The sequence below is a fragment of the uncultured Phascolarctobacterium sp. genome (assembly GCF_934190775.1).
In the GTDB taxonomy this organism is placed as follows: domain Bacteria; phylum Bacillota; class Negativicutes; order Acidaminococcales; family Acidaminococcaceae; genus Phascolarctobacterium_A.
In genome coordinates, this window is record NZ_CAKPTG010000007.1 from 1 (window position 1) to 112,527 (window position 112,527).

102 protein-coding genes and 3 tRNA genes are annotated in these 112,527 nt (G+C 47.9%); 21 read left to right on the top strand and 84 right to left on the bottom strand.

Going from position 1 to position 112,527, the window contains the following annotated elements:
* From Q0G26_RS05190 to Q0G26_RS05205, 4 genes are all read right to left on the bottom strand, one after another.
* The coding region (locus Q0G26_RS05190) for a hypothetical protein (RefSeq protein ID WP_293829045.1) at nt 1-466 on the bottom strand (466 nt) is incomplete at its 3' end.
* Nucleotides 467-909: 443 nt separating this feature from the next.
* The gene (locus tag Q0G26_RS05195; RefSeq protein ID WP_293829046.1) at nt 910-2,328 is read right to left on the bottom strand and encodes a hypothetical protein; all 1,419 of its coding nucleotides are present in this window, start codon (nt 2,326-2,328) and stop codon (nt 910-912) included.
* 53 nt (nt 2,329-2,381) lie between these two features.
* Nucleotides 2,382-3,014 carry a zinc-ribbon domain-containing protein gene (locus Q0G26_RS05200; protein WP_021720659.1) on the bottom strand — a complete coding sequence of 211 codons (633 nt, stop codon included), beginning with the start codon at nt 3,012-3,014 and terminating at the stop codon, nt 2,382-2,384.
* Between the two features lie 41 nt (nt 3,015-3,055).
* Entirely contained in the window at nt 3,056-3,274 is a 219-nt protein-coding gene (locus Q0G26_RS05205) for a helix-turn-helix transcriptional regulator (protein ID WP_277258900.1), read from the bottom strand.
* Nucleotides 3,275-3,545: 271 nt separating this feature from the next.
* Here Q0G26_RS05205 and Q0G26_RS05210 point away from each other — a divergent pair, with 271 nt between their 5' ends.
* Nucleotides 3,546-4,712, top strand: coding sequence for a hypothetical protein (locus Q0G26_RS05210; protein WP_293829047.1), 1,167 nt, complete (start codon nt 3,546-3,548; stop codon nt 4,710-4,712).
* Nucleotides 4,713-4,955: 243 nt separating this feature from the next.
* On the opposite strand, the gene Q0G26_RS05215 is transcribed toward Q0G26_RS05210, so the two are convergent.
* From Q0G26_RS05215 to Q0G26_RS05400, 38 genes are all read right to left on the bottom strand, one after another.
* Nucleotides 4,956-6,188, bottom strand: coding sequence for an AAA family ATPase (locus Q0G26_RS05215; protein ID WP_293829048.1), 1,233 nt, complete (start codon nt 6,186-6,188; stop codon nt 4,956-4,958).
* A 169-nt stretch (nt 6,189-6,357) separates the two neighbouring features.
* Nucleotides 6,358-6,449, bottom strand: a tRNA-Ser gene (locus Q0G26_RS05220).
* A 66-nt stretch (nt 6,450-6,515) separates the two neighbouring features.
* Nucleotides 6,516-6,605, bottom strand: a tRNA-Ser gene (locus Q0G26_RS05225).
* 69 nt (nt 6,606-6,674) lie between these two features.
* Entirely contained in the window at nt 6,675-7,307 is a 633-nt protein-coding gene (locus tag Q0G26_RS05230) for a cyclodeaminase/cyclohydrolase family protein (protein WP_293829049.1), read from the bottom strand.
* Nucleotides 7,307-7,717 carry a pre-16S rRNA-processing nuclease YqgF gene (locus Q0G26_RS05235; RefSeq protein WP_293829050.1) on the bottom strand — a complete coding sequence of 137 codons (411 nt, stop codon included), beginning with the start codon at nt 7,715-7,717 and terminating at the stop codon, nt 7,307-7,309. Before Q0G26_RS05235 ends, Q0G26_RS05230 begins: the two co-directional genes overlap by 1 nt.
* Nucleotides 7,710-8,867 carry a DUF3084 domain-containing protein gene (locus Q0G26_RS05240; protein WP_293829051.1) on the bottom strand — a complete coding sequence of 386 codons (1,158 nt, stop codon included), beginning with the start codon at nt 8,865-8,867 and terminating at the stop codon, nt 7,710-7,712. Before Q0G26_RS05240 ends, Q0G26_RS05235 begins: the two co-directional genes overlap by 8 nt.
* Nucleotides 8,868-8,901: 34 nt before the next feature.
* Nucleotides 8,902-9,993 carry an LptF/LptG family permease gene (locus Q0G26_RS05245; RefSeq protein ID WP_293829052.1) on the bottom strand — a complete coding sequence of 364 codons (1,092 nt, stop codon included), beginning with the start codon at nt 9,991-9,993 and terminating at the stop codon, nt 8,902-8,904.
* Between the two features lie 14 nt (nt 9,994-10,007).
* A complete protein-coding gene (lptB, locus tag Q0G26_RS05250; RefSeq protein WP_021720668.1) occupies nt 10,008-10,727 on the bottom strand; it encodes an LPS export ABC transporter ATP-binding protein in 720 nt (239 codons plus the stop codon).
* Between the two features lie 18 nt (nt 10,728-10,745).
* Complete coding sequence (locus tag Q0G26_RS05255) at nt 10,746-11,516, bottom strand: LptA/OstA family protein (protein WP_293829053.1); 771 nt, start codon at nt 11,514-11,516, stop codon at nt 10,746-10,748.
* Between the two features lies 1 nt (nt 11,517).
* Nucleotides 11,518-12,072 carry an LPS export ABC transporter periplasmic protein LptC gene (gene lptC / locus Q0G26_RS05260; RefSeq protein WP_293829054.1) on the bottom strand — a complete coding sequence of 185 codons (555 nt, stop codon included), beginning with the start codon at nt 12,070-12,072 and terminating at the stop codon, nt 11,518-11,520.
* Nucleotides 12,062-12,964: a lysophospholipid acyltransferase family protein gene (locus Q0G26_RS05265; RefSeq protein WP_293829055.1), complete on the bottom strand. Its 903-nt coding sequence runs from the start codon at nt 12,962-12,964 to the stop codon at nt 12,062-12,064. Before Q0G26_RS05265 ends, lptC begins: the two co-directional genes overlap by 11 nt.
* Nucleotides 12,964-13,509 carry an HAD-IIIA family hydrolase gene (locus Q0G26_RS05270; RefSeq protein ID WP_366517742.1) on the bottom strand — a complete coding sequence of 182 codons (546 nt, stop codon included), beginning with the start codon at nt 13,507-13,509 and terminating at the stop codon, nt 12,964-12,966. Before Q0G26_RS05270 ends, Q0G26_RS05265 begins: the two co-directional genes overlap by 1 nt.
* Nucleotides 13,510-13,643: 134 nt before the next feature.
* Nucleotides 13,644-14,618 (bottom strand): KpsF/GutQ family sugar-phosphate isomerase, encoded by a 975-nt coding sequence (locus Q0G26_RS05275; protein ID WP_293829057.1) that lies wholly within the window; start codon nt 14,616-14,618, stop codon nt 13,644-13,646.
* A 15-nt stretch (nt 14,619-14,633) separates the two neighbouring features.
* Nucleotides 14,634-15,452 carry a 3-deoxy-8-phosphooctulonate synthase gene (kdsA, locus tag Q0G26_RS05280; protein WP_293829058.1) on the bottom strand — a complete coding sequence of 273 codons (819 nt, stop codon included), beginning with the start codon at nt 15,450-15,452 and terminating at the stop codon, nt 14,634-14,636.
* Between the two features lie 14 nt (nt 15,453-15,466).
* On the bottom strand, nt 15,467-16,201 hold the full coding sequence (gene kdsB, locus Q0G26_RS05285; protein WP_293829059.1) for a 3-deoxy-manno-octulosonate cytidylyltransferase: 735 nt from the start codon (nt 16,199-16,201) through the stop codon (nt 15,467-15,469).
* Nucleotides 16,198-18,729 carry a tetraacyldisaccharide 4'-kinase gene (lpxK, locus tag Q0G26_RS05290; RefSeq protein ID WP_293829060.1) on the bottom strand — a complete coding sequence of 844 codons (2,532 nt, stop codon included), beginning with the start codon at nt 18,727-18,729 and terminating at the stop codon, nt 16,198-16,200. The genes kdsB and lpxK overlap by 4 nt, the downstream gene beginning before the upstream one ends.
* A gap of 19 nt (nt 18,730-18,748) precedes the next feature.
* The gene (msbA, locus tag Q0G26_RS05295; protein WP_293829061.1) at nt 18,749-20,482 is read right to left on the bottom strand and encodes a lipid A export permease/ATP-binding protein MsbA; all 1,734 of its coding nucleotides are present in this window, start codon (nt 20,480-20,482) and stop codon (nt 18,749-18,751) included.
* Nucleotides 20,479-21,615, bottom strand: coding sequence for a lipid-A-disaccharide synthase (lpxB, locus tag Q0G26_RS05300; protein WP_293829062.1), 1,137 nt, complete (start codon nt 21,613-21,615; stop codon nt 20,479-20,481). The genes msbA and lpxB overlap by 4 nt, the downstream gene beginning before the upstream one ends.
* Nucleotides 21,616-21,719: 104 nt before the next feature.
* Nucleotides 21,720-22,526, bottom strand: a complete 807-nt coding sequence (gene lpxI, locus Q0G26_RS05305) for a UDP-2,3-diacylglucosamine diphosphatase LpxI (RefSeq protein WP_366517743.1) — start codon at nt 22,524-22,526, stop codon at nt 21,720-21,722.
* A gap of 4 nt (nt 22,527-22,530) precedes the next feature.
* Complete coding sequence (lpxA, locus tag Q0G26_RS05310) at nt 22,531-23,337, bottom strand: acyl-ACP--UDP-N-acetylglucosamine O-acyltransferase (protein ID WP_021720679.1); 807 nt, start codon at nt 23,335-23,337, stop codon at nt 22,531-22,533.
* A gap of 176 nt (nt 23,338-23,513) precedes the next feature.
* Nucleotides 23,514-23,960, bottom strand: a complete 447-nt coding sequence (gene fabZ, locus Q0G26_RS05315; RefSeq protein ID WP_021720680.1) for a 3-hydroxyacyl-ACP dehydratase FabZ — start codon at nt 23,958-23,960, stop codon at nt 23,514-23,516.
* 3 nt (nt 23,961-23,963) lie between these two features.
* Nucleotides 23,964-24,812, bottom strand: coding sequence for a UDP-3-O-acyl-N-acetylglucosamine deacetylase (gene lpxC / locus Q0G26_RS05320; RefSeq protein WP_293829063.1), 849 nt, complete (start codon nt 24,810-24,812; stop codon nt 23,964-23,966).
* A gap of 21 nt (nt 24,813-24,833) precedes the next feature.
* Nucleotides 24,834-25,724: a lysophospholipid acyltransferase family protein gene (locus Q0G26_RS05325; protein ID WP_293829064.1), complete on the bottom strand. Its 891-nt coding sequence runs from the start codon at nt 25,722-25,724 to the stop codon at nt 24,834-24,836.
* 15 nt (nt 25,725-25,739) lie between these two features.
* Nucleotides 25,740-26,762: a UDP-3-O-(3-hydroxymyristoyl)glucosamine N-acyltransferase gene (lpxD, locus tag Q0G26_RS05330; RefSeq protein ID WP_293829065.1), complete on the bottom strand. Its 1,023-nt coding sequence runs from the start codon at nt 26,760-26,762 to the stop codon at nt 25,740-25,742.
* Between the two features lie 69 nt (nt 26,763-26,831).
* On the bottom strand, nt 26,832-27,239 hold the full coding sequence (locus Q0G26_RS05335) for an OmpH family outer membrane protein (protein ID WP_293829066.1): 408 nt from the start codon (nt 27,237-27,239) through the stop codon (nt 26,832-26,834).
* A gap of 54 nt (nt 27,240-27,293) precedes the next feature.
* Entirely contained in the window at nt 27,294-28,214 is a 921-nt protein-coding gene (locus tag Q0G26_RS05340) for a hypothetical protein (protein WP_293829067.1), read from the bottom strand.
* A 105-nt stretch (nt 28,215-28,319) separates the two neighbouring features.
* Nucleotides 28,320-28,805, bottom strand: a complete 486-nt coding sequence (locus Q0G26_RS05345; protein ID WP_021720686.1) for an OmpH family outer membrane protein — start codon at nt 28,803-28,805, stop codon at nt 28,320-28,322.
* A 150-nt stretch (nt 28,806-28,955) separates the two neighbouring features.
* Nucleotides 28,956-30,227, bottom strand: a complete 1,272-nt coding sequence (locus tag Q0G26_RS05350; protein WP_293829068.1) for a hypothetical protein — start codon at nt 30,225-30,227, stop codon at nt 28,956-28,958.
* Between the two features lie 22 nt (nt 30,228-30,249).
* Nucleotides 30,250-32,127 (bottom strand): BamA/TamA family outer membrane protein, encoded by a 1,878-nt coding sequence (locus Q0G26_RS05355; RefSeq protein ID WP_293829069.1) that lies wholly within the window; start codon nt 32,125-32,127, stop codon nt 30,250-30,252.
* A gap of 20 nt (nt 32,128-32,147) precedes the next feature.
* The gene (locus Q0G26_RS05360) at nt 32,148-32,636 is read right to left on the bottom strand and encodes a hypothetical protein (RefSeq protein WP_293829070.1); all 489 of its coding nucleotides are present in this window, start codon (nt 32,634-32,636) and stop codon (nt 32,148-32,150) included.
* A gap of 157 nt (nt 32,637-32,793) precedes the next feature.
* On the bottom strand, nt 32,794-33,429 hold the full coding sequence (locus Q0G26_RS05365) for a sigma-70 family RNA polymerase sigma factor (RefSeq protein WP_293829071.1): 636 nt from the start codon (nt 33,427-33,429) through the stop codon (nt 32,794-32,796).
* A 40-nt stretch (nt 33,430-33,469) separates the two neighbouring features.
* Nucleotides 33,470-37,759, bottom strand: coding sequence for a translocation/assembly module TamB domain-containing protein (locus Q0G26_RS05370; RefSeq protein WP_293829072.1), 4,290 nt, complete (start codon nt 37,757-37,759; stop codon nt 33,470-33,472).
* 226 nt (nt 37,760-37,985) lie between these two features.
* Nucleotides 37,986-39,410: a TolC family protein gene (locus Q0G26_RS05375; RefSeq protein ID WP_293829073.1), complete on the bottom strand. Its 1,425-nt coding sequence runs from the start codon at nt 39,408-39,410 to the stop codon at nt 37,986-37,988.
* A gap of 84 nt (nt 39,411-39,494) precedes the next feature.
* Nucleotides 39,495-40,763 carry an MlaD family protein gene (locus tag Q0G26_RS05380; protein WP_293829074.1) on the bottom strand — a complete coding sequence of 423 codons (1,269 nt, stop codon included), beginning with the start codon at nt 40,761-40,763 and terminating at the stop codon, nt 39,495-39,497.
* Nucleotides 40,750-41,505 carry an ABC transporter ATP-binding protein gene (locus Q0G26_RS05385; RefSeq protein ID WP_366517744.1) on the bottom strand — a complete coding sequence of 252 codons (756 nt, stop codon included), beginning with the start codon at nt 41,503-41,505 and terminating at the stop codon, nt 40,750-40,752. Before Q0G26_RS05385 ends, Q0G26_RS05380 begins: the two co-directional genes overlap by 14 nt.
* 27 nt (nt 41,506-41,532) lie before the next feature.
* Nucleotides 41,533-42,303: an ABC transporter permease gene (locus Q0G26_RS05390; RefSeq protein ID WP_293829076.1), complete on the bottom strand. Its 771-nt coding sequence runs from the start codon at nt 42,301-42,303 to the stop codon at nt 41,533-41,535.
* 125 nt (nt 42,304-42,428) lie between these two features.
* Nucleotides 42,429-44,093 (bottom strand): SpoIVB peptidase S55 domain-containing protein, encoded by a 1,665-nt coding sequence (locus Q0G26_RS05395; protein WP_293829077.1) that lies wholly within the window; start codon nt 44,091-44,093, stop codon nt 42,429-42,431.
* 102 nt (nt 44,094-44,195) lie between these two features.
* On the bottom strand, nt 44,196-44,498 hold the full coding sequence (locus Q0G26_RS05400) for a hypothetical protein (protein WP_293829078.1): 303 nt from the start codon (nt 44,496-44,498) through the stop codon (nt 44,196-44,198).
* Between the two features lie 268 nt (nt 44,499-44,766).
* Here Q0G26_RS05400 and Q0G26_RS05405 point away from each other — a divergent pair, with 268 nt between their 5' ends.
* Together Q0G26_RS05405 and Q0G26_RS05410 are read left to right on the top strand one after the other, a co-directional pair.
* Nucleotides 44,767-45,561, top strand: coding sequence for an SH3 domain-containing protein (locus Q0G26_RS05405; RefSeq protein WP_293829079.1), 795 nt, complete (start codon nt 44,767-44,769; stop codon nt 45,559-45,561).
* A 23-nt stretch (nt 45,562-45,584) separates the two neighbouring features.
* On the top strand, nt 45,585-46,178 hold the full coding sequence (locus tag Q0G26_RS05410; protein ID WP_293829080.1) for a L,D-transpeptidase: 594 nt from the start codon (nt 45,585-45,587) through the stop codon (nt 46,176-46,178).
* Between the two features lie 84 nt (nt 46,179-46,262).
* Here Q0G26_RS05410 and Q0G26_RS05415 read toward each other — a convergent pair whose 3' ends face one another.
* The 4 genes from Q0G26_RS05415 to Q0G26_RS05430 all read right to left on the bottom strand — a co-directional run bounded on the left by Q0G26_RS05415 (nt 46,263) and on the right by Q0G26_RS05430 (nt 50,630).
* Nucleotides 46,263-47,657 carry a phosphodiester glycosidase family protein gene (locus tag Q0G26_RS05415; RefSeq protein WP_293829081.1) on the bottom strand — a complete coding sequence of 465 codons (1,395 nt, stop codon included), beginning with the start codon at nt 47,655-47,657 and terminating at the stop codon, nt 46,263-46,265.
* Nucleotides 47,658-47,980: 323 nt separating this feature from the next.
* Nucleotides 47,981-49,006 (bottom strand): rod shape-determining protein MreB, encoded by a 1,026-nt coding sequence (gene mreB / locus Q0G26_RS05420; protein ID WP_293829082.1) that lies wholly within the window; start codon nt 49,004-49,006, stop codon nt 47,981-47,983.
* 13 nt (nt 49,007-49,019) lie between these two features.
* On the bottom strand, nt 49,020-50,285 hold the full coding sequence (gene murA / locus Q0G26_RS05425) for a UDP-N-acetylglucosamine 1-carboxyvinyltransferase (protein ID WP_293829083.1): 1,266 nt from the start codon (nt 50,283-50,285) through the stop codon (nt 49,020-49,022).
* Nucleotides 50,286-50,444: 159 nt separating this feature from the next.
* Nucleotides 50,445-50,630: a hypothetical protein gene (locus tag Q0G26_RS05430; RefSeq protein ID WP_293829084.1), complete on the bottom strand. Its 186-nt coding sequence runs from the start codon at nt 50,628-50,630 to the stop codon at nt 50,445-50,447.
* A 313-nt stretch (nt 50,631-50,943) separates the two neighbouring features.
* Between Q0G26_RS05430 and Q0G26_RS05435 the strand changes: the two genes are divergently transcribed.
* Nucleotides 50,944-52,260 (top strand): ATP-binding protein, encoded by a 1,317-nt coding sequence (locus Q0G26_RS05435; RefSeq protein WP_293829085.1) that lies wholly within the window; start codon nt 50,944-50,946, stop codon nt 52,258-52,260.
* A 93-nt stretch (nt 52,261-52,353) separates the two neighbouring features.
* On the opposite strand, the gene Q0G26_RS05440 is transcribed toward Q0G26_RS05435, so the two are convergent.
* The 3 genes from Q0G26_RS05440 to Q0G26_RS05450 all read right to left on the bottom strand — a co-directional run bounded on the left by Q0G26_RS05440 (nt 52,354) and on the right by Q0G26_RS05450 (nt 55,310).
* A complete protein-coding gene (locus tag Q0G26_RS05440) occupies nt 52,354-53,043 on the bottom strand; it encodes a hypothetical protein (protein WP_293829086.1) in 690 nt (229 codons plus the stop codon).
* Complete coding sequence (locus Q0G26_RS05445) at nt 53,040-54,446, bottom strand: aminopeptidase (RefSeq protein ID WP_293829087.1); 1,407 nt, start codon at nt 54,444-54,446, stop codon at nt 53,040-53,042. Before Q0G26_RS05445 ends, Q0G26_RS05440 begins: the two co-directional genes overlap by 4 nt.
* A 159-nt stretch (nt 54,447-54,605) precedes the next feature.
* The gene (locus tag Q0G26_RS05450) at nt 54,606-55,310 is read right to left on the bottom strand and encodes a helix-turn-helix domain-containing protein (protein WP_293829088.1); all 705 of its coding nucleotides are present in this window, start codon (nt 55,308-55,310) and stop codon (nt 54,606-54,608) included.
* A 190-nt stretch (nt 55,311-55,500) separates the two neighbouring features.
* Here Q0G26_RS05450 and Q0G26_RS05455 point away from each other — a divergent pair, with 190 nt between their 5' ends.
* Complete coding sequence (locus Q0G26_RS05455) at nt 55,501-56,547, top strand: AAA family ATPase (RefSeq protein ID WP_293829089.1); 1,047 nt, start codon at nt 55,501-55,503, stop codon at nt 56,545-56,547.
* Between the two features lie 153 nt (nt 56,548-56,700).
* On the opposite strand, the gene atpC is transcribed toward Q0G26_RS05455, so the two are convergent.
* The 12 genes from atpC to Q0G26_RS05515 all read right to left on the bottom strand — a co-directional run bounded on the left by atpC (nt 56,701) and on the right by Q0G26_RS05515 (nt 67,177).
* Entirely contained in the window at nt 56,701-57,111 is a 411-nt protein-coding gene (gene atpC, locus Q0G26_RS05460; protein ID WP_021719231.1) for an ATP synthase F1 subunit epsilon, read from the bottom strand.
* Between the two features lie 3 nt (nt 57,112-57,114).
* Nucleotides 57,115-58,527 carry a F0F1 ATP synthase subunit beta gene (atpD, locus tag Q0G26_RS05465; protein ID WP_021719232.1) on the bottom strand — a complete coding sequence of 471 codons (1,413 nt, stop codon included), beginning with the start codon at nt 58,525-58,527 and terminating at the stop codon, nt 57,115-57,117.
* Nucleotides 58,528-58,555: 28 nt separating this feature from the next.
* Entirely contained in the window at nt 58,556-59,440 is an 885-nt protein-coding gene (gene atpG, locus Q0G26_RS05470) for an ATP synthase F1 subunit gamma (RefSeq protein WP_293693946.1), read from the bottom strand.
* 7 nt (nt 59,441-59,447) lie between these two features.
* Nucleotides 59,448-61,271 (bottom strand): F0F1 ATP synthase subunit alpha, encoded by a 1,824-nt coding sequence (gene atpA / locus Q0G26_RS05475; RefSeq protein ID WP_293390598.1) that lies wholly within the window; start codon nt 61,269-61,271, stop codon nt 59,448-59,450.
* Between the two features lie 90 nt (nt 61,272-61,361).
* Nucleotides 61,362-61,841 carry a F0F1 ATP synthase subunit B gene (gene atpF, locus Q0G26_RS05480; protein ID WP_021719235.1) on the bottom strand — a complete coding sequence of 160 codons (480 nt, stop codon included), beginning with the start codon at nt 61,839-61,841 and terminating at the stop codon, nt 61,362-61,364.
* Nucleotides 61,842-61,881: 40 nt separating this feature from the next.
* The gene (atpE, locus tag Q0G26_RS05485) at nt 61,882-62,145 is read right to left on the bottom strand and encodes a F0F1 ATP synthase subunit C (protein ID WP_363186368.1); all 264 of its coding nucleotides are present in this window, start codon (nt 62,143-62,145) and stop codon (nt 61,882-61,884) included.
* A gap of 42 nt (nt 62,146-62,187) precedes the next feature.
* Complete coding sequence (gene atpB, locus Q0G26_RS05490; protein WP_021719237.1) at nt 62,188-62,904, bottom strand: F0F1 ATP synthase subunit A; 717 nt, start codon at nt 62,902-62,904, stop codon at nt 62,188-62,190.
* Between the two features lie 18 nt (nt 62,905-62,922).
* Complete coding sequence (locus Q0G26_RS05495; RefSeq protein ID WP_293829090.1) at nt 62,923-63,330, bottom strand: hypothetical protein; 408 nt, start codon at nt 63,328-63,330, stop codon at nt 62,923-62,925.
* Nucleotides 63,320-63,586, bottom strand: a complete 267-nt coding sequence (locus Q0G26_RS05500; RefSeq protein ID WP_210685052.1) for a hypothetical protein — start codon at nt 63,584-63,586, stop codon at nt 63,320-63,322. Before Q0G26_RS05500 ends, Q0G26_RS05495 begins: the two co-directional genes overlap by 11 nt.
* A gap of 76 nt (nt 63,587-63,662) precedes the next feature.
* The gene (wecB, locus tag Q0G26_RS05505) at nt 63,663-64,823 is read right to left on the bottom strand and encodes a UDP-N-acetylglucosamine 2-epimerase (non-hydrolyzing) (protein WP_337397191.1); all 1,161 of its coding nucleotides are present in this window, start codon (nt 64,821-64,823) and stop codon (nt 63,663-63,665) included.
* Nucleotides 64,824-64,838: 15 nt separating this feature from the next.
* Nucleotides 64,839-65,858 carry an MraY family glycosyltransferase gene (locus Q0G26_RS05510; RefSeq protein ID WP_293829091.1) on the bottom strand — a complete coding sequence of 340 codons (1,020 nt, stop codon included), beginning with the start codon at nt 65,856-65,858 and terminating at the stop codon, nt 64,839-64,841.
* Nucleotides 65,859-66,280: 422 nt separating this feature from the next.
* Nucleotides 66,281-67,177: a YitT family protein gene (locus tag Q0G26_RS05515; protein WP_293829092.1), complete on the bottom strand. Its 897-nt coding sequence runs from the start codon at nt 67,175-67,177 to the stop codon at nt 66,281-66,283.
* 190 nt (nt 67,178-67,367) lie between these two features.
* Between Q0G26_RS05515 and ispE the strand changes: the two genes are divergently transcribed.
* From ispE to pth, 8 genes are all read left to right on the top strand, one after another.
* A complete protein-coding gene (gene ispE / locus Q0G26_RS05520; RefSeq protein ID WP_293829093.1) occupies nt 67,368-68,228 on the top strand; it encodes a 4-(cytidine 5'-diphospho)-2-C-methyl-D-erythritol kinase in 861 nt (286 codons plus the stop codon).
* Nucleotides 68,229-68,230: 2 nt separating this feature from the next.
* Nucleotides 68,231-68,923: a GntR family transcriptional regulator gene (locus tag Q0G26_RS05525; protein ID WP_009144941.1), complete on the top strand. Its 693-nt coding sequence runs from the start codon at nt 68,231-68,233 to the stop codon at nt 68,921-68,923.
* Nucleotides 68,924-68,925: 2 nt separating this feature from the next.
* A complete protein-coding gene (locus Q0G26_RS05530) occupies nt 68,926-69,720 on the top strand; it encodes an NTP transferase domain-containing protein (RefSeq protein ID WP_293829094.1) in 795 nt (264 codons plus the stop codon).
* The gene (gene purR, locus Q0G26_RS05535; RefSeq protein ID WP_293829095.1) at nt 69,698-70,507 is read left to right on the top strand and encodes a pur operon repressor; all 810 of its coding nucleotides are present in this window, start codon (nt 69,698-69,700) and stop codon (nt 70,505-70,507) included. Before Q0G26_RS05530 ends, purR begins: the two co-directional genes overlap by 23 nt.
* Nucleotides 70,508-70,654: 147 nt before the next feature.
* Nucleotides 70,655-72,031 carry a bifunctional UDP-N-acetylglucosamine diphosphorylase/glucosamine-1-phosphate N-acetyltransferase GlmU gene (gene glmU / locus Q0G26_RS05540; RefSeq protein ID WP_293829096.1) on the top strand — a complete coding sequence of 459 codons (1,377 nt, stop codon included), beginning with the start codon at nt 70,655-70,657 and terminating at the stop codon, nt 72,029-72,031.
* Nucleotides 72,032-72,158: 127 nt separating this feature from the next.
* The gene (locus Q0G26_RS05545) at nt 72,159-73,118 is read left to right on the top strand and encodes a ribose-phosphate pyrophosphokinase (protein WP_293829097.1); all 960 of its coding nucleotides are present in this window, start codon (nt 72,159-72,161) and stop codon (nt 73,116-73,118) included.
* A gap of 87 nt (nt 73,119-73,205) precedes the next feature.
* Nucleotides 73,206-73,997: a polysaccharide deacetylase family protein gene (locus tag Q0G26_RS05550; protein ID WP_293829098.1), complete on the top strand. Its 792-nt coding sequence runs from the start codon at nt 73,206-73,208 to the stop codon at nt 73,995-73,997.
* Nucleotides 73,998-74,011: 14 nt separating this feature from the next.
* A complete protein-coding gene (gene pth, locus Q0G26_RS05555; protein WP_293829099.1) occupies nt 74,012-74,608 on the top strand; it encodes an aminoacyl-tRNA hydrolase in 597 nt (198 codons plus the stop codon).
* A gap of 77 nt (nt 74,609-74,685) precedes the next feature.
* On the opposite strand, the gene Q0G26_RS05560 is transcribed toward pth, so the two are convergent.
* From Q0G26_RS05560 to ftsH, 8 genes are all read right to left on the bottom strand, one after another.
* Nucleotides 74,686-75,582 (bottom strand): hypothetical protein, encoded by an 897-nt coding sequence (locus Q0G26_RS05560; RefSeq protein ID WP_293829100.1) that lies wholly within the window; start codon nt 75,580-75,582, stop codon nt 74,686-74,688.
* Nucleotides 75,575-76,024, bottom strand: a complete 450-nt coding sequence (locus Q0G26_RS05565) for a hypothetical protein (RefSeq protein WP_293829101.1) — start codon at nt 76,022-76,024, stop codon at nt 75,575-75,577. Before Q0G26_RS05565 ends, Q0G26_RS05560 begins: the two co-directional genes overlap by 8 nt.
* Nucleotides 75,981-76,352, bottom strand: a complete 372-nt coding sequence (locus Q0G26_RS05570) for a hypothetical protein (protein WP_293829102.1) — start codon at nt 76,350-76,352, stop codon at nt 75,981-75,983. The genes Q0G26_RS05565 and Q0G26_RS05570 overlap by 44 nt, the downstream gene beginning before the upstream one ends.
* On the bottom strand, nt 76,342-76,803 hold the full coding sequence (locus Q0G26_RS05575) for a hypothetical protein (RefSeq protein ID WP_293829103.1): 462 nt from the start codon (nt 76,801-76,803) through the stop codon (nt 76,342-76,344). Before Q0G26_RS05575 ends, Q0G26_RS05570 begins: the two co-directional genes overlap by 11 nt.
* Nucleotides 76,793-77,179 carry a type II secretion system protein gene (locus Q0G26_RS05580; protein ID WP_293829104.1) on the bottom strand — a complete coding sequence of 129 codons (387 nt, stop codon included), beginning with the start codon at nt 77,177-77,179 and terminating at the stop codon, nt 76,793-76,795. Before Q0G26_RS05580 ends, Q0G26_RS05575 begins: the two co-directional genes overlap by 11 nt.
* A 17-nt stretch (nt 77,180-77,196) precedes the next feature.
* Nucleotides 77,197-78,237, bottom strand: a complete 1,041-nt coding sequence (locus Q0G26_RS05585) for a type II secretion system F family protein (RefSeq protein ID WP_293829105.1) — start codon at nt 78,235-78,237, stop codon at nt 77,197-77,199.
* Between the two features lie 204 nt (nt 78,238-78,441).
* Complete coding sequence (locus Q0G26_RS05590; protein WP_293829106.1) at nt 78,442-79,629, bottom strand: MFS transporter; 1,188 nt, start codon at nt 79,627-79,629, stop codon at nt 78,442-78,444.
* A 551-nt stretch (nt 79,630-80,180) separates the two neighbouring features.
* Complete coding sequence (gene ftsH / locus Q0G26_RS05595; RefSeq protein WP_366517745.1) at nt 80,181-82,031, bottom strand: ATP-dependent zinc metalloprotease FtsH; 1,851 nt, start codon at nt 82,029-82,031, stop codon at nt 80,181-80,183.
* Nucleotides 82,032-82,237: 206 nt separating this feature from the next.
* On the opposite strand from ftsH, the gene Q0G26_RS05600 reads away from it, so the two are divergent.
* The 3 genes from Q0G26_RS05600 to Q0G26_RS05610 all read left to right on the top strand — a co-directional run bounded on the left by Q0G26_RS05600 (nt 82,238) and on the right by Q0G26_RS05610 (nt 88,825).
* Nucleotides 82,238-83,557 (top strand): RNA-binding domain-containing protein, encoded by a 1,320-nt coding sequence (locus tag Q0G26_RS05600; RefSeq protein WP_293829108.1) that lies wholly within the window; start codon nt 82,238-82,240, stop codon nt 83,555-83,557.
* A gap of 124 nt (nt 83,558-83,681) precedes the next feature.
* A complete protein-coding gene (pyc, locus tag Q0G26_RS05605; RefSeq protein ID WP_293829109.1) occupies nt 83,682-87,122 on the top strand; it encodes a pyruvate carboxylase in 3,441 nt (1,146 codons plus the stop codon).
* Nucleotides 87,123-87,295: 173 nt separating this feature from the next.
* A complete protein-coding gene (locus tag Q0G26_RS05610) occupies nt 87,296-88,825 on the top strand; it encodes a hypothetical protein (RefSeq protein WP_293829110.1) in 1,530 nt (509 codons plus the stop codon).
* A gap of 135 nt (nt 88,826-88,960) precedes the next feature.
* On the opposite strand, the gene galE is transcribed toward Q0G26_RS05610, so the two are convergent.
* The 5 genes from galE to Q0G26_RS05635 form a co-directional block, all read right to left on the bottom strand.
* Nucleotides 88,961-89,950 carry a UDP-glucose 4-epimerase GalE gene (gene galE, locus Q0G26_RS05615; protein ID WP_009144922.1) on the bottom strand — a complete coding sequence of 330 codons (990 nt, stop codon included), beginning with the start codon at nt 89,948-89,950 and terminating at the stop codon, nt 88,961-88,963.
* Between the two features lie 3 nt (nt 89,951-89,953).
* Nucleotides 89,954-90,835 (bottom strand): UTP--glucose-1-phosphate uridylyltransferase GalU, encoded by an 882-nt coding sequence (gene galU / locus Q0G26_RS05620; protein ID WP_293829111.1) that lies wholly within the window; start codon nt 90,833-90,835, stop codon nt 89,954-89,956.
* 93 nt (nt 90,836-90,928) lie between these two features.
* Nucleotides 90,929-92,299 (bottom strand): phosphomannomutase, encoded by a 1,371-nt coding sequence (locus Q0G26_RS05625; protein WP_293829112.1) that lies wholly within the window; start codon nt 92,297-92,299, stop codon nt 90,929-90,931.
* A 117-nt stretch (nt 92,300-92,416) separates the two neighbouring features.
* Nucleotides 92,417-93,196, bottom strand: a complete 780-nt coding sequence (locus Q0G26_RS05630; protein ID WP_293829113.1) for a retron system putative HNH endonuclease — start codon at nt 93,194-93,196, stop codon at nt 92,417-92,419.
* Complete coding sequence (locus Q0G26_RS05635; protein WP_293829114.1) at nt 93,193-94,509, bottom strand: AAA family ATPase; 1,317 nt, start codon at nt 94,507-94,509, stop codon at nt 93,193-93,195. Before Q0G26_RS05635 ends, Q0G26_RS05630 begins: the two co-directional genes overlap by 4 nt.
* Nucleotides 94,510-94,683: 174 nt before the next feature.
* Here Q0G26_RS05635 and Q0G26_RS05640 point away from each other — a divergent pair, with 174 nt between their 5' ends.
* The 5 genes from Q0G26_RS05640 (at nt 94,684) to Q0G26_RS05660 (ending at nt 101,542) form a co-directional block, all read left to right on the top strand.
* Nucleotides 94,684-95,895: a DUF401 family protein gene (locus Q0G26_RS05640; protein WP_293829115.1), complete on the top strand. Its 1,212-nt coding sequence runs from the start codon at nt 94,684-94,686 to the stop codon at nt 95,893-95,895.
* A gap of 157 nt (nt 95,896-96,052) precedes the next feature.
* The gene (locus Q0G26_RS05645; RefSeq protein WP_293692466.1) at nt 96,053-97,510 is read left to right on the top strand and encodes a sodium/proline symporter; all 1,458 of its coding nucleotides are present in this window, start codon (nt 96,053-96,055) and stop codon (nt 97,508-97,510) included.
* Between the two features lie 170 nt (nt 97,511-97,680).
* Nucleotides 97,681-99,171, top strand: coding sequence for a DASS family sodium-coupled anion symporter (locus tag Q0G26_RS05650; protein WP_293829116.1), 1,491 nt, complete (start codon nt 97,681-97,683; stop codon nt 99,169-99,171).
* Nucleotides 99,172-99,350: 179 nt separating this feature from the next.
* Entirely contained in the window at nt 99,351-99,944 is a 594-nt protein-coding gene (locus Q0G26_RS05655; protein ID WP_293829117.1) for a hypothetical protein, read from the top strand.
* 212 nt (nt 99,945-100,156) lie between these two features.
* Nucleotides 100,157-101,542, top strand: a complete 1,386-nt coding sequence (locus Q0G26_RS05660) for an ATP-binding protein (RefSeq protein WP_293829118.1) — start codon at nt 100,157-100,159, stop codon at nt 101,540-101,542.
* A gap of 94 nt (nt 101,543-101,636) precedes the next feature.
* On the opposite strand, the gene aguB is transcribed toward Q0G26_RS05660, so the two are convergent.
* From aguB to Q0G26_RS05710, 10 genes are all read right to left on the bottom strand, one after another.
* Complete coding sequence (gene aguB / locus Q0G26_RS05665) at nt 101,637-102,515, bottom strand: N-carbamoylputrescine amidase (RefSeq protein ID WP_293389777.1); 879 nt, start codon at nt 102,513-102,515, stop codon at nt 101,637-101,639.
* Nucleotides 102,512-103,642 (bottom strand): agmatine deiminase, encoded by a 1,131-nt coding sequence (gene aguA / locus Q0G26_RS05670; RefSeq protein WP_366517746.1) that lies wholly within the window; start codon nt 103,640-103,642, stop codon nt 102,512-102,514. The genes aguB and aguA overlap by 4 nt, the downstream gene beginning before the upstream one ends.
* Nucleotides 103,642-104,880, bottom strand: a complete 1,239-nt coding sequence (nspC, locus tag Q0G26_RS05675) for a carboxynorspermidine decarboxylase (protein ID WP_293829120.1) — start codon at nt 104,878-104,880, stop codon at nt 103,642-103,644. Before nspC ends, aguA begins: the two co-directional genes overlap by 1 nt.
* A 1-nt stretch (nt 104,881) precedes the next feature.
* Nucleotides 104,882-106,141, bottom strand: coding sequence for a saccharopine dehydrogenase family protein (locus Q0G26_RS05680; RefSeq protein WP_293829121.1), 1,260 nt, complete (start codon nt 106,139-106,141; stop codon nt 104,882-104,884).
* 35 nt (nt 106,142-106,176) lie between these two features.
* Entirely contained in the window at nt 106,177-107,031 is an 855-nt protein-coding gene (speE, locus tag Q0G26_RS05685) for a polyamine aminopropyltransferase (protein ID WP_293829122.1), read from the bottom strand.
* A gap of 13 nt (nt 107,032-107,044) precedes the next feature.
* Entirely contained in the window at nt 107,045-108,493 is a 1,449-nt protein-coding gene (locus Q0G26_RS05690) for an aminotransferase class V-fold PLP-dependent enzyme (protein ID WP_293829123.1), read from the bottom strand.
* 123 nt (nt 108,494-108,616) lie between these two features.
* The gene (ilvB, locus tag Q0G26_RS05695) at nt 108,617-110,278 is read right to left on the bottom strand and encodes a biosynthetic-type acetolactate synthase large subunit (protein WP_293829124.1); all 1,662 of its coding nucleotides are present in this window, start codon (nt 110,276-110,278) and stop codon (nt 108,617-108,619) included.
* Nucleotides 110,279-110,307: 29 nt separating this feature from the next.
* Complete coding sequence (gene ilvN / locus Q0G26_RS05700; RefSeq protein ID WP_009144905.1) at nt 110,308-110,847, bottom strand: acetolactate synthase small subunit; 540 nt, start codon at nt 110,845-110,847, stop codon at nt 110,308-110,310.
* A 420-nt stretch (nt 110,848-111,267) separates the two neighbouring features.
* Nucleotides 111,268-112,116, bottom strand: coding sequence for an NERD domain-containing protein (locus Q0G26_RS05705; protein WP_293829125.1), 849 nt, complete (start codon nt 112,114-112,116; stop codon nt 111,268-111,270).
* A 183-nt stretch (nt 112,117-112,299) separates the two neighbouring features.
* Nucleotides 112,300-112,384 (bottom strand) — tRNA-Leu (locus tag Q0G26_RS05710).
* Nucleotides 112,385-112,527 lie beyond the last annotated feature (143 nt).

A 112,527-nucleotide genomic window follows, 5' to 3' on the forward strand; every position in this document is an offset into this window, starting at 1 on the left:
GCCAAAGCTCATAACAAGTTGGTACTCTAAATCCATCCATACCGAATGAATAACCACTAATTATATTATCAACCTCATTTGAATAATAATCGTCTCCATTTTCATCTTGATAATTAAACGTATTTAAATTAGCCCAAATCAAGCCTGTATTTCTATCAAAAAGAATTTTAGGTTTGTTTTTTATAAAATACCATCTTTGATTCTTGATGGCCTCAAGAATTTTTTCTACACCCGTCCCTCCTAATTCCATTATCCCTGCATTTATAGCTGCCAATTTTCCATCTATTACTGCCAATTTTGCAGCGATTTCCTGTCTTTGCGCTGAGTACTGTGCTTGCTCCAAATTTAATTCCTGTACTCTCTTGGCATTATTCTCATTTTCTATACCTTCACAAGCTGCTTCAATTTCACGAATCTTTTTTAACAAGCCATCTCTTTGCGTTGTTAATGATGCTAAATTACTCATAAAATTTTCCCTCCTGATTTTTTACTAAACTCTTTTACAAAATACATATTTTGCGCCATTTTTATCAAGTTAAATCAAAAAAAGCCAACCGTTAATATGTGTCTTCTCAAAAAGCCTGCGCCTCGCAGGTACATTCTTCAGCAAAACTCATAGCCAACGATTGACTTTTACATAAACCTTCCAACTCACGGAAACCAGCCCCTTAATTTCAATTTAGCTGCCTAAGGCGAACTTTGCTGACTAAAAAACAGCTTTGGTAAACTTGGAGATTCGCAATCTTTAATATCTTATTCTGATATGATTAGCGCCACCTTTTGGCAACTGAGGTAAATTCCTACTACTTAATTATAGCATATTATCAATATAATAAAAACGAGAAATGCCGCACAAAGCATCTAAATAAATTTTTAGCAGGACTGCAAAACGCAGCCCTGCCTGTTACCTTATAACTGTAAATAATCAATCAATACTAAACCGGCGTTATACCCGGCCAGCGAAGCAGTTGTCCTATCCATAGGATGCCACGAACCATCATCAGCCTGATATTGAACAACATAGCCTTTACCAGTAAGCAGACCTACAATACATTGCTTTCGACTTGTCTGTCCAGTGCTGCTTGTTAGAATCATGTCATATTCCACAATCGTTTGACCATTATTGCGCGACAAAATTTTTGCACTGCGACAATCAACATAACGATGTGCTCCTTGTCGTGAGAATACTTCCGGTATATATTTATCGCCATTCAAAAACGCTTGCGGATGAAATAAATTATAACGCGGTCCACTGCTATTCACATTGCTATTTGCATTGCTATTTGCATTGCTATTGCTGTATGTAGTTGCTTTACTATTGTTCTCTTCCTGCTGCATATTTAAAATGCCTTCCACATTATATTTATAGGCACCTGTATTGACGAGCAGCTTGCCTTTACCATTATCTAATTCCAACTGAGTCCAGTGTAAATTAAAGTCCTTGTATTTACTCTCTAAGAAATATTGGCACTCTACTGTCAAAACTTGCTTAGAATTCAATTTGAAGCCTTTTAAATCATTACGATCGCCAAAAGTAATAACATTAAATTTTTTAGGCGTTAGCAAGTCATTGCCAATTCTCAGGTTAACAGCAAGCTTATCAAGGTCTATTGTTTCATTTTTGCTCATATTAGTAAAAGCTATCGTTACACTATAAACCCAATCATCAAGCTTGCGTCGTTCAAGCACGGCAAAGCCTAGCTTGGTATCGCCAATTTGTTGAACTCGATAAGAAGCGTCACTGCAATCTAAATAAGCGGCTCCCTTATGAAATTCACCATCATTAGCCATGCCATACCAGTTTAAATCGTGCTGCAAAACAGCATTTTGGAATTCTACCTTTTCAAAGGCTTCCATTTCCATTAGTCCACTATTGTCAGAATATTTTTCCATATTAGAGCAAACTCTCTTAAGGTAAACATTATAAGCTTGCAGATAATCCTTCACGCTTTTGGCGTAATTAGCTATTTGGTAGCGTTTGACGGCTTTCTCCCCATCTTTTTTAGAAGGAGCATTATCCTTGCTTTCCATCATTTTCTTGCTGAAATCCCTAAAGCTCTCATTGGCCTTCGCTTCATCATATTTTTCATCACTCAGCTTGGCGATATTCTTTTCATTTTCTTCAATTAAACTCTTAATCTGCTTGAGCATTTTTTGTTTATCAATATTGCGATTTTCCAGCATGGCCTGAGCCTGCTCTGTTTCCATCTCAGCAACCTTCGTACTGTTGTTAAGATACATGGAATGTATTTTTTGCTCTTCTGACTTACCACAACCAGTAAGCACCACTGTTAAGATAAGCATTGCATAAAAAAACAGCTTTTTCACACTATGACCTCCCTATATAACTTTTCCAGTTAAATGTTTTATAAAATTGAGTACTATTGCAAAGGATCTGCTCCGTAGCGATTATCACCTACCGTACCAGGCGCAAACAATAAATACAACTCAAAAAAGCCATTGAGCAGTGGCACAAAGGTTAATAATACTAATAAGCCATCTTTGTCCAAATCGTGCAAGCGACGAACCGATATAGCACTATTTATCCAAACCAAAAGAGTAAAAGCTATTAAGCCTATGAAACAAGCCAGATAATCAATTGCTTCCATATAGTAATCATCTACAAACTCGTCGATGATGCAGGCGATAATAAAAAACACCAAACAACTACTCATGCTCTTGAGAAAATAATCCAATCTATTGATGCGTCCCTCGAAACTCAAAAACTGCTCTTTAAAAATCTCTTTATTCAAAGCAGGTTTACGTTCGGGATTATTCCCAAAAAGTCTGCTGAAGATTTCTTTAAAATCCTTGGGATTATCATTGCTATGAGCTTTTCCCAGCTGAAAACCACATTTTGTGCAAAATTTGACACCAATAGGATAAGTTGTACCGCACTTAGGGCAAATTACATTTGTCGGCTCAATCTTCGGTAACTGATCTGTCCCGCATACCGGACAAAACCTTCCCTGGTCGTCAATTTCGGCTCCACACTTAATACAATACTTTGACATAATATCTGCCTCCCTCTAATATTTTTTATTGCCGCTGCTTCTTACTTTCTCTCCTGCAGAAGCCGCACAGGGTCAACCCCCAAGGCCTGCGCCAGCAAAAATATAGACTCCATATTAAACGGTCCCTTACCGCATTCTATATCCGAGACGCGCGCCCTTGACATTTGGGCTTTCTCCGCCAGCTCGCTCTGCGTCATACTCAATGCTCTGCGATAATACATAATATTCAATCCAATAGTTTTATATTTTTCTTCAAACAAAAAGCATCACTTCTTATCTCTTCCCTTCTATTATGCACTAAAAAGATGGCTCTTGCGGTGCTTTAGATTTTATATATATGGAATATATTTGACATAAAATCCGCAAGCTTACTTGACCACCGCCTGCATTTAGTATAAGATGAAGCTAGAAACAATAATACCATGATAAAATTTCTTTTTTGTGATATTATAATGACGAAAAAGCAGATGCCGACAAAACATCAGCATCTGCTAGCAAAGTAAGCTTTTATATTTTTGCGAGGTGATATCCATGACGACTATGCAGCGCGCCTTTCCAGCGCCAGTGATTCCCCAATTCTTCACTAATAATGTCTGCGGCAATTATCAGATTCGCCGCTTTTTTAACGGTCAAGACGACTTTATCTGCACCCAAGGTCCCTTTCATACGCAAACCATCGCTTCACAAAGCGATAAAGACGTATCAGCCCCTTCCCTGGCCATTGCCTTCGCCAATATTGACGAAAACGATAAAACGCAGGTGCTTGCCTTCTGCAATGCCTATGGCCTGCCCTATTCTTCGCAGCGCTGCCTTGAGAAACGTGCACACCTTGATGACGAAAATCATTCTGTGCTCGTCAACGATTTCAGCTTTATCGACACTACCCTTTTTATGGGAGATATCCTTGTAGAAAAAGACTACGCTGCCAATGATGCCGAGGTTACCTTGAATTACACACTGTTCGAGGTAGACGAAATGGACATTATGAGCCTGCGTCTTTTTGCCCGCTGCGTCAAAATCGTCCGCAGCCTGCTTATTGTCCAAAGCTATCTCTTCCGGCACGAAGGGACGCAGGCAGGCGTTATCTATGCGCTTGCCTACCTGCTGCATTACAGCGCGCGTGGCATTCACTACCTGCTGCCGCGCATCGAAGCACCTACTCTCAGGACCGCAGAATACTTTGCTACACACAAGCGCATTTCGCACACGCAGCTGCTCAAGAATATCCGTAAAACAGATGCTGACTACGCCTGCCAGCTGCAAGACTTTCTCGCAATTGTAGACAAGCATATGCTGCACACGCTTGATGATTATGACAAGGACCTGCTGACGAAGAAAAAGCTTACTGCTATAATTCTCGCTGAAGATGTTCCAGGCATAAGCCTTGACCACGCTTTTGCCAGACGCGTCCTGCTCGACATCATCAACGATAATATCTATACCGCCAGACCGCAAATGGACCTGGCGCAAGAAAAATTTACCAGCGTTTGGCAATGCAGCTATCTTATGCAGGCAATTTATCTTGATTTATATCAGCTGCTGCTCAATCCGGGCGAATACCATCGCTGCGCCAATCCAGAATGCAGCAATTATTTTCTCATCAGTGGTAAGCGGGCGGACAAACGCTACTGCTGCAATCGCTGTGCTTCCAAAATGGGCAAGCAAGGCAAAACATACAGACCTCATAAGGAAAAATAAGCAACAAATTCAAGACACAAAAAAGCTCTCGGATTTCTCCGAGAGCTGATTGCCATAGTGGCGGAGTGGGTTGGTGTGGCAAAACCTGTGTGGAGTAAACCACTGTAACATTTCGCTATCCAATAACCACTTGATGAAATTCTTGTTGTATCTTGATTGAATTTCTATTTTCTATCAAGCCTAGAAACCCCATAACCAAGCGCTTTTTCACGAATTCTTGATGAAACCTTGTTGGAATTCAACTTATTTCTTGTTGGATTTTTTCCCCTTTCCAACAAGAATCCAATTCGAAACTTGCTGATTTGGAGAGTCTTTTATAATCTGACCTTTTAACGAAGCAGCTAAATTTTTCTTTAAGCGCAGATAAGCTTCATAGGCAGGAGTTGTGCCCTCAAGGAAGCCGCTCTGATAAGCATCACTTTTCTTTATATCATTGCGCTTTAAAATATAGCTTAGATTTTCAGCAGTAATACCATTACGGTTCCTTACAATATAAATAGCATCATTTCTATCATATTCGTCAAGCAATTCCGGATAGTGGGTCGTAAAAATCAGCGTACTGCCATTTTTATTCAGACTGCTATCCATGAAAAAGCGTATCAGTGTGACAACAATTTCTTTGTTAAAATGATTTTCAAGCTCATCAACCAAAATATAGCCACCTGATGCCAAGACCTCTTTGACTATAGAAAAAGTAATAATGCCTTTTATAGTACCAGAAGACAGATACTGTTCAAGCTCTACCGCATTATTTAAAATAATCTCTTCCTCATCCTTAAATTTCAAATGAATAGATGCCTTGTCTTCCACTTTTTCAAAGTATAATTTTTCGATTGTAGGATCAAGGAAAGCAATAACTTCTAACGGAATATCCTCAGTAAAAGGAAGAATATCAATATTGGTGTATGAAAGCAGGCTAAATACATCTATCTTATCATTTGCTTTCTTGTTATGAGCTATGATAAAGCTTACATCATCAGGCAGATAAGCCTCTTCTGTATTTCTTACTGCTATTGGACTAATAGCAGTAAAATCAGTAAGGTATTTTTTAGATTTAACGCTGCTAATAGGCTTTTCCCAGAGCTTTTCTTCAATTATAGAATATACATATCTCCCAGCTTTGGCTTTTTTAGAGGTAATTACAGTTTTCAAGCAGTAAACATTATTTTTTTTATCTAAAAAGCAGATTTTGAACGTTGCTCTCTCACAAGCTCCAAGAATATTCCTTGACTCTACGTGGTTGATAGGTTCATTACGCAAAATATTTAAAGCTAAATTAATTACCTTCAATACAGAAGTTTTGCCAGAAGCATTAATACCAATAAACGCACAAGCTGTATGCAGATAATAATTAGGCTCTATCTTATAGAGTTTTTCTTTATCATCTTCACCAACTCGTTGCTGAGTATAAAATAAAAGATCTAACTCCTGTTTAAATAAAGGCAAACCATTTACAGTTATCCGCAGTATTTTCATTGTATCATCTCCAACTAAAAACGGTTTTTGCGTTTTTATTTTCTACCGATTTTATTATATAACGTCTTTTTGGAAATTATCAACGGATTTTGCGTTTTTATTTTCTACTATCTCTTGTTCTGGCAAACAAAAAAGCTCTCGGATTTCTCCGAGAGCCGATTGCCATAGTTGGCGGAGTGGGTGGGATTCGAACCCACGCACGGGGTAAACCGTCTAACGATTTAGCAAACCGTCCTCTTCAGCCAGCTTGAGTACCACTCCATTAGACTACTTGTTTATTATAACAGATTCTTATCTAAATTGCAAGACCCTATTATAATTTTTTAATGGCGGAAAGGGTGGGATTCGAACCCACGGAAGGCTTGCACCTTCGCTAGTTTTCAAGACTAGAGCCTTCAACCACTCGGCCACCTTTCCATCAGAATTTTATTATACTTTAAAAACACGCTTACGTCAAGTACTTCTACCGCACCAAGCAATAAAGCCTTATTGCAACGCTTTATCCGTTACTGCAAGCAAGCTGTTTTCCAGCACTTCAGCATCTGCCAGTAGCTGCTGAAGCTCTGCTGCAACCTGTGCATTCCAAGCCTCGTCCTTAGTAAGTCCCAGGTTAATGCGTACGTTGTACTCCGCACAGCGTAATGCAGTACGTGCCAGCAGGCCACTGCAGGCACCGTCAGTAATCACGCCGGGGTTTCCTGCCACTACCAGCTTATCTGCCAGCTGCAGGACAGCAAAGGAGCTGCGGGCAATGTTCAGCGGCACAGTCGCTGCCTGCTTCGCAGCAGCGCGGATAGCCGCTGTACGTGCTGCCTTTTCTTCATCAGTAGCCTTGGGCAGCTTATAGCAGCTCATAAAGCTGTTGAAAACAGCTGCATCCTCATCTACCAGCTCCAACAGGCGCACACGCTCTGCCTCTGCCTGCTGCAGCAGCTCTTTAACCTCCGGCTCGCGGTCAGCGAACTTTTCCTTGCCAATCGTCAGATTGGCAACCATGGAAGCAAGTGCCGCCGCCAAGGCGCCGGCCATAGCAGCGCCGCCGCCACCGCCAGGGGCGGGCGCAGCGCTTGCAAGCTCAGTTAAAAATTCGTTACAGCTTAAATCGCCAAGCTTATTCATTAATCAATTTCCTCGTTTTTCTTTAACCATCTGCGTACCTGTACAACAGCAGCATATGCATCAAGCGGTTCCGGCGGCACCAAAAGGCCTAACGGCACCAGCCTGCGCCAGCCCTTCGGAGGGTTCTCCTGCCAATACAGGCTACGGGCTTCCTCCGTACTGTACGCTTCACCGACAAGCTCCGGCACCAGATTCGGATAAAGCTCGCGCAAAACTGCACCTATCGCCTTATTATTGGTACCGTTGCCCATGATAATTCCCTGCAGCTGAGTTGAACCGACAAACTGTCGCAGCTCTGCAGCCAGCTTATCCGTCATAGCAATATGCAAAGCCAGAATTTTGCCATCAGCGGCAACTAATGCCAAGCCTGTTTTGCTGCGCCCCGGATCTACGCCAAGATAACTACTCATTGATTGGGACCACCTCCAGCCTTACCCTTACAGGTCCGGCTGTCGTAATGTCGCCTTTAGCATAAGCACGCAGAATAAAGCTTCCTCTGGTACGACGCATCGAATTTGCTGCTTCAATCATTGTAGCTGCATCCATACTGCCAACCTTACCCGTCATCGGGTCAGGCAGCACACCGGCCTTTACTGCATTATGGTTAATCTGCGTCAGGAATTCCATAAGCACGCTTTCATAGCTCGGGCCGTTAGTCCCCAGATTATACTGCTCGCTGAAAATCAAGGTACCGTCAGGATAAATAAACTGATTATCTACCATTTCGATATCGCAGACCGCCAGCTCGCCAACTATAATATTAGCAACAGTGCGGATACGGAAAAGCATATTGCCCTTGCTTTTATCCAGTTTTGCTACAGCATTATCAACAACATTTTTACCAATCCAGATAGCCTGCAGGGGCTTTTGTTCATCGTGGATTACACCAAGGCGCTGCAGTGCCGCTTCATTGGCATTTTGCAGCAGCCAGTTCATCTGAATCATGTTTTCCTCATGCTTCAGACCACCGCGCATGATACCGGCAAAGACAACCTCACCGGCACGGTAATACACCTGACCTTCACGCATATTGATGATACCCTTACGCAAAGCCTCCGTGGTTTTTTCCAGCTCGCCAATTTCATTTGTCAGCTGCAGCTTAGATTGGGTAAGAGAATTTACCTCGCTCTGTGCCTGGCTGTACATATCATTAACCTGAGCCAGCTTAATTTCCATTGCATCATTTTCAGCAGTTGCTTCTTTGATTTTAGCATCAAGCTCACTGATTTTTTTATTCTGCTCGTCAACCTTGCCTTTGGCCTGCTCAAGTGCAGCATTCGTATCTGCCTTTTCTTTGTTTAAAAGCAGCAGCTCCTGCTGAATTTTTTCCATGCCGAACAAAGCTGTGCGTGCACTCTGTGATGCTATGGCCATAACACTGATAGTCAGAACAGCAATAATAGTACCGCCGAGTACCGTAAGTAATATGGACGTATGCTTTGGACGCAAGCCAAATACCGACATTCTTTTTTTGCCTATTTTACTGCCCATTTTATCGGCAAGATAGGCAATCAGGCCACCTACAATGGCCATAATGATAATTAATCTTATACCTACCAAGTACTCACCTCCATGACTAACTCACCTAAATTATTCAGGCATTTTTCTTTTTCATCAGATAAATACCAGCGCCTAAGCAAAGAATGTTAGGCAGCATGCAGGCCAACAACGGCGGCATTGCACCACCCTTACCTAAACCGGTAGTGAAGGTCATTATTGCGTAATAAATAAATATTACGATGATACTGATGCCCAGACCGATAGAAGAGCTGGTACGCTGCTTTTGAGTACCCAGGCAGGCACCAATCATAGCAAAGAAGAAGCTTGCCAGCGGAATATTGATTCTCATAAAGATTTCGCACCATTGACGTGCTGCTGATGTATGCTGCTCTTCCAGCATACTGATGTATTCGCGTAATTCGCGGATAGTCATTTCCTCAGGTTCTTTTTGCTCCCAGGAAATCTGCTTGGGCGAGAAGTTCAAGGGAATAATCTGTTCTTTGAATTTGGCACTGCTTTGTACGCCATCCTTGTCATCCAGCGCAAAAACGTTGCCATCTACAATACGCCAGCTGCCGTTTTCCCAGTAGCCTTCCTTAGCAGTCTGAATGCGGGAAATCTTGCCCTTATTGAACTCTTCAATAGTGATATCGGTCATCTTGCCAAGCTTTTCATCAAATCTGTTAGCATAGGTTACACGCTGGGTATCACCGCTGATAGTTTTGATAATAATATGGTCCTGTGTTGTCGGACGCGTATTGTGGCGTATTTCCTCGTTAAGAATCCGTGACGCCGTCGCCTTCGACGTAGGCACTACCTTTTCTGCCCAAATTACAGAGAACATGCTGACAAAAAAGCCTACTACCAACACCGGTGCAATAATACGGTAATAGCTGATACCGCCGGCCTTCATCGCCGTAATCTCACTGGAGCCGGAAAGCTTACCAAAGGCCATCAGCGCCGCCAACAGCATGGACATCGGGAAGGTGTAGTTGATAACCTCCGGCAGATTATACATAAATAAACGTGCTACAGTCTCGAGCGGAGCACCATATTTAGTCATGTATTGGGTAATTTTAAACAGCATTGTGCTGGCAATAAAAATACTGGAGAAAGCAGCAATGCCGAAAACGAAGGGGTATAAAAGCTCCTTCAGTACATAACGGTCTAATAATCGTAAGCGCACTTTTCTTCCTCCTGTTACATGCTAAAGTTATCGCCAAGATAATATTTACGTGCAACGGGATCATTAGCGATTGTTTCGCTGTCACCGTGCAGTAAAATATGACCTTCAGCCAAAATATAGGCCTTATCAACAATGCTCAATGTTTCACGAACGTTATGGTCCGTAATCAGCACGCCGATGCCGCGCTGCGCCAGATGCGCAATCATGCCCTGGATATCTGCCACAGCAATAGGGTCGATACCGGCAAAGGGTTCGTCCAGCAGAATGAAGGCCGGGTCGGTAGCCAACGCACGGGCAATTTCTACGCGGCGGCGTTCACCGCCGGAAAGCGCCTTGCCCTCGCTCTTGCGTACATGGTTCAGACGGAACTCATCAAGCAGAGCGTTCATTTTAGCTTCTCGCTCAGACGCATTCAGGTCAGTTGTTTCCAGAATCGCCATGATGTTATCTTCTACCGTCATTTTGCTGAAAATAGAAGCCTCCTGCGGCAGATAACCGATACCTGCACGCGCTCTTTGATACATAGGCATTGCGGAAATATCCTTGCCGTCGAGCATCACGGTACCTGCATCAGGCTTTTCAATACCGACAATCATATAGAAGGTTGTCGTCTTGCCGGCACCGTTAGGTCCCAAAAGTCCTACAACACTTCCCTGCTCTACACTGATGCTTACTCCGTCAACAACGTGACGGGTATTATAAATTTTTACCAGATTATCTGTTGTTATAACCAAAACTTTGCCCTCCGCTTCCTAGGCTAAAGCTTTATCATCTGCGCCCTGTTTTTCCTTGCCAGGCAGCGCAGGCTGTTTTTCAGGAATATAGATAATATCTACATTACCGTCAGCAATGGCCACGTTGGTGTTGGTCAGTCGCAGCTTGTCACCGGCAACGCTGTTGCCGTTCTGGGTTGCTTTGGCATTGCCGATAAGCTCTACGTAACCGCTGTTATCAGTTTTGTAGACTGCACTGTCAGCAGAAGCTGTCAGGCTGCGTGCATCACTGCGGATATCAACACCGCCATAAGCATTGGCAACTCCCTGTGCCATATTGTAATCAATTCTTGCCGCATTCAGCACGCTGCCGTCGCTGTCAGTAAGACGCGCCCAGCCGCCGATAGTTTCGGCAAATTCGCGCGCCTTGTAGTAATCAACTCTGTCAGAGCTCAGGCTTTTGCCTGCTTTGGTAATCATAGCGCCGCCTACAGCCGACAGGTCATTTTCATTGTGCACGATAAACTCATTGCACACAATATGTGCGTCGTCGCGGTCAGCAATAACGTTGCCGGTAAGCACACCGCTCTTGGTTTTACTGTTGAACTTAGCATAATCAGCAGTAGCCCTGCCGCCATCCTGCATCAGCACAACATTGCCTTTTGCTACGGCTTCACCGCTGCCAAGATCATATTCCAGCTCATCAGCCTTAACGCTGAAGTTTCCCGGAGCAGCAAAAGCAGTTGCTGTTATGCCTGTAGCCAGCATAGCTGCCGCCAGTGTCAGCAGTAATCTATTTTTATTAGCCATCTTATTCGCCGCCTTTCTCAACTTTAGCATTGCCCTTAAGCTTAATATGCTTAAAAGCACTGGTAGTTTCTGCACTATCCGCAGTTGCGGTATAGTCATCCTTATGCATTTTAAAATTACCTGTAGCTGTAATCAGCTCTTTGTCCTGATTCCAGGTAATTTTATCAGCATAAAGCTCACCGCCAGTATTCAATATAGCCTTAATATTGCCTTCCAGGGAAAAATCATTGCTCTTCATGCCGGCGCTGCCTTTATCTGCCGAAATATCGAGGAAGCTGCCGTCTGCACGGTAAATTTTGCCCTTAATGCCCTTCAGGTAGGCTGTATTTTTAGCCTTATCATTAACGACCTCTTCTACCGTAAACACCCACAGCTTTTTGCCGTCCTTCTCCCTTTGCAGCACACTGTTTTTCAAGGAAGCATTAATCTGCGCTGTAACGCCGTCGCCAGGCTTTATAGACACAGGCTTGTCGCCGCCCAGCAGCAGCCAGGCAATAACAGCACCGGCAACTACAAGTCCTGCCAGTACTGACAGAATAACTTTCTTATCTTTCATCTGCCTGCTTTTCCTCCTCCGGTGGGGTATAAGGTGTATTCCAGCGATGCTGGAACCATAACCAGTTATCAGGATATTCCTTGATTATTTTTTCAACTTCCTGAGTCATCTTCAGGGTAACATTATAATCATCCAGCTTTTGGTCGCCGGTGAATTCATAATGTATCGGGTCACGCACAATTGCCTTATGACCATAGCCGTCAGGCTTACGAACTATGAAAATCGGGATAATGGGTGCTTTGAACTTGCGGGAAAAATACGCCGGACCGTTAGGTGTAGATGCCATCTTACCCAGGAAGGGAACGAAAATGCCATCATAACCGCCATCCTGGTCAGCTATCAGTCCTAGCATGCGTCCTTTTTTCATAGCTCGCGCACAGCCAAGGATTTCGCTTGTGCCGCGCGAAAAGATTTCCTGACCAACGCCCTTGCGCAGCTCATTCATAAAATCGCTGTAAACACGGTTAGGCTGCGGTTTTTCTACCGCGCTCAGCGGGAAGCCGTTCAGCGCCAGTGCAGCGCCCAGCCATTCCCAGTTGTCCATATGGCAGGCCAGCATAACAACGCCATGCTTCTCCTTGAGCGCATCCCACAGAACCTCCGGACGGTCAAAGGTTACCAGACCGCGGATATTATCCTTGTTCAGCGCAGGCATGTACATGATTTCCATAAAGGTTATGCCAAGCTTTACAAACAGCGATTTTATGGTTGCCTCTGCCTGCTCCTGACTATAGCCTAAACGCTCGCGGATAGTTTCCTCAGCACGCACACGCTGCTTCTTGGCAATTTTATGATAGAGGTGGCCCATACCCTTACCAATAACCACAACTGCTTTATAGGGCAGCCAGGAAATTACGGTACTCATAGTTTTTAATAAATAATAAAGCCACATTATTGTCTATCTCCTTGTCCGGAATTAATGTAGGAATCAATAACAGAATCCAACTTTCCCTGTGCATCTAACAGCAGATCAACAGCCTCTCTTACAGCACCTTTACCGCCATCATTAATCAATACAAAGTCACACATATCAATTACTGCATCAGCAGCATCGGCCGGAGCAAAGGACAGTCCGCAAATATTCATAGGTGCAAGGTCATTGAGGTCATCGCCTACATAAGCAATTTCCTCTAAATCAAGTCTGTAGGAATCAGCTATTTTTTCTAACGCCGCTGCCTTATCACGCACACCCTCCAGTACGCAGGTAATGCCTAATTCCGCAGCCCTTCTGCGTACAATCTCGCTTTTACGCCCGGTGATGATGCAAACATCTATGCCGTTGCGCATAGCATAGCTTATGCCCATGCCATCCTTAGCATTAAAGCCCTTGAACATCTCACCGTCATTGCCCATGTAAATTGTGCCATCAGTCAGCACGCCATCTACATCAAGAGCCAGCATACGAATCCCTTGTGCTGCATCAGCAAACGCTTCCATGAACTCATCGAATTCACAAAAATCATCATCCTCGTCATCTTCATCAAATATAGATTCTATCTCATCATCAAAAGACAATATTTCTTCATGTCTGTTTTGCTTATTGCCAAAGGGAAATTCTAAGATTTTTTTCATTACACCACTCCCTGTCTTACCAGGTCGGTCATATGCAGCAGGCCTATAACCTTATTGTCTTTGTCAATAACAGGCAATACGGTAATCGGTTTCGGTTTGTTGCTTTCCATAAGATGCAGAGCCTGCGCTGCCAGCTTGTCTTCGGTAATTGTTTTCGGAGATTTCGTCATCAGCTCGCAAACAGGACGCTGCAGGAAATCAACACCCTTGCTCAGACCGCGGCGGATATCACCATCAGTCAGCACACCCTGCATAACGCCGTCCGCATCAACAACGGATACAGCACCCAGACCTTTGTCGGTGATTACAAACAAAGCATCCTGTACCTTGGTATCTGCCAGCACAGTCGGGTTATCCTCGCCCTTATGCATAATGCTGCCTACGGTCAAAAGCAGCTTGCGTCCCAGGCTGCCGCCCGGATGGAAGATAGCAAACTGACTTGCGGTAAAGTTGTGCTTTTTAAGCAGCGCCAAAGCCAGCGCATCGCCATAGGCCAGCGCTGCAGTCGTGCTGCTTGTCGGTGCAAGACCAAGCGGGCACGCCTCCTTGCTGACACCTACATTAAGTACAACGTCGGCATTTTTGCCTAAGGTAGAATCAGGCTTGCCGACCATAGCGATAATCTTGGCACCAATGCGGCGCAAGGACGGCAGGATATTCAAAACCTCGCCGGTTTCACCACTGTTGGAAAGCGCAATAACAACGTCGCTTTCCGTAACCATGCCCAGGTCACCATGAATGCCCTCTGCAGGATGCAGATAAAAGGACGGTGTACCGGTACTGGCTAAGGTTGCTGCCATTTTGCGGCCAATCAGACCGGATTTACCCATACCGGTAATAACGGTACGGCCCTGGCAATCTAAAATCAGTTTTACTGCTGCAGCGAAATTTTCATCTACACGCGGCACCAGCTCTAAAATTGCTTCTGCCTCCATGCGCAGAACATCCTGTGCATGCTTTAGCATTGCTTCCATGTTCTCACCCTACCTTTAGCCACGTACAATCTTGTCAATGGCAAGTACGTCGGTCAATAATTTTTCCAGATTATCCAGCTTAACCATGTTCGGACCATCGCTCAATGCTTCTGCCGGATTATCATGCACCTCTAAGAACAATGCATCAATGCCTACAGCCGCAGCAGCGCGTGCCATATGCGGAACATACTGGCTCTGACCGCCGCTGGAGGTGCCTTGGCCACCGGGAATCTGTACGCTGTGAGTAGCATCCATAACTACGGGATAACCAAGCTCACGCATAATGGCCAGACCGCGCATATCGGTTACCAGTGTGTTGTAGCCGAAGCTTGCTCCGCGTTCGGTCAGCAGAATATTATGATTGCCTGCTTCCTCAACCTTTTTGATAACATTTTTCATGTCCCAAGGTGCAAGGAACTGGCCTTTTTTTACATTAACAGTCTTGCCTGTTTTGGCAGCTGCATAAACCAAATCGGTCTGACGGCACAGGAAAGCCGGGATTTGCAGAATATCTACAACCTCGGCAGCCTTTTCAGCCTGCCAAGGCTCGTGGATATCGGTTACTACAGGAACACCAATGTCCTTTTTAATCTGTGCCAGAAGCTTTAAGCCCTCTTCAATGCCGGGTCCGCGGAAGGAAGCATAAGAGGAACGGTTAGCCTTATCAAAGGAAGCCTTAAATACATAGGGAATGCCCAGCTTGTCGCAGATAGCCTTTGTACGCTGACCAATCATCAGGCTGCGCTCATAGCCTTCGAGCACGCAGGGACCTGCCATCAGCATCAGGGGATGGCCCTGACCTACTTCATAATTACCAACTTGAACGATTTGCATAAGTATCCTCCAGCTTATTTATTCATTTTAGCAAGCAGCTCATTGACTGCTGCCAAATCCTCGGGGGTATCAACACCGATGCCCTGGAAATCGCTTTCCAGAACTTTAATCTTATAACCATTTTCCAGTGCACGCAGCTGCTCCAGGCTTTCCGCTCTTTCCAGCGGTGTCGGCTGCAGTGCTGCATATTTCAGCAGGAAGCTGCGGCGGTAAGCATAAATGCCTACATGCTTATAAACCTTGTATCCCTCCGGCTTATTGCGCGGATACGGCATCAGGCTGCGGGAGAAGTACAATGCATAGCCGTTAAGGTCGGTTACAACCTTTACGGCAGCAGGATTGTTGTAATCCTCCTCGTTCATAGCAACCTTCAGTGTTGCCATCTGCAGCTCGCTGTCACCGGTAAAGCATTCAGCCAGACGGTCAATAACCTCAGGCGGAATCATCGGCTCATCACCCTGTACGTTAACGATAACATCAACATCGGGATAGTTCAGCGCTACCTCAGCCAGACGATCAGTGCCGCTCGGATGGTCGGGAGAAGTCATCATTGCTTTGCCGCCAAAGCCGTCTACAGCCTTTTTGACAAGCTCATTATCAGTAGCTACAACTACCTCGTCCGGCAGCTTAGCCTGGCAGGCACGCTCATAAACGTGTTGAATCATCGGCTTGCCGGCAATCAGAGAAAGCGGTTTGCCCGGCAGACGGGTAGAAGCATAACGTGCAGGAATTACGCATAAAACTTTCATTTTTTATCAAGCTCCTTTTTAATGGCATGGTCAATATATTCTTTGAACTTATCCATACCCTCGGTAATGCAGATATCCATGTTCAGGATATACAGAGGAATTTCGCGGGCAGAATAAATAAATTCAGTAGGAATCTTAACAGCATCCTTCGCCGTAGTTACCATCGCTACAGCCTTCAGGCTGCTGGCACGCTCATTGATGTACTGCATTTCCAGCATACCATAATCGTGATGGTCAGGGTAGCGTACAGCCTCCATGATATTCAAACCTATACTGGATAGTGTCTGTTCAAAAGAGGAAGGATTGCCGATTGCAGAAAATACCATAACGTCTTTATCGCGCAGCTCTTCCAGATCCTTGATATTTTCGGAAATACCCTTATACCAGTCAGCAATTTCCACAAAATTTTTCGGATGGTGAATACTTTCGACCACCGGTGCCTTGTCATTATATTTAGCAATAGTATGACGCAGCTGAATGCGGCTCAGCTTGCTGCTCTGGTCAGTTTTAGTCAGCAGGAACAAATCGCCGCGGCTCAGGTTTTCGAGCGGCTCACGCAAGGTACCGCGCGGCAGCACGCAACCATTGCCGAACATATTCAGCGTATCAACCAGAACTACATCCAGATCGCGTTCCAGTTGCCAGTGCTGATAACCATCGTCCATAATGATAACCTCGGCATCCAGCTTTTCAACAGCATAACGGCCGGTAACGGCACGGTTTTTGCCGATGATTACAGGAATTCCCGGCAAAGTTTTCGCCATCAGGTAAGCTTCGTCACCTGCTTCATAGGCAGTCATGAAAATCTTATTGCCGTCGGAAACTACGCCCAGCTCCTTGCCCCAGTGCGAACGGTAGCCGCGGTTCAGGATAACAACGCGATAGCCCATAGATTTGATAATTGCCGCCATCTTCTGGGCGGTAGGTGTTTTCCCGGTGCCGCCTACGGTAATATTACCAATAGAGATAACGCAGCAGTTCAGCTTTTCTCTGTGCAGCAGGCCGCAATTATACATAGACAGCTTGCAGCAGACACCAAACTCATATAAATAAGACATGCCACGCAGAACTGCCAGCAGCAGCCAGCCGAAGAACGGTGTTTCCGGTCCATAGGCAACCTGCATAACATATTGGATAATCGCATCACCGTGACGCAGGCGTCCGCCGCCCTCATCTGTCAGGTTACGCGTATTAATCGGATAGCTTTTGTATTCACGGGCAGGCACAGCAGTTAAATCAAGCAGCTCCTTGAGATAACGGATACTGCGCACATCTGCGCCGCGGTTCTCTTTGATAACCTGCAGGGAAGCTGCACCCATCTGCGCACGACGCTCGTCATTACCCAGAATGTCCAGCATTTCCTTTGTCAGCTCATCATTATTGTTCACCATCTTGCAGGCCTTAACCTTACTTAACAGTGCATAGGAATCCTTAAAGTTCTGCATGCTCGGGCCGACGAGAATCGGTTTGGCATGAGCAGCAGGCTCCAGTACGTTGTGGCCGCCGGTATTGCTGAAGGAACCGCCGACGAAAACAACATCGCCTACAGCATAAATACGTCCCAGCTCACCGATGGTATCGATAATCAGCAAAGGATATTCCTTACGCTCGCCACTTTCTTCAAGCATCTTGGAGCGGAAGCCTGTTTCGTAGCCGTAATGGCTTGCCAGCTTGGCAATTTCATCTGCTCTGGCAGTTTTACGCGGTGCGATAATCAGACGCGCATGCGGATATTTTTCACGGATGCGCTTAAAGGATTCAAAGAGCACCTTTTCTTCGCCGGGATGCGTAGAGCCGGCAACGATAATAGGATAATCATCCTTTAAGCCCAGCTCAAAGCGATATTTCGCCAAATCCTCCGGCGTAACCTCCGCATAGGTCTGGTCGAACTTAGTATTGCCGGTAACAAAGATTTTGCTGCGGTCAGCACCCAGATGCGCAATATAATCGGCATCGATGCTGGACTGCATGCAAAAGCGGGTTACGGTATTGAGCATATCATCCCAGATACCATAAAGATATTTGTAGTTTTTAACGGATTTTTCAGAAATACGGCCATTGACCATCATTACAGGGATATGGCGTTCGCGGATAGCACGCAGGAAGTTAGGCCACAGCTCGGTTTCTACCGGCATGAATACACCTGGATGAATACGCTTGACCAAGGATTCTGCGACAAATGGTAAATCCAGCGGGAAGTAGATAATAGCATCTGCTTCAGGAATAATTTGCTTGGCCATGTTGTAACCGCCTACGGTAAAGGCAGATACCAGCACCGGACGCTCAGGCATTTCCTTGCGGATTTGTTTGACAAGCGGACTGGTAGCAACAATTTCACCTACGGACGCACCATGAATCCAAACGCAGTCCTTGCCGATAACCTTAGCAATTTCCTTTTCATCTACACAGCCCAGACTCTGCTTAAAGCGCAAAGCGAAGCCTTTTTCTGTAAACAGGCGGTAAGTGTAATAGGGGACAATAAAAATTACCAGCACTATTAAAATAAGAATATTGTAGAGTATATACATTTACTAACCTCTTTTCGCCTTACTTGGCTTCCTTGCTGCGATACTGAATCTTATACAGATGCGCGTACAGCCCGTCCATAGCCATCAGCTCATCATGGGTACCCTGCTCGATAAGCTGGCCCTTTTCCAGTACCATAATCTTATCAGCATTTTTAATCGTCGAAAGACGATGCGCAATAACAAAGGATGTTCTTCCTACCATCAGGCGGTCCAGAGCCTCCTGTACCACGCGCTCGCTTTCAGTATCGAGTGCAGAGGTTGCCTCGTCGAGAATCAGAATCTGCGGGTTTTTCAATATTGCCCGGGCAATGGAAATACGCTGACGCTGACCACCGGAAATATTCATACCGCGGTCACCCAGCATTGTTTCGTAACCATTAGGCAATTGCATAATAAAGTCATGGGCATTCGCAGCCTTTGCTGCTGCCTCTACCTCCTCACGAGTCGCATCAAGGCGGCCGTAAAGAATGTTATCATACACAGAGCCGTTGAACAGCACTGTTTCCTGCGGTACAATACCCACCTGCTCACGCAGAGAGTTCAGCGTAACCTTGCGGATATCCTCGCCATCAATCGTAATGCTGCCGCTCGTTGCATCATAAAAGCGCGGCAGCAGGCTGGCAACAGTCGACTTGCCTGCACCGGAAGGACCAACAAAGGCAATCATTTCGCCAGGCTTAACCTCGAAGGAAACATGGCTCAGCACCTCTTCGTTCTCATTATAAGCAAAGCTTACATCATTGAAGCGTACATCGCCCTTCACCTTAGGCAGCAGCTTAGCATCAGGCGCATTTTTAATAACCTCCGGCAAATCAAGTACGTCAAACACACGCTGCGCTGCAGCCAAAGCCTTCTGGATATTGCCGATAACACGGCTTAAACGTTTAATCGGGTTAGAAATATTAACAGCATAGGTCAGGAAGGCTACCAGAGAGCCTGCAGTGATGCTGCCGTTAATAACACTGTTGCCGCCGTACCAGAGAATAATGGATACGCCGACAGCTGCCACAAATTCAATCGTCGGGGTAAGCGTTGAGGAAAGCTGCGCATACTTCATATTCGCACGGAAGTTATTCAAATTTTCTTTATCAAAGCGGTCTATTTCATAGTCTTCGCGTACAAACGATTTTATAACTCGCGGAGATGAGGCTACCTCTTGTAACACAGACGTAATATCAGCAGTAACCTCCTGGATACGACTACCAGATTTACGAATACGTTTACCAAAATTGTCAATAAACCATAAAACTATCGGGAAGGTACAAAAAGTTACTAAGAAGAGCTTCCAGTCCAAATAAATCATCATGACAATAGAAGCTACTAAAATCACTGTTTCAGTAATCATTTCCACAACGTTTTCTACCATCGCGGATTGCAATGCACTTACGTCATTGGTAACATAGCTCATAATAGTACCGGTTTTATGCTTGTCGTAAAAGCTCATGCTCAAGCGCTGCAGCTTTTCAAAAACGGCCTTACGGATATCAATAATCACGCGCTGACCAACATAGTTCATCAGATAGCTCTGACCATAATAAGCAATACCACGAATAACAAATACAACAACAATGCTTAATACTATCCAATTCAGCATCGTTGTATTTTTTTCACTCAACACCTGGTCAACCATATCCTTGATAACAAACGGCAAATAAGCTGTACCACCTGCAGCAATAATAGTACAAATTCCAGCTGCCAAGCCTCGTTTCCAATATGGTTTAATATATTTCAATGCTCGAAAGTATAAATTCATTTTTTCTCCTCAGTCATTTTTAAGATTAATTGTGCAACGCGGTTTACCGCACCGGGTTCACCAAGTCTGTGCTTCATATATGCCAAATCGCTTTGTAGCTGTGCCTGACGCTCAGGCTGCAAAAGCTCAACTGCAGTTTTGGCCAAATTTTCCGGGGTGAAGTCCTCCTGCAGCAGCTCCGGCATAATTGTTCTGCCGGCAACGATATTCGGCAAGCCGATGTTAGGAATGTTGATTACCAGACGTGCTATAAAAGCGTTCAGTGCCGATGTACGATAGACAATTACACTCGGCAGTCCGCATAAAGCAGCCTCCAGCGTTACTGTGCCGCTAGTTGCCAGCGCCAGGTCCGCCACACTGAACAAATCATAGTTATGGCCTTCGGTAATTTTTACATCTACGCCATACGCCGCAATTTTTTCCTGCAGCATGGCCAGCGGAATGGTATTGGCACGCGGCATAACAAACTGCACCTCCGGCATTTGCTTTTGTAAAAGCTTGGCGCCTGCCAGCAATGTCGGCAGCATTTTTTCAATTTCCATCAGACGACTGCCGGGCATCAGCAATATCAACTTTTTGCCAGGCTGCTTACCAGCCCACGCTTCAGCCTCAGCCTTTGCCATCGTCGGGTGCACAATATCTACCAGCGGATGGCCGACAAACTCTACCGGCGCGCCTGCTTCCTTATATACGTCATATTCAAAGGGGAAGATGCAGGCAACCTTGTCCACTATTTTGGCAACCTTTTTGGCACGTCCCTTGTTCCAGGCCCACGCCGACGGTGCAATATATGATACAACAGGAATTCCTTTATCATGAGCCAGCTTAGCCAGCTTCATATTAAAACCAGGATAATCGACAACCACCAGGCAGTCCGGCTTGCGTTCGTCCATAACGCGCGCGAAAGCACTGCGCAGGCGGAATAAATCCGGCAGCTTGCGGATAACCTCCACAAAGCCCATTACGCCATGATCCTTAATGTCCCACAGTACCTCGCCGCCAGCCTGACGCAGAGCGTCGCCGCCCATGCCAAAGACCTCAGCCTTGCTATCAAGTTTTTTTATAGCAGCAGTCACAGCAGCTGCATGGATATCGCCAGAGGCTTCTCCGGCAGATATTAATATTTTCGCCATGATGTCTCCTTGCATTTACCTATATATATTCAGTATATATTATAACACAAAAAGCGGCTGACATAAGCTATCAGCCGCTAAGAAATACGAAATTTTTACGATATTTATTTTACAAGAATGGTAATATTGTGCTCATCTGCCAGCGCAATCACCTTTTCGCGCTCCGGAATGATAGTATTACCTGCTTCAATGATAGCTCCGGTAGCACCGGCATGAATCATAGATTCAATCGTTGTTGTACCAAAACCGGGAATATCAAAGCGTTGATCCTGCTTCGGCTTAGCAGCCTTGGCTACAATCACACCGCCCTTGCCTAAAAAACCGCCGCGCAAAATGCAGGCATCAGTGCCTTCAATTGCTTCTACTGCCATCACAGCACGATTTTTCACAACTACGGTCTGACCAATATCAAGTCCGCCGATAGCCTTCGCCATCTCAAAGCCAAATTCCATATCCGCAAGCTCAGCCTCCGTAGGCTTGCGCTTTGTCAGAACACCGGGCGGCGGCAGCAGCGGTTTAATCAGCAAGGTCTGATCCATAACCTCAATGCCTTCGTCCTCCAGCTCCTTGACAATCGCATTCATGATAGTATCATCCTTGCGGTCTGGAATAGTAGCTAAAATTTTTATCGCCCGCAGATCAGGAACAATCCTGCCTGCTTTGTACAAAACTTCCTTTGTTACCTTACCGATCATCGTGACCTTGGTAACCTTATTTTTTTTCAGCGTAGAAATAATCTTGCCAATTTTGCCGATGTTGATATCGTAATAAGCATCAACACTGCCAGGCAGCTCCTCGTCAATCCCGGGAACAACACCTACAGCGACAACATGGTAACCCAGCTCCTTTGCCGAGCGTGCTACCTCTACCGGCAGATGTCCGACACCTGAAAGTACGCCCAGCACCTCCATAGCCTTAGCCTCTGCGTGTACGGATAATACCGCGTTCAACATTACGCAGGAAACGCAGCAGATGTTCCATAGGCTCGGAGCTTGTCAGCTCCTGCTCCATAGTGCTGATTGCTTCCTGCAGCGGCAGGCCGCTGCGATAAAGAATGCGGAAAGCCTTTTTCAGCTCGCTGCGCTCTTCTACCGGCATACCGGCACGGGAAAGACCAACGCTGTTCAGGCCGGAAACAAAAGCAGGATCACCGGCGCAGATCATGAACGGAGGAACATCCTGGGTTACACGTGCCATACCGCCAATCATGGCGTTACGGCCAATCTTGCAGAACTGGTGTACTGCAGACAAGCCACCGATAACGGCACGGTCCTCTACGATAACGTGGCCTGCAAGCGTTGCCACGTTAGACATAATAACATTATTGCCTACAATGCAGTTATGTGCTACATGGGTGTAGGCCATCATCAGGATATTGTTGCCGATACGGGTTTCGTTGCCTTCGCCGCATGCACGATGAACAGTGCAGCATTCACGGAAGCTGCCGCCATCCCCGATAATGGTATAGCTTTTTTCACCTACAAATTTTAAATCCTGCGGTACTGCGCCAATAGAGCAGCCCGGGAAAAAGTGGCAATTCTTGCCGATTTTAGTATATGGATGGATAGTCACATGTGCGCCAATCACACAGCCGTCGCCAATCTCCGTATCTTCGTCGATAACAGCATAAGGACCTACGCTTACGTCCTTGCCGATTTTAGCAGACGGATGAATGATTGCAGTTTCATGGATACCACTAGTTGGCATAATAACCGAACTCATTATTTTCACTCCCCAAATAAGATATTAATCAAGCAATTAAATATAAATATAATACTATAATCACAGGTATCCACGATTTTTAACACTACAAAAATCACAGTTAAATGAATTTAGCATTAATTTTAGCTGTATTGCTCGCTTATTCTACCAATTACAGCTTTTTTGTATTTTGCTGATTAATTTTCTTTCGGGTCCATAATAGCAAAGGTGCAATCGCATTCGCAGGCAACCTTGCCGTCAACCTTACCCTCGCAATGAATGATACCCATGCTGCCGCGCATAATTTTAGTTACCTCAGCGGTGGTTACAACCTGGTCGCCAGGCACAACCTGCTTGCGGAAGCGTACATTGTCTATTTTAGCGAAAACAGCAATCTTGCCGCGGTTTTCTTCCGGATACAGCATAGCAACGCCGCCAACCTGAGCCATAGCCTCAATCAGCAGCACGCCGGGCATAATCGGTTCATTAGGGAAATGACCTAAGAACTGCATTTCATTAGCGGTAATATTTTTAATACCTACTGCGCGCTTCATAGGCTCAACTTCCAGAATGCGGTCAACCAAAAGCATCGGATAACGATGCGGCAGAATCTTTTTAATTTCGTTAATATCTAATACTGTCATTTATTACTCCCCCTTTGTTCTGTAAGCCTGAATCTGCTTAGCGATTTGCGAATTAAAGGCATGTCCTGTTTTTACGGCAATAACATGCGCTTTAATCGGTCCCAGCAGATACAGATCGCCAATGGCATCAAGTATCTTATGTCTAATCAGTTCATCGTCAAAACGCGGTACGGAAAGAATTTTTTCATCATCAAAAACAACTACATTCTCTAAAGAACCGCCAAGTCCCAAGCCCATCTTACGCAGCATTTCCAGCTCGGAAGTAAAAGCAACTGTTCTGGCAGCCATAATATCCTTTTTAAAGCTCTCCTTATCGAGCAGGATATCGAAATACTGGGTTCCCAGCATAGGATGACTGTTGATGGATGTAAAAGAAATTCTGTAGCCGTCATAAGGTAAAATAACGATGTAACGGTCATTATCATAAACGGAAAATGCTTTATCAACGGCATATATATGACGCTCTGCCTCCTGCTGCACAGGTTCTGCCTGCTCAATCAGCTCGCAGAAAACCTTAGCACTGCCGTCAGTTACCGGCGGTTCCGGGGAAGACATTTCAATACGGATATTGTCAATCGCCATCATAGACAGCGCACCCATAAGATGCTCAACCGTAAAAACCTCAGCACCGTTTGCACTAAGTGTTGTTGCCTTTACCGTGGAGCTTACATTCTCCGGCAAAGCCTTTATTTCCGGTCTGTCAGGTAAATCAGTACGGATGAAGATAATGCCTGTATCAGGTGCTGCAGGCTTCAGCGTCATCAGCACATCCTTGCCGGAATGCAGGCCAATGCCGGAATAGGATACCTCTTTAGCAATTGTATGCTGGTATTCTTTTTTTTGCTCGGTCATTTTGCTCCTCCTTTATCAAATTTATTTTTTTCTGCCAAAACGCTGGCGTCCGTCCTTCCAACGGTCATGCACCCAGAACCACATTTCCGGATGCGCAATAATCTCATGCTCCAGAATTGTAACCAGCTCACGAGTTACTGCATAAAAATCCTGCTCCTTGTTTTTGGTTTTCGGGGTGTACAAGGGAGGATAAATTTTAGCAGTACAGCTGCCATCTGCATTATTGTGCAGAAAGATCGGTAAAATCGGTGAACCGTAAATACGCGAAAGCGCCGCTGGTCCCATCGGGATAACAGAATCCTTGCCGAACAGATCAATGCGCACGCCATCATCATTCGTATCCTGGTCATAAAGAATCCCCAGAAGATTTTTTTCACGCAGCATACGGCTGATTGCCAGCAATCCATGCTCACCACGGTTATAGGTAACCTTTTGTCCCACCATCTGGCGGAATTCATTGATGAGCTTATCCATATGACCATTATTCTGCTTACGGGTAATAGAAAGCATGGGATATCCATGCAGCGCTACAGTTGCGCCTAAAAGCTCCCAGTTGCCGTAATGGCCGGTAGCCATAATGACGCCCTTGCCCTGGGCATAGGCAGCCTCCAGATATTCCAGGCCTTCTACCCTTACCTTTTGGTCAATATTATCCTTGTTCAGCAAGGGGAAGCGCATAACCTCCACTACCATGCGGCCAAAGCGATGCAGGCTTTCTTCAGCGATTTGGGCCGCTCTTGCTTCATCAACCCCCAGGCATTCGCAAATGTTGGCCTCTGCCATCTGCATACGCCAACGCGGTACAACCGCCACAGCTACGCTTCCCAGAAATTTTGCTACCAGCTTGCGCAGCCAAAGGGGTGAAACACACATAAATTTACTAAAAAGCTTGACTATATAATAACCTAACAAGCCTTCACCACCTACTTATTTTTTCAGCTCTGCCAGTTCCTTTTCCAGAGCCTTGACGCGCTTGAGCATATCGCCCACCTTGCGCAGATTAGCTTCCTGACGCAGCCATTCCTTCATCGGCATTGCAGGGAAGCCACCCATAACAGAGTTATCAGGAACATTGTTGGTAATGCCGGTTTTGCCGCCAAAGACGCAGTTGCTGCCAATGGTAATGTGGCCTACAGTACCAACCTGGCCGGCAAAGGTAACATTATTGCCAACAGTTACACTGCCGGAAATACCAACATGCGCAACAACAAGACAGTTTTCACCTAAGATATCGTTGTGGCCCAGATGTACCAGGTTATCAATCTTGGTGCCCTTGCCAACGATAGTGCTGTCAACGGTAGCACGGTCAATACAGGTGTTGTTGCCAATCTCTACATCATCCTGCAGCACTACATTACCGGTTTGCAGCACCTTGCTGTGCTTGCCGTTCTGGGTAATATAGCCGAAGCCGTCACCGCCGATAACAGAACCGGACTGCAGAATAACTCTGTCGCCCAGAACGCAATCCTCACGGATGGTGGTATTAGGATAAAGGGTGCAATCCTTGCCCATTTTTACGCGTTTGCCAACATAAGCGTGCGGATAGATTACGCAGCCGTCACCAATCTCAGCATCGTCCTCTACTACCGCAAAGGGTTGGATAGCAACATTGCTGCCAATCTTTGCTTTCTTGGATACATAAGCATAAGGACTGATAACACGCTCTACCTCCTCCTGCGGGCGGAACAGCTCCAGCAGGGCAGCGAAAGCTACACGCGGGTTGGCAACTCTGATAACCGGACGGCCATCAAGCTCCGGATCCTCAGGGCTCAGAACCATTACACCGGCCTTGCTGAGATGACAATGCTCTACATGAGGCGGCACAGCAAAGGAAATATCCTTCGGGCCTGCCTCCACCAGTCCATTGACACCGGTAATGAGCAATTCGGGGTTATCATGCTCTACTGTACCTTTTAAAAACTCAGCTAATTCTTGTACACTCTTCTCCATTTCATACCTCCACCGTAAAGCTGCTTACGCAAAAAGCGGACGGACTACCCGCCCGCTTCAGGGTGCTGCTTATTTCATTTTTGCAATTACATCACTAGTAACATCAGTACCGCCCTGCGGAACAGCGCGCTTATCTAAAATAGCGCCCAGCTTTTTCTCATCAGAAACCTGCTTCAGTGCAGTATCCAGGCTGGCCTTCAGCTTATTTTGAGCCTCGCTTTGAATCAGCTTAGCTTTAGCGCCGTAATCCTCGGCAACCTTTTTAGCATCATCGCCGGTTTTGCCTTCCAAATCCTTATCCATTTGGGTTTTCAGGTCAGTCATTTTTTTAGTAACATCTTCCTGAGTTGTTTTTACGATAGGAGCTTCAGCTTCAATCTTGCTCATATCAACAGTACCAAAATCAGCATTGCGTCCGCTGCAGCCAAAAGTAAACATAGATGCTGCAATCATCAAACCGGCAATAATTTTTTTCATAATTTTTAACCTCACTTAATTATAGCATGAATCAGGCCCTGGCATGTGAACGTATCACGTCTTTTTTAAGGCCTTGATTATGGCATCGGTAATATCCTCTGCCTTCATATTAACTCTAAACTTATTAAAAACAATAGTATAACCGCGTTCATGCGCCAGCTTCACAGCCTGGCTTTCGATATCCTGATTGATTTGCTTCTTCAAGCTATCATTCTTCTCCTGCTGCTTATCAATTTCTCTGTCGATAACACTCAGCGCATTGTTTAACGCCTTCGGTGCCGTATCAAGCATTTCCTTGTCGCGTTCCTCCGGCGATTTAAGCTGCTGCATAGCCTGAGCATGATACTTCTGTGCCATCTCACGCATCCGCTGCTCGGCCTGCGCTTTATAAGGCAGTACCTTCGCGTCAACCAGGCGACGTTTTTCCGCCTGCAGCTCACTAATCTGCACACCACGCTCCTGCTGCAATTGCTGCAGCTGCTTTTCAACCGCCTGACGTTCATCAGGCTTCATTTTTACGGTCTCCAACAACGCGCGTAAATTAAACAGCTTCAGCTTATAGGCTTCTTCAACCTCTGTTTTGCGTGCGGCCAGCTTGCTGTCTGCTTCTGCCTCTGCCTGTGCTACAAACTTCTGCAGCTTAGCATTTTCAATCTCCCTCTGTTCTACCATCCGGGTATTGAAATCAGCCTCCATGAAGCTTTGCTGGCTTAACTGCCGCAGACTGCGCAGCTTGTTCAAGCTGCTTAGCTGCGCCTTGGCCAGCTCATCCTGCCCCTTGCGCTTGTTCAGCAAATCCTGCAGGATTTTTTCGCCCTGCTCCAGCTTAGCATACTGAGGATGGGCGCTTACCGCCTGCTCCCAGTTGATAACAGCAATTTTTTCCTGCGGTCCCCGGACATTGGTACTGCATGCCGAAATCAGCAGAGCAGCTGCAATAATAGCACTTATTTTTACCAGCTTGTTCTTCTTCATGCCTGCCTCCAATAACATTGCTGAACATCCGTAAATACCGCGATTAAATTGACATTGCGCAAGGCAATCTTCCAACTTCAGAGCAGCAATGCGCTGAAGAAGCTGTTATTTGCCTGCCTGCATAGCCTTGGCAACCTCATCGGTAATATCTACACCGCCGAAAACAACAGTGTTCTTATCTACTACAACTGCCAAACCTTTTTTGTCAGCAATCTTTTTGATGCTGGCTTCAATTTTCTTCAGTACGGGGTCCATAAGCTCTTTTTGCTTATTAGCCAGACGTTCCTGAGTCTGGGTATAGTACTTTCTCTTTTCTGCCTCATTCATGGTTTTGCTTTTCTCATTGAAATCCTTTTGGGCAGATTCGATTTCTTTGTTCATAGCTTCGTTAACTTTGCTCAGATCCGGGCTTTGTGCTACCAGCATCTGATAGTTAACTACACCGATAGCAGATTCGCTGGAGGCTGCAAAAGCACTCTTGCCAACACCGCTCTGCGTTACAGAAAGCGCAAAGCAGCCCAGTACAAAAATGGCTGCTATAAACAAGGAGATCAGTTTTACATTTTTAGGGTTACGCAATTTCTGCATCATAATCTAAATCCCTACCTTCTTTTCCTCATACAAAAATTCAGAAGCAACAAGAGCAGAAAACAACAGTAAGCCGCTGTCATCTGCTTTTGTCCCGTCTGTTGCAATAATATATCTTATTATATCAGTCTACGCTCATTCTTTCAAGAATTGCTACAGATTTCCTATAAGACGCAGGTAAAATTCCTGCCCGCCATACACATATTCCGCACTGAGAAACTCATGAATACGGTAGCGCACGCCAAATTCGTTACGGTCATCACCAGAAAAATGCTCTGCCCGCAAGCGCCATTTAGGACTCAGGCAATATTCCAGACGGTAATTGTTGTCGCCTATAGGCATACGCCGTAAATAGCTCCAGCTGCTTTTGCCCCAATAATGCGTATAGCCGGTGCCAAAGCGCCACTGGACATCATCCAGGATAACCTCGGCCTCGCCAAAAATCTCGTCACGCGGCGAAATAAATTTACCAAGATGCGCCTTGCCGGAAAGGTTATCCTTATCGCGGCCGATATCACCATAGCCTTCAAACCAGATTTTATAGTCATCTGATTCAATCATAATGCTGACACCCAAATCCGCACCCGGAGTGATTTTCACCTGTGGCCGCAGCTGATAGTTTTTTACCTCCGGCTCAGTCATAAGCTTCTCTAAAAGCTGCTGCTCCAGCTCCTGCCTGTGCCTTTGCACATAAGCGACCGGCAACCCGCGCAGCTTGTCGCACTCACCGGCATATTTGTACTTCAGCTTCATCAACAGTACATTAGGAATAGCCTCACTGCGCAGCTCGTAGCGGACATCGCGCACCAGCTGTCCTACCGGATAGATGACTACCTGTACTACAGTGCGTCCGTCCTCCTGCAGCACGTCAACCGCAGGCTTAAACTCCGGCAGCTGTGCCTGCACCTCGCTGCGTACCAGCTTACGCAGTACGCCGCCGGCCCAGTCACCGGCATCTACCGAGGCACCGCTGATAGCCTGCTCCAGCTGAGCCTGCAGCGCCGGAATACGCTGCTCAAGCAGCGCTGCTGTCTGCGTCTCTACGCCGGAAAACTGCAAATCAATAAAAGGCTTTTCGATAACCTTGTTCCAGGGACGTGCATACAAGCGCACCTGTGTCGCTTCACCTACATCAAGCTGAACATCAGTCAGCTCGTAGCCGGTAAATACCCTGTCACCGATTTCCGTCAGCAGCCTGGCATAATCCTCCCTGGCTGCAGCAATTTTTGCCGCATCCTTCTCAAGGAACAGCTGGTCTGCAACCACCTGCATGCTGTCGCTCATCTTCTGCAGCAAAAGCTGGCTGGTGCCGCCGTTAGTATCTATAACCTGCACCTCAACACTGTTTACCGGTGCAGAAAAAGCATGCTGCAATGGCAAGATGCTTGTCATTGCAGCACAGAACAGAATCTTATTCAGCTTCATAGCCTAAATATTCTCCGCAAAATCAGAACTGTCCACCAAAGCTGAAGTGGAATTTGCCGCCATCTTCACCATAGCCATAATCCAGCTTAACCGGACCAAGCGGGGAGTTGATACGCAGGCCTACGCCGTAGCTGTTCTTAAGCAGGCCCATATCAAATTCGTCCTCATGACGTTTATCCCAGGCATAACCGTTATCGGTGAAGAGTACGCCCTGTACCTTCTTGACAATCGGGAAGCGGTATTCCAAAGTAGCCTTCAGCATGCTGTTGCCGCGGAACTGGTCATCCTCGTAGCCACGCAATGTATCGCTGCCGCCCATGGTAAAGCGCTGAGACAACGGCATGCTGCCGCTGGCATAGCCTACACCCAGGTTCAGTGCCCAAACGCTTTCGCCGCCTGCACGATAGTAATAGCGCCAATCGGCAGTCCATTTGGTGAAGTCAAAATCACCGCCCATGCCGCCGGCCCATTCTACGCTGTAGCCAATGCGCTTGCCTTCATGCGGATCATAGATGTTGTCGCGGGAATCATATACGCGTCCGAGGGTAATACTGCGGGTAACACCAAAGTTTTCCTTACGGCGCTCTGCTGCAGTTTTCGGCATCCAGTCTTCGTATTTATCACTTTTATCAGTATCACTCTTATAGAACTGATCTTCATAATACTGATCTTTATCATTTTCGTAGCCGTCAGCTTCGCCCTTATAGATATCATCACGGTTTTTAAGCGTAATGTAGTTGCTGACAAATTCATTATGGGTTTTGCGGCTGAAGGTAATTTCCTGACCACGACGTTTTTTGTCGTAACGGGCAATTTCATCGCCGTCGATGTTGTAGTCAGCATATTCGTTGGTGATATCATAAAGGTTAAGAGTAGCACTGGTCTCTTTATCATCCAGCCAGGGGCGGGTATAGCTGAAGTCATAGTTCTTGTTATCCTCGCCGCCAAACTCCCAACGGACATTAATCTTGTCGCCAATACCGCGGAAGTTCTTATCGCCGATAGAAACCATGCCGACAAAGCCATCAGCATTACTGTAGCCTGCGCCAATGCCAAAGGTACCGGTGTTCATTTCTACTACCGAAATCTCTACCTCAACGCCGTTAGGCTCACGGCCAGGGTTCAGCTTGATGTTAACATCTTCGAAATAGCCCAGGTTATAGACACGCTGCATGCTGCGGCGCGCAGCCTTAGCGTTAAAGGGCTCGCCCTTCTTCAGCTTCATTTCACGGGTAACAACATAATCCTTCGTCTTAACATTACCCTTAACCTTAAAGCCTTCTACGATGCCTTCGTTGGCAGTAACCTTCAAGGTACCGTCCGGCTCCATATGTACGTCAGTAACACGCGCCAGAATATAGCCGTTGGAACGGTATTCCTCCTCCAGCTTCTGGACGCATTTATTGATATCCTTCAGGTTAGCAATCTTACCCTGCTCCAGGTCAAAGAAGCCTGCCACCTTCTGCTTATTCAGCACGGTGTTGCCCTCAACCTCAGTTTTCTGGTAAACGGGGTTTTCCATCACATGATAGATTACCTGTACGCCTTCCGGAACCAGCTTGAATTCCGGACGCAGGTCATAGAACCAGCCCATGTCATAAATAGCACTCAAATCTTCGCTCAGGCCAGCTTCAGTAAACTGCATGCCAGGCTTGGTTTTCAAAGCAGCAGCAATCTCTGCCTCAGGCACAGCCTTATTACCGGCAATAATCTGCTTGGTAATGGTCTTTCCCAAATATGGTGCCAGGCTTGTTTCTTGCTGGCTTTCCGGTGCAGTCTGCGTTACAGAGGTACCAGCACCTGCAGCAGGTGTCGGGATTTCTTCGGCGTAAACAGGAGCAGCCAGCAGCATTGCTGCCAGGCCTACTGTCAAAGGCCGCCATAAGTATTGTTTCTTCAATCGATATTCCTCCTCATGATTCATTTAGAGTCACTCAACTCAACTCGCGCTGACTGCACTAATTTATGCATATCGGCTTTGGATATAGTAACACGGTCAGGATTTTCTTTATACTCCTGTGCCGGTACATCATTGACAGACTGTTTCTGTTGCGGTACAGTCCTTGCCGGCGCCGCCTGTACAGGCATTGCCTGCTGCGGCTTAACAGCTGGTGCTGCCACTGGCGGCAGCGCAGCTTGCGCCTTCACGCGGTAATGGTTTCTGGCAAAACACCAGCCACCAAAACCGGCAGCTACTAACAAAAATGCTGCACAGACTGCCAGAACCTGACGGTTCCAGGTCCAGGGGCGGTCCTTTTTCCGACGCAGATTTTTCAGCTCGGCCTCTGCCAGCATCAAATCAAGCTCGCCCCTGATATCCTTATTATCCATAAAGCTTTGCTCCGCCTTATCCAGACTGCTTTTTATGCAGCGAATGCGATGGAACAATGTGCGGCTTGGCTGCGTCATGCTTTTACCCCTTTCTGTACATAATTGTTTTTAATAACTATGTCTTATATAATCAGCTGACGTCCTGTATTTTCACAAGCCATTTAAGCTGATTACAGCAGATTTAGTAAGGCTAACTGGCATTTTCGCTATTTTTCGTTATATATTGACTTATATATTATTCCTTGTTAAATTCATGGATAAAGCGTGAAAGCATGCCGCGGATGCGACGCACTCCCTGCTTCTGCAGGCGGTAGACATGACCGAGACTTACATCAATAGCATCGGCAACTGCCTGCGCCGGTCTGTCCTCCAGATACATTCCCTGCAGCACCTGCTGCTCCTTCAGCGGCAGGCGGTCCATAGCCTGCGCCACCTTTTCACAAAGCAGCTGCTGTTCGGCAACCTCGCTGGGCGAAGCCAGCTCCGAAGGCAATGCATCACTAAGGGTAAAGCCATTGGACAGTTCACTGTCCAGGTAAAGCATGCCCTTTTCTGAGCTTTTTCTCAGATAATCCACCATGCTTCCCTTAATGCGATAGGAGGCAAACAGGCTGAAGGCTACCTGCCGCTTGTAATCGTAGCTTTCTGCAGCCTCCAGCAGGCCAACCATGCCCTCCTGAATCAGCTCCATGGTTTCTGCCTCCGGCAGCCTGAAGCTGGCAGCAATTTTAAAAACTAACGGCTGATAGGCCGTCATCAGGCGCTGGTGCGCTGCTTCGTCACCGTCAGCGGCACGCTGCCAAAGCTCCAGCTCTTCCTCCGGCTCCAGCAGCGAAGTCTTTCTCAGCTCTTCCAAATAGCCTTGCAGCATCTGTTCACCTCCCTTCTTATCTACATTTGCTCAGCAATGCTCAGAACGATATCTTATATTCCAGGCCATACCAATCCTTGGGATCCTTGGACAGGTCATAGCTGCGGGAATATGTTATATTCATGTGCTTACTGATATCATACTGTCCGAAAATACTTCTGTCGACAGCATCGAAGCTTGTTGTATAACCAAGCATAAAGTTATTATTCAGATATTTGCTTACTAGAACATTATACTGGTTTTTCTCGTCTGCCGTCAACTCTTTATTACGATCGTGAACGCTTTCAAAGCCAATGCCAGAGCGCGTTTTACCGGTATAAATGCGGAACTGGTCGAGGCCCAGTGTCTGCTTGACAAACATTTCCACGTCACCGAGCACCGTCATCTGCAGGCCAACTGTCATCAGATTGGCCATATCATCACTGGTAACCTCATTGCTGCCGGCACTTTCGCGCTGCAGCGTCAGCATACGCACAATCGTATTTTGTGTCAGCGGCGGATCACTGGTAAGCTGCAGATCCATTTCACTTACCGGCCCATTAATCTTCATAAAAATGTTGTAACGGCTGAAGCGCGCTGTGCTGTCCAGATTTACGTTCGGCAAAAAGCTTCCGGGATCAACCCATACCAGACCGGCATTATTCAGCTTAAAGTCGGTACGCAAATATTTAACTGTACCCTTATCTGCCTTAATCGTGCCGTCAATCATCGGGAAGACTGTGCTGCCCTTGATATCAATGCCGCCCTTCAGCCAGATATCATACAGATAGCTGTTGTACAGATGTACCTTCGGCCCCAGCACAAGCTTCATATCCAGGCCGATATTGCTGTCCCCCTCGCTCAGCTCGGGAACTGTCGGCATATTAATCAGCACGTCATCCAGACGCAGACTGCCGGCAAGCCGCGGGCGGAACGCCATAGGCGGCGCAGCATTACCCTTACGGTTTTTCATGTCCGGGTATTTTTCCGGCTGCAGAGTTACATCACTGGTAATCGTACCGGTGAAAATCTTAGATGCCAGCTGCGCCTTATCAGCCTTGATATGCAGACTGTAGGCTGTATCAGCATCGGTATGCAGTGCATAGCTGCCTTCGGCACTGAGCGTGCCCTTGCCTAACTTAGTAGACAGGTTCTTCAGCTGTACAGTATTACCGTTAAACAGTACGTCCAGATTGATATCATCAAAAACAGTATTGATATATTTAACCTTAACACTGCCGCCGGCAATTTTTACCGAACCGAACAGCAGCGGCTCCTCCAGCGTGCCTGCCAGACGGATTTTGCCCTGCGTGTCGCCTACGCCCCATTCCACCATTTTGGTAAGCGCCGGCAAAATTCCCAGACGCGCCTTATCCAGATCCATCACAATGTTCATCTGCGCATCAGGGTTATGACGCTGCTTCTTATCACGGAACAGATCAAGCGGAATATCACCGGAAGCACTGACGCCATAAGCATCCTTCGTCGCAATCAGCTGCTGCAGCTTAATGTTATCGTCTGCCAAGGCCAGCATCGCCGTCATATCGTCTACACTTACGCCTGCAACAGAACCATTGGTAATTTCCAGCGAAGCAGTTCCCTTAGGATTATCAAAGCTGCCCTGCACCTGCACCAGCATATCAGTTTCGCCCTTAATTTCCGGCGGATCCTTCATAACGGCGGTTACAATCGCCGGGTTAGCCTTCACTGCCGCAACCTCTATGTCCAACAGCTTCTGCTTGATATCTATCGAACCACCGACAGCAATTATGCCCTTATCGCTGACGCCGTCCTGCTCCTGCAGCTTGACGTTGTCAAAATGCAGCACACCGCCTTTATCAATGCGTCCTTCAAAACGCATTTGCGCGTAGTTCAGATCATGGATTTTTACATTATCAGCTGCAGCCGTAATTTTTACACCCTCGCCATGGCCTTGGTAGCTGAACAGCAGCTCACCCTGCATCAGACCACTGATATCGTAATCCTGGCGCGCCATGCGCAGCAGGCCACCAATATCGCCCCAAAGGTTCTCTACCTTGCCTTCAATATAGTGCTGAACCAGGTTAAGATTAAGGTCTGCACTATACAGGCCGTAGTTGACCGGATCATCACGATAAGGCTGCTTAAAGGAAGCGTTCAGCTTATTCACGTCACGACCATTGCTGGCCAGCGTGCCCTGAAGCTCCGTCAACGGCTCATTGTTAATCGTGATTCTGTCACTGCTGACTTCACCATCAAAGAAAGGCGCTGTCAGTGTACCGCTCAGATGTCCCTTGGCGTTAACCTTGCCGCCTAAAGCAACTGTGTCATCACTGATTGGCAAATGCTCCAGGTCAACATTTTGGGCATCCATAACAAAGTTCAATCTGCGGTCAGCAGTCATCGTACCATCCAATGTAAGTCGTCCATAGAAGGCATCTACTACAAAATCCTGCAAGCGCAGCAGGCCGTCCTCATAAGCATAATGACCGCTGATATTATTAAACAGCTGCTTGGCCGCACTGCCGTCGGACGCATGCACTTCACCATGAATATAGGGATGACTGAGGCTGCCCTCTATCTGCATCACGTTATCCAGATTACCGGTAACTATCTGCGATTTACCCAAAAGCACCATCAGCGGTTCAATGCGCACATTCTTCGTGGTCAGCGTAAGTGCTGCTGCCGGTTCTGCCCCGCGCAGGTCCACTGTACCGTTAAGAATATGCTGTCCCTGGTCCATGTTGGCAATAAAATTTTTAAAGCTCAGGATATTATCCTTGATACTGATAAGACCATGTGCCTCATTAAGCTTCTGCGACATATATTCTGCCTGCGTCAGCTGTACCATGCCGGAAAACTCCGGAGCATCCAGCGTGCCGCCGACATCAAAGCCGGTAGAGCACAGACCGCGTCCATCCTGACCGGCTGCAGCCAGCAGCGGGTCGATAGGGAAATCAGCCATACGTCCGTGGATAGCAAGTGCACCATCCTTAGCAACTCTGCCTTTAGCAGCCAGGGTACCGCCGCCTTCAGCAAAAAAGCTGGCGTCATCAATTACCAGGCCTCTGCCATCATACGTACCGTCAAAGGCCAGACGGTTAAGCTTCAGGCTGCGCCAGCTGATATCCATTGTATCAGCAGCAGCGTGCAGCGAAATTTTATCCTGCACCAGCTTGGCCAGAACTGCCAGCTTACCGTTGATATGCACCTGCTCCTGCTGCTTGCCGGGCAAGCTTTGCGTAACCTGCTGCAGCTGCGCATCTGCCGTCAGCACCTGCTCCTTAAGGTCATACGTGCCGTTAGCGGTAATCGTACCGCCGCCGTATTGCGCGCTCACGTCATGCAGCTGCACCACGTCCTTAGAAACGTTAAACGGCAGGTGCAGCTTGGTTACCTTATAACCATTATAAGCCAAAACATCGCTGCTCAGTACGCCAAAGCCGGAAGGTGCGTCAGTATTGCGCAAATCCGCTTCACCCTCCAGGTGCAGCTTCTGCCCGTCAACCACAGCGTCCAGACTGCTGACGCTCACCAGGTTTTCGTCCGCGCGTACCAGGCCGTCCAGCTGCAGGCTATGCTGCTCGCCTGCCAGGCTCAGCTTACCGCTGAGCGCTGCCAGCTTCGCTTCGCCGCTGAAGCGCTGCTTGCCGTTCTTGTTTACGTAAAGCAGTGCAAGCTTGCCCAAGCCGCCCTGCAGCTCCTCAACCTTGCCATAATGCTTGGCCAGAGCAGCATAAGGCGCCAGCGCCAGCTTGTCGCCGGTCAGCTTCATGCTTCCTTCGCCCTTGGTAGTCATCGTGCCTGCCAGCTTCAGCTTGTCTGCGCCGCTGGTTACAGCAAAGTCTACAGCAAAATCAGGATTGGCACCGCCATCAATGCTGCCATCAACGCCAAACTGCCATTTTCCCTGCGGCATAGTTACCACCAGCTCGCCCTTGTCTACAGCCAGTGTACCGTAAAAAGGAGTTTCCGTAGAATCCGATGGCTTCAGCAGGTTCTGCATATTCCATTTATTTTTGTCATTCATCGTAAGATAAAATTTAGGGCGCACTAAATCAACCCTGCTCAGCGCACGCTCGCTCTTCTGCATAGCCAGCCAGGGGCGCAGCGTCAGCACAGTGCGCGGCAGCTCGGCTACCTTCCCGCCCTGCGCATCCTTGATGACGATGTCCGTCAGCTCGGCAGTAAGACCGCCTTCCCATTTCATAGCGCCGATAGACACACTGCCGTTGATGTATTCCGTTGCCAGCTGCTGCATCTGCGGTATGGCCTGCTTAATATACTTAGGCATCACCGTCTGGACTAAAAAGATATAGCCTGCTGCCAGCAGAATGATTAATGCTCCAACAAATTGCAGATATTTTTTCATGATACTTCACCATTCAATAGTTTAACAAATTTCTATGACAAAAATATGACAAGACTGTTTTTTATATACTCCGACTTATATTTATTCGACATCAGCAGAAAACATCCTCTTATTGAGAAGAAATTTCTTTAGCAGCGCTTTGGGAGCATTTGCACATACAAAAAAGCTGGCTTGGACTGCGCCTCACCAGCTTACTTGTAGCATCAAATATTAAATTAAGCCTTAATTATTTGGCAGCTTCTTCAGTTGCTTTTGCTGCTTCTGCAGTTTTGGCAGGTTTTTCGGTTGCTTTAACAGCTTTCGCAGTTTTGGCAGCCTGCACATTTACGGCAGTCGCCGGATTGGTCATCGGTACGCCGATAGAGGTTTCCAGTGCTGTCTTGGAGGTATTGTAATCATACAGAGCCTGCGTATAGTTGGTCTTGGCCTGAGTCAGAGCAACCTGAGCATCGAGCACGTCAGTGTTGGTACCCACGCCAGACATATAACGCAGCTGAGCGATACGGTAATCCTCATCAGCCTGCTCTACAGCCAGCTTGGTGGTGCTGATGCGTTTTTCTGCTTCGCGCAGTCCCAGATAATTGCTGCGCACGTCCAGATTTACAGCGTTCACGGTATCGCGATAGGTTTCTTCAGCCTTTTTCAGATCAGCCTCGGCACCATGAATCTTGGACAGGGTTACACCGGTATCGAAAACGTTCAGGCTAACATTTACGCCAACGCCCCATTTACCGTTTTCATCACCAGGCCAGTTGCTGTCACTCCATTGCTGAGTAGCACTTGCACTAACCTGCGGCATATGACCGCTGCGGGCAACCATCAATGCGCCTTTTGCAGAATCTACACCATATTTAGCCTGCATCAGCTCCGGACGGTGCTCGGCAGCATAAGCCAGGCAATCATCCATGTTTTTATCATAAGCATTATAAACCAGCAGGTTATCAAGCTGCAGAGTTGTATCCATCGGCAGGCCGACGATTTTGTTCATGTTTGCTTCGGCAACCTGATAGGAGTTTTCTGCCTGAATCAGGGTTTGCTTAGCGTTGGCCAGCTCCACCTGGGAACGCAGCACGTCAACCTTGGCTACCACGCCAACGTCATACTGTGCCTGAACATTTTTAAGATGGTCCTCCAGACGGGTAACGGATTCAGCATTCAGCTTTTGCAGATTATCTGCCTGCAGCATTTTGAAATAACCGTCAGTAACGGTAGAACGCATTTCGTTATAGGTGCGTTGTACGCCAACCTCATTATATTGATAGTTAGCCTTAGCCTGTTTAATGGTACCGCTCAATTTACCGCCGGTAAAAATCGGCAGAGAAGCGCTCAGGCTGTTGGCATGGTTATTGCCAATTCCCTTGGTCCAAAGGCCGGTAGTATCTTGATGAAGATCATCATAACCGCCACGTTGGGTAGTATGATTAGCACTGATGCTGATGCCGCGGCTCTGGCGGGCAGCATTGTAGCTGGCACGGGCACTGTCCAGCTCGTATTGGGCAATGCTTACGGTCGGGTTGGTCTGGAATGCACGCAGCATAGCGTCGTCCAGATTTAAAGCAACAGTTTCACCTGCAAAAGCACTTTGGCTCAATGCCATGGTCAGTGCTGCAGATAAAAGCAAGAAACGTTTGGTCAATTTATTTCTATTCATCCGGAAAACCTCCATTTTCTAAAACTGACTAACCAGTCAGTAGTAAAATTATATATTTATTTAGGGCTGTTTGTCAAATATTTTTTAGAAATAAGTACGCACGCCCATATAAGTATTAGCTTTATTGCCACGCACATCCATGGTTTCGCCGTAAAGTGACAAATTATCATGCAAACGGTATTCACCGCCCAAACGCACCTTGAGATCATCAAAATCATATAACTGGGAATACAATCTGAAGTCCCTGCCTAAATCGTAGCTGGCACCGACGCCGAAATCTCCCTGCATAGCACCCATGCTGAAGGCTGCGTTGCCATACTGACGACCTACGAGAAAATCAAATTTATTGGCATTGCCGATATCGTAACCGCCCATATACAGGAAGGTGTCATCTGCCGGGTGCAGCGTTACGCCCAGACTGCCGCGCCAATCGCCGCCCTTGGCGGCAAAGCCGGCGTCAGTCGAAACCTTCGCTTCGGTAAGTGTTCCCAAAATCTTGTTGGCACGCTCGCTCGTTTCTTTAACGTTGACCAGCGTCTCCTTCAGCGACTTCTGTGTCACCGGATCCTTGGCTACTGTTTCCAGCACCTCGACAATATTTTCCATACGCTTACTGGTATCTGCCATATTTTGGGCAATGGCAGCCACGTTCTGGCCTGTCTTGCCGTTATTGTCCACACCGGCCATAATGCTTTCGATATGGGCCGCCGTGCCGTTCATGCGCTGGCTCAGCTCATTAATCTGATGAATCATCGAGGTAATATCCTGCTGGTTGGCTACTGCCACATCAGCCATAACCTTCGTGAAGGTATTCATGTTCTCCGCGATATCATTCATGTTCTTAAAGCCGGATTTCATGGACTGCTGGACTTCCTTGTCGCCAAAAACATTTTCAAAGGCATTGGCGATATTTTCCATACGCTTCACCAGATCACCGGAAGAAGCAAAGAATTCATCGATACCACCGCCGGCAACACCATTAATCGTGCTGCCTTCAGCTACATAACCCTGTCCCTGCTTGGCAGGCGGGATAACGCTGACATATTTTTCGCCCATAATACCGTCAGAGGAAATTGTAAAGGTTGCTCCCTGCGGTATTTTGATATCGTCATTAATTTCTGTGATAACCTCTACCTTATCCGGTGCCACATTAATCTTTTTGACCGTGCCCACCTGCACACCTGCATAGCGCACAACATGTCCTGGCATCAGGCCACTGACCTGAGGATAGTTAATGCGCAGCTCATAGCCTTTTTTGCCAAAGCTGAAAGCACCCATAAAGGTAATAATGCCTGCCAGCACTACTGCGCCGCCTAATGCAAAGGCACCCACCTTAACCTCATTGCTGCTCATTTTTCTCCTCCTCTTTCAATTCCATGCCGTTAATAAAAGCCTTCACGACTGGATTAGTACTGTTTTTTATCTCCGCCACTGTACCCAATTGCTCAATGCGTCCATTATATAGCATAGCGATACGGTCTGCAGCATAATAGGCTGATTCCATATCGTGTGTTACCAAAACCGAAGTTACGCCCAGCGTCTGCTGAGTCTTGCGTATCAGCCTGCTGATGGTCATCGTCATCACCGGGTCCAGACCGGAGGTCGGTTCGTCATAAAAAACCATCTGCGGCTGCATGGCCAGCGCCCGCGCCAGGCCAACGCGCTTTTTCATACCACCGGAAAGCTCTGCCGGCATCATCTTCTGCGTACCCGGCATGCCCACCATTTCCAATAATTGGCTGACGCGCTCCTGGATTTCCTCCTCCGGCAGCTTAAAATGCCGCCGCAGGCCGAAGGCTACATTCTCGCCTACGCTCAGAAAGTCGAATAAGGCGGAATACTGGAAAACTACGCCCATATGCTGGCGCAGCCCGTCCCATTCATCCTCTGTGAAAGCGCTTGCTTCCTGACCGTCAATCACAATACTGCCGGCAGTAGGTGCCAGCAGTCCTGTCAGCAGCTTGATGATGGTGCTCTTGCCGGTACCGGAAGGACCGATAACCGCCAGCGTTTCCCCCTGACGTACATCCAAATCCAGATTATCAAGAATCACCTTGCTGCCAAAGGCCATTTTAAGTTGTCGGAGCTGAATCATTGCTTCGTTTGACATTTTTCCGGCTCCTTACACATACAAAACAATCGAAAGAAAATAGTTGGTGATAAACACCAGAATAATCGAAAGCACTACCGAGGCTGTAGTCGCCAGGCCAACGCCTTCCGCGCCATTCGGCGCGTTCAGGCCCTTATAGCAGCCCACGATAGCAATTATCGCACCAAAGACACAGCTTTTGACCATGCCGCCAAACACGTCATAGAACTCCGCCAGTGTCCTGATAGAATTTTCATAAGTAAAGCTGCCGATGCCGGCGTAATAATGCGCCACCACCCAGCCGCCTACATTACCTATAAGGTTAGCAAAAAGCACTAGCAAAGGCATCATCAGCACCAGCGCAATAAAGCGCGGCACCACCAGATAGCTCACAGGATTGGCAGCCATAACACGCAGCGCGTCAATCTGCTCAGTAACCTTCATCGTACCAAGCTCCGCTGCAATCGCCGCACCGATACGGCCGGCAACAACAACGCCTGTCAGCACCGGCACCAGCTCACGCGCCATGGCGATAGCCACAATGCCGCCTACGGTAGAGGACGCGCCCAGGCGCACGAACTCCTTGGCTGTCTGTACGGAAAAAACCATACCGGTACAGAGAATCGTCATCATCACAATCGGCAGCGAATCTGCTCCCAAAAGTGCCATCTGACGCACAACCTCCTTAGCATCGGCGTCCTTCAGACGACGCAGCGTTGCCAGCAGCAGCAGCGTCAGCCTGCCGCTGGCCGCACAAAAGGCCAATATTCTGTTGCCCATTGCTTCACAGATAGATTTCAGCATTTTTATATCCTTATCTTCAGCTTTTTCTACTTAATTATTATACCGCCAAAATATGGCGAATGTATGACACAAAGAGGCCATACTGATACAGTAATGGGAAAATTTTTGTTAACCGCCAGACAAATTTATTTGTCAACGGTGAGCACAAGCTCACCTTCACCGTCAATAATAAAATCAAAGGGGTACTTCTGCTTGAACGGAGAACCCTGCAGCAGGCCTGCCAGACCGGCATCATTAGCGGCAGCCTCCGGATTCGGCTTCAGCTGGCCGGTAGCCACGTCAATAATCAGCTCGTTATTCTTATCGGCACTATTCACGCCCTTGATATAATCGGCAAGCTTATGGCGGGTTTCCTTCTTTTTGGCTGCCGGAACACCTTCAGCCTGCTGCTTACGCAGCAAGTCAATCGCCCAGGCCATGCTGCTGCCACCGCGTACATTCAGCACCAGCTTGCCGCCCGGATGGTCCTTAGGCACCTTGAAATACACTGTCTTGGTAAACTCTTCGCCGCGATAAGGCTTCATCGTAACATCAACTGCTACCTTATCACCGGGTTTAACCTTGGCATTTTTAGCGTGTACATTAAAAATTTCTGCAACCTGCACCGCATTGCTAACCTCAACCTCTACGTTGATGCCATAAAGCTGCACCGGCTCAAACTTATTCTGCATCAGAATCGTTATCGCCTCCGTCAGCTCTGCATCAAGATTCTTCAGCAGCGCATCATTGGAGTAATACATATTTTCGCGGTCAATCGTCAGCATTTCCTTCTTGCTGTCCACGCCGGTGATTGTAAAATGCAGTTTGGCTGTGCCACCGCCATTACGGTCCACAGTCTTGCTCACAGTATTGACTACTGCTGCATCGACCATCGAAGGCACCAGCTGAGGATCATCAATCAGACGCATACGCATGCTGTTGGCCTGACCGCGGCTGCTGTCGTTAACCGTAACAAACATCGGAATAGAATCGGGCTGCTTGCCGACTACGCCGCCAATGCCGCTGGCACGGTCCTGCGTAATGCTGCCGATAGCCTCGCCCAGATTGCCTACCTTATAGCTGCTCTGCAGATTGGGCACTACGCCCAGCACCCACACCTTATTCATAAAGAAATTGCTGCTGCCGCGCTGCATAAAGGGGTGGCCGAAGGCCAGAACCTTGCCGCTGTCATCAGTCCAGGTAACAGTACCAAGAGCGCCCAAAGTCATATCACCCTGCATCAGGGCCACACCGACACTGCTGCCCGGCTCCAGCGGCTTAGCGCTGGAAGCGCCGGCAGCACCGCTGTTGATTGCTGTCAGGCCGAAGGGCTGCAGCTTCTCCTGCAGATATTCCAGGCCATATTCCGTAAAACCGCCGGCCATCAGCGAGCTTCCCTTAGGAATCCAGTCCGCCGGTAATTCTTGCGGTTCGTCCAGAAGCGGTAGCATTTTGCCGATTGGTGTCAGAAAGCAGTAATGCGGGTCATTGAAGGTCTTGCCGAAGGCCACAGCACCGACAAGCCTGCCGTCTACATAAACAGGACTGCCGCTCATGCCCTGGGCAACACCGCCTGTCTTTTCAATCAGATCGCCGTAAAGGCGCACAAAAATACTATAACCCATTGCCTCACTGCCATTGACGCCTAAAATCTCTACGTTAAAGGTTTCAATAGTATCACCGCTGATAACTGTTTTGCCTATGCCCTGCATACCAGCACGCAGGTCACGCACCGGCATCAGAGGAACATTGGCGGCAGCTGCCGTCAGCAGCTGGCAGCAAAATAATAATGCTAATAAAAATACTCTCATACTATCTCCTAAAAACAAAATGTTTACCCGGCAGCTTGCGGCCGCCGGCTTCGTAATACTACAAAAACCGGCGGCTAAGAAGCTCGCCGGTTTTCTTGCCCGTTATTCACTCACCTTGGCTACAACCTGCTGTGCCTCAATTTTATCGCCAGGCTTAACCAGTACCTGGCTAACCTTGCCTGCAGTTGTAGCACGCGCAGCAGCAATACTGCCGCCCGCTATAGATTTTACCTTTACCAGAATGTCGCCCTGCTTAACCGGGGTTCCCTCCTGTACCAGTCCATCGGCAACTACAATACCGCTGACAGCGGCACGCTGGTCAGTCACAGCAGCACAGCCAACGGCAGCAAGTGTAAAGATGCCTAAAGCGGCAATAGTCAGAATCACTATTAACTTTTTACCCATGTGACTCACCTCATTTCAGATATATTTCTCTACCATAAATTATACAGCCTCAGCAATATTTTGACAAGTGAAGAGACTGTAAACCCATCTTAAATAAAACATTATGAAAATCATCTGCAGTTAAAAAATCGCCGATACATAATTTTTTACGCTTTTTTCGCCTTCCCTACCCGAAATCACCCTTTGGGGTAGGGTGCAAAAGCGTTTTTTCAGCTATAATATAAGCATCAAAGGATATAAGTTCCACATCTGGAAAGGAGATGTTGTTATGAAAATCAAAAATTTTGCTATCGGAGCACTGGCAGCAGCAATGCTCTTTACCGGCACATCTGTTATGGAGGCAGCAGTCTATAATACCTCTGCAAGCAGACTCCCTACTAATATTGACTCCCGCTGCGGCAGAACAGAAGCCTTTCTGCTAAAAAATACCCGCTTTGATGTGAAGCATACCATGACCGTAAACTATGCCGAGGAATATGTCGCTCCCTGCTTCAGCCGCAAGGGCATCTACATCAGCGATTTGGAGGCCAAAGCGATTGCCTTTGCTGCCTTGCAGATGTATGATGTGCAGCAAAACAGCAACGGCTCCACGGTGAGCTTCAGTGCCAAGGGCGAAGCCGATTCCGGTGACGGTGATTACTGGCTGACTACTATTTATGACAACAAAAAATATATCAATGCCTTTATCAGTACCTACGATGAGCTCCGCACTGAAAATGCACACTCTATCCCTGCCAGCAAAGGCTATGCTCAATACGGGGACAGCATGTCTGCCGAAAGTTTACAATACTCCAATCAAAGAATCTACAACCTCTACAGCAAATTTGAAAACATGGACAGCTATTGGGCTCCCGGCGTAAAACTGGTTTTAACCGGTGACTATGTAAACTTCCGCACCGCCCCCTCCACAAGCAGCAATGTAATTGATTCGCTGATGTCCGGCGAAGAAATAGCACCGCTAGAAGGCGCATTCGAAGCTGAAGGCCGCCAATGGTGGAAGGCTATTAACGCTCAAGGTGAGGTTGGCTATGTAAGCGCAGATTTTGTACGCGTAGCCTGCTAAATAAGCATTAAGGAAGTATCACAATGCTCAAAAAACTAACGAGTTTAATATTTAGCGTCTGCCTGCTGCTAAGCTGCAGCTTAACAGCTGCGGCGCCTGCGTCCGCCCTGTTCGGCAACGCCAGATATCTCATCTGCATCCATAAGCAAAGCTACCGCCTTGATGTCTATCAGCAGGGCGTGGAAGAGGCAGTCTGCAGCTATCCTATCGCTGTTGCCAAAAATCCCGGTGACAAGCAGTACACCGGTGACAACCGCACTCCCACCTCCTGGGGCAGCGCAGCAGCAATTCCGTCCTACTACACAGGTGCGGCAGTCGGCGTGCCTTCAGCGCAGGTTCCCTTCCGCATCGAGGAGGTTTGCCCGGCGCATTACTGGACGCACGATTTCGGTGACGGCAAGGGCGTAATCGAAGGTGCCTACGGCCCCTGGTTCCTTTCGCTGGACACCGGTTGGATAGGTATCGGCATTCACGGTACGCATGACCCCTCCTCTATCGGCACCATGGCCTCCGAAGGCTGCATCCGTCTGCGCAATGCGGATATTCAAAGCCTGAAGGAGCTTGTCTGCAGCGATAACGGCGGCATCGGCACCGGCGTTATCATCACCGAAGATTAAGCTATAAACCGCAACAATAAAACAAGGAGCAGTCACAGACTAAGCGTGACCGCCCCTTGTTTTTATTTTGCCTATATAACCAGCTTATTTGATAAACAATCCCAGACCGATGCTCACCAAGCGCTCGCGTCCATCCGAAGGATGGTTGACGATTTTGCCGTTGATGACCATTTCGCTGCTGCCGCCGCCATCATAATTGACAGCGCTCACTGCACCCAGCTTCACAAAATACTGCGCCAGCTCCGCAAGCGTCATGCCTGCGGAAGCACTGCTTCTGCCGTCAATAACAAGCATTAAAAGCGTGCCGTCCTTTTTCAGGCCAATCGCAGTACGCGGCGCTCTGCCACGCGCGATATCGGGAGCCATCTGCTCCTCCGCAGTACGCACATTCACCCTGCCGTTTTCTACCAGCAACGGGCCGCCACTGACAACAGTTGTTGCCGCATCTGCAATGCTGCTGCCCAGGCTCTGCGTAAGCGCTACATGGTCGCCCAGGCGCAGGCCTGCCAGAGCAGCAGCATTTGTGCCATGACCGGAAAGCACTACGCAACCCGGCTCCAAAGGCATATTGCCTGCTGTGGAAACAGCAACAACGCGACCGTTTTTTATCTTTACCTCACGCCCGTACTGATTTGTTTTGGTCGACGTAGCGTAATAGGAATTAAACAGCACCAAATCATTAGCTATGCGCGCACGGTTCATGCCCTTCAGCTGCAGCGCTCTGCCGTCAGGAAGTGTTACGCTGCCGGTGTAGGCAATGTCGCGCACAATCTTCTGCTCGTTGCCCTGTACTACATAACCGCTGCGCGGCGTAGCATCCATAGCGACAAAATTTCCCTTATCCTTAACGTTGCCGATAACCCAGCCGTCGGTATCAAAGTATGACGCATTAATGGCAGCCACAAGGCCTCTTTGCGCCGCCTGCTTAGCCAAACTGCCGCGTCCGTTATACATCCCAGCGGCAGAAAACGGCCTCAGCTCCAGGCGCGCCGAAGGCGCAACGCTCACCAGATAGCTTACAATCGGCCTGCCGTTCAGCTCCTCTTGCGCATAGGTATAGGTAACGCCGCCAGCCAGCTGCGTCGTGGTTTTGCTGATAGGAATGCGGTAGATATCCAACACCAGACGGTCAGGATTCTTCAGCGGATAAAGCTTGTACTGGCAATCCTTCGTTAAATCTATAACCACCTGAGCCTTTTTCTTCTTTTTGGCAGGCACAGTGATGCTTTTAATCACCGTATCCTGCTTAAAGACAGGTCTTTGCGCCAGCGCCGTACCTTCCGGCAGATTAACTACAATCTGCAAGCCATTTTTTTCAGCTGTATATTTAATTGGCTCCGTACTGTCGAACACCAGGCGCACACGCGCCGGACTAACGCTGCTGCGCACCGCTGTGACGGGAGCGGCGCTCGCCGCGAGCGGAGCAGCGCACAGCGCAGCCAGCATAAAAACAGAACATATCAGTTTTTTGAAATTCATATTCAGGACCTCTTAAAAGAAAAACAAGTAGAAGATTGAAGAATGCGTTAGTATTAGTGCGTCGTAATATATATATCATGCAGTCCCCTCTCCGTCATCGCTTCGCGATGCCACCTCTCCCCTAGGAGAGGCAGGAAGGCTGGCAGAACGCTAAAGACAGTAATTAATATATCGCACAGCCCCCTTCCGTCTCGCTTCGCTCGGCACCTTCCCCAAGGGGCAGGCAAGAAGGTTAGCACACTGCCAAAGATTCTTCTTCACATCTACACAAAAGGAGCTGCCAAAGGCAGCTCCTCCCAAAATCAAAAATCAATAGCCAAGCATCAATCAGCCAGATTAGACGCAGTATAAACAGTGCCCGGATGCAGCTTATCTAGATTCTCCAGCGCCTTACCGGTGCCAAGAGCAACACACTCCAACGGATCATCAGCAATATGCGTAGTAATACCAGTCTCACGCTGCATAATCTCAGCCAAGCCATCAAGCAGAGCGCCGCCGCCAGTCAGATAAATACCATTATCAACAATATCCGCTGCCAGCTCCGGCGGGCACTTCTCCAGAACACCACGTACAGTAGCAATCAAGGAAGCAACAGAATCCTCCAACGCCACACGGCAATCCTCAGAACTTACGCTAAAAGTAGTCGGCAAACCGGTAACCATATCACGGCCACGCACAGTAATAGACTCATGGCGACCATCAGTAATAACAGTAGCAACATTCATCTTGATTTCCTCAGCCGTGCGCTCACCGATAAGCACATTATGAACCTTCTTCACATGACGCACAATAGCCTCATCAAAATGGTCGCCACCGATACGGATAGAAGAATCCACAACAATACCACCAAGACTCAGCACAGCGATATCAGTAGTGCCACCGCCGATATCAACAACCATATTGCCGCGCGGTACAGAAATATCAATACCGGCACCAAGAGCAGCTGCCAGAGGCTCCTCAATCAGATAAGTCTTAGACGCACCACCCTGGGTAGTAGCCTCCATAACAGCACGCTTTTCAACCGAAGTAATGCCAATCGGCACACAGGTCATAACACGCGGCTTGAAAAACAGGCTCTTGCCTGCAACCTTCTCAATAACATAAGCAAGCAGCTTCTGCGTTACGGTATAATTCGCAATAACGCCCTCCTTCAGCGGACGGATAGCCACAATACTGCCGGGAGCACGTCCCAGCATTTCTCTGGCATCATCACCCACAGCCAGCACCTTGTTGCGCACCTTATCAATAGCCACAACAGAAGGCTCCTTCAGGACAACGCCCTTGCCCTTGACATAAACAAGAATGTTAGCGGTACCCAAATCAATACCGATATCCATACTCTTAAACATTAGACATATCTCCTTAATCTACATCTACGCGTTCAATATCTGCACCCAGATTTTTCAGCTTAGCAACAATGTTCTCATAGCCACGGTCGATATGGTGCAAATCGCCGATACGTGTCGTACCTTCAGCCACAAGGCCTGCCAGAATCATAGCGGCACCGGCGCGCAAATCAGTTGCACGCACATCGCAGCCTGTCAGCTTGCAGGGACCGTCAATAACAGCACTGCGGCCTTCGGTAGAAATCTGCGCACCCATGCGGTTCAGCTCAACCACATGCATAAAACGGTTCTCAAAAACAGTTTCCGTAACCTTGCTGCGGCCCTCGGCAATAACCATCATCGCCATCATCTGCGCCTGCATATCAGTCGGGAAGCCGGGGTAAGGCAAAGTTTTGATAGATACAGCCTTCAGCGGATTCTGGCCGATAACGCGCACCTTATCAATATCCTCTTCTACCACAGCACCTGCCTCGCGCAGCTTAGCAATCAACGGCTTCTGATGCTCCGGCAGCACATTTTCCACCACAACATCGCCGCCGGTCATAGCAGCAGCAATCATATAAGTGCCTGCCTCAATACGGTCCGGAATAATAGTGTAGTCTGCGCCATGCAGCTTATCTACACCCTCAATGCGGATAGTATCAGTACCGGCACCGCGGATTTTGGCACCCATCTTATTCAGATAGTTCGCCAGATCAACAATTTCCGGTTCCTCAGCAACATTCTCCAGAATAGTAGTACCCTCAGCCAAAGATGCTGCCATCATAATATTTTCGGTAGCACCAACGCTCGGGAAATCAAAATAAATGCTGGTACCCTTCAGTCCTTCAGGAGCACTTGCTTCAATATAGCCATGTCCCTGCTCGATTTTTACACCCAGAGCCTCAAAGCCCTTCAGATGAATATCAATCGGACGGGCGCCGATAGCGCAGCCGCCAGGCATAGAAATACGCGCTTTACCAATGCGTGCCAGCAAAGGTCCCATTACCAGGAAAGACGCACGCATGGTACGCACCAGCTCATACGGTGCTTCGTAAGAGGTAATGCTGGTGCTGTCGATATCCAGCACATTCTTTTCCGGACTGCATTCCACGGACAGTCCCAGACATTTTAAAACTTCACTTATAGTATGCACATCTTCCAGCATCGGAACCTCGTCAAGATGACTAGGGGTAGTTCCCAGGATAGAAGCTGCAATAATCGGCAGTACAGCGTTTTTCGCACCGCTGGTCTTAACTGCACCAACGAGGCGGTTTCCGCCCTTCACAATTAGTTTTTCCAAAATAACCCTCCTGCATATGCGAAGTCGGAAAAATTTTTCCGTAACAAATATTTTATCATCAAACACGGGCACTTTTCAAGACTTAATAAAAATCCGGAAAATTTTGCCACAGGCGCCTCACGCCCGGCCTTATAAGAAAAAGCCGGCACTGCTTCCGGCTCAGAAATTCACCCGCTGGCGGTCTGCTAAAATATTATAATAGGTTTCCTTCTCCATTAATTCCTGGCGGATAGCCTTTTTAGCATCCTCATCAGTGCATTCTGACAGACGCTTACGCAAAAAAGCTATATCCTGCTTCAGCATCAGCATTTTATTTCCTGCCAGACTTTCTACGATATCAGCCATCTTACAGTCACCGTCCTTACTTATATATCAAATTCTTCTCATCTGGAAGTTTGCGGCCTTGCCTAATTCTACATACTATAGTCTACTATAAGCAAGTTTAATATGCAAGGAAAAATGTGTGACAAAACACAAAAACCGGCTGATGACGTTCGTTTGCGTTTTTCCTAGGAACTTTGCAGCTAAAATTGCGTTTTTCATAGGAACTTTGTGCTTGCGAGTACGTTTTTCATAGGAAAAATGCAAAAATGCTTGCGTGTTTTTATTTTTAGCCATATAATATTCTCAACAAGCAAACGAATAGGAGGTAAGTATTTTGTATAGACAAGCCATAGAAAACTTAAAACAATGGAAAGATTCTCCACATCGTAAGCCATTACTTGTTACAGGTATCAGACAATGCGGCAAAACTTATCTGCTAAAAAAATTTGGTGAAGAATATTTTGACGATGTGGCCTATTTCTATTTTGAAGGCAACAGCCGTCTGGCTTCAATTTTCGCAACTGATTTTGATACAACAAGAATTTTAGATGAACTGAGTATTATAAATCACAAAAAAATTATTCCCGGCAAAACACTCCTGATTTTTGACGAAATTCAGGCTTGCCCGGAAGCTCTGATTTCATTAAAATATTTTTTTGAGACTTTGCCTAAGCAGCATATCGTCTGCGCAGGCTCATTGTTAGGCGTCGCTTTAAAGCGCAACAACATATCTTTTCCTGTCGGTAAAGTTGATCGCTTAAAAATGTACCCCATGAGCTTCAAGGAGTTTTTAATCGCCAATGGTCACAAGGCACTTCTTGACGGTTTACTGAAATATAAGCCAGATGAGCCATTACCTGAACTATATACTACAACTCTCACCAAAGAACTCAAACATTATTATCTGATTGGTGGTCTTCCTGAAGTTGTTGCAAGATGGATAGAAACGCACGATTTCTCGGCAGTCGCAGCCTTACAGGACAACCTGCTTGAAGACTATGCCAGTGATTTTTCTAAATACGCACCCAATGTTGATGTACCAAAAATCAACTGGATTTGGGATTCCGTACCTATTCAACTGGCTCGTGAAAATAACAAATTTTTCTTTTCCCATGTCAAACAAGGTAAGCGTTCCAAGGATTTGGAAGATGCGTTGGAATGGTTGGTAAATGCAGGACTGGTGAATAAGCTTGATTTAGTCAGTGTTCCTGAGCTTCCCTTGGCCTTTAATGCTGATGCCAGCTACTTTAAAGTTTATATGGCAGATATTGGTCTGTTATGCCGAAGATGCGGATTAACAGCGGATACTGTTTTGTACGACAGTCCTTACTACAAAAATTTTAAAGGTGCTCTCACTGAGAACTTCGTATTTAACGAGCTCATTTACACCGATTTGCACCCATACTTTTGGCGTTCAGGCAATACGGCAGAGCTTGATTTTATTTTTGAATACCAAAGCCAGCTCGTACCTGTTGAAGCAAAAGCAGAAATACATACACGGGCCAAAAGCTATGGTTTATTTTGCAAAAAATATAAACCACAAACAGGGTTCAAGCTATCACTCAAAAACATCGGCATTAACGATTCTGACGATACAAAAACCGTCAGCTTACCGCTTTATCTGCTCTGGAATATCAGAAGTTATTTATAAATATATATGCAAACACCCGAAGCCATTACGACTTCGGGTGATTTTTTATTGCGACATGACCTGCTATATATTTTAGGGCAATCCTGCCTGCACTCACAAACGCTCTACTCTTGCCTCACCGTGCCACATAAATTTGGTTGCCAAAGCCAAAAGCTCTGCATCCTCCAAGCCCTCGCTAACTACAACCAAATCTGCCTGCAGCAGGCTTACGCTCAAATCGCGGAACATTTTGCGCAGCTCGTTAATCATGCGGGCATCGCCGTCATTCACCTTTCCCGGTGTGCGCTCTGCCAGATGCCAGTAAAGCTGCTTTAAAATATAGCTTTCGTTTTTATTGTACTCTTTGATGTTATCAATAATATTATAAGGATAGACTTCTGCGTCACGCCACGTAGCCTTATACGCATCGAGCACTTTATTTTCATACTCCTGCTTATAAGCTGCCCAGCCTGCGCGGTCGTCAAATTTCAGCATATCCTCCAGCTTATCACGGCAACTGATAACCTTACGGCAGCGTACAAGCATGGCGTAAATCAGCGCCCGTTCTGCTTCCGTCGCCTGCACAGGCTCCGGCGTAATCGTAAAAACCTGTAAGCCTTCATGCAATTTATGGCGACGCTCTGCCTCCAGGCGTGCCATTTTCAGGTGCTGCATTGAAAGCAGGCTGTCCTCGCAGCTCACAGGCAACCCCTGTGCCTGCAAGCCGGCAATTTCGTTCTCATTGCATAAAACTAAAACACGCTGCTTTTTCTCTGCCTGTGAAAGCTCGTTAAGGGTATTCATTTGCTGCTCTCCAGGAAAGCAGCGAATGCTTTATAGGTGTAATAAACATCCAGCTTAGAGCTCAGCTCGAACGGAGAATGCATACACAGAATAGGTACACCAAGGTCAACTACATCCATATCCATAGCTGCAACATACAAAGCAACGGTACCTCCGCCGCCTTCGTCTACAGCGCCCAGCTCGCCAATCTGCCAGAAAACATCGGCCTCGTCCATAATGCTGATAACCTTGGCCATCGTTTCAGCGCTGGCATCATTGGAGCCGGATTTGCCGCGCGCACCGGTATATTTGGTCAGCACAGGTCCTTTGTTGACAAAGCAGCTGTTGCGTTCTTCGTATACGGAAGCAAAGCTCGGATCATAGGCACCGTTGACATCGGAAGAAAGCGCAGTAGTATTACGCAGCAGCTTGCGGATGTTGGCACCCTGAGTTGCTGCCAAGTCCTCCAGATAGTGCAGCACGAAATCGGAATTCAGGCCGGTGTTGCCGTAGGAACCGATTTCCTCTTTATCTGCCAAAACCGTAACAGTGGTGTAGTACGGTGCTTTGGTATCAATTTCCGCAGTCAGCGCGGTATAAGCGCAAACCTTGTCATCCTGACCGTAGGCACCGATCAGGCTGCGGTCCAGGCCCACGTCCTGCGCCTTGGTTGCAGGCACAAATTCAATTTCTGCACGCATAAAATCATGCTCGGTAATGCCATACATTTCGTTGAGCAGTGCCAGCGCATTCAGCTTTACAGCATCCTTAACGTCTTCTTCTTCGCTTTCGTCAACAAAAGGCAGGCTGCCGATAACAATGTTCAGCTCCTCGCCCTTAATGCCTTCGCCCAGCTTGCGCTCATTCTGCTTAGCGCCAAGATGCGGCAGCAAATCGGTTACGCAGAATACAGGGTCGCCGGCATTTTCGCCCACGCAGACCTTCACCAGCTCGCCGTTCTTTTTGATGATAACGCCATGCATAGCCAGCGGCACAGTCACCCATTGGTATTTGCGGATACCGCCGTAATAATGCGTTTTGAAATATGCCATCTCATGGTTTTCGTATACCGGATTCGGTTTTAAATCCAGACGCGGAGAATCGATATGCGCAGCGTTCAGGCGCACACCTGCCTCCAGCGGCGCAGTACCGAAGGTGGACATAGCCAGAGATTTGCCGCGGTTTACGAAATAAACCTTGTCGCCGGGTTTGTACTCCTTGCCCTCTTCAAAGGGAACGTAGCCTGCAGCAGCCAGCTTTTCTACAGCCTTCGCAGTAAATTCGCGCTCCGTCTTGGCTGTATCCAAAAATTCCTTGTAGCCTTCGCAGTAAGCGAATGCTGCTTCCTTCGCAGCAGTATTTTCCTTAGCGATATGGGGGAATTCCCAGGTTAAATTCTTTTGCAATTCCTTTGCAGTTGTCAAAATCTATCACTCCTTGTATAAGCTTTAGTAAGCAGTGCCAAACAGCACTATGTAAATAATACCACAAATAGCAGCTTTTGGGGAGAGTTAGGGAGATGTATACAATTTAGTCTCTTTTTCTCCCTACTCCTTGATATACCGTCACAGCGTCACCAAGCGTCACCTTTTGCGCTTGGCATTATCAATCGCCCGGCGCAGCTCTGCCAGCTCCTGGCTGATAAGCCTTTCCGCTTCCTGATAACGTGCCTCTAAATCCTGGATAGTCTTATCATCTACTGCTTTATTTTCTGCGGTAGCTTCCTGCACCTCTTCCTTAAAATCAAGCAGCGCCTGATACTTTTCAGGATAGGAATCAACCTCTTCTATATAATCACGCCTAAAGGTAATATAATTGTAATGTCCTTGCTGCGGATAGTTATAACGCCAATAATCATATTCGGATTTGGTGATTTTGCCTTCCTGTAAGGCGGTATACATGTCAACCCATTCCTGTAAAACAGCATTTCTGACGCCGGTTATACAATGTTCATCGGGATAAGTCTTTTCAATCCGCAGGTAATACTCACCGTCTATCTTTTTTATTTCTGAGCCGTATTTATCCTCCATAGCAAAGAAAATATGCATTCTTCTTGCCCAATAGTTAATATTCGGTATATCTAAAGCTTCAGGGCTAATATTAAACAAACTTGCTATTTTTTCCAGCATATCATATTTAGGTATCCTGTCACCTGATTCGTATTGGGCAACACGTACATCACAGGTTTTATCACTGAAGCCCAATAATCTACCTAAATACTTTTGAGTGTAGTTGTTTAAGCGACGAAAGAAAGCAATGCGTTCACCTATATTATTTCTTATTATCATCTGGCAAGCTCCTTTTCCTTAATGTTTTTGTTAAGTATAGTATAGCACGTTTCTCTAAATAAACAAGTAAGTTTAGAATTTTTCTTTTTTAACTCTTGACTTTATCTTGATAGTTTAGTATGATTAATCTAGTTACTAAGCATTTAGTATTAAGCCAATCACATTCATTAAGCAAAAGGAGTATGTTATCATGATCAAAGACAAAGTCTTCTATCCCAACAACAGTCAACCCTTAGCGGCCAGCTCTTCCCTGCAAACAGTTACCCTGCCAGAGCTGTACGACACCGCCTACACACCTGCCACAGCCTTAATCGATAATTTTCTCTACAGCGGTGTCTATATTTTGGCAGGACCACCAAAAACAGGTAAATCCTTTCTTATGGCTCAGCTTGCTTACCATGTTGCCGCAGGTTTGCAATTTTTTGACCATAAGGTAACACCTGCTTCCGTACTTTACCTTTCCTTGGAGGATGATTTAGCACGTCTGCAAAAACGCTTTTCGCGGATGTTCGGCGTAGAGGGCAACGCCAATTTATATTTAGCTACCCAGGCTGACAGCTTAAACCAGGGACTGCAGGAACAATTGACGGAATTTTTGCAAAGCAAGCCTGCTACTAAGCTGGTAATTATTGATACGCTGCAAAAGATTCGTGAATTTACCAGTTCCTCCTACAGTTATGCTTCTGATTACCACATCATCAACATTCTTAAGGAAATAGCAGCGCGCTATAATATTTGCATCGTTGTCGTTCATCATACCAGAAAAATGGAGGCAGAGGATAAATTTGATAAGATTTCCGGCACAACCGGTCTCTTAGGTGCCGCTGACGGAGCAATGATCCTGCAAAAGGAAAAACGTACTGACAAGCGTGCGCAATTAAACATTGTCGGCCGCGAGCTGCCGGACCAGGAAATTATTATCGAATTTATGCCTGAAAACTGTACCTGGAAATTTATCCGCTCCTGCCAGCAATTGTGGGAGGAACCGAAGGATATGCTGCTGGAACAGGTTGCCGCTTTAGTCAGCGACGAGAATAAAATTTGGCATGGAAGTGCAACGCAGATGCTGCAGGACCTTAATATAAGTACTGATGATATGAAGCCCCACATTCTTTCCCGTAAGCTTAATGTCAAAGTTGACAGGCTTTATCAAGACTATGGAATTTATTACCATCATAAACGTGTTAATAAAGGCTCTGATATTACCTTGCAAAAGCTGGAAGCCAAAACTGCGTGACGCTTGGTGACGCTGTGACGCTTTTATGGATACCGTAGGCAAATTTTAGCATAAGCACCAGAAAAGCTATGCTTGCACTTGCGCTTGCAGCGCAATACAAAAACCCCCGCCCTGACGGACGGGGGTATTTTTTTGGCATTGTCGCAATGCTTATTACAGCTTGTGAGTAGTACGCAAGCGGGCAACAGCTCTCTTCAGCGCGTTTTCGGCACGAACAGTGTCAATGTCTTCGCTCTTGGAAGCAAGACGTTGCTCTGCACGTTCTTTAGCTGCAGTTGCACGAGCGGTATCAATATCTGCATCAGCTTCGGCAATAGTTGCCAGAACGGTGCATTTATTGTCTTTCATTTCCAGAAAGCCGCCGCAAACAGCAAATTCTTTAACGCTGCCGTCAGTGAACTCCAGCTTCATCGGCGCAATATCCATGGTCGCAATGATAGGCATATGTCTAGCTTTGAGGCCCAGATTACCGGACAAAGCACGGAAACCCACATAAGTTACTTCTTCAGAAGTGAACAGCATCTTATCCGGCGTGACAATTTCAAAAGAAAACGGAGTAGCCATCTATTAATCCTTCATAGTTGCAGCCTTGGCAACAGCGTCATCAATGGTACCAACCATGTAGAAAGCGCCTTCCGGCAGGTCATCATGCTTGCCTTCGAGGATTTCTTTGAAGCCGCGGATGGTTTCCTTCAGAGGAACATATTGACCGGGGGTACCGGTGAACTGTTCAGCAACGAAGAATGCCTGGCTGAGGAACTTCTGAATCTTACGAGCACGAGCAACAGTAACTTTGTCTTCCTCGCTCAATTCTTCCATACCCAGAATTGCGATGATATCTTGCAATTCTTTGTAACGTTGCAGGATAGCCTGTACGCCACGAGCAACGTGATAATGCTCTTCGCCGATTACCAGCGGATCGAGGATACGGCTGGTGGAGTCGAGCGGGTCAACTGCCGGATAAATACCAAGCTCTGCGATTTGACGAGACAATACGGTGGTTGCATCCAAATGAGCGAAGGTGCCTGCCGGAGCCGGGTCAGTCAAGTCATCCGCAGGTACATATACAGCCTGTACGGATGTGATAGAACCGGTCTTGGTGGAGGTAATACGCTCTTGCAGTGCGCCGATATCGTTTGCCAGGGTAGGTTGGTAACCTACTGCGGAAGGCATACGGCCGAGCAATGCGGATACTTCGGAACCAGCCTGAATGAAACGGAAAATGTTATCGATAAAGAGCAGTACGTCCTGGCCGCCAACATCACGGAAGTATTCTGCCATGGTCAGGCCGGTCAGACCAACACGCATACGTGCTCCAGGAGGCTCGTTCATCTGGCCGTATACAAGAGCAGTCTTGTTGATAACGCCAGACTCTTTCATTTCGCCCCACAGGTCGTTGCCTTCACGAGTACGTTCGCCAACGCCTGCGAATACGGAATAGCCGCCGTGTGCAGTAGCAATGTTATGGATAAGCTCCATAATAATAACGGTTTTACCTACGCCAGCACCGCCGAACAGACCGATTTTACCGCCCATTGCATACGGAGCGATAAGGTCAACGACTTTAATGCCGGTTTCCAAAATTTTAGTAGCTGTAGCCTGTTGGTCAAAGCTCGGAGCCGGTCTATGAATAGGCCAGTGATCAGCTGCTTCAACCGGAGTGTCATCATGGTCTACAGTTTCACCTAAAACGTTGAAGATACGGCCCAGTACACCAGGACCTACCGGAACGCTGATAGGAGCGCCGGTATCAACAACTTCCATGCCACGAACCAGACCGTCGGTGGAGCTCATAGCAACAGCGCGGACAATGTTATTGCCGATGTGTTGCATAACTTCTGCGGTCAGGTGGATTTTTACTTTACCCTCATCGGTGGTGCCGTCAATGTGCAGTGCGTTGAGGATAGCAGGCATGCTTTTAGGAGGAAACTCTACGTCGATAACAGGGCCTACAACTTGTACGATTCTACCTGTATTCAAGGTTTTAGCCTCCCTACGAAATATCTAATTAGTTTTGTGCCTGTTTCAGAGCTTCTACGCCGCCAACGATTTCGTTCAGCTCGCGGGTAATGGATGCCTGACGTGCCTTGTTATAGGACAGCTCAAGGTTTTGTACCAGCTTGCCTGCGTTATCGGTAGCAGAGCTCATAGCAGTCATACGAGAACCCAACTCACTGGCAGCAGATTGTACCAGTGCAGCGTAAACTACAGTTTCCAGATACTTAGGTGCAAGTACCTGCAGAGTTTCGTCTTCATCAGGCTCGAAAATAAAGCTTGCGCTAGCTTTGCCTTTCTCCTTTACAGGAGGCTCTACCGGCAGAATCTTATCGCTGGTAGGAATTTGGGACAAAGCGGTTTTGAAAAGTGTAAACACAATATGCAGCTCGTCGAAATGCTCATCAGCAAATTGTTTGATTGCATCCTGAGCAATTTCTACTGCATTTGCGTAAGACGGTCTGTCGGAGTAGCCGAAGTGGCTGCTCAGCACTTTATAGCCGCGGCGTTGGAAGAAATCCCTGGCCTTACGGCCGCTGGTGATAATGACTACGTCATGCTCACATTCAGAGATCTCAGCAACTGCTTTTTTCAAAGCGTTGGAACTATATGCGCCTGCCAGACCTTTATCAGAGGCGAGCACCAGATAACCAACTTTTTTAACATCACGATGTTGAAGCAGCGGGTGTTTTTTGGCACTTAAGCCTGCAAGGATGCTCGGATCGCTCACAACGCTGGATAACACTTCTTTGATCTTGATGGCATACGGACGGCTTGCAGCAGCTTTTTCCTGCGCTCTTCTGAGGCGGGCAGCAGCAACCATTTTCATAGCCTTCGTGATCTTGCCAATGTTACCTACGCTTTTCATGTGGCGATGAATCTCGCGTGCAGTAGCCATTAGTTAATCACCTACCTTCACTAACAAAGGTATCCTTGAACTCGGCGATAGCTTTCTTCAGAGCTTCTTCGTTCTCATCAGTGATTTTCTTGGTTTTGATGATGTCTCCGCCAACTTCCGGATGGTTAGCTTCCATGAAGTCCAGGAATTCTTTTTCGCAGCGGGTTACATCTTTAACTGCTACGTCATCCAGATAGCCTTTGGTGCCAAGGTAAATAGCCATAACCTGTTTTTCAACAGACAGCGGGCTGTATTGGCCTTGTTTCAGAACCTCGGTCAGACGTTGACCACGGTCCAGCTGTGCTTTGGTAGCTTTATCGAGGTCAGAAGCAAACTGAGCAAATGCTGCCAGCTCGCGGAACTGAGCCAGATCCAGACGTAAGGTACCTGCAACCTGCTTCATAGCTTTGATCTGAGCAGCACCACCTACACGGGATACAGACAGACCGGAGTTGATAGCCGGACGGATACCGGAGTAGAACAGCTCGGATTCAAGGAAGATCTGACCGTCGGTAATAGAAATTACGTTGGTCGGAATGAAGCCGCCTACGTCACCTGCCAGGGTTTCGATGATCGGCAGTGCGGTGATGGAACCGCCCTTCAGTTCATCGTTCAGCTTAGCAGCGCGTTCCAGCAGACGGGAATGCAAATAGAATACGTCGCCAGGGTATGCTTCACGTCCTGGAGGACGACGGAGCAGCAGGGACATTGCACGGTATGCAACAGCGTGTTTAGACAGGTCGTCGTATACGCACAGAACGTCTTTGCCCTGATCCATGAAGTATTCAGCCATGGTTACGCCAGCGTACGGAGCCAGGTATTGCAGCGGAGCGGAGTCAGCAGCAGTAGCAGCAACGATGATGGTGTATTCCATAGCGCCGTGTTGTTCCAGAGTACGAACAATACGGGCAATGTTAGAAGCCTTTTGGCCGATAGCTACATAAATGCAGATAACGCCCAGGCCTTTTTGGTTGATGATGGTGTCGATTGCAACTGCAGTCTTACCGGTACCACGGTCGCCGATGATAAGTTCGCGCTGACCACGTCCGATAGGAACAAGTGCGTCGATACATTTAATACCGGTTTGCAGCGGGGTATCAACGGATTTACGATCTGCGATACCATGTGCAGGAGATTCAACCGGACGACGAGCTGCAGCAGCGATTTCGCCTTTGCCGTCAATCGGGTCACCGATAGCGCTAACTACACGGCCCAGCAGGTTTTCACCAACAGGAACCTCCATGATGCGGCCGGTACGGCGAACTACGTCGCCTTCTTTAATTTTGGTCTCGCCGCCCATCAGTACGATACCAACGCTGTCCGGGTTCAGGTTCAGAACCATGCCGGATACGTTGTGGGGCAGTTCAACTAATTCGCCAGCCATAGCGTTTTTCATACCGATAACGGTTGCGATGCCGTCACCGATTTTTTCTACGATACCAACTTCTTCCAGATCAGCATCCACATTGTAATTCTCCAGCTTGTTGCTGAGAGCATCACCCAGGGCTTCCGGTTTGGTGTACTCGTGAACGTCGATGCCGTTCAGAGCAACTTCCATTTTCTTCAGCTTGCGCAGTGCGGAAGCGTCGAATACCTTATCGCCAACTTGTACGATGATGCCGCCGAGGATGGACGGGTCAACTTTCTTGTTCAGGAAAATCTCACGGCCCAGTTTCTCGGTCAGGATTACAGAAATGGATTGATACTCGTCAGCCGACAATTTCTTGGCGGTAGTAACGTTTACATCTAACAGCTCTTTAATGGAGCCCAGATCGATTTTGAAGTCGGACAATTGTTGCTTAATTAAAGCAATATTTTCTTCTGTCTTCATATTGTACCAATCACCTCCGAATACCGGGGTTTTGCCTGCTGTTTCGCATTTCAGCGGCATACTTCCGGCTTAATAGGGAAAGCAGCAAAATTATTTCATGATAGAATCAACGATTTTGCTAGCCATTTTTTTGTCTTCTTCAGAACCTAACTTTTGTTCTACGATCTTGCTAGCAGCAATCATGGACAGGTTGATAACTTGTGCACGAACTTCGTCCATAGCTTTCTTCTGTTCCAGTGCGATTGCTTCTTTAGCAGTTGCAATAACCTGATCTTGTTCAGCTTTGGTGTCTGCCATGATCTTGTCATGAGCAGCCTGAGCAGTTTTGCGGGCAGCATCAACAATAGCTTGAGCTTCTTGTTTAGCTTCAGCCAGCTTTGCAGCGTATTCAGCTTTAACTGCTTCTGCGTCAGTCTTAGCCTTTTCTGCAGCTTCCAGATCGCTTGCAATTTTGTTCTTACGCTCTTCCATAATGTTGCATACGGGTTTGTAAGCGAATTTTGCAAGAACGAAAACTAAAACCAAAAAGTTCAGGATCTGCGCGATAAGTGTTGCATTGAAGTTAACCAATTATAGCACGCTCCTTTTTGTAATATCTTGCAAAATTAAATTATTTAATGAACGGGTTAGCGAATACCAGAACGATAGCGATTACATAGCACAGAATAGGCATGGATTCGATCAAGCCTACGCAAACCAGCATGTTGGTAAAGATTTTACCAGCTTCTTCCGGTTGACGAGCCATGGATTCAATAGATTTGCCGCACATGTTGCCGTTACCGATACCAGCGCCAGCAGCAGCACCCAAGCAAACAAGGCCTGCACCGATTACAGATGCAGCAGTAATGATTGCATTTTCAGACATTTGTTTCATCCTTTCGAAATTGTGATTTTAAATTTTTTTTGCTTAAAAAGCTTAGTGTTCGTCGTGGCTAGCAAATGCCAGTGCATAGCTGCCCAAAGACAAAATGGTAAAGATAAAAGCCTGAACGAAGCCAATGAACAGGGAGAACATTACCCACAGTTCAGGAACTACCCACGGAGCCAGCTGATACAGTACGATCAACAGGATTTCGCCTGCCAGGATGTTACCAAAGAGACGAAGAGCCATGGTCAGCGGTTTAGTCACTGCATCCAAAAGATGCAACGGCAGGAATGCCGGACTCGGGCTGATGAAATGTTTAAAGTGGCCGATACCTTGTTTCGCCACACCAACGCAGTACGCGCTAAACGCAATTAGCAAAGAAAGCGCAAAGCAGGTATTAATGTCATTGGTAGGTGAAGTCCAGTGAACGCCAATCTGCGGAAGCAAAATGCCCAGTTCGTTTGCTACCAGGATAAACATAAACAAGGTAACGATGAACGGTGCCATAAATTTACGGCCTTTGGATCCCAGGTTGTCTTCCATCAGACCATTTAAGAAATCAAGAATGATTTCCATTGCATTCTGCAGTCCGGAAGGAACCATTTTCGGGTTCTTACAAACCAGAAGGAACAGTACGAAGACGATTGCCATGGTTACCCAGGTCATGTACATGGTTTGCATGTTGACTTCACCTAAAAAGGTAGATTGGGTAAGGTAATGGATAATCTCTCCGGATTTTTCTGCACCTTCAGCTGCTGCATTTCCCATTTTTACACACTCCTTTCTTCACGCCCTCTCATTTTGATGTTGGTACGCGATAAATAATAGATTTAAAATAAAGAATATATGTATCAGAAGAAACCCGCCAAATGCGCCATGCACAGCAAGCTTCATCCTTAACATCGTAATAATAAACGCAGCCGCAGCGGCCAGACGGGCCCAACGGAAACGCTTCATGATTTTTAGTCCCTGCTTGGGCACCTCCACATAAGGCAGAGATTTTTTGATGCCTAAAAACAGAATGGACAAATCTATCGTGCCGGCCAGCACGCCGCAAAGCACGCCGTGGGCAAAGGCACTGCGCTGCCATAACCAGAGCGGCACCGCTACGAGCAGCGCACACATACAGATGCGCGCAACGAAAGCGTTAGCACCGTTTTTCGCTATGGGCGTCAAATCAAAGTTACTTTTCATCCTTCTTGTGTTCGGTGTCCCGTGAAAGGACGCTCCTCTGAATCAGATTATAGTAGGTCATAACAAGTGAAACTATTGCCAGACCGATGCAGATGCCCCGCATCGTATGGTCGCCGGTTTCCAGATGACGGTCGAGCCAGTCGCCGCCGAAGTACGCCAGCAGGAAATCAATCACGGCCATAAACGCCAGAGAGGACACAGTAGCCAAAGCTTCCAGCATCCGCATATGCTCCTTATCGGGTGTTTTGTTCGTCATGATTTCTCACCACAGCACTAATTCACAAATAAATCATATTTGCTCTTTTAATTTTAATATTTTTCACAGTTTCTGTCTACGCCTTAGACGCAAATTCCGGCAAATTTTCTACATCAAAGCCATTTTTTCTTAAAATAGCATGGATAATACGCTCGCAGGCCTTGCCGTCACCGTAAGGATTAGCAGCCTCCGCCATGGAGCGATAATGCTCGGCATCATCTAAAAGCAGATTGGTTTCGCGCAGCACATCATCATAAGCGGTGCCTACGAGCTTAACCGTACCGGCCTCAACAGCCTCCGGACGCTCGGTGGTATCACGCAGCACCAGAACCGGCTTGCCTAAGGCAGGAGCCTCCTCCTGAATTCCGCCGCTGTCTGTGAGCACGATATCAACCTTAGCCATCAAATTGGCAAACGGTTCATATTCCATAGGCTCAATCAGATGCACTCTGTCAAGATGTCCCAGCTCCTCGCGCACGATTTCACGCACCTTGGGGTTTTTGTGTACCGGGAAGATTGCTTCCACATCGGGATGCGCTTCCAGCACGCTCTTCAAAGCGCGGTAAACATGACGCATAGGCTCACCCAGGTTTTCACGGCGGTGGGTAGTCATCAGAATCAGGCGATGACCGCTGGCAAACACTTTATTGAACTCCTCGTCCTCAAAGCGGTAGCCTTCCTTCACCGTAGTCTGCAGAGCATCGATAACAGTGTTGCCTGTTACCAGAATCTGCTCGGGGCAGATGTTTTCCTTCAGCAGGTTCGCCTTGCTGGTAGAGGTCGGCGCAAAGTGCATATCGGCAATCGCACCGGTCAGCTTGCGGTTCATTTCCTCCGGGTAAGGAGAATATTTATTACCGGTACGCAGGCCTGCTTCCACATGGCCTACGGGAATCTGCGCATAAAAGGCAGCCAGAGCACCGGCAAAGGTAGTCGAGGTGTCACCATGCACCAGCACCATATCGGGCTTTGCTTCCTCCATTACGGATTTCAGGCCCATCAGCGCGCGGGTAGTAACATCATACAGGGTTTGACCTGCCGACATAATGTTCAAATCATAATCAGGCGTAATGCCAAACAAATCCAGTACCTGATCAAGCATCTCGCGATGCTGTGCGGTAACTGCCACAATCGGCTGGATATATTCGGGATATTTACGCATTGCCAGCACCAGCGGGCACATTTTGATGGCTTCCGGACGAGTGCCGAAAACTGTCATTAACTTTATCTTCTCCACGGTTCTTCCTCCCCCTTATCTGTCGTTCAGAATACCGATTTTCTTAGCACCAACGGCAACTGCCGTAATAATAACCGCTATAATAAGTGCGGCGTAGAAGCCGTCGAACTCTGCCCACAGCACCGCTGCGATACCGAGCACGGCTGTAATAGCATACATCAGCAGAACTGCCTGCTTCTGGTTCATGCCCATCGCCAGCAGGCGGTGATGCAAATGGCCCTTATCGGGCTGGAAAATAGGGCGGCCGTTGCTGTAGCGGCGCATAATCGCAAAGGCTGTATCCATAATCGGCAGGCCCAGTGCAATCGCCGGTACAATCAGCGCTACGGTAGCAGCAGTCTTGACAGCACCGTAAACAGAAATAGCTGCCAGCATATAGCCGATAAACATGCTGCCTGTATCGCCCATGAAAATAGTAGCGGGATTAAAATTATAGCGGATAAAACCGATAATGCCGCCGGCCAGAGCCGCAGTCATTACAGCTATATGGTAATAACCCATCTGAACCGCAACCAGAATGACCGTCATGGAAGCAATCGCAGATACGCCTGCTGCCAGACCGTCCAGACCATCAATCAGATTGACTACGTTCGTAAAGCTGATAACCCAGAAAATAGTCAGCGGTACGGAAATAAACCATTCATTTAGATAAAAATAGCCGCCAAAGGGGTTGTTTACCCATTCGATACGGATGTCGAAGGCAACAAGAATGCAGGCAGCAAAAATTTGCCCCAGCAGCTTGACCTTCGCGGGCAGCTGATATTTGTCATCTAGTACACCTACGATGGCAATCACGCTGCCGCCAAGCAGAATACCGACAATATCCTTTGTCATCTCCAAGCTTGCCACTGCGGCAATCATAAAAGCAATATAAATAGCCAGACCGCCAAGACGCGGCATAATCTTCTTATGCACCTTGCGGTTATCGGGCTTGTCAATGGCGCCGATTTTAAAGGCTAACGTTTTAATATAAGGGGTCAATATATAGCTCACCAGAGCGGCAAGCAAAAAGGGAAAACCATAAGCACTTAACATTTATTTCTTTCTCCACCGGAATCTGAATCCTTGCACACGAAAAACACTAAACTACTCATTCCTTATATAGTATAACATTTTTGACACTTGCGTCAATTACTTTTATTACAAAAATGCTGGAAGTAGCTATTTTTTTCCATAAAAACAACCCGAATTATTCCCATTTATTATACCATAATATCATTAAGGGAATATATCCTTTTGGCATAACTTATATATTGCCTCGTTATACGCGCATTGGCTGTCGAAAATTTCATGCCTTCAGCTTGTAATCCATACTAATTTATAGATGTTTTTTCAATCTGTGCATATTAAATTGATAACTTTTCTTCTTATTGTATTTACCTCGAAGAGGCAGGTGATTATTTATAGAAAGAAAATTCCCCTGCCCACAAGCAGGCAGGGGGAAGAAATTGCAAGCTTTATTCTTCTTTTTCCGGGAACTTAGGTCGGGGGAAATTCGGTCCGGAAGGCTTAAGCGTAAAGCCACGGCCGAAGACGTCGTTGACGTCACTGATAATCATAAAGGCACCAGGGTCAATCTCGCGCACAATGGAGCGCACCTTCGCCAGCTGCGTCAGCTTGATAACTACAAAAACCAGCTCGCGATGACGATGCGTAAAGCAGCCCTCGCCGCTGATATAGGTAACACCACGACCGACGATTTTGATAATCGCCTCGGCAATCTCCTCGTGATGCTCGCTGATGATGATAACCTTCTTTTTATAATCAAAGCCTGTTGTAAACGCATTACAGGTTTTGGTCATCACAAAAAAGGTAAGCAAGGTATACAGCACCGGCTCAATACCGAATAAGGAAACGCTGGCCAGCAGCAGGCAGATATTAAAGGCAAAGCCTGTAGTGCTGATGGAGATAGAATAATTCTTCTGGATAATAGCGCCGATAATATCCGTACCGCCGCTGGAGCCGCCCACACGGTACATGCACGCAGCACCGATGCCGTAAAGCACACCGCCGGCAATGCAGGCCAGCAGCTTATCATGCACTACAGTATAGGTGGAAAGAAAATGAAAGAAATCCAGGGATACAGAAAAAGCAATAATACCATACAACGCGCTGATAGTATATTCCCGGTCCATGTACTTATAGGCCAGAAAGAACAGCGGCACGTTGCAGATTAAGCTGGTAGCACCCATCGGCAAGCCTGCAACATAATAGGCCAGCACAGCCACGCCGCCGATGCCGCCGCTGAGCATCTTGTTAGGCATGTAAAAGGTATTCATGGCAACGCCCATAATCGCACAGGCCAAGGTCACCATAGCATAATGGTAAATTTTTTTCTTCAAAGCGGGATTCATAAAATTCTCCTTTGCAAGCAAAATATTCTGAATATGTTATTTATGTATATATTGTAACACTTTAGCGCAGAAAGGCAACTACTAAATATTTTTCTCGCCAAAATCCCGAACGTTCGAAAAAAATTCTTGCTATGCAGGCTTAAGCAGTATAAAATAATACTGTATACAATATTAGGCAGGTGAACTTATAATGAAGCAAATAAAAGAAACGGCATATGCCAAAATAAATCTGGGACTTGATATTCTCGGCAAGCGCGAGGATGGCTACCACGAGGTAAGCATGATTATGCAGAGCGTTGGTCTGAGCGACGAGGTTGTTATCAGCAAGGGTAACGGCATTCAGATAAGCTCTAATCTGCACAACCTCAGCTGTGGTCCTGATAACCTGGCCTACAGAGCAGCCGCATTGCTCGCAGGTCACTGCAATATTATTCCGAACGTTCACATAGCCTTGAACAAAAAAATTTTTCTGGCGGCAGGTCTGGCAGGCGGCAGCAGTGATGCAGCTGCAGTTTTGCGCGGCCTGAACCGTTATTGGGAGCTTAACCTGGAAAATTATGAGCTGGAGCAGCTCGCCGCACAGCTTGGCAGCGATATCCCCTTCTGCATTGAAGGCGGCACCATGCTGGCCACAGGTCGCGGCGAAGTCCTCACTAAGCTGGAGGACATGCCTGAAACCTGGCTGGTACTGGCCAAGCCAGGCGGTCTGGAGGTTTCCACCGCCTGGGTTTATCAGCATTTTAACCGCGGTCGTGTAGTACACGCTCCCTGCATCTGGCAGCTGGAAGCATATCTGCGCGAAGGCGGCAAAGCCATCGCTCCCTACATGGGTAATGTTTTAGAAACAGTTACCATCCCGGCACACCCCGTTATAGCCTCTATCAAGGCTGCTATGCTGGGAGCAGGTGCCTACTACGCCCTCATGAGCGGCAGCGGCCCGACCGTCTTCGGCCTTACTGCTGACAAAGAAACTGCTGAGCGCGTACAGCAGGCACTGACAGATTTTGATGTAGAAACAGCAATTACGACAACTATCGGAAGGAGAAACTAAATATGTCCGGACATTTGCAGCCTATAAAACTAGACAGCTACAAGCCTCTGCGTGAGCTTGTCTGTGAAAACATCCGTCAAGCTATTATTGACGGCACCTTCAGCCCAGGCGAACGCCTGATGGAAATCCAGCTGGCTGACGAAATGGGCGTAAGCCGTACGCCCGTGCGTGAAGCCATCCGTAAGCTGGAGCTGGAAGGCTTTGTCGTTATGATTCCCCGTCGTGGCACCTATGTTGCCGATATTTCTATTAAGGATATCACCGAAATTTACGAAATCCGTATCAGCCTGGATATTCTTGCTGCCGGCCTGGCCGCTGAGCGCATTACAGACGAGGAGCTTGAGCAGCTTAACGGTTATCTTATTGAAATCGGCCAGCACATCGCCAACAATGATATGGATAAAATCGTCGAAGTAGATACAGCCTTCCACGATATGCTATATACTGCCAGCCGCAACGAGCGTCTGCGTAGCATCATCAATAACCTGCGCGAGCAGATGACCACTATCCGCGGCCGTTCCATGAGCTACCCGGGACGTTTAGTGGAAACCATGGACGAGCACCGCAACCTGGTAGAGGCTATTGCTGCCCATGATGTAGAACGTGCACAGTACGCTGCCCGCATCCATCTGGAAAACGCCGAGCACACCCTCATGCGTTCCCTCAGCGAGCATCTGCCGCAGAAGAAGGCGTAAGCATGACAACTGCTAATATAGATGCTTTTATTGTAGCAGGCGGCCTCAGTCCCTGGCTAAAGGACTGCGCCGGCACCGAGCACCGCTGCCTGGCACCGCTTGGTGACAAGCGCCTCATAGACTATATAATTGCAGCCCTGCAGGGAAGCGGACGCATCCGCCGTATTGTCATAGCGGCCCGCCCCGAAGCCTTAGCGCTTTTGGAGGGCACGTTACCGGCCGACGTCCTGCTGTGCGAAGCCGCAGGCGACCTGCCGGCGACAGCCGCCGTTGCCGCCGAAGCCTTAGGCCCTGATGCCAGTGAAAAGCTGTTAGGAGTATGTGACGACATTCCGTTGCTGACCTCCCTTGCAGTCCGCGACTTTCTTGCCGCCTGCAACGCCTCACCCGAAGGCCAGCTTTATTATCCCATCATCCCCAAGGATGCCTGCCTAAGCGCCTATCCCGGTGCCAAACGCACCTACGGCAAGCTGCGCGACGGTATCTTTACCGGCGGCAATATGATGCTGATGGCCAAAGAGATTATTCCCGGCGGCCAGCAAAAGGCCCGCGAAATCTTTGCCCGTCGTAAATCACCACTCAAGCTGTGCAACTGGCTGGGCTGGGGCTTTCTGCTAAAGCTTTTGTGCCATCGCCTGACAGTGGCTGATGCGGAAGCACGCACCTCCAAGCTTCTGGAAATGCGCTGCAAGGCCATCATCACCCGTCACGCATGTATCGGCATGGATATAGACAAACCAAGTGACTTAGAACTTGCAAGGAGGACGCTTACATATGGTAAAAGCCAAAAGAATTGAACGCGTAGCAGCGTTGAGTAAACTTTTAGCCGATCATCCATATCGGCTGTTTTCATTTTCATATTTCTGCAAAAAATTCGCTATCGCCAAATCCACCCTCAGCGAGGATGTTTTAGCCGTAAAATCCGGTCTGGAGCTTTACGGCTTGGGCAAGGTAGAAACTGTTTCCGGCGCTGCCGGCGGTGTACGGTTTATTCCCGGCCATCTGCCGGAGGATGACGCAGCCTTCTTGGAAGAGCTGGCTGCCCGCCTCACCTCACCGGACCGCATTCTGCCCGGCGGTATGCTTTATACTACCGATATTCTTTGCCATCCGGAAACCGTAGTGCGTCTGGGTGAAATCTTTATGCTCCGTCTGCAGGAGCTGGCACCGGACTGCATAATGACTGTTGAAACCAGCGGTATTCCGCTGGCCATGCAGACTGCGCGTGCGTTTAACGTGCCACTGGTTATCGCCCGTCACACCAGTGATGTTACCGAAGGCAGCACCGTCAACATCAACTACGTCAGCGGCTCCACCAAGGTTATTCAAAACATGGCAATGCCCAAGCGCGCATTGCAGCCCGGCAGCCGCGTGCTGATTGTGGATGATGTTATGAAAGGCGGCGGCACCGCCAAAGGCATGATTGCCCTGGCTCACGAAGTCGGCGCTCAGGTTGTGGGCAAGGCCTTTTTAATTGCCACTGCCGCACCGGAACGCAAGCTGGTAGAAGATTATACTGCCTTCTTCACCCTGCATAACGTAGACGAAGAGCAGCAGAAGGTAACATTGGAAGTAAATAAATAATATAGAATATGTCAGGCTGGCTAGAAGGTGTCGTAAGATGGTGCCTTATAGACGGCCAGGAATTTTAGTAACTTTAAACTACGTCAGGCTGGCTAGAAGGTGTCGTAAGATGGTGCCTTATAGACGGCCAGGAAAGGAAGAACTCAAATGTCTAAATTAGTAGCAATAATCCTCGCCGCAGGCAAAGGCACAAGAATGCGCAGCAAATACCCCAAGGTACTGCACAAGGTAGGCGGCAAGCCCATGCTGCAGCACGTAATTGATGCTGCAACTGTTGCCGGTGCCGACCAGAAGGTTGTTATCGTAGGCCACGAAGCAGAGCTGGTAGAAGCAATGGTAGGCAACCAGGGAACCATCGCCCTGCAGGCCGAGCAGCTCGGCACCGGCCACGCTGTAATGCAGACTGCCGATGCCCTGAAGGACTTCCACGGCACTGCGCTCATCCTGTGCGGCGACACTCCGCTGCTGGACGGCGAAGAGCTGAAGAAATTCTGCGAAGCACATCAGGAAAGCGGCGCTGCTGCTACCGTACTTACGGCAATTATGGACGATCCGTTCGGCTACGGCCGTATTGTGCGCGATGCTGACGGCAATGTACAGGGCATCGTAGAGCAAAAGGACGCTACCGAAGAACAAAAGGCTATCAAAGAAATCAACACCGGCATCTACTGCATGGAATGCCCGCAAATGTTTGACGTGCTGGCTACCTTGACCAACGACAATGCCCAGGGCGAATATTACCTGACCGACGTACTGCAAAAGCTCAACGAAGCAGGCGCTAAGGTTGGCGGTATTTCCACTGATGACAGCGATATGGTTATGGGCATCAACTCCCGCAAGCAGCTTTCCGTTGCCGAAGGCGTCATGCGCCAACGCATTTTGGATAAGCTGATGGATGCAGGCGTAACCATCATGGATCCCGCCAGCACCTTTATTGAAGCAAGCGTAAAAATCGGCCGCGATACCGTTATTTATCCCTACACCTGGCTGGAAGGCACCACTGAAATCGGTGAAGACTGCGAAATCGGTCCTAACGCCCGCTTCACCAATGTAAAAATCGGTGACGACAACCATCTGCAATTCATCTACGGCCATGACTGCGAGGTTAAAAACCACGTTACTGCCGGTCCTTACGTGCATCTGCGTCCTGATACCGTTATCAGCGACCACGTTAAAATCGGCAACTATGTAGAGGTTAAAAACTCCAACGTAGGCGAAGGCACCAAGCTGCCTCACCTCACCTACATCGGCGACAGCGACATCGGCAGCGGTGTTAACATGGGCTGCGGCTGTATCACCGTAAACTACGACGGCAAGAAAAAGCATCGCACTGTTGTCGGTGACAATGCCTTCGTTGGCTGCAACACCAACCTTGTTGCTCCTGTTACTGTACAGGCCAACACTTACATCGGTGCCGGCAGCACCATTACCAAAGAAGTACCCGAAAATGCTCTTGGTATCGCACGTGCCCGCCAGAAAAATATTGAAGGCTGGGCCGAAAAATACCGTAACGAAAGTAAATAAGCTTTTATAGTCACATTTGTGTCAAAAAGTTTACAAAAAACTCGCGATAGTGTATAATTAAATTTAAGTAAAGTTTTGCTTTCTGTATAAGCAAACTATAAACAAGGTAATTTTGGAGGGATTGGACATGTTGTCTGACGAGAATAAGTTAAGAATATTTACCGGTAATGCAAACCCTGATCTGGCACGCGAAATCGCTGCTTACCTCGGAACCACCGTTGGTAATTCTGTAGTTAACCGTTTCAACAACGGCGAAGTTCAGGTAATGATTAACGAAAGCGTACGCGGCAAGGATATCTTCATTGTACAACCGACCTGCGGTCCTATCGTTAATGATAACGTAATGGAGCTTTTGATCATGGCTGATGCCTTCAAACGCGCCAGCGCTAACCACATCACTGCTGTTATTCCTTACTATGGCTATGCACGACAGGACCGCAAAGCACGCGGCCGTGAGCCTATCACTGCTAAGCTGATGGCAGACCTGCTGGAAACCGCAGGCATTACCCGTGTAGTAACCATTGACCTGCATGCTGCACAAATTCAAGGCTTCTTCAACATCCCCTTTGATCATATGCCCGGCGGCCCGCTGATGGCAGAATACATTAAATCCAAGAATCTGGAAGACATGGTTGTTATCTCTCCGGACCTTGGTGGCGTAAGCCGTGCCCGCAATTTCGCTGAAATGCTGAATGCACCGTTGGCTATCATCGACAAACGTCGTCCGGAACCCGGCGTTGCTGAGGTTATGAACCTGATCGGCGACGTTAAAGGCAAAACCTGCATCATGGTAGACGACATGGTTGATACCGCAGGCTCCCTGACCGAAGGCGCTCGCGCGCTGAAGAAATTCGGTGCTAAAGAAGTTTATGCATGCTGCACTCACCCGATCCTGACCGATCCGGCACTGTCCCGCATTGCACAATCCGACATCACCGAGCTTGTTGTTACCAACACCATTCCTCTGGCACCTTCCAAAAAGCATCCGAAAATTAAGGTGCTCTCCATTGCGCCGATTCTGGCAGAAACCATTCTGCGCATTTACAATGACTGGTCTGTAAGCCAATTATTCGATACCAAACACTAAGCGTAATATAAAAAGGCTTGCCTCTGGCAAGCCTTTTTGTTATGATTAAAGCCGGCAAAACTACCGGCTTTAATATTTGGAGTAACTATGCGTATCATTTATCTACTTATTATCTGTTCCCTGACCAGCGTCCTCTTGCTGTGGCTGGGACTATACAAAAAAATCAGCAGGAAGACCGCCGCTATAAGCGCTGGCCTCAGCCTTGCGCTGGCAGGTGCACTGCTCTTGCTCGCCGTACTTCCGGGCAACAGCTTTTACGGCAAGGTTATCACGCACGCTGAAAACACTCATGGGCGCAAGCTTATCGCACTCACCTTTGACGACGGGCCTTATCCGCCCTATACGCAAAAGCTGCTCAAGCTTTTGGCAGCCAAGAACGTGCATGCCACCTTCTTCATGGTTGGCGAAAACGCTGCCAAGCACCCCGAGACAGTACAGCTTGTCCAGGCACAAGGCCACCTGATTGCTCTGCATGCAGGTTACCACAAGGATTTACTGAAGCTCAGCAGCAGCGATGCTGCTGCCAACATCGCCTACGGCAAGGAAACACTGCAAAGCATCACCGGCACGGCGCCGCAGTATATGCGTCCGCCGCACGGCTTCAAGGATTGGAGTACTATTAAAGCTATCAACGCTGCCGGTATGCAGGTTGTAAACTGGAGCATCATTCCTCGCGACTGGACGAACCCCGGCGTGCAGGTCATTGCCGACAGAGTCTGCGAGAATGCAGCCCCCGGTGCTATTGTCCTGCTGCATGACGGCGACAGCCCCAAAAACTCGGCACCGCGTGACCAGACGATTGAGGCAGCAGGCCTCATCATCGACCGTCTGCATGCTGAAGGCTATGAGTTTGTTACCATTGAAGAACTTAATAAATAAAAAGGAGCAAAAATATGAAATTAATTGTCGGCCTTGGCAATATCGGCCGCGAATACGAAAATACCCGTCACAACATCGGCTTTATGGTAGTTGACGAGCTGGCACGCCGTCTTGGCGTAAGCTTCGGCAAGGAGGACCGCAGTGCCTATATGGCAGAATACCGCGCTCCCGAAAAAATCCTCATTATCAAACCGACCACCTATATGAATCTCAGTGGCGTTGCTGTAGGTGCCTACGCCAACTTCTATCACATTGACCCGGATGATATTGCTGTTATCCAGGACGATATGGATATGCCTGTAGGCCAGCTGCGCATCCGCCGCAAAGGCAGTGCCGGCGGTCACAATGGCATCAAATCCATTACTGAGCATTTAGGCACCGATACCTTCCCGCGCTTTAAAATCGGCATCGGTCATCCGGCACGCAACAATAAAGCTGTTGTCAACCATGTACTGCATGCCTTCCAGGGCGAGGATAAAACTGCTATTGAAGCAGCAGTAGCGGAGATGGCTACAGCGCTGGAGGAATGGATTAAATCCAGCGATATCGAAGAGGTTATGCAGGCGCATAACAAGAAAAAGCCCAAGGCAGAAAAGCCTGCAGCTGAATAAGCAATACAAAAGAACTAGCTGGAGCTTGTAGAAAGCTCAGGCTAGTTCTTTTTGGTTATGCAATATATTCAGCAAAATTATAAGTAGTTGAAGTATGGTGTCAGCATCGGTTCAACGGCACCTGTATCAGGAGTAAGGTCCGCCGTTCCCTCGATGACAATTTTATCTGCCATAACAAAGCCATTCAGCTGACAGCCTTCACAAATAGTTACCATCCCTTTCGCCAGCACCAGCGCCTGCGCCAGCCTCGTGCCGGCACCCAGCTTAATATTACCATTTTCACTGATAAGCACCAGACGGTCCGGATAATAGGAGCCTGCGGCAGTATTTATTGAATAAGGATTTACTATCATCGTGGGACCATGCAGGCCTTCCGTACCCAAAAAGAGAGAGTTGTTATTCTTCAGATAGTAAAAGCGGGCACTGAGACCAACTTCTGCCACCGCCTTCTTATTCAGCACACCAGGACATTTATTCCGCAAAAAGCTCATCTGCGGCAGCTTTACTTCTTCTATGCTTGTATATAACGCTGCCTGCTGCAGATATTCGCCGCCTGTCAGCGAGCGTCCTGCAAGGACGCTCTTAGCTGCCAGAGCCTGCATTTGCGGACCAAAGCTCACCCTGATGCGATGCAGCCGCTGTACTGCGCCAGCATGATTAGCGGCTGCTGCTGTAACCTTCAGGTAATCTATAAATCCATCCGGGCTGTAAATGCTTTCACTTGTCACTGTCACCGGTTCACTGTCCGGCTGCAGCTCGCCCTCATAGCAAAGCTGCTTACCTGCCGGCCGCGGCTCCTGGCCAATAGCCTGCAATACAGAGCTGCACAACAGCCTTAGCTGCTGTTCCCGCAGATAATCCTTCTCTGATTCATAACCCCTGACTGCATAAAGCAGGCTTAGCTGAGCACTGACTGCCAAAAGCAGCGCTGCCAGCAGGCAGAGAAGTGAGATACTGCCCTTAGCGCTATGCATCTTCTGTTATCCTCGCATTATAACAAATAAGATAGTGCGTCACCTGCAGCTGCCGGCCGTTCCTGCTCAAATTAAAGCTTATGCGCAAAAGCTGCGGCGAGCAACGCTGCAGCTGCCAGCCGGTAACGCCCACGCCCTCCAGGGAAACCGGGTTTACACCCGCGCCGTTATTTTTAGACGTCCTTTTGTACAAGCCCTGCTTTTCGCTGTAAATAGTAACACGTTTGCAGGCATCAACCATCGTACAGGTTATCTGGCCATTCTGCTGCAGTCTGATGACTCGCTGTGCATCATAGCAGATAATCTTTTCCAGCTGCGTCAGAATATGACGTCTTGCTTCCTGCAGCTGCAATTCATCCTGCAAGCTACCAAAGCTATGGGCACTGGCTCCTGTTGCTCTAAAAACGAGCGTCGCCAGTGCTACCGCCAACAGCAGTCCCATCAGAATTTCCAGCAGCAGATAGCCTCTCTGCCGTCGGCATCGCCCGTATAAGCTTAACCTTGACCTTGCCATAGGCTGCCTGCACCTCCTGCATCGCTAAACCATCTATACTGGTGGCCTCCAGCTTTTGTGTCACCACAAACCTGCCATTGTACTCCTCGCCTGCCAACACCTGCTGTACAACAAGCGCAGCCTGCTGCTGCTCCCTGCTTTGCTGCAGCAGCCAGCTGCTGCGGTAAAAGCACTGCACCGCTGAAGCAAGTAATAATGCCGTCAGGCAAAAGCACACCAGCTCCTGCACCAGACAAAAGCCCCTGCTATTTTTCATAAACAGTCACCCTGCCTGTAACCGGCTGAACTGACAGCAGAAAATACACGCCAGGAAGCTGCTGATGCTCCAGGCTATAGCCACCGCTGACGCCAGGACTGCCATTTTCATCATAGCTTAACGACTTCATCTGTGCTTCGCACGTCAGACTGATTGTCGGCTCTAACCTTACACGCTTCCAGACCTTCTGTTCACGGTAAATCTTGTAGCCATGCTTATCATTACCGCTTACCTTCAAAGTATAAGTATAATTTTCCGGCTGGAATATCGTGCGCTGCTGCACCTGCCTGATGTCAGCAGCCAACAGATAGGCAGCATAGCGCAGCTGCTGCTTGTAGTACTGCCGCTGCAGCAGTTGGCTGCCAGGATAGAGCATTGCAGCAAAAGCTCCCAGGCATCCTATAGTCAGCAAAAGCTCCAGTAATAAATAGCCGCCAGCCTTATTGTTCACCGCTAACAGCTTTGCTGCCCGGGGAGGTTACAGCCTCACCCTTGCTGTTCTTGCCGCTGAGCGTATAAGTACCGTCAGTTGTATTAGGTGTATATGTCAGAGTTTCACCCTTGGCATCCTTGAATTCCAGCTTGCCGCCCAGATATTCACTGTCCAGTGTAGTCAGCTCTGCCGGCACCGTGCCTGCATCCATCTTATACAGTTGAATCGCCTGGTCAATGGTTACCAGATCATTTTGCAGACGGGCATTCTTCACTCTGTCATTAGCACCTGAAAGTGAAGGCAGCAGCATTGTCGCCATAATACCAATCAGAGCAGCCGCCGCCACTACCTCAATCAAAGTAAAGCCACCTTGTTTACGCATTGTCTTTAACACTATCGCACCTCCTGAATTTACTCCGGCATTGCCGAAAGCATCTCAAATAGCGGACCGATAACTATGCAGACGATTCCCGCTATGATAATCGCCGCCACCAGAAGCAATAAAGGCACCAACAGCTCCTGTAGCCTGCCAAGCTGCTGCTGCAGACGCTGCTCACCGGCCGTTACTGCTTCCTGCAGCATTTGCGGCAGATAACCCGTAGACGCGCCCACGCACACCAGCTCCAGCATCAGCGGCGAAAAAAGCTCCTTGGCGCCGCCTGCAGCCTGCTCAATAGCAATGCCGCGCTGCAGCCTGCTGTTCAGCAGGCGCAGCTGCTGGGCATATTGCTCATCATCTATGGTATCTGTCACAATTGCTACCGCTCTTGTTATACCAACCCCGCTTTCCAAAAGCAGGGCCAGCAATCTGCAAAAGCGTACTTCTAATAAAAGGCCATGAAAATTACCGCTCAGACGACTGCGTAAAAACCAGCGCAGCAGCTTGCGTCCCATCAGCAGCAGAATACCTGTTACCGTTGCTGCACAGAGCAGCGCCAGCAATGGTTGCTGCAACAGTCCGTCCTTCAGTGCCAGCAATAAAGCTAACGTACCAGTCGGACGCACGCCCATAGCGCTGTAGGTATCTGCAAGCACCGGCAGGATATACAGCAAAAACAGCAGCAGCACACCAACGGAAGTTACCAGCAAAAATGCCGGATAGGTCACAGCCCGCTGCACAAAACGCCGCAGCTGCAGTTGCCTGCTGTAATACTCTGCCAGCTGCTCCAGCAGCGTGGCCAGTTCACCGCTCTCCTCGCCCACAGCAACCAGCGTAACTGCCAGGTGACTGCAGCAGGCAGGTTCTGCTGCTAAAGCCTGCGCCAGGCTGCTGCCACGGCGCAGCCTTTGCTGCAGGCGGTAGCAGAGAAGCATCTGCTTAGCGCTGCCATGCTTTTGCAAAAGCTGCAGCGCATGCAGCAGCGGCAGGCCGCTGCGCAGGATAACTGCTAACTGGCGGTAGAAGCTGATTTGCTCTGCCAGGCTCACGCCTCCTCTAAGCTTAATTTTCATCACCTCCACATGGCCGATTATAGTCTATTAGCGAATTTTCTGTCTAATTTGTTTTGTCACATATGTGAAATCTGCGCATCAAAACAATGGCTATTTTGTGAATTCAAGCAAAAAAACTCTGTAAGCCCCTTAATTCAAGGCTTACAGAGTTTCGTAAACTAATAAAAATATAAGATTTTTTGTGGTCCTTCAGATTAAAATGGCCTATACAATAGCATTCTGCTCATGACCATGACGCAGCCAAACGCTGACACTGATGGCAAAAAGGATAACGCCTGCTACAACAAAAAGGCTTTGCAGCGGTGCATAGGTAGCAATAGCTCCGCCAATCAAAGGACCTACCATAGAGCCGAACTGCTGCGCACTGAACATAAAGCCAAAAACGCGTCCGCGCTGGTCGGTAGATGTATTGCTGGCCAAAATAGCACTCAGCGAAGGCTGAATACCAGCACAGCACAAACCATAGCAAAAATTGCAGACGCAGAACACAAGTAAGGTTCGCGGTAATGCTACTAACGCACTCATCAGACCGGAAAGCAGCGTAGCAGCGCACAACGCTTTATAAAAGCCGTGCTCCTGCCCGAAGCGTCCCCAGCTTGGAGCAGTAATAGCGCTGGCAATGCCTACGAGCGAAAAGGCCACGCCGGAAAGAAACATAATGTTGCCATCACCATGGTTCAGCTCTGCCACATAAAGGCTCAAAATCGGCTGAATCAGCAGGATAACCATCTGTGCTACAGCAATATAAACCAATGTCTCGCGAATTACAGGCTGCTGTAAAAGCTGTGCCTGCGGCTTTGCAGCAAGCTTTTTCGGCTCCGCCTTCGGTGGCTCCGGAATATAGAACATAAACACCAACGTACTGATTGTCAGCAGCGCACCTGCAACAAAAAACGACGCACGCATACCAAACAGCGTTGCCAGCGAACCGCCAACCAGCGGACCGATAACATTGCCGCAGGTCAGTCCCGCCTGCATAATGCCCAGGCTCACGCCCAGCTTTTCCATCGGCACCAGGCTGGTAGCAATCGCCAGGCATGCGCTCCACAATCCGGCAGCAAAGCCCTGCAGCACACGCACGCCAAACATCTGCTCCGGCGTAGTTACTATGCCGCCCAAAAAGTATGACAGCGCCAGGCCTGCGCCCGCACGTACCGCCATCATCTTTTTGCCGCGCGTATCAGCCATTTTACCCCAGATAGGCGCCATGATACCGCCAATCAGAAAGGTTATAGAAAAAATCGCGCCGTTCCACATTTTTACATCGCCCGCGCTCACTCCCAGCTCGTTCATCAGATACATCGGTAAAAAGGGAATGAGCATGGTATAGCCTGCAGCCATCAGTACGACATTAGCCGTGAGGATAGCCAGAATAAGCTTCCAGTTTTTCATAAAATCCACCTCAAAACAAAATCAAAATCATACAACAGTAGAAAATTATTATAACGCTAAGGCCGCTTTTGTGCAAATAAAAATGCTCCAATAATAGCCTGCTTACATAAGAAAATTACACTTAGCCAATCAAATATTGCCGCAATGCTGGACAAAATATAAAAGTGTATCAAAAGTGTACCGATATAACAAAACAGAACGCCGAAACCCGCTTGCCTAACGGATTTTCAGCGTTCTGTCTGTTTTTGGAGGAGAAAATATGAATTTGCTAAAAAAGCAAATAGCAGCTTGTTGAAAGTAGGGGTGCTAACCAATGCACTTGGGAAATTGTCAAGGTCAAAGGTCAAGGCTGCAATGCAAAATCAGGAAGGGACGATATACATTGGTTAGCTATCACTAACTTCATGATTATTGTATCACACATTTTTAGAGTTAGCAATAGCTAATTTTAATTTTTTTATTTTTTTCTGCGATTAATGCCGCTTGCAAAAAAACAACGCAGTCACGTTGCCGTTTTACGGAATACGTAACTGCGTTTAAGCTTGTAATTGTTATACTTCCGGAGTTTTCTCCTCTGCATCTTCCTTAGCCTGCTCCTGCTGCAGCAAAGCCATGAACTGCTCGCCGGTAATAGTTTCCTTTTCCAGCAGGTACTGCGCCAGGACATCTAGCTTCTCCCTGTTGTCCTGCAAAATCGTGCGTGCCTTTGCGTGCGCCTCCTTAATCAACGCCAAAACCTTAGCATCAATCTTGCCGGCCGTCGTTTCACTGCATTGCAGGGCAGCGTCACCGCCCAGATAACGGTTAGCCACAACCTCAGTAGCCATCATATCAAATTCTTCCGTCATACCCAGACGCGTTACCATGCTGCGTGCCAGCTTGGTTGCCTGCTCAATATCATTGGAAGCGCCGCTGGTAATGCTGCCGAAAACAACCTCCTCAGCACTGCGGCCGCCGGTCATCGTCACAATTTTATTGAACAGCTCCTCCTTAGTCATCAGTACGCTATCATTTTCGCTAATCTGCATGGTGTAACCCAAAGCGCCGTTAGTACGCGGGATAATAGTAATCTTATGTACCGGAGCACTGTGCTTCTGCATAGCAGCCACAAGCGCATGGCCGATTTCATGGTAGGCTATAACCTTTTTCTCTGCAGGAGAAATTACTGCACCCTTACGCTGGTAACCGGCGATAACTGTTTCAATGGATTCCTCCAGATCTTCCTGTTCTACCACGTTGCGATGCATTTTTACAGCGCGCAAAGCACCCTCATTGATAATATTTGCCAGCTCTGCGCCGCTGGCTCCGGCTGTCGCCCGCGCCAACGTACCATAATCAACATTGTCTGCCATACGTACATTGCGTGCATGAACCTTCAAAATAGCCTCGCGTCCCTGCAAATCAGGCAGCTCGACGGGGATACGGCGGTCAAAACGTCCCGGACGCAAAAGCGCCTTATCCAAGGATTCCGGACGGTTGGTAGCTGCCAGAATAACTACGCCCTTGCTGCCGTCAAAGCCGTCCATTTCACTCAGCAGCTGGTTTAAAGTCTGCTCGCGTTCATCATTGCCGCCGAACTGGCCGTTATCACGGCGTTTGCCGATGGCATCGATTTCATCGATAAATACTATGCAGGGAGCCTTTTCCTGCGCCTGCTTGAACAAATCGCGCACACGGGCAGCGCCCATGCCGACGAACATTTCCACAAATTCACTGCCGCTGATGCTGAAGAAAGGCACTTTGGCTTCACCTGCTACCGCACGCGCCAGCAAGGTTTTGCCAGTGCCCGGAGGGCCTACCAGCAAAGCACCCTTAGGCATATTAGCACCGATATCCTTGTACTTGCCAGGATTATGCAGAAAATCCACCAGCTCCATCAGTGCTTCCTTAGCCTCGTCCTGACCTGCTACATCAGCAAAGCTTTTGCCAGTCTGCGCTTCCACATAGACCTTGGCATTGCTCTTGCCGAAGCTCATGGCGTTACCGCCCATGCGCTTGCCCATGAAGTACATGAAAAGCTGTCCTAAGCCAAAGAAAATCAGAATTGGCAGTACCCAATTGGTGAAAAAGGTTACAATCGGACTTTGTTCCTTCGGCACAACCTGCGTAAATTCTACCTTACTCTTCATCAGGCGGTTGGCCAGCTCCGGGTCCTCCACCCTGCCGGTAACATAAATTTCCTTTTCGTTGTTTTTATCAACAGCCGCCAGACGCTTATCGGTAATTTCTACCTTAGATACCTTGCCTTCATCCACCATCTGAAGAAAATTATTGTAGGAAACCTCCTTCATTTTCGGGTTGAAGAACATGGGCATGATTACGGAATTGAATACCAGAATCAAAACCAGCATCAGCATATAATAATACGTCAAGGGCCGTTTTTTATCATTGTTATCGTTCATCATTTCATCTCCTCGCTATGCTTTATAAGTATTATTGTATACCTATTTATAGCAATAAACAAACGAAAAAAATGTGAAGCTGACGATGCAGTCAGCATGTTTGCTGAAATAAAACGTAAATTTTTCCATAGGCAGGCAGCTTGCAATTCACTGTGTATTCACTTATAATGAATATAATGAATATATAACTGAATGGAGTGAATAAGATGCTATATGAAAGCGAAAGTCTGGAATTCAAGCAGGAAGCCATCCCCAATCTTTGTAAAAGCGTTATCGCTTTCGCCAATACTAATGGTGGCAAAATCATAGTCGGTCTAAAAGATGATGGAAAGCTTGCACCTTTAGATAATCTTGACCAGATATATACACAAATTACCAATACTATCCGTGATGCTATCCTTCCGGATATCACTATGTTTATAAAATACAGCTCAAATTCTGATGGTATCATTACCATAGAAATTGCCGAAGGCAGCGCAAAGCCTTATTATCTTAAATCCAAGGGCCTAAAACCCAGCGGTGTCTATGTCCGCCAAGGTGCATCCTCCGTCCCAGCCTCACCTGAACAAATCCGTTATTTTATCAAAGCAACAGATGGTGACACCTTCGAAGCTATGCGCTCCCTCTCGCAAGAACTGACATTCAATACAGCTAACACTGTATTTTCTGCCAACGACATTACTTTCAGTGAAAACAAATACAGCGCCTTAGGCCTTATCAATCTGAAAGATAATCTTTATACCAACCTGGGACTACTGCTATCCGATCAATGCCAGCACAGTATTAAAATAGCTGTTTTCGAGGATAGAGAAAATACTAAATTTCAGGCACACCGTGAATTTAGCGGTTCATTGCTGCAGCAGTTGGAAGCAGCCTATGAATTTCTTATGCTATGTAACCAAAACCGCTCTACCTTTGCAGGTCTTTCGCGTATAGACAGATGGGACTATCCGCAGGAGGCCATCCGTGAAGCCTTGCTCAACGCCATAATTCATCGGGATTACAGCTATAGCGGCAGTATTATAGTCAACGTCAACAAAGAATGTATGGAATTTATTTCTTTAGGAGGATTGTTGCCGGAGCTCACCCTCGAAGATATCCAAGCCGGTATTTCTCAGCCACGCAACGTAAAGCTGGCAGAGCTTTTCCACCGCCTGAACTTTATAGAAGCCTACGGCACAGGCATCCGACGCATTTTTGCTCTCTACAAGGATTGTTACATAAAGCCGCAAATAAATATTACTCAGCACACCTTCAAAATAATTTTGCCTAATAAAAACCGTACGCAGCCTTCGCCTGAGCTTAATCTTGCAGCAGAAAAAACTGTCAGCTATAAATATCCTGACAAGCAACAACAAACAGTTATAGCATACCTTAAGCAACACCAAAGGATTTCCGAAACAGAATTACAACAGCTTTTGGATGTCAAACGCACACGCGCCTATCTTATCGCCAGAGAAATGATTAGCAGCGGTCTTTTAGCAGTCAGCGGACGCGGCAGCAACAAATATTATTATCTGCCGTAACTGAACAGTCTGAAACACTCTCCCCGTCCCCTGCAAGAATACTTGTATACATGCGTTATATCCCTTGAATTTACATGCCGTTTTCTATACAATTAGCATGTAACTATCTAAGGAGGTCAAGCTTATGCCTAAAATTAATACAGTGTTAGTTGCTAACCGCGGCGAAATCGCTATTCGTGTTTTCCGCGCCTGCAACGAATTAGGAATCCGTACTGTTGCTATATATTCCAAGGAGGACACCCTGTCCCTGCATCGCAACAAAGCCGACGAGGCCTATATGGTCGGCGAAGGCAAAAGCCCGACCGACGCTTATCTTGATATCGAAGACATTCTGCGCGTAGCCAAGGAGCATGACGTAGATGCCATACATCCCGGTTATGGCTTTTTATCCGAAAACAGTAATTTAGCACGCCGCTGTGCTGAGGAAGGCCTGATTTTCATCGGTCCGCGTCTGGAGCACCTTGTAATGTTCGGCGACAAAATCAATGCCCGCAAACAAGCCGAGCTGGCAGGCATCCCCATGATTCCCGGCAGCAAGGGCACGGTAAACAGCCTCGATGAGGTACTGGCCTTTGGCGAAAAATGCGGCTATCCTATCATCATTAAAGCAGTCAACGGCGGCGGCGGCCGCGGTATGCGCGTTGTTCACAGCGCCGAAGAGGCTATAACTGCCTACGACATGGCTAAAAGTGAAGCTAAAAAAGCCTTTGGCAATGATGAAATATATCTGGAAAAATATCTGCAAAATCCGAAGCACATCGAAGTACAGATTATCGGTGATACCCATGGCAATTTGATGCATCTGTTCGAGCGCGACTGCTCCGTACAGCGCCGCCACCAGAAGCTGGTTGAAATTGCTCCGGCTTTTGCCCTGCCTGTAGAACAGCGCAAGGCTATCTGCGACGCTGCTGTCAAGCTGATGAAAAATGTTGACTACATCAGCGCCGGCACCGTAGAATTTTTGGCTACGCCCGACGGCAAGTTCTATTTCATCGAGGTTAACCCCCGTATTCAGGTTGAGCACACCGTTACCGAACAGATTACCGGTATCGACATTGTTCAGACACAAATCAAAATTGCCGAAGGCTACAACCTGCACGGCCCGGAAATTGCCCTGCCGCAGCAGGATGAGCTGACCACCATCGGTCACGCTATCCAATGCCGTATTACCACCGAGGATCCGGCCAACAACTTTATGCCTGATACCGGCAAGCTGATTACCTATCGCAGCGGCGGCGGCTTCGGCATCCGTCTGGACGGCGGCAACGCCTTCACCGGCTCCGTCATCACTCCGTACTACGATTCTCTGCTGGTTAAGGCTACTACCTGGGGCCTCACGCACCAAATTGCAATTACCAAGATGCTGCGCTGCTTAAAAGAATTCCGCATCCGCGGCGTCAAAACTAATATCCAGTTTTTGGAAAACGTACTGCAAAATCCGCACTTCATCAAGGGCGATTACACAACCGACTTTGTTGACAATACCCCGGAGCTGTTTGTCTTCCAAAAAACCTTGGACCGCGGCAACAAGCTACTGAACTACATCGCTGACATTACCGTCAACGGTTATTCCAACGTCGGCGTACAGCCGAAACCGGACTTTGCGCCGCTGAATATGCCTAAGCCCTACAACGGTATTCTGGCGCTGGGTGCTAAGCACGTTCTTGATACCCGCGGACCTGAAGGTCTGGCTGAATGGGTACTAGCACAGCAGGAGGTTCTGCTCACAGACACCACCTTCCGTGATGCGCATCAGTCCCTCTTCGCCACCCGTCTGCGTACTGCCGATATGCTGCGCGTTATGCGCGACACCGCCGGCAAGCTGCCCGGACTTTTCTCCTTTGAATGCTGGGGCGGCGCTACCTTTGACGTAGCCTATCGCTTCCTTGACGAAAGCCCCTGGCAGCGTCTGGCACAGTTCCGTCAGGCTGCACCGAACATTCTCTTCCAGATGCTGCTGCGCGGTGCCAACGCTGTAGGCTACACCAGCTATCCGGATAATGTTGTTAAGCAGTTCATCAAGCTGGCAGCCAAAAACGGTATCGACGTTTTCCGTATCTTCGACAGCCTTAACGGTCTGGACAATATGCGCCTGTCGATTGACACCGTCCGCGAATGCGGTAAGGTAGCAGAGGCAGCACTGTGCTACACAGGCGATATTCTCGACCCCAACCGCGATAAATACGATTTACATTACTACATCAATATGGCTAAAGAGCTGGAAAAAGCCGGTGCCAACATCATTGCCATCAAGGATATGGCAGGCCTGTTGAAGCCGGAAGCAGCTTACCGCCTTGTAAGCAGCCTCAAATCCTATGTCAACGTACCTATCCATCTGCACACCCACGAGGGCAGCGGCAACGCTATCTACACCTATGCGCGTGCAATTGATGCCGGCGTTGATATCGTAGATACCGCTATGAGCGCTATGAGCAGCGGTACCTCCCAGCCAAGCGGCAGCAGCCTGTACTACGCTCTCAGCGGCCATCCGCGCCAACCGCGTCTGGATGTAGACGCTATGAACGAGCTGTCCCGTTATTGGGAAACCGTGCGCCCCTACTACAAGGCTGCCGACAGAACCGAAAACTTCCCCAACCCCGAAGTTTACGTACACGAAATGCCCGGCGGACAATATACCAACCTCAAACAGCAGGCTCAGGCTCTGGGCCTCATCCATCGCTGGGAGGAAATCAAGGATATGTATCACCGCGTATCCATGATGTTCGGCGATTTAATCAAGGTTACTCCGTCCTCAAAGGTTGTCGGTGACATGGCACTCTTCATGGTGCAGAACGACCTGACCGAGGAAGATGTTTACGCTAAGGGCGATATTCTGGACTTCCCGGCCTCCGTTGTAGAATTCTTTGAAGGACGCATCGGCACTCCGTACCAGGGCTTCCCCGAAAAGCTGCAGAAGCTGGTGCTCAAAGGACGCGCACCTATCAGCGAGCGTCCGGGCGCTGTACTGCCGCCGGTAGATTTTGAGGATGTACGCGCTAAGCTCAAAGAGCTGGAAGCACCTACTACGGACGAAGCAGTGAGCGCTTACTGCCTCTATCCGAAGGTATTCACCGACTGGGTAAACCGTTACAATCAATTCGGTGATGTATCAGTTCTCGATACCCCCACCTTCTTCTTCGGCATGACTCCTGGCGAGGTTATCAAGGTTGAGATTGAACAGGGCAAAGTGCTCGTTATCAAGCTGGACCACATCTCCGAAGCCAACGCTGCCGGTATGCGCACCGTCTTCTTCGAATTCAACGGCCTGCCGCGTGAAATCGAAATCAAGGACCGCAATGCCAAAACCACCACTGTTACCCGCAAAAAAGCAGAAAAGGGCAACATGGGCGAAATCGGCGCTTCTCTTTCCGGCTCCGTAGTCAAGGTGTTGGTAGAAAAAGGCCAGTCCGTTACCAAAGGCACTCCGCTGATTGTTACCGAAGCTATGAAGATGGAAACCACGCTTTCGGCACCGATTTCCGGTATCGTCAGCGCTATCCATGTAGCTGCAGGCGAACGCGTAGAAAGCGGCGACTGCCTGTTGGAAATCAAAACCCAAATGTAAAATTATATACGCTTAAAATTAAGGCTGCTGCCGTGGCGGATTTCCGCCACTACAGCAGTCTTGCTTTTTTTGCTGGTCATTATTTTTGCTCTATGTTATGATATAGTTATTCTTTGCTTTTTTAAGAACAGCATTATTTGCTGCAAGACATATTTTTATCACGAGGTGAGCACATGAAACAGACAATCTATCAATTCGTAAACAGCCATCTGGACGAGCATGGCCGCTTTACGGCTACTGACCTGTGCGATGACCGCTACGCCACTATTCCCCGTCCCCTCGGCTCCGAAGATGCCTTTCACTATACAATGGGCAACCTGCCCAATCCCAATTCCGCCAGCGTGCTGCTCAAGCTGCTGCAATCTTATATGCAGGAGCCTACAACCCAACAACGCAGCAGACTGTACAATGAGCTGAAGGGCATGGCCTTTGCGGAATATTGCGACCCCTTTATTGAAGCCTTAGACCAAAATGACATTAACGCCGTAGCCTATGACCTGGCGCGCCGCTTTTTCTACAACGCAGATGGACGTGAGCAGGTAAAATTTGCCATCTTGATTTTCGGCATGTACGGCATGGAAAAAATCTGTCATCAGGATCAGGAGCTTTGGCAGGATTTGCTGCGCATAGCACACTGCGAAGAATTTACCTTCGCCTTTTTATATTCCTGCCGCATAACCAACTTTAACCCGCAAAACGCTATTTGGGAGCTTATCCGCTGCACCAGCGGCTGGGGTAAGGTTTTCAGCATTATCGACTGCCACTGCCGCGATGAGGAAGAACGCCTCTGGCTGCTGCAAAACGGACCTGATATCGACGTAGAGTATCCGCCGCTCTCCGTAAAATTCATCCGCGAAACACATTTGGAAGAGCAGGTGACCAAGCCGCTCAGCTACGAGAATTATAAAAGCGCTATTTTCATCGTAGGCAATTATCTGATTATGCTTAACCACTTCCCGGCAGAGGTGATTGAAGAGCAGTTCAATATCAGCGACATTCATCTGAACAAACTGCTTACCTGTCTGCTTGACCAGGCTGAAGCGCATATCAGCAAGCCTGAGGACGTGCTTGATTTAATCAGCTACGTTACAGCACTGCAGGACCTTTGCAAAGAGCAGAATCATATGCAGCTGACCTTCAACCAATGTCAGGAGCAGATTGCAGCCTGCGAAAAAATCATCTACAGTAAGGACTGGCAGCCAGAAATTGACAGCGACTTAATCAAGGACGATAAGCTTGATTATCAGCTGTGCAATCTGGCAGTAGAGCTGGATATAGACGTATGGCCAAGGCTTTTTGATTTTTGGCTGGCACATCCGGATGAAACACCTCTGTTCCCCTACCTGCTTTCCTACGAGGGTGAAGGGCGCTCCGAGCGTGTGCTGCGGCAAATTGAAGCAGACCTGCCGCGCTACTGCGTAGAACAAAACGACCTGCTGGTACCGCTGCGCTATCTCAACACGCATCCCGGCCAGAGTGATGCCATTATCTGCGCTGCCCTGGAATCCATCTTCGATTTGCCACGTGGCATCGCCTGTGGCATCATCGATGACTGGGGTCAGGAATTCATCACGCCCGCCATCCGCATCTCACTGATTAAGGCACGTCAGCTCAGCAACAATGAGGTTGTCACTGCACGCATAGACAGCCTGCTGGCAGGTAAGCACTTTGACATAGGCAAATTTCTCAACAAACGTAAATAAATGGACTGCTATGCAATTTTATTGCTTCGTTTAGACAGTTGCTGTTAAGGAAAGCTTTCTTCGCACAAAGCAAAACCGGTTTCCTGCTGGCTTAAACGCCAGGGAAACCGGTTTTTTATATGCACTTATTTACTTTCAGCCGCAATAGCCATGCGGATGGCCCTTGTGCCACTTCCAGGCGGTACTGATAACCTCATCAACACTGCTGTGCTGCGGCTCCCAGCCAAGCTCCTCACGGATTTTAGCTGAGGAAGCAATGAGCACTGCGGGATCACCGGCACGACGCTCCTCCTCCACAACGGGGAAGTCAACGCCGGTAACCTTTTTGGCGCTGTCAATCATCTGGCGTACACTGAAGCCGTTTTCACTGCCTAAGTTATATACACGGCTGCTGCCGCCGCTCAAAAGATGCTTGAGCGCCAGCACATGCGCCTTCGCCAAATCGCAGACATGGATATAGTCACGCACGCAGGTACCATCAGCCGTCGGATAATCGGTACCGAAGATAGAAACCTGCTTGCGCACGCCCTGCGCTGTTTTCAGAATCAGCGGAATAAGATGGCTTTCGGGGCTGTGATCCTCGCCGATATCGCGCGTCGGAGAAGCACCGGCAGCGTTAAAATAACGCAACGCTACATAACGCATATCATAGGCATGATCATAATCTGCCAGCATGCCTTCAATCGCCAGCTTAGTACGGCCGTAAACATTGGTCGGAGCCAGACGGCTGTCTTCAGTAATCGGCACTGCTTCCGGCTCGCCGTAAACAGCAGCGGTAGAAGAAAATACCATGCGGTCAACGCCTGCGCCACGCATAGCCTCCAGAAGATGCAGGCTGCCTTCAACATTATTAAAATAATATTTGGCCGGGTCGGTCATTGATTCGCCTACCAGACTGCTGGCGGCAAAATGGATTACCGCATCAATTTTAAACTGCTCCATAATATGCTTGGCAAAGCGTACATCATGGATATCGCCTTCTACCAGCTGCACCTCGTCAGGTACTGCCGCCTCATGGCCGGTAGAAAAATTATCATAAACAATAGGAGTAAAACCGCTTTTTTGCAGCTCCTCCACTACATGGGAGCCAATATAACCTGCTCCGCCGGTAACAAGAATATTCATCGCTTACTTGCTCTCCTTGGCAACTATTCCCTGCAGATATTCCAGGAACTTGTCACGCAGGTCAGGACGCTTCAGCGCCATTTCTACAGTCGCCTCCAAAAAGCCCTGTTTATCGCCCACGTCATAACGACGTCCTGCAAAATTATAGGCATACATCGGCTGTTCCTTAGCCAAAACCTTGAGCGCATCAGTCAATTGGATTTCATTGCCGCGACCAGGCTCGGTTTTTTCCAGAATCGGGAAAATTTCCGGTGTAATTACATAACGTCCCAAAACAGCCAGACGGGAAGGCGCTTCTTCTACCGCAGGCTTTTCAACCATATCGTTTACCTTAAAGGTGCGTGCTTCTTCAGTCGGTTCGCTGGCAACAATGCCATAAGCAGATACCTTCTCCTGCGGCACCTCCTGCACACCTAAAACGCTGGCACCTGTTTTATCGTAAACATCAACCAGCTGCTTCAGCGCAGGCACCTGGCTGTCAACAACATCGTCACCCAGTAGTACAGCAAAGGGTTCATCGCCCACAAAATGCTTAGCGCACAAAATAGCGTGACCAAGTCCACGCGGTTCCTTTTGGCGGATATAGTGAATGCGGATATCAGAAATTTTGCGTACCAGTTCCAACTCCTTGGTCTTGCCACTGGCCTCCAGATTCAGCTCCAGCTCAATGCTGCGATCGAAATGGTCCTCAATGGCACGCTTGCTGCGGCCGGTAATAATCAGGATGTCCTCAATGCCGGAAGCCAGCGCTTCTTCGATAATATATTGAATGGTCGGTTTATCAACAATAGGCAGCATCTCCTTCGGAGTTGCTTTGGTTGCAGGCAGGAAGCGTGTGCCCAGGCCTGCTGCCGGAATAACAGCTTTACGTACAGGTTTAAACATTTTATCTTATCTCCTTTTCAGACTCAAGTGAAATATATGAACAGCAGCAACGCTGCAGGTAGTGCTTTAAGGAAAACACAGACAAGCCGAAAGTTAAGCTTCTTCGCCGCCAATAACTTCCAGTAATTCTGCAGTCTTCACCGCCAGCAGCTCCTTATCGCCCTTAGTTTCTACGTTCAAGCGCATTACAGGCTCCGTATTGGATACACGCACATTAAAGCGCCAGTTATCATAAGCAACGCTCAATCCGTCCAGATGGTCCTGCTCGCCGTCAGCATATTTTTTACCCAGCTCCGCCAGTACTGCTGCGGAATCAGCAACCTTGCGGTTGATTTCGCCGCTGCAGGGATACATAGCAACGCGCTCGCCTACCAGCTCGCTGAGCTTTTTGCCGCTGCGGCACATCAGCTCAGTTACCAGCAGCCAGGGAATCATGCCGCTGTCGCAGCAGGAAAAATCGCGGAAATAATGATGCGCGCTCATTTCGCCGCCGTACAGAACGTCGTTATTACGCATGCATTCCTTCATAAAGGCATGGCCGCTCTTGCAGCGCACAGGCACACCGCCGTCACGCTGTAAAATAGCTTCGGTATTCCAGGTCAGGCGCGGGTCGAACATAATCTTTGCGCCCGGCTCCTTGTGCAGGAAAACCTCTGCCAGCAGGCCGACAATGTAATAGCCCTCGATAAAATCTGCCTTCTCATCAAAAAGGAAGCAGCGGTCGAAATCACCGTCCCAGGCAATACCCAGATCAGCACCACTCTCACGCACAACCTTCGCTGTAGCCTCACGGTTGGGCAGCAGCAGCGGGTTCGGTACACCATTTGGGAAGGTGCCGTCCGGCGTTTCGTTCAGTGTAATAAATTCAAACGGTAGATGCTTTGCCAGCTCCTTTAAAATCGGGCCAGCACCGCCGTTGCCGGGGTTAGCAACAATCTTCATCGGTTTGAGCACACTCGTATCAACGTAGGTCAGCAAATGCTCAATATAAGCAGGCATAATATCCAGCTGCTCCAAAGCACCCATAGTCTTGCCTGCTACCACCTGATGCGCAAACTCCTTAGTAGTCGCAACCATCTCGCCAATTTCCTTCAGACCGGTATCGCTGGAAACAGGACGCGCATCACGACGCACTAGCTTCATGCCATTGTATTCCTTAGGATTATGGCTGGCAGTAACCATAATACCGCCATCTGCTTTCAGATGCGCGGTAGCAAAATAAATCATTTCCGTACCACACTGACCGATATCAATAACCCTGGTGCCGCCATGGCGCAGGCCTTCTGTCAGCGCATCAACCAATGCTCTGCCGCTCAGGCGGATATCATGACCGACAACAACAGTTTCTGCAGCAAACATTGCTGAAAAAATGCGTCCCATACGGTAAGCCATTTCCTCATTAACCTCTGTAGGGTAAACGCCGCGTACATCGTAAGCCTTAAAAGCCTTATTCGTAACTTGCATTTGTCTATACTCCTTTTTTACATTGTATTTAGCAAAATTTCATTGTTCAAGAACCATTTTATATTATTCTTCATCCAACAAAAAAATCCTGCCTGCATTGCAGACAGGATTTAAACTCTACAGCTTAGCACCACTTGAACGGATAACTTCTTCCGCCGCCTCCCCCAGATACCAACGGATAACAGAAAAGAACGGCAGCGTCACGCCATTATAATCAGGCAGCAGACAGATAGTTGCCAGCATTTCCAGTACTTCATCCAGATCTCGGCCCTTGCTCAGCTCCTCACTTATCTGGTCCTCCAGCGTATGGATAACCTCTCGGCGCATGCGCATCAAACGCGGCGCGTTCAAGTTCAGCTCGCGGATAGTGCTGCGCGCCTTGTTTTGCAGCTCCTTCGGGCAGGTATCTTCGTCTACATACATCCGCCCGCTATGCTCCGCATAACGGAACAGGCGGATTTTGCCGGGAATCTTCAGCGGATTGAGAATATAGTTTGTAATTTCGCGCCCACCCTTGGGCACATCGCAGCTTCGGTCACGCTTCTGGCTGGAATAGCGCCACTCGGGATCAGGCACGTAGGGCTGACTGCCGCCATGGCACACGCCCAACAGATTGCGCCAATCCAGATGATAGTTGTGTCCATGCTCCTGCGTGGCATTTTTCGGATAAAAATGCTCTACGCGGAAGTCGTCAACCTCGCCTTCCTCCTCCGCCAGCTTAATGCCTACCTCACAATAGGCGCAAAGGCCGTGCTGGTCACGCAAGATTGCTTCCCGCACCTGTTTGTAGCCCTTGCGGCAACGACGACGGAAATGCTCCCAGGTTTCCTCGGGATTACGCAGGCGATACTGCCTAAGCATCTCCGGCTCTTCCTTGCTTTTATAAACACGTTTCATGAGCGCCTCCTGCGGAACTGACGCATACGGATATCCATATCCGCACGCAGCAGAGCAGGCTCCTTGCCTTTAGACCATTTATCCAGCTTTTTGCGCAGCTCCAAAGCCTCCGGCGTATCCCAGGCATCCTCGCTCACCAGCTGCAGATAACGCTTTAAATCCTGCACAATCGGCAGAGCTTGCGGACGCGGGCTCACATTCTGGATATCCTGCAGCAGCTGATAGCTGTTGGCTCCTAAAGAAAAATCTACGTGACGCACTCCTTCAAACTGCTTGCCCCAGGCCAGCACGCGGATGCTCTCGGCCGGCACGCTACTAAGCACCTGCGGACTATGCGTAGTAACAACAAACTGCACCATCGGGAAGGTTTTCTGCAAATCAAGCAGCACCGTCTGCTGCCACAGAGGATGCAAATGCATTTCTACCTCATCAATCAATACAAGGCCAGGTGTCTTGGTTACCGCATCCTCACGCAGCTGCGGATTCAGACGTGCCATGCGATAAGCCAGATCAGCCACCATACTGATAATGCTGCGGAAGCCGTCGCTCAATTCATCTACCACCATCTCACCCATATCGGGATGACTGACAACAAAGCATTTCAGGCGATAATTATAATACAAATCACGCAGACCTGTGCTTTCCAGACACACGTCTACAGCGTTCTGAATAGCATTCTTCAGCATCACATTGCGCTTCACCTCTGCGCTGTACTGCTGCTCTGTCTGCGCACATTTGGTAACGTACTCAAACCATTTGCCAAAGGTGCTATAGGAAGAAGACGGCTCCAGGCATTCCTCGTAGCCTACATTGCGTTCTGTCAGCGACTTGTGAAAATTCGTCATCAGCTTGCTATCTACCCAAATGCGCTGAGTACCGTAATAGGCCAGCACCGGCAGCAGCCTGTTGCCGTTCTCCTTAGCATCGTGCGCCAATGCGCAACCACGCTCGCACAGCTCATTAGCATCATCCTCGGGCACATTGCCCTCCAGCAGGCGGCGGGTACAGGTAAGCTTTTTGCCGTAAACCTCACCCTCCAGCTTAATTTCTACCGGATAATGGCATTCCATACCATCAATATGACGCATATCCTTTTTATAAACAGGCACACGCCGCACATCCTGGGGAGTAATTTGCCTGCCACTGGCATCAAAGCTGCGCAGGTAAGGCTCCAGAGCAATTGCCAGCGCATCAAAAATCGCCGTCTTGCCCTTGCCGTTTTCACCTACAATAACTGTCAGCCTAGGTTCAAAATCAATATCAAGCTCATCGTAACAACGGAAATTCTTCAGCCTTAATCTTTCTATCTGCATAACCTGACCTCCGTTTCTGTATCTCTGCTTACATTATAGCATTATTTATCTCCCAAACTAATAATTTTTACAGTTTTATTATGAATTTTTTGTGGCAGGGTGTATAATAAATAAACATCATCGGCAATTCTTTGCTACTTGCCTCATTTCTGTACTCGAAAGGAAAAACTGTTTATGAATATATTTCTTCTGCTTACAATCGCCATGCTCATGATTATCCTCATGCTGCGGCGTCACATTCCCATCGGCCCCTGTATGCTCACCAGCGGTATTTTTATCTGGCTGATGAAAGCACCGGAGCTGCCGTATCTGGTGCAGGCCTTACGTGAAACCTTAACAATGCCGCGTACCTATGATATCCTTTTTGCCCTTTATTTTGTCATGTGCCTGGAAATCGAGCTGCGCACCAGCGGTGCTCTGGCAGGTATGGTGCAGGCGCTGCAGCGCATCTTTTCCAGCGCCAAAGTAACCCTGGCCGTGATGCCTGCCTTCTTAGGCTTGCTGCCGTCACTGGGCGGCGCGCGCTTTTCGGCTCCTATTGTAGAGGAGGCCAGCAAAAATCTGCCTATCGAACAGGAGCACAAGGCAGCCATCAACTTCTGGTTCCGTCACATCTTTGAATTTTCCAGTCCGATTATCCCCGGTATGATTATGGCCTGCAACATCGCCGGCGTCAGCTACAGTGAATTCATCCTGCATCTGGCCTGGCTTACCGTACTGGCCTTCTCCGCCGGCTGGTTCGTCCTCATTCGCCCCATTAAAGCGGATAACAGCCGTACCGAAACAATTGCCAATGACAGTCAGGGAATGCAGGATTTGTGGCTGGCGCTTTCGCCTGTCATCATCACCTTTATTTTGGTAGTCTTCTGCGGCTTCAACGCCTCTGCCGGCATGGGCCTGGTCACAGCCTGCCTCTTTCTGGTACTGCGCTTTACTAAGCGTGAGGTCGGTCTCAAGGATGTCGTTATCGGTGCGTTGGACATCAAAATGTTTCTCAATGTGCTCTGCATTCTCTACTTCATTCAGATTCTGACCGTCACCCACGTGCTGCAGGAAATCGTTGCAGCCTTCCAAAGCTCTCCGCTGCCGGTGCCTGTTATCATCGCCTGCGTCAGCTTCATCATCGGCGTGCTTACAGGTATGTCGCAAGGACACGTGGCCATCGTTATGCCCATTGTCGCCGCTATGCAGACAGGCAGCCTGAACCTGGCCGGCGTTGCCATGGCCTTCGGTATTGCCGGACAGATGCTCACACCGACGCATATGTGTCTTGTCATCACTGTCGATTATTTCAAAGCCAACTTTTTCAAAACGCTTAAGCCTGTACTTCTGTGTGAAATAATCATTTTGACTATCTTTACAGTTTATACTTATTTTACATGGTGAACTTTCAGTGCGTAATCAGCAGCAAGCAGTGTTCGGATTAGTCCTCAAAACACTGTCCGCTGCAGATTAAGCACTTTATTTTTATTATTTGCTTGCAGTAGCACAAAGATTAAGTGTATAATAATGTTATCTATTCTTAAATTTTGGAGGGGTGTTCGTGAATTATACGGAAATGGTAGTCTTCATCGTCTACCTGCTATTCATGTTATCAATCGGTATCTGGTTCTTCTATAAAAATCGTCAGGGTGGTGAAAAGACCTACTTCCTCGGCGGTCGTCAGATGGGACCTTGGGTAACTGCGCTTTCTGCCGGTGCTTCGGATATGAGTGCCTGGGTGCTCATGGGCTTGCCGACATCTATTTATGCTCTTGGTCTAGGTCAGGCCTGGATCAGTATCGGCCTGCTCACCGGCTATTCCTTAAGCTGGATTTTCCAGGCTCCGCGCCTGCGTCGTTTTTCCATTGTGGCCAACGATGCCATCACTATTCCGCAGTACCTCAGCAACCGCTTTTTATCTAAGTCCCATGTGCTGCAGGTAATCTGTGCAATCGTCTTCCTTATTGCCTACACTATTTATTCCGCATCCAGCATCAAGGCTTGCGGTACTCTGTTCAACACCGTTATCGGCATTGACCAGACCTACACCATGTATGTGGCAGCCTTTATCATCATCGGCTACACCTTCTTAGGTGGCTTCTCCGCTGTTTGCTGGACCGACTTCTATCAGGGCCTGATGATTCTTGGTTCTCTGTTGATTGCACCTATCTTCGCAGTATCCTTAATCAATCCGCAGGCTGTTGCCGGCATTCCTCCCGATTACTGGAATCCGGTTGCCAAAACCTCTGATATCATCTCCGGCTTCGGCTGGGGCCTGGGCTACTTCGGTATGCCGCATATCATCATCCGCTTCATGTCCCTCAAATCCCAAAAGGAAATGAAGAAATCCGCTGTTATCGCTATCAGCTGGACTGCCCTCATCTGCTTCTTCGCTACTATGGTAGGCGTTGTTGGCCGTATGTATCTGGGTATGGATGAAAACATCAACCAAAATTCTCTGGTATTCATCGCCATGGTTCGCAGCATTTTCCCGGCTCTGATGAGCGGCATCCTCCTTTCCGGCGTATTGGCTGCTTCCATGAGTACTGCTTCCAGCCAGCTGCTCGCTTCCGCTTCTGCCTTTGCCAGCGACGTTTATAAGCCTGTAATCCGCAAATACCAGTCCGGTGACAAGGAAATGCTTTGGGCAGGCCGCATCGTCGTACTCGTTATCTCCTTCGTTGCTCTGCTTATTGCCGATTCCCCGCGTGCCGGCAGCATTATGGAGCTGGTTGCCAACGCCTGGGGCGTATTCGGTGCAGCCTTCGGCTCTGCTATCATGCTCAGCCTTTTCTGGCGCGGCTTCACCTTCCAGGGTGCAGTAGCCTGCATCATCGTCGGTGCTGTTGTTGATATCGGCTGGTACCTGACTATGGCTGCTTCCACCGGCATCTACGAAATTATTCCCGGCTTTTTTGCCAGCCTTGTAGCAGGTGTCATCGTTTCCCTGCTTAGTGGCGGTCCCTCCAAAGATGTTGCTGAGCTTTATGATAAAGCCAACAACTACGTTGAGGAATAATTGTAAAGCTTATTACAATTACACATAAATGTTATCCCTCGCAAGAATTTTTCTTGCATAATCACCCAAAAGCGCTATACTGTAGATATAGTTAAGCCCGATTTGTCAATGCAGACGACAAATCGGGCTTTCGTGTTTTTCCATATTTTTTATTGAGAGGGGTTTTAATTATGGAAGAAGAAAAAAGAATCACTACACCAAAGCCGGAAGGATTCTTCAAAAAGTACGGCTTTTACATCGCGCTTATCGTTCTTCTAGGCATCATCGCCTGCCCTACGCCAGACGGCCTTTCAATCGCCGGACAAAGGATGCTCGGCATCATGGTCTTCTCCGTCATCGTCTGGGCTACAACAGCAATCTCCTATCCTGTCAGTGCCAGTGTTATCATCGCACTCATGGCAGTACTTATAGGCTTTGCGCCTAACCCTGCAACCGGTAAAATTTTCGGTACCGCCGCAGGCCTTGGTATTGGCCTCAAGGGTTTTTCCACCACGGCCTTCTGCCTTGTTGCCGCCGCCATGTTTTTAGCCACCGCTATGACAAAAACCGGGCTTGATAAGCGTATCGCTCTCGTCATTTTATCTAAGCTAGGCGCTAAAGCCAACCGTGTTGTCATCGGCGTTATCTGCTGCGGCTTTATCCTCAGCTTCTTTGTACCAAGCACCACAGCCCGCGTTGCCTGCCTTGTACCTATTGTTCTCGGTATGATCAGCGCTTTCGGCGTACCGCTCAAAAGCCGCTTCGCCGGTATGCTGATGATTACCGTAGCTCAGGTCGACAGTGTCTGGAACGTCGGTATCAAGACGGCTGCCGCGCAAAACATGGTAGCCATCAACTTCATCCGCTCCCAGTTGGGAGTAGATATTTCCTGGCTGGACTGGTTCATCGCCGCTGCTCCCTTTGCCGTACTCATGAGCTTTGCCCTGTATCATGTTATGATGTTTTTAATGCCGCCGGAAATTGACGAAATCCCCGGCGGTCAGCAGACAGTCAAAAAGCTTTTGCATGATATGGGCAAAATCACCAAGGATGAAATTAAGCTTTTATGCATCTCCGTCTGCCTGCTCGTTTTATGGACGACAGAAAAGAAGCTGCACGTTATCGATACCTCCACCAGCACCATTGTTGCCATCAGCCTTTTGATGCTGCCAAAAATCGGTGTTATGCAATGGGAAGAGGTTGTCCATAAAATCAACTGGGGCACTGTTGTTCTCTTCGGTGTAGGCATTTCCCTGGGCAACGCTCTGCTGTCCACCAAAGCAGCTACCTGGCTGGCCAACGTTATCGTCAACACCTTTGACCTGTCCAATTCTACCACCATTATGGTACTAGCAATTATGGCGCTGTTCCTGATCATCGTGCACATGGGCTTCGCCAGCGCTACAGGCCTTGCCGCCGCTATTATACCTATCATCATCTCCGTACTGCAGCAGCTCAAAACACCGGGCGTTAACGTTATCGGTATGACGATGATTCTGCAATATGTCGTAAGCTTCGGCTTTATTTTACCGGTCAACGCGCCACAGAACATGATTGCCTACGGCACCAATACCTTCGAAGTGCGTGACTTCGTCCGTTGCGGCATCCCGCTGACCATCATCGGCTTCAGCCTGATTATGCTGCTTGGTATGACCTACTGGAAATGGTTAGGACTTGTATAAGCCTGCTTCTGTTAACCTCTGAGCGTTCTGCCCCAAGCGGCAGAACGCTTTTTATATCCAGCACAGGGCATCACCACCTAAATTATCCCGAGGCAAAAGCATAGCATTTTCCTCTCAATCATATTATAATAAAAGTGACCAATAAATTTGCTTAATACATTATGTGAGGAGGTTCTGCCATGCGTACTTTTCTGCCATTAGCCTTTTGGTACTGGCTCTATAATCAGCTCTTCTTCTTTTTGGGAGCATTGGGCTTTTTTGTAATTCATTTTCTTGTTGCTTTCATCGGCTTCGGCGGCATGGATACTCTTGCCAGCGCTATTTTGACAACACTTTATGCATTTATTCTTTACAAGCTCTTCGGGCGTTTTCTCTGGCGCAACAGGCTACAGCAATATAATTTTAGCAATAACACCCTCATATATGCCTCATTGCTGCCGCTGATTTTAGGCAGCGTCGTTCTCACCGCCAGCTTTGCCATAGCAGACGGCAAAATCTACAACACCATGACCGCTATGCCTATGCTTGCGGCGATTAACCTCAGCCTATCCTATCTGCCGCTCGCCAAAAGCGTCTGGACAATGCTCATTTTAGGCAGCATCTTTAACCTCTTTACGCTTACCTGCTTTTGGCGCTACTGCCGCAAGTATCTGCAGCAGGAAATTCCCTGGCTGAAGTTGCTCATCCCGCTGGCTATCTGTCTGGTAATCTGCACAATTGTTATCTATGGCATAACGATTACGTATCTACCTGATGATAAGGTGGGAGGATGAGATAGTCAAAAAAACTCTCACCATCCCTAAATGGTTAAATGATGCGGCGATTGCCAAAAAGCTGAACTTCTCCAAAATTTTACAGGATGCTCTCAAGCACGAGCTCAATATCGGATAAAGCAAAAATCGCACTTGCTAAATTCGATTAACTTAATTATAATTAAGTTAATCGTGATTAAGTTAATTATAATTTGTCAAATTTGGAGGATATTATGTTTATAGGACGAAGCGCAGAGTTAAAACAGATGTCACGTCTTTATGCCAATAATGATTTCCAGTGTATCATCATCTGGGGACGTAGGCGTGTAGGCAAAACAACACTTATCAATCAATTCATCAAAGATAAACCCACTGTATATTTTACAGCAACAGAAAGTACTGCCAAGGATAATCTCGAAGCTTTCAGTAAAAGCATTGGTGCTTTCACTAATCATTCTCTCTATAATTCTCCTCTTTACCAAAATTACGAGGATGCCTTAAACGAGATTTTTTTACAGGCGCAGACGAAACAGCTGGTTTTGGTTATCGATGAATATCCCTATTTGGCCAAGGCCTACAATCCAATTTCTTCTATTCTTCAAAAACTTATAGATAAATACAGTAAAAGCAGCAAACTTTACATAATCCTCTGCGGTTCTTCTATGTCATTCATGGAACATCAAGTGCTTGGATATCAAAGTCCTCTCTACGGTAGACGTACAGCCCAATTAGAAATCAAGCCTTTTAATTTTTTTGAATACAAAGATTACTATAAGCATTTTTCGCAGGAAGATTTAGCACTGGTTTATGGTATTACCGGTGGCATTCCCCAATACATGAAATTTTTCAACGATAGTCTTTCAATCAAAGAAAATATTATCAATAACTTTCTTACCCCTAGCGGTTATCTCTATGAAGAACCTGAAAACCTGTTAAAGCAGGAATTGCGTGAACCGGCAATCTATAACGCTATCATACGTGCTATTGCAACAGGAAGTTCTAAAAGCTCGGAGATATCCTCTAAGGTTGGCGTTAATAGCAGTAAATTGGCAATCTATGTTGATAAGCTTATCGAACTAGGCATTGTATGCCGAGAAAATCCCATCGGCGAAAAAAGTAAGCGTAAGGTCATCTATTCTATTCGGGATGGCATGTTTAATTTTTGGTATCGCTTTATTCCCGCTAACAATCTGCTGATTCAACGTAACAAGAGTATAGCTGCCTGGAACAATATTGAACCACAGCTTAACACCTATATGGGCCATATTTTTGAACAAATATGCCAAGATTATCTCTGGCAAGTATATGATATGCTACCATTACCGTTTCAACAAATAGGTCGCTGGTGGGGCACAAATCCCAAATTAAAACGTCAGGAAGAAATTGATATCGTTGCAACCGATGAAACAACAGCTATTGTCTGCGAATGCAAATGGCGCAAAGAAAAAGTAGATGTACAAGTGCTTAACACTTTAACAGAACGTGCCTTACTGCTGCCATATACTAATCTTCATTATTTTATTTTTTCAAAATCCGGTTTTACCAAGGAATGTATTCTCCATGCCAAAGAATTACGAAATACAACACTTCTGACATATTCCGAAATCCTTAAAGAATAGTCTCAGTAATGCAAAAAGCAAGTGCCTGCTTCAGTAATGTACTGAAGCGTAGCACTTGCTTTTTTCGTGTAATTATAAAATATCTTTATAATATTTACTTGCCGGCAATTTTTCCGTAGCATTCCGGTCTGCGGTCGCGGAACAGTCCCCAGCTCAGTCTGTCCTCAGCCAAGGCTGCCAGATCATACTCCGCATAAAGAATTTCTTCCTGATCACGCGATGCATCCTGCACAAGCGCACCGGTACCGTCGGTCATGAAGGAAGATCCGTAGAACAGCAAGGAGGACTGTTGGCCTGCATTGCCTTCGCAGGGCTCCACAGTTTCCAGACCAATGCGGTTTGCTGCTACCACAGGCATCAGGTTAGCTGCGCTATGGCCTTGCATAACACGGCGCCAATGCGGCATGCTGTCGCAGTCTAAGATAGGCTCGGAGCCAATCGCCGTAGGATAGAACAAAAGCTCTGCTCCGTTCAGCGCCAGGCAGCGTGCTGTCTCAGGAAACCACTGATCCCAGCAGATACCGATACCAACACGGCCATACTTGGTATTGAATACCGTAAAGCCGCTGTTACCGGGTTTAAAGTAAAATTTTTCCTGATAAAAATGGTCGTCAGGAATATGGGTTTTGCGATAAACACCTAAAATCTCACCGTCAGCATCAATGCAAGCGATGGAATTATATAATTCGTTGACATCACGCTCAAAAAAGCTGATAGGCAGAACGATATTCAGCTCCTTCGCCAAACGCTTGCCCATCTGCACCGCAGGATTTTCTTCCGTAGGCAGTGCATACTGATAGAAATCATAGCGACGCTGCTGACAGAAATACGGACGCTCCCACAGCTCCGGCAGCAGAATAATCTGCGCGCCGTTCGCTGCAGCTTCGCGCACCAGTGCCTCAGCGTGCTGCAAATTTTCTTCTACGGTCGGCGCACAGCGCATCTGCACTGCTGCCACCTTTACCTTGCTCATAAGCACACTCCCTTCGGAATTTGCTGTGTAATGCAGTGAATATTACCGCCGCCGGTCAAAATTGCCCGCGCCGGTATCTGTACTACCTTACGCTCAGGACAGAGCTTGGCAAGAATTTCTGCAGCCTGCGCATCGCTTGCCGCATTCTCACCGCCAAAGGCAGGCACTACAACACTGTCATTACTGAAATAAAAGTTTACATACGAAGCCGCCAGACGTTCACCGGCCTCGCGCATATCCTCGCCTTCAACAAAGTCGAAGCCTGCTACCTCGTCCTCTGTGATGCACACCGGCACCGCAGGCACAGGCAGCTTATGCACGATGATTTTGCGTCCTTTAGCATCCGTCAGCTGCTCCAAAGCATCCAGGCTGGCCTTGCTCAAAGCATACTGCGGATCAGCTTCGTTATCTGTCCACGCCAGCACCACCTCACCCGGACGGATAAAGGCACAGACATTATCTACATGCTCGTTTGTTTCATCGTTATAAATACCGCGCGGAATCCACAGAACCTTTTCCACGCCCAGGTAAGTCTTAAGCTTTTGCTCAATCTGCTCTTGGGAAAGGTCGGGATTACGTCCTGCACTAAGCAGGCAGGCCTCTGTTACCAGTGCCGTTCCTTCACCGTCGCAGTGAATAGAACCGCCCTCCAGCACAAAAGGAGCAGCATCGTACAGCGCAGCACCACAATGCTCCGCAAACTTTTCCGCAAAAGCATCGTCCTGCTCATAATCGGGATACAGGCCGTCTACCTCGCCGCCCCAGGCGTTAAAGCGCCAGTTCACACCGCGCAGCTCACGTCCCTGCGCGCCGTCGCGCACAACAAACGTCGGACCGATATCACGCGCCCAGCTGTCGTCTGTTTCCATAGCGACCAGCTCAACGTTATCAACATCTGCAAGATATTCCTGTGCCACGGCAAAGTGCTTAGCACCGCAGATAACATAAACCTTTTCGCTCGCCGCAATCGCCTTAATCACAGCCGTAAACGCTTCGCAGGCCGCAACTGCGCCAAAGCTCCAGGAGCCCGGACGCTGCGGCCACACGATAATGCAGCCGTCATGCGGTTCGTATTCGCCGGGCATATGAAAGCCGTCGGCAGCGGGAGTAAAGTTTTTCTCTAACATCATGACAAACGTCCTTTAAAATCTTCATAACCGAAACGGCGTACCAACTCCGTAGTACCGTCCTTGTGCAGCAGCACAATATCAGGCAGCGGAATGCCGTTAAAGGTATTATTTTTAACCATGGAATAAATTGCCATATCCTCAAAAATCAGCTTATCGCCAACCTTGATTTCCTTATCAAAGCTGTAATCGCCAATCACGTCACCTGCCAGACAGGTCATTGAAGACAAACGGTATTTATATTGCTTTTCGTCAGCCTCATAGCCACCGCGCAGAGGCGGACGGTAAGGCATTTCCAGCACGTCCGGCATATGGCAGGCAGCCGAAGCATCAAGGATAAGAATATCCAGACCGTTATGCACAATATCCAGCACCTCGGTCACAAGATAGCCGGCATTGAGCGCCACAGCCTCACCAGGCTCCAGATAAACTTCAACGTGATAGGTAGCGCGAATATATTTAACCAAATCAATCAGCGCTTCCACATCATAATCACTGCGCGTAATATGATGACCACCGCCCAGATTCAGCCATTTAAGCTGTGCAAAATACTTGCTGAATTTCGTTTCGAAAGCCTTCCAGGTAGTCAGCAGATCATCAGAATTCTGCTCACACAGCGTATGGAAATGCAAGCCTTCGATTTCCGGCGGCAAAGCCTCCGGGAAGTTCGCCAGCGTTACGCCCAAGCGTGAGCCATAAGCACAGGGATCATAAATTGCATGCTCACCCTCCTGCGTCGAGCATTCAGGGTTTACGCGGATACCCACGCTCACACCGGCCTGAGAGCAGACAGCCTTATGCTTTTCAAACTGCGCAAAGCTGTTGAAAATAATATGGTCGCAGATTTGCACCAGCTCCTGCATATCCTGCTCCTTAAAAGCAGGCGCAAAAACATGGTTCTCCTTGCCCATCTCCTCATGACCGAGACGCGCTTCATAAATACCGCTCGCCGTCGTGCCTGCCAGATATTCGCCCATCAGCGGATACAGGCGGAACATCGAAAAGCATTTCTGCGCCAGCAGAATATGCGCACCGCTTGCGCACTGCACATGCTGCAAAAGGCGCAGATTATTCAGCAGCTTTGCTTCATCAACCACGTAGCAGGGAGTCGGCAGCGCCTTCAGCGCCGCCTCCTCACGCTCTGCGCGCAAATTCTTCTGCAAATCAGCCAAACGGGAAGCCCCCTCAGCCTTGTCGACAACATATGCCGGCATTACAGTTTCCTTAGCGTCCGTCATCTTATTCTACCGTAGCCGGGTTTTCGTCAACAACCCAAGGCAGGCCGAACTTATTCAGCATATCCATGTACGGATCCGGATCGAACTCTTCCACATTGAATACGCCCTTGCCCTGCCATTGTTTGGTAATAACCAGAGCAGTACCGATCATTGCGGGAACGCCGGTGGTATAGCTGATAGCCTGAGAACCGACCTCCTTGTAGCATTCCTGATGGTCGCAGACATTATAAATATAGATGGTCTTTTTCTTGCCATCTTTGGTACCGGTGAAGATACAACCGATGTTGGTCTTGCCTACGGTGCGAGGACCGAGGGAAGCAGGATCCGGCAACAGCGCTTTAAGGAACTGAACAGGAACAATCTCCTTGCCTTCATAGTTAATCGGCTTAGTGGACAGCATGCCAACGTTCTCCAGGCACTTCATGTGTGTCAGATAGCTTTGGCCGAAGGTCATGAAGAAGCGGATGCGTTTTACGCCGGGGATATTCTTAGCCAGAGATTCAATTTCCTCATGGTGCAGCAGATACATATCCTTCATGCCAACCTTAGGGAAATCATACTCGCGCTTGATAGCCATCGCCGGAATTTCTACCCAATGACCGTTTTCCCAATAGGAGCCGGGAGCAGAAACCTCACGCAGGTTAATTTCCGGGTTGAAGTTGGTAGCGAACGGATAACCGTGGTCGCCGCCGTTGCAGTCCAGAATATCGATAGTTTCGATTTCATCAAAATAATGCTTCAGTGCATAAGCAGAGAAAACACTGGTAACACCGGGGTCAAAGCCGGTGCCGAGCAGAGCCATAATGCCGGCCTGCTCAAATTTTTCTTTATAAGCCCATTGCCAGGAATAATCGAAGTAAGCAGAGAAGCCTTCTTCCTTGCAGCGCTTGTCATAAACTGCACGCCATGCGGGATCATCAATGTTTTCCGGCTCATAGTTAGCGGTATCAATGTAATCAACCTTGCACTCCAGGCAGGCGTCCATAATAGTCAGGTCCTGATAAGGCAGAGCAACATTCAGCACTGCGTCCGGCTGGTAAGCCTTAATCAGCTGTACAAGCTGCTCCTTGCTGTCAGCGTCAACCTGTGCTGTAGTAATCACAGTAGAGGTCGTAGGCTGCAGCTTTTCCTTAACTGCGTCACATTTGGACTTCGTACGGCTGGCAATACACAGCTCGGTGAAAACATCACTGTTTTGGCAGCATTTTGCGATAGCTACGCCAGCAACACCGCCGCAGCCGATTACTAATAATTTACTCATAATTCAAATCATCTCCTGTTCATAAATTAAATAAATTATCTCTCTTCTTCCTCAAGCATATCTTCAACATACTTCGGCAGCATAAACGCTCCCTTATGCAGATGCTCGGAATAATACCATGTTTTAATACCACGCTCCAGCCATTTCTTGGCATCAAAATCCTTCAGCGGATGATACTTCTTGGAAGCAAAGCCAAACAGCCAGTAGCCGGAAGGACAGGTCGGAATATGCGCCTGATATACACGGCTGATGGGGAAGCTGTGACTAGCCTTACGGTGCATGGCGCGGCAGGTTTCCTCGTCCTCATCGTAGAAGGGACTGCCATGCTGGTAAACCATGATGCCATCCTCCTTGAGCGCACGGAAGCAGTTACCGTAGAATTCCTTGGTAAACAGGCCCGCTGCATGACCTAAGGGATCGATAGCATCGCTGATAATCAAATCGTATTCATCAACCTTAGTACGCAAAAAGCGCAGACCGTTAGCGTTGAAAACAGTTACGCGCGGGTCATCAAGACCGCAGGCGTTATCAGGGAAATAGTCGCGGCAGACATCAATAAAAACATGGTCTGTTTCTACTACGTCGATTTCCTCTATTTCAGCATAATGCGTCAGCTCGCGCGCAACACCGCCGTCGCCGCCGCCGATTACCAGTACCTTACGCACATGCGGATGCACTGCCATAGGCACATGGACAATCATTTCGTCATAAACAAATTCGTCCTTTTCCGAAAAGACTATGGTACCGTCACAGCTGATAAAGCGGCCGAATTCCTTGGATTCAAAAACGTCTATCCTTTGGAAATCCGTATCCGCACCGAAAAGCTGCTTTTCGATTTTGATATCCAGCTTCACATCTTCTGTATGATAGTCAGAAAACCATAGCTCCATTTAATCACGTCCTTTAAACTAGTACATTGATATTATTAACGTCCGGATCTTCTGGTCCCTGCATAGAGCAACCCTTTTCCTTAGCGTAAATAATATAATCTATAATATCCTTGGTAATAACCTCACCCGGTGCCAGGATAGGAATTCCCGGCGGGTAGCACATTACAAACTCACTGCAGATGCGACCTGCGGTTTCGCGTATAGGCAAAGATTCATCCTTGGCATAAAATGCCTTCTGCGGCGAAACAACAACCTTAGGCGCGATATATTCGGTATTGAGCATTTGCGACGGATCCTTGGAATACAGGCGTTTGATATCCGCCAAAGCACCCACAAGACGTTCAATATCCTGAATACGGTCACCGATAGAAATGTATGCAAGAATGTTGGCAATATCACCAAACTCAATCTGGATATCATATTCGTCGCGCAGCAGGTCATAAACTTCGATACCTGCAAGACCGATATCACGCGTATAAACCGAAAGCTTAGTAACGTCAAAATCATAAATGCTGCTGCCGTTTTTCAGCTCGCGGCCGTAAGCGTAAAAGCCACCGATAGAATTTATTTCCTCACGGGCATATTCCGCCATCTCCTGCACCTTGCCGAAGGATGCCTCGCCGCGCATATACAGGTTACGGCGGGAAATATCCAGGCTGGAAAGCAGCAGATACGAAGCACTGGTAGTCTGCGTCAAATTAATAATCTGGCTTACGTATTCCCAGTTAACATTCGGGCCCGTCAGCAAAAGGCTGCTCTGCGTCAGACTGCCACCTGATTTATGCATGGAAACAGATGCCATGTCAGCACCGGCCGCCATCGCATTAACAGGCATATTTTTTCCGAAATAAAAATGCGTACCATGCGCCTCGTCAACTAAGCAGAGCATGTTATGCTCATGTGCCAGCTTGACGATAGAACGCAAATCCGAACAGATACCATAATATGTAGGATTGTTGACCAGCACCGCCGTAGCATCAGGATTAGCCTTAATCGCTTTTTCTACCTCACCGATCTCCATACCCAGAGAAATTCCCAGCTTACTGTCAACCTGCGGATTGATGTAAACAGGAATCGCGCCATTAAGCACCAGCGCGTTAATCACACTTTTGTGTACATTGCGCGGCAGGATAATTTTATCGCCTGCCTTACAGGAGGACAACACCATGCTTTGCACGGACGAGGTCGTACCTCCCACCATAAAGAATGCGTGTGCCGCACCGAAGGCCTCTGCTGCCAGCTCCTCTGCATCGCGGATTACCGAAACAGGATGGCAGAGATTATCAAGAGGCTTCATGGAATTGACATCCAGGTTTACACATTTTTCCCCCAGCAGCTCACGGAGCTCCGGGTTGCCACGACCGCGCTTATGACCTGGTACATCAAAGGGGACAACGCGTTTTTTACGAAAACGCTCCAGTGCCTCGTACACCGGAGCAGAAGTTTGTGATAAAATTCCCATGTTCTTCTCCAAAGCATAAAAAAATAAAAGGACAGATGATATTTTCTTCTGTCCCTTTATCGTAACATTTTTAACCTGTTTCAGCAAGAGTTTTAAGAGCAACTAAGCAAAATCTTAGCCAATTTAGTTTATCTCATCGTTGGCGAATTTTACAAAATCATTAATTCCCAGTCCTGGAGCCACCATCGGAAGCACCATATTTTTAGGATTAACGCAAACCTCTATAAGGTAAGGTTTCCTGCGTTCCCACGCCTTGGCCACTGCCTGGGCCAAAGCATCCGGCGTATCCGCATGCTCACCTTCAATTCCGAAGGCAGCAGCATATTTTACAAAGTCAACATAGCCAGGAAGCTCGCAGGCCGTAAAGCGTTTGGCAAACTGCACCGTCTGCAGCTGACGGATCATCCCCAGCCCGCTGTTGTTGAAAACTATAGCGATAACAGGCACATTATTGCTTGCAATAGTAAAGAGCTCACTACCGGTCATCTTAAAGCCGCCGTCACCGCTTATGCTGATGACACGACTCTGCGGACGCGCCAGCTGTGCGCCTAACGCCGCAGGCAGGCCGAATCCCATCGTTCCCAAGCCGCCGCTTGTAAGCCACTGGCGGGCAAACTGTATCTTCAAATGCTGCGCTGCCCACATCTGATGCTGGCCTACGTCCGTAGTAATAATATAATCCTTGTCCTTGAGCACCGGATTCAATGCTTTAAAAAACTTGGGCGCCTCCTCGTCCCCAAAATCATCATCCATACCCGGCCAGGAATTTATCTTGTCCCACCATGCGCCCAAATCGTGCGGCTGCGCTGCCTTTTCCAACGCATTCAGCGTTGCCACCATATCGCCGGTGATGCCTATGCCCGAGTCAATATTTTTATCTACCTCGGCAGGATCGATATCCAAATGGATAATAAGCTTGTTGGCACTGTATCTGCTGCGTTCGCCTGTAACGCGGTCATTAAAGCGGCTGCCGACAGCCAAAATCAGGTCGGCCTCCTTCACGGCATTATTGGCACGTTCATGTCCATGCAGGCCTGTCATTCCCAAGAACAGCTGTCGGTAGGCACTAATCGCCCCCAGTCCCATCAACGTGCTGACAACCGGAATATGCAGTTTTTCACACAAATGCATAGCATCATATTCAGCATTGGCATTGATAACACCACCGCCGACCAGCATTACCGGACGCTTTGACTTATTGATAGCTGCTGCAGCCGCTGCCACACGCTCAGCATCAGGCTCCAACGGCTGTAGCTCCGCCAGACGGACTTCCTCAAAATCTATCAGCGCCGTCTGCACATCACGCGGCACATCCACCAACACCGGGCCCGGACGTCCCTCGCGCGCCAGTTGGAAGGCAAGGCGCAATGTCTGCGCTAGGTTTTCCGGCTTTTTAACTAAAAAATTGTGCTTGGTAATAGGCATTGTAATACCGGTAATATCTACCTCCTGAAACGCGTCATGACCAATGAGCTCTCTGTTTACCTGCCCTGTAATAGCCACCACAGGTACGGAATCCAAAAATGCTGTTGCCAGGCCTGTGACCAGATTGGTTGCACCGGGACCTGATGTAGCTATACACACGCCAACCTTACCTGAAGCACGCGCAAAGCCGTCTGCCGCATGCGCAGCACCCTGCTCATGCGCCGTTAATATATGTTGTATCGGACTTTGCCGTAATGCATCATAAAAAGGGAGAATCGCACCCCCGGGATATCCGAAAACAGTTGTTACTCCTTCTTCTGCCAGTATTCTGCACATAATCTCTGCGCCGCTTAACTGCATACGCTCACTTCCTTCCGCAAATCTATCTCTTATATTGCCGCATGACCATCATCCATCTGCGGCCATTCAAAACGTGATTTTTCCACAGCCAACGACGTATCGCCGCGCTCTAAAGCAACAAGACCGGTCTGCACCATTTCGGTTACGCCGTATGGGCGCATGACATCAACAAAAGCCCGCAGCTTGCCTTCATCACCTGTAGCAACAAATATCAGTGACTCACCGGTTACATCCACAGCATGCGCACGGAACACTTCCGCCAGCTGCAGCAGCTCCGGACGCTTATTTCCGGCCTTTACCTTAACCAGAATCATGCTGCGGGTAGCACTGGATTTAGGAGGCAGTACCTTGACACGCTCTACCTCAACCAGCTTCGCCAGCTGTTTGGTAACCTGGATAATGGTCGGCTCGTCAGCCTCCATCGTCACTGTCATACGTGAGAACTCCGGGTTTTGCGTCGTGCCTACAGCCAAGCTGTCAATATTGAAGCCACGGCGTGAAAACATACCTGCTACACGCATCAGTACGCCAGGCTGATTACGTACAACAATCGATAAAATCTGCTCCATATCTTTCCCTCCTGCAATAACATATCCACAGCTCTGATGCTCTTGCAACTCTGTCCTGCTTGCCGGCATCATCTAATCAGTGTTTTTTTATTATTTCAGCAAGCAGTTTTTTTGTCAATAAAAAGTGTAATATTTACAAATTATTTTCCGATTACACTTCTTTAATGTAAACACTATTACAGATTTCAGTGTACAAAAAAGCCCACGCAGCTGTTGCAGCGTGAGCAGTAAAGCAATCAATGATATTCTTTTGTTTTGGTAGATTGTATAATGAAGTTGCACACCTAAGAAAATAAAAAATCCATAGCAGTTTCTCCTGTATTAGCATTAAGTTACCACATATAAACCTAAAAGGAGAATCTCTATGGATCAGCTTAATTCTCCCACACATCATAAAAAGGTTAAACTCCTCCCTACTCTTCATTTTTTATTCTCAGTATATCGGCATCTCGGGTAATTTGAGCACCCATAAAATTCGTGTCCGGCCAGAGCACCTCTTTTAGCCACACGCAATACTAGCTTGCTGCCACACCTAGGACACACTTTATTCTGTTGCAGCCTCCGCAAATTCATTCTCTCTTGCAGATTTTTTATATGTTCCTGCTTTTGCTCTTCTGTCAACTGTGTATATGGATATAGCAAATCGTAGTACTTATTAATTTTTTCTTGATTAAATATAGTTTTGTTCGTATATTGCTGTATATTAGCAGCTAATTGAAATTGTTGAGTCAATATAACATCATCACTAAAAATAGTTACATCTTTAAATTCGCATCTATCCGAAAACACTATTACTGAATAAATTTTTCCATCAAACAATCCTAATTTTTTTCGCAAGTATTTTATGTGTGTTCTATTCTGCCAAACAGGATTATAAAAACGCTCTTTTTGTGCAGAATAACCTTCGCCTAATAAAGATTGTGTCCACCGTGCATTCCGTTCATTCCCGAAAATCCAACCACCATAATTTTTGCTTTCAAATACATATATTCCACTACGATGTATCATTATTGCATCAATCTCAGTCGTTTCTTTGTTTTCCATCGGCAGATAGCAATTAAACAAAAAACTCGCTCCATCCATCTCATAATGAAATAATGATTTATAAATCTTATATTCGCCATTCTTACCTTTATCAAATTCTACATCCCAAAATGAATTTTTTGTTATTTTTCGATACTGAGATTTATTGTAATTGTCTACTTCTCTGGCACTATGTATACAATAAAGAATTATACACGCTAAAAAAATAAGGAAAACTATCGACATGCTTAACCAATCCTCAATATAAAAATTTAATCACAATATTAGTTTATCACTATCATTTCTACTCGGTCAATTCATTATTTATTTTCAAGATAGCATTGTTCAAGAATCATTAGAATAAACCTAAAGGCAAACTATAATCAAAAAGCTCACGCGACTATTCCACGTGAGCTTAATTTATAAAGTTGGTGCGAGTGACAGGAATCGAACCTGCACGCCGAAAGGCGCTAGATCCTAAGTCTAGTGCGTCTGCCAGTTCCGCCACACTCGCATATAAAATATTATATCATAACAAGAACATCTATGGCAACTGTCTATGTAATCAAAAAGCCGTTCTGGTTCTATGTCAAGTTTTGGGGTCTTCAATAATTTAACACCCTAAAATCTGTAAAATTACTCTTTACAACTTAAATA

What these genes read in the sequence shown, in the direction of transcription:
- Q0G26_RS05200 (WP_021720659.1), bottom strand. Translation starts at nt 3,014, where the DNA reads ATGTCAAAGTATTGTATTAAGTGTGGAGCCGAAATTGACGACCAGGGA.
- Q0G26_RS05210 (WP_293829047.1), top strand. Translation starts at nt 3,546, where the DNA reads ATGACGACTATGCAGCGCGCCTTTCCAGCGCCAGTGATTCCCCAATTC.
- Q0G26_RS05215 (WP_293829048.1), bottom strand. Translation starts at nt 6,188, where the DNA reads ATGAAAATACTGCGGATAACTGTAAATGGTTTGCCTTTATTTAAACAG.
- Q0G26_RS05230 (WP_293829049.1), bottom strand. Translation starts at nt 7,307, where the DNA reads ATGAATAAGCTTGGCGATTTAAGCTGTAACGAATTTTTAACTGAGCTT.
- Q0G26_RS05235 (WP_293829050.1), bottom strand. Translation starts at nt 7,717, where the DNA reads ATGAGTAGTTATCTTGGCGTAGATCCGGGGCGCAGCAAAACAGGCTTG.
- Q0G26_RS05255 (WP_293829053.1), bottom strand. Translation starts at nt 11,516, where the DNA reads ATGGCTAATAAAAATAGATTACTGCTGACACTGGCGGCAGCTATGCTG.
- lptC (WP_293829054.1), bottom strand. Translation starts at nt 12,072, where the DNA reads ATGAAAGATAAGAAAGTTATTCTGTCAGTACTGGCAGGACTTGTAGTT.
- Q0G26_RS05265 (WP_293829055.1), bottom strand. Translation starts at nt 12,964, where the DNA reads ATGTGGCTTTATTATTTATTAAAAACTATGAGTACCGTAATTTCCTGG.
- Q0G26_RS05270 (WP_366517742.1), bottom strand. Translation starts at nt 13,509, where the DNA reads ATGGAAGCGTTTGCTGATGCAGCACAAGGGATTCGTATGCTGGCTCTT.
- Q0G26_RS05275 (WP_293829057.1), bottom strand. Translation starts at nt 14,618, where the DNA reads ATGGAAGCAATGCTAAAGCATGCACAGGATGTTCTGCGCATGGAGGCA.
- kdsA (WP_293829058.1), bottom strand. Translation starts at nt 15,452, where the DNA reads ATGCAAATCGTTCAAGTTGGTAATTATGAAGTAGGTCAGGGCCATCCC.
- kdsB (WP_293829059.1), bottom strand. Translation starts at nt 16,201, where the DNA reads ATGAAAGTTTTATGCGTAATTCCTGCACGTTATGCTTCTACCCGTCTG.
- lpxK (WP_293829060.1), bottom strand. Translation starts at nt 18,729, where the DNA reads ATGTATATACTCTACAATATTCTTATTTTAATAGTGCTGGTAATTTTT.
- msbA (WP_293829061.1), bottom strand. Translation starts at nt 20,482, where the DNA reads ATGAATTTATACTTTCGAGCATTGAAATATATTAAACCATATTGGAAA.
- lpxB (WP_293829062.1), bottom strand. Translation starts at nt 21,615, where the DNA reads ATGGCGAAAATATTAATATCTGCCGGAGAAGCCTCTGGCGATATCCAT.
- lpxI (WP_366517743.1), bottom strand. Translation starts at nt 22,526, where the DNA reads ATGGAGGTGCTGGGCGTACTTTCAGGTGTCGGACATCTGCCGGTAGAG.
- lpxA (WP_021720679.1), bottom strand. Translation starts at nt 23,337, where the DNA reads ATGAGTTCGGTTATTATGCCAACTAGTGGTATCCATGAAACTGCAATC.
- fabZ (WP_021720680.1), bottom strand. Translation starts at nt 23,960, where the DNA reads ATGACAGTATTAGATATTAACGAAATTAAAAAGATTCTGCCGCATCGT.
- lpxC (WP_293829063.1), bottom strand. Translation starts at nt 24,812, where the DNA reads ATGACCGAGCAAAAAAAAGAATACCAGCATACAATTGCTAAAGAGGTA.
- lpxD (WP_293829065.1), bottom strand. Translation starts at nt 26,762, where the DNA reads ATGGAGAAGAGTGTACAAGAATTAGCTGAGTTTTTAAAAGGTACAGTA.
- Q0G26_RS05335 (WP_293829066.1), bottom strand. Translation starts at nt 27,239, where the DNA reads ATGAAAAAAATTATTGCCGGTTTGATGATTGCAGCATCTATGTTTACT.
- Q0G26_RS05340 (WP_293829067.1), bottom strand. Translation starts at nt 28,214, where the DNA reads ATGAAGAAGAACAAGCTGGTAAAAATAAGTGCTATTATTGCAGCTGCT.
- Q0G26_RS05345 (WP_021720686.1), bottom strand. Translation starts at nt 28,805, where the DNA reads ATGATGCAGAAATTGCGTAACCCTAAAAATGTAAAACTGATCTCCTTG.
- Q0G26_RS05350 (WP_293829068.1), bottom strand. Translation starts at nt 30,227, where the DNA reads ATGAAGCTGAATAAGATTCTGTTCTGTGCTGCAATGACAAGCATCTTG.
- Q0G26_RS05360 (WP_293829070.1), bottom strand. Translation starts at nt 32,636, where the DNA reads ATGACGCAGCCAAGCCGCACATTGTTCCATCGCATTCGCTGCATAAAA.
- Q0G26_RS05365 (WP_293829071.1), bottom strand. Translation starts at nt 33,429, where the DNA reads ATGCTGCAAGGCTATTTGGAAGAGCTGAGAAAGACTTCGCTGCTGGAG.
- Q0G26_RS05370 (WP_293829072.1), bottom strand. Translation starts at nt 37,759, where the DNA reads ATGAAAAAATATCTGCAATTTGTTGGAGCATTAATCATTCTGCTGGCA.
- Q0G26_RS05375 (WP_293829073.1), bottom strand. Translation starts at nt 39,410, where the DNA reads ATGAATAGAAATAAATTGACCAAACGTTTCTTGCTTTTATCTGCAGCA.
- Q0G26_RS05380 (WP_293829074.1), bottom strand. Translation starts at nt 40,763, where the DNA reads ATGAGCAGCAATGAGGTTAAGGTGGGTGCCTTTGCATTAGGCGGCGCA.
- Q0G26_RS05385 (WP_366517744.1), bottom strand. Translation starts at nt 41,505, where the DNA reads ATGATTCAGCTCCGACAACTTAAAATGGCCTTTGGCAGCAAGGTGATT.
- Q0G26_RS05390 (WP_293829076.1), bottom strand. Translation starts at nt 42,303, where the DNA reads ATGCTGAAATCTATCTGTGAAGCAATGGGCAACAGAATATTGGCCTTT.
- Q0G26_RS05395 (WP_293829077.1), bottom strand. Translation starts at nt 44,093, where the DNA reads ATGAGAGTATTTTTATTAGCATTATTATTTTGCTGCCAGCTGCTGACG.
- Q0G26_RS05400 (WP_293829078.1), bottom strand. Translation starts at nt 44,498, where the DNA reads ATGGGTAAAAAGTTAATAGTGATTCTGACTATTGCCGCTTTAGGCATC.
- Q0G26_RS05405 (WP_293829079.1), top strand. Translation starts at nt 44,767, where the DNA reads ATGAAAATCAAAAATTTTGCTATCGGAGCACTGGCAGCAGCAATGCTC.
- Q0G26_RS05410 (WP_293829080.1), top strand. Translation starts at nt 45,585, where the DNA reads ATGCTCAAAAAACTAACGAGTTTAATATTTAGCGTCTGCCTGCTGCTA.
- Q0G26_RS05415 (WP_293829081.1), bottom strand. Translation starts at nt 47,657, where the DNA reads ATGAATTTCAAAAAACTGATATGTTCTGTTTTTATGCTGGCTGCGCTG.
- mreB (WP_293829082.1), bottom strand. Translation starts at nt 49,006, where the DNA reads ATGTTTAAGAGTATGGATATCGGTATTGATTTGGGTACCGCTAACATT.
- Q0G26_RS05430 (WP_293829084.1), bottom strand. Translation starts at nt 50,630, where the DNA reads ATGGCTGATATCGTAGAAAGTCTGGCAGGAAATAAAATGCTGATGCTG.
- Q0G26_RS05440 (WP_293829086.1), bottom strand. Translation starts at nt 53,043, where the DNA reads ATGAATACCCTTAACGAGCTTTCACAGGCAGAGAAAAAGCAGCGTGTT.
- Q0G26_RS05450 (WP_293829088.1), bottom strand. Translation starts at nt 55,310, where the DNA reads ATGATAATAAGAAATAATATAGGTGAACGCATTGCTTTCTTTCGTCGC.
- Q0G26_RS05455 (WP_293829089.1), top strand. Translation starts at nt 55,501, where the DNA reads ATGATCAAAGACAAAGTCTTCTATCCCAACAACAGTCAACCCTTAGCG.
- atpC (WP_021719231.1), bottom strand. Translation starts at nt 57,111, where the DNA reads ATGGCTACTCCGTTTTCTTTTGAAATTGTCACGCCGGATAAGATGCTG.
- atpG (WP_293693946.1), bottom strand. Translation starts at nt 59,440, where the DNA reads ATGGCTACTGCACGCGAGATTCATCGCCACATGAAAAGCGTAGGTAAC.
- atpA (WP_293390598.1), bottom strand. Translation starts at nt 61,271, where the DNA reads ATGAAGACAGAAGAAAATATTGCTTTAATTAAGCAACAATTGTCCGAC.
- atpE (WP_363186368.1), bottom strand. Translation starts at nt 62,145, where the DNA reads ATGAAACAAATGTCTGAAAATGCAATCATTACTGCTGCATCTGTAATC.
- atpB (WP_021719237.1), bottom strand. Translation starts at nt 62,904, where the DNA reads ATGGGAAATGCAGCAGCTGAAGGTGCAGAAAAATCCGGAGAGATTATC.
- Q0G26_RS05495 (WP_293829090.1), bottom strand. Translation starts at nt 63,330, where the DNA reads ATGAAAAGTAACTTTGATTTGACGCCCATAGCGAAAAACGGTGCTAAC.
- Q0G26_RS05500 (WP_210685052.1), bottom strand. Translation starts at nt 63,586, where the DNA reads ATGACGAACAAAACACCCGATAAGGAGCATATGCGGATGCTGGAAGCT.
- Q0G26_RS05510 (WP_293829091.1), bottom strand. Translation starts at nt 65,858, where the DNA reads ATGTTAAGTGCTTATGGTTTTCCCTTTTTGCTTGCCGCTCTGGTGAGC.
- Q0G26_RS05515 (WP_293829092.1), bottom strand. Translation starts at nt 67,177, where the DNA reads ATGAATCCCGCTTTGAAGAAAAAAATTTACCATTATGCTATGGTGACC.
- ispE (WP_293829093.1), top strand. Translation starts at nt 67,368, where the DNA reads ATGAAGCAAATAAAAGAAACGGCATATGCCAAAATAAATCTGGGACTT.
- Q0G26_RS05525 (WP_009144941.1), top strand. Translation starts at nt 68,231, where the DNA reads ATGTCCGGACATTTGCAGCCTATAAAACTAGACAGCTACAAGCCTCTG.
- Q0G26_RS05530 (WP_293829094.1), top strand. Translation starts at nt 68,926, where the DNA reads ATGACAACTGCTAATATAGATGCTTTTATTGTAGCAGGCGGCCTCAGT.
- purR (WP_293829095.1), top strand. Translation starts at nt 69,698, where the DNA reads ATGGTAAAAGCCAAAAGAATTGAACGCGTAGCAGCGTTGAGTAAACTT.
- glmU (WP_293829096.1), top strand. Translation starts at nt 70,655, where the DNA reads ATGTCTAAATTAGTAGCAATAATCCTCGCCGCAGGCAAAGGCACAAGA.
- Q0G26_RS05545 (WP_293829097.1), top strand. Translation starts at nt 72,159, where the DNA reads ATGTTGTCTGACGAGAATAAGTTAAGAATATTTACCGGTAATGCAAAC.
- Q0G26_RS05550 (WP_293829098.1), top strand. Translation starts at nt 73,206, where the DNA reads ATGCGTATCATTTATCTACTTATTATCTGTTCCCTGACCAGCGTCCTC.
- pth (WP_293829099.1), top strand. Translation starts at nt 74,012, where the DNA reads ATGAAATTAATTGTCGGCCTTGGCAATATCGGCCGCGAATACGAAAAT.
- Q0G26_RS05560 (WP_293829100.1), bottom strand. Translation starts at nt 75,582, where the DNA reads ATGCATAGCGCTAAGGGCAGTATCTCACTTCTCTGCCTGCTGGCAGCG.
- Q0G26_RS05565 (WP_293829101.1), bottom strand. Translation starts at nt 76,024, where the DNA reads ATGGGACTGCTGTTGGCGGTAGCACTGGCGACGCTCGTTTTTAGAGCA.
- Q0G26_RS05570 (WP_293829102.1), bottom strand. Translation starts at nt 76,352, where the DNA reads ATGAAAAATAGCAGGGGCTTTTGTCTGGTGCAGGAGCTGGTGTGCTTT.
- Q0G26_RS05585 (WP_293829105.1), bottom strand. Translation starts at nt 78,237, where the DNA reads ATGAAAATTAAGCTTAGAGGAGGCGTGAGCCTGGCAGAGCAAATCAGC.
- Q0G26_RS05590 (WP_293829106.1), bottom strand. Translation starts at nt 79,629, where the DNA reads ATGAAAAACTGGAAGCTTATTCTGGCTATCCTCACGGCTAATGTCGTA.
- ftsH (WP_366517745.1), bottom strand. Translation starts at nt 82,031, where the DNA reads ATGAACGATAACAATGATAAAAAACGGCCCTTGACGTATTATTATATG.
- Q0G26_RS05600 (WP_293829108.1), top strand. Translation starts at nt 82,238, where the DNA reads ATGCTATATGAAAGCGAAAGTCTGGAATTCAAGCAGGAAGCCATCCCC.
- pyc (WP_293829109.1), top strand. Translation starts at nt 83,682, where the DNA reads ATGCCTAAAATTAATACAGTGTTAGTTGCTAACCGCGGCGAAATCGCT.
- Q0G26_RS05610 (WP_293829110.1), top strand. Translation starts at nt 87,296, where the DNA reads ATGAAACAGACAATCTATCAATTCGTAAACAGCCATCTGGACGAGCAT.
- galE (WP_009144922.1), bottom strand. Translation starts at nt 89,950, where the DNA reads ATGAATATTCTTGTTACCGGCGGAGCAGGTTATATTGGCTCCCATGTA.
- galU (WP_293829111.1), bottom strand. Translation starts at nt 90,835, where the DNA reads ATGTTTAAACCTGTACGTAAAGCTGTTATTCCGGCAGCAGGCCTGGGC.
- Q0G26_RS05625 (WP_293829112.1), bottom strand. Translation starts at nt 92,299, where the DNA reads ATGCAAGTTACGAATAAGGCTTTTAAGGCTTACGATGTACGCGGCGTT.
- Q0G26_RS05630 (WP_293829113.1), bottom strand. Translation starts at nt 93,196, where the DNA reads ATGAAACGTGTTTATAAAAGCAAGGAAGAGCCGGAGATGCTTAGGCAG.
- Q0G26_RS05635 (WP_293829114.1), bottom strand. Translation starts at nt 94,509, where the DNA reads ATGCAGATAGAAAGATTAAGGCTGAAGAATTTCCGTTGTTACGATGAG.
- Q0G26_RS05640 (WP_293829115.1), top strand. Translation starts at nt 94,684, where the DNA reads ATGAATATATTTCTTCTGCTTACAATCGCCATGCTCATGATTATCCTC.
- Q0G26_RS05650 (WP_293829116.1), top strand. Translation starts at nt 97,681, where the DNA reads ATGGAAGAAGAAAAAAGAATCACTACACCAAAGCCGGAAGGATTCTTC.
- Q0G26_RS05655 (WP_293829117.1), top strand. Translation starts at nt 99,351, where the DNA reads ATGCGTACTTTTCTGCCATTAGCCTTTTGGTACTGGCTCTATAATCAG.
- Q0G26_RS05660 (WP_293829118.1), top strand. Translation starts at nt 100,157, where the DNA reads ATGTTTATAGGACGAAGCGCAGAGTTAAAACAGATGTCACGTCTTTAT.
- aguB (WP_293389777.1), bottom strand. Translation starts at nt 102,515, where the DNA reads ATGAGCAAGGTAAAGGTGGCAGCAGTGCAGATGCGCTGTGCGCCGACC.
- aguA (WP_366517746.1), bottom strand. Translation starts at nt 103,642, where the DNA reads ATGTTAGAGAAAAACTTTACTCCCGCTGCCGACGGCTTTCATATGCCC.
- nspC (WP_293829120.1), bottom strand. Translation starts at nt 104,880, where the DNA reads ATGACGGACGCTAAGGAAACTGTAATGCCGGCATATGTTGTCGACAAG.
- Q0G26_RS05680 (WP_293829121.1), bottom strand. Translation starts at nt 106,141, where the DNA reads ATGAGTAAATTATTAGTAATCGGCTGCGGCGGTGTTGCTGGCGTAGCT.
- speE (WP_293829122.1), bottom strand. Translation starts at nt 107,031, where the DNA reads ATGGAGCTATGGTTTTCTGACTATCATACAGAAGATGTGAAGCTGGAT.
- Q0G26_RS05690 (WP_293829123.1), bottom strand. Translation starts at nt 108,493, where the DNA reads ATGGGAATTTTATCACAAACTTCTGCTCCGGTGTACGAGGCACTGGAG.
- ilvB (WP_293829124.1), bottom strand. Translation starts at nt 110,278, where the DNA reads ATGCAGTTAAGCGGCGCAGAGATTATGTGCAGAATACTGGCAGAAGAA.
- ilvN (WP_009144905.1), bottom strand. Translation starts at nt 110,847, where the DNA reads ATGGAGCAGATTTTATCGATTGTTGTACGTAATCAGCCTGGCGTACTG.
- Q0G26_RS05705 (WP_293829125.1), bottom strand. Translation starts at nt 112,116, where the DNA reads ATGTCGATAGTTTTCCTTATTTTTTTAGCGTGTATAATTCTTTATTGT.